The 115,343-nt window shown below is 60.5% G+C and carries 85 protein-coding genes, 1 other RNA gene, 17 pseudogenes and 1 riboswitch (1 of these 104 running past the window's edge); of the genes and pseudogenes, 62 read left to right on the top strand and 41 right to left on the bottom strand.

The features are described from left to right. The 4 genes from X728_RS160975 to X728_RS01000000166315 all read left to right on the top strand — a co-directional run. Positions 1 to 358, top strand: partial view of a transglycosylase SLT domain-containing protein gene (locus tag X728_RS160975; RefSeq protein WP_023682146.1) — the 3' portion only. The gene continues 347 nt to the left of window position 1, outside the view; only the last 358 of its 705 coding nucleotides appear in the window; the start codon falls outside the window, past its left edge; its stop codon occupies positions 356 to 358. Positions 359 to 408: 50 nt separating this feature from the next. Beyond that, positions 409 to 806: RNase P RNA component class A (gene rnpB, locus X728_RS1000000167725), an RNA gene on the top strand. Between the two features lie 180 nt (positions 807 to 986). After that, positions 987 to 1,271, top strand: coding sequence for a type II toxin-antitoxin system ParD family antitoxin (locus X728_RS160980; protein WP_023668264.1), 285 nt, complete (start codon positions 987 to 989; stop codon positions 1,269 to 1,271). Between the two features lie 79 nt (positions 1,272 to 1,350). Then, a complete protein-coding gene (locus X728_RS01000000166315; protein WP_023804325.1) occupies positions 1,351 to 1,560 on the top strand; it encodes a type II toxin-antitoxin system RelE/ParE family toxin in 210 nt (69 codons plus the stop codon). A gap of 8 nt (positions 1,561 to 1,568) precedes the next feature. Here X728_RS01000000166315 and X728_RS160985 read toward each other — a convergent pair whose 3' ends face one another. Continuing rightward, positions 1,569 to 2,684, bottom strand: coding sequence for a cystathionine gamma-lyase (locus X728_RS160985; protein WP_023830773.1), 1,116 nt, complete (start codon positions 2,682 to 2,684; stop codon positions 1,569 to 1,571). 402 nt (positions 2,685 to 3,086) lie between these two features. On the opposite strand from X728_RS160985, the gene mraZ reads away from it, so the two are divergent. The 21 genes and pseudogenes from mraZ to X728_RS161085 all read left to right on the top strand — a co-directional run bounded on the left by mraZ (position 3,087) and on the right by X728_RS161085 (position 29,319). Beyond that, positions 3,087 to 3,560, top strand: coding sequence for a division/cell wall cluster transcriptional repressor MraZ (gene mraZ / locus X728_RS160990; RefSeq protein ID WP_023682144.1), 474 nt, complete (start codon positions 3,087 to 3,089; stop codon positions 3,558 to 3,560). After that, the gene (rsmH, locus tag X728_RS160995; protein ID WP_023714771.1) at positions 3,557 to 4,573 is read left to right on the top strand and encodes a 16S rRNA (cytosine(1402)-N(4))-methyltransferase RsmH; all 1,017 of its coding nucleotides are present in this window, start codon (positions 3,557 to 3,559) and stop codon (positions 4,571 to 4,573) included. The genes mraZ and rsmH overlap by 4 nt, the downstream gene beginning before the upstream one ends. A 4-nt stretch (positions 4,574 to 4,577) precedes the next feature. Beyond that, positions 4,578 to 4,970 carry a hypothetical protein gene (locus X728_RS161000; RefSeq protein ID WP_023682142.1) on the top strand — a complete coding sequence of 131 codons (393 nt, stop codon included), beginning with the start codon at positions 4,578 to 4,580 and terminating at the stop codon, positions 4,968 to 4,970. A gap of 14 nt (positions 4,971 to 4,984) precedes the next feature. Further along, entirely contained in the window at positions 4,985 to 6,709 is a 1,725-nt protein-coding gene (locus X728_RS161005) for a penicillin-binding protein 2 (protein ID WP_031194866.1), read from the top strand. 54 nt (positions 6,710 to 6,763) lie between these two features. Continuing rightward, entirely contained in the window at positions 6,764 to 8,218 is a 1,455-nt protein-coding gene (locus tag X728_RS161010) for a UDP-N-acetylmuramoyl-L-alanyl-D-glutamate--2,6-diaminopimelate ligase (RefSeq protein ID WP_023830771.1), read from the top strand. After that, complete coding sequence (locus X728_RS161015) at positions 8,215 to 9,648, top strand: UDP-N-acetylmuramoylalanyl-D-glutamyl-2,6-diaminopimelate--D-alanyl-D-alanine ligase (RefSeq protein WP_023830770.1); 1,434 nt, start codon at positions 8,215 to 8,217, stop codon at positions 9,646 to 9,648. Before X728_RS161010 ends, X728_RS161015 begins: the two co-directional genes overlap by 4 nt. Before the next feature lie 18 nt (positions 9,649 to 9,666). After that, positions 9,667 to 10,749, top strand: coding sequence for a phospho-N-acetylmuramoyl-pentapeptide-transferase (gene mraY, locus X728_RS161020; RefSeq protein WP_023668273.1), 1,083 nt, complete (start codon positions 9,667 to 9,669; stop codon positions 10,747 to 10,749). A gap of 8 nt (positions 10,750 to 10,757) precedes the next feature. Next, entirely contained in the window at positions 10,758 to 12,158 is a 1,401-nt protein-coding gene (gene murD, locus X728_RS161025) for a UDP-N-acetylmuramoyl-L-alanine--D-glutamate ligase (RefSeq protein ID WP_023733073.1), read from the top strand. Then, positions 12,158 to 13,309 carry a putative lipid II flippase FtsW gene (gene ftsW, locus X728_RS161030; RefSeq protein ID WP_023668275.1) on the top strand — a complete coding sequence of 384 codons (1,152 nt, stop codon included), beginning with the start codon at positions 12,158 to 12,160 and terminating at the stop codon, positions 13,307 to 13,309. Before murD ends, ftsW begins: the two co-directional genes overlap by 1 nt. Before the next feature lies 1 nt (position 13,310). Next, the gene (gene murG, locus X728_RS161035; RefSeq protein WP_023815571.1) at positions 13,311 to 14,435 is read left to right on the top strand and encodes an undecaprenyldiphospho-muramoylpentapeptide beta-N-acetylglucosaminyltransferase; all 1,125 of its coding nucleotides are present in this window, start codon (positions 13,311 to 13,313) and stop codon (positions 14,433 to 14,435) included. After that, positions 14,435 to 15,841, top strand: a complete 1,407-nt coding sequence (gene murC / locus X728_RS161040) for a UDP-N-acetylmuramate--L-alanine ligase (protein WP_023668277.1) — start codon at positions 14,435 to 14,437, stop codon at positions 15,839 to 15,841. Before murG ends, murC begins: the two co-directional genes overlap by 1 nt. Beyond that, a complete protein-coding gene (gene murB / locus X728_RS161045) occupies positions 15,838 to 16,803 on the top strand; it encodes a UDP-N-acetylmuramate dehydrogenase (protein WP_027050618.1) in 966 nt (321 codons plus the stop codon). Before murC ends, murB begins: the two co-directional genes overlap by 4 nt. 303 nt (positions 16,804 to 17,106) lie before the next feature. Beyond that, positions 17,107 to 18,033 carry a D-alanine--D-alanine ligase gene (locus X728_RS161050; RefSeq protein WP_023830769.1) on the top strand — a complete coding sequence of 309 codons (927 nt, stop codon included), beginning with the start codon at positions 17,107 to 17,109 and terminating at the stop codon, positions 18,031 to 18,033. Then, on the top strand, positions 18,021 to 18,962 hold the full coding sequence (locus tag X728_RS161055; RefSeq protein ID WP_023725356.1) for a cell division protein FtsQ/DivIB: 942 nt from the start codon (positions 18,021 to 18,023) through the stop codon (positions 18,960 to 18,962). The genes X728_RS161050 and X728_RS161055 overlap by 13 nt, the downstream gene beginning before the upstream one ends. Next, entirely contained in the window at positions 18,959 to 20,266 is a 1,308-nt protein-coding gene (gene ftsA / locus X728_RS161060; protein WP_023688034.1) for a cell division protein FtsA, read from the top strand. The genes X728_RS161055 and ftsA overlap by 4 nt, the downstream gene beginning before the upstream one ends. 66 nt (positions 20,267 to 20,332) lie before the next feature. Further along, on the top strand, positions 20,333 to 21,991 hold the full coding sequence (ftsZ, locus tag X728_RS161065; protein ID WP_023830768.1) for a cell division protein FtsZ: 1,659 nt from the start codon (positions 20,333 to 20,335) through the stop codon (positions 21,989 to 21,991). Between the two features lie 271 nt (positions 21,992 to 22,262). Continuing rightward, a pseudogene (gene lpxC, locus X728_RS01000000166310) lies at positions 22,263 to 23,286 on the top strand (UDP-3-O-acyl-N-acetylglucosamine deacetylase). A 263-nt stretch (positions 23,287 to 23,549) separates the two neighbouring features. Further along, complete coding sequence (locus X728_RS161070; protein ID WP_023668284.1) at positions 23,550 to 24,419, top strand: outer membrane protein assembly factor BamD; 870 nt, start codon at positions 23,550 to 23,552, stop codon at positions 24,417 to 24,419. A gap of 218 nt (positions 24,420 to 24,637) precedes the next feature. Then, the gene (gene recN / locus X728_RS161075; protein WP_023668285.1) at positions 24,638 to 26,311 is read left to right on the top strand and encodes a DNA repair protein RecN; all 1,674 of its coding nucleotides are present in this window, start codon (positions 24,638 to 24,640) and stop codon (positions 26,309 to 26,311) included. A gap of 111 nt (positions 26,312 to 26,422) precedes the next feature. Continuing rightward, positions 26,423 to 28,627: an NAD-dependent DNA ligase LigA gene (gene ligA, locus X728_RS161080; protein WP_023804333.1), complete on the top strand. Its 2,205-nt coding sequence runs from the start codon at positions 26,423 to 26,425 to the stop codon at positions 28,625 to 28,627. Then, positions 28,627 to 29,319: a TIGR02453 family protein gene (locus tag X728_RS161085; protein ID WP_023830767.1), complete on the top strand. Its 693-nt coding sequence runs from the start codon at positions 28,627 to 28,629 to the stop codon at positions 29,317 to 29,319. Before ligA ends, X728_RS161085 begins: the two co-directional genes overlap by 1 nt. Before the next feature lie 231 nt (positions 29,320 to 29,550). Here X728_RS161085 and X728_RS01000000166305 read toward each other — a convergent pair. Both X728_RS01000000166305 and X728_RS01000000166300 read right to left on the bottom strand, forming a co-directional pair. Continuing rightward, positions 29,551 to 30,685 (bottom strand): annotated as a pseudogene (locus X728_RS01000000166305) (IS256 family transposase). Positions 30,686 to 30,735: 50 nt separating this feature from the next. Further along, positions 30,736 to 30,897: pseudogene (locus X728_RS01000000166300) on the bottom strand (IS256 family transposase); the annotation flags it as partial. A 477-nt stretch (positions 30,898 to 31,374) separates the two neighbouring features. Here X728_RS01000000166300 and X728_RS1000000168355 point away from each other — a divergent pair. Then, positions 31,375 to 32,277, top strand: a complete 903-nt coding sequence (locus tag X728_RS1000000168355; protein ID WP_081732316.1) for an IS3 family transposase — start codon at positions 31,375 to 31,377, stop codon at positions 32,275 to 32,277. A gap of 34 nt (positions 32,278 to 32,311) precedes the next feature. On the opposite strand, the gene X728_RS161090 is transcribed toward X728_RS1000000168355, so the two are convergent. Then, entirely contained in the window at positions 32,312 to 33,718 is a 1,407-nt protein-coding gene (locus X728_RS161090; protein WP_031194865.1) for an IS30 family transposase, read from the bottom strand. 46 nt (positions 33,719 to 33,764) lie between these two features. Then, positions 33,765 to 34,639, bottom strand: a pseudogene (locus X728_RS0134230) (IS3 family transposase); the annotation flags it as partial. A 365-nt stretch (positions 34,640 to 35,004) separates the two neighbouring features. On the opposite strand from X728_RS0134230, the gene X728_RS161100 reads away from it, so the two are divergent. Then, on the top strand, positions 35,005 to 36,423 hold the full coding sequence (locus X728_RS161100) for a M20 family metallopeptidase (protein WP_023830762.1): 1,419 nt from the start codon (positions 35,005 to 35,007) through the stop codon (positions 36,421 to 36,423). Positions 36,424 to 36,673: 250 nt separating this feature from the next. Here X728_RS161100 and X728_RS1000000171355 read toward each other — a convergent pair whose 3' ends face one another. Then, positions 36,674 to 37,384, bottom strand: coding sequence for a hypothetical protein (locus X728_RS1000000171355; RefSeq protein ID WP_023830761.1), 711 nt, complete (start codon positions 37,382 to 37,384; stop codon positions 36,674 to 36,676). 569 nt (positions 37,385 to 37,953) lie between these two features. On the opposite strand from X728_RS1000000171355, the gene X728_RS1000000171350 reads away from it, so the two are divergent. The 9 genes and pseudogenes from X728_RS1000000171350 to X728_RS161110 form a co-directional block, all read left to right on the top strand. Beyond that, positions 37,954 to 38,313, top strand: a complete 360-nt coding sequence (locus X728_RS1000000171350; RefSeq protein WP_023830760.1) for an aminopeptidase P family N-terminal domain-containing protein — start codon at positions 37,954 to 37,956, stop codon at positions 38,311 to 38,313. Continuing rightward, complete coding sequence (locus tag X728_RS1000000171345; protein WP_245266072.1) at positions 38,276 to 38,749, top strand: M24 family metallopeptidase; 474 nt, start codon at positions 38,276 to 38,278, stop codon at positions 38,747 to 38,749. The genes X728_RS1000000171350 and X728_RS1000000171345 overlap by 38 nt, the downstream gene beginning before the upstream one ends. Before the next feature lie 450 nt (positions 38,750 to 39,199). Further along, positions 39,200 to 39,366, top strand: a pseudogene (locus tag X728_RS1000000171340) (transposase); the annotation flags it as partial. Positions 39,367 to 39,504: 138 nt separating this feature from the next. After that, positions 39,505 to 39,657: pseudogene (locus X728_RS1000000171335) on the top strand (transposase); the annotation flags it as partial. A gap of 663 nt (positions 39,658 to 40,320) precedes the next feature. Further along, a complete protein-coding gene (locus tag X728_RS1000000171330; protein WP_245266071.1) occupies positions 40,321 to 40,572 on the top strand; it encodes a transposase in 252 nt (83 codons plus the stop codon). 280 nt (positions 40,573 to 40,852) lie between these two features. Next, a complete protein-coding gene (gene tnpB, locus X728_RS01000000166280; RefSeq protein ID WP_245266092.1) occupies positions 40,853 to 41,023 on the top strand; it encodes an IS66 family insertion sequence element accessory protein TnpB in 171 nt (56 codons plus the stop codon). Further along, positions 40,995 to 42,200, top strand: a pseudogene (locus tag X728_RS01000000166275) (IS66 family transposase); the annotation flags it as partial. The gene tnpB and the pseudogene X728_RS01000000166275, both read left to right, overlap by 29 nt. A 483-nt stretch (positions 42,201 to 42,683) precedes the next feature. After that, positions 42,684 to 44,753, top strand: a pseudogene (locus X728_RS01000000166270) (recombinase family protein). Positions 44,754 to 44,781: 28 nt separating this feature from the next. Next, positions 44,782 to 45,006: pseudogene (locus X728_RS161110) on the top strand (transposase domain-containing protein); the annotation flags it as partial. A 484-nt stretch (positions 45,007 to 45,490) separates the two neighbouring features. Here X728_RS161110 and X728_RS161115 read toward each other — a convergent pair. The 6 genes from X728_RS161115 to X728_RS161140 form a co-directional block, all read right to left on the bottom strand. Further along, the gene (locus X728_RS161115) at positions 45,491 to 46,774 is read right to left on the bottom strand and encodes an FAD-binding oxidoreductase (RefSeq protein WP_023830754.1); all 1,284 of its coding nucleotides are present in this window, start codon (positions 46,772 to 46,774) and stop codon (positions 45,491 to 45,493) included. Between the two features lie 118 nt (positions 46,775 to 46,892). Further along, positions 46,893 to 48,089, bottom strand: a complete 1,197-nt coding sequence (locus X728_RS161120; RefSeq protein ID WP_023830753.1) for an amidohydrolase — start codon at positions 48,087 to 48,089, stop codon at positions 46,893 to 46,895. Beyond that, the gene (locus X728_RS161125; protein WP_023830752.1) at positions 48,076 to 49,254 is read right to left on the bottom strand and encodes a M24 family metallopeptidase; all 1,179 of its coding nucleotides are present in this window, start codon (positions 49,252 to 49,254) and stop codon (positions 48,076 to 48,078) included. Before X728_RS161125 ends, X728_RS161120 begins: the two co-directional genes overlap by 14 nt. Positions 49,255 to 49,436: 182 nt before the next feature. Then, on the bottom strand, positions 49,437 to 50,510 hold the full coding sequence (locus X728_RS161130) for a GlxA family transcriptional regulator (protein WP_023830751.1): 1,074 nt from the start codon (positions 50,508 to 50,510) through the stop codon (positions 49,437 to 49,439). Between the two features lie 282 nt (positions 50,511 to 50,792). Then, positions 50,793 to 52,196, bottom strand: a complete 1,404-nt coding sequence (locus X728_RS161135; protein ID WP_023830750.1) for an aspartate aminotransferase family protein — start codon at positions 52,194 to 52,196, stop codon at positions 50,793 to 50,795. 12 nt (positions 52,197 to 52,208) lie between these two features. After that, positions 52,209 to 53,687: an NAD-dependent succinate-semialdehyde dehydrogenase gene (locus X728_RS161140; RefSeq protein ID WP_023830749.1), complete on the bottom strand. Its 1,479-nt coding sequence runs from the start codon at positions 53,685 to 53,687 to the stop codon at positions 52,209 to 52,211. A 723-nt stretch (positions 53,688 to 54,410) separates the two neighbouring features. On the opposite strand from X728_RS161140, the gene X728_RS161145 reads away from it, so the two are divergent. From X728_RS161145 to X728_RS1000000172210, 12 genes and pseudogenes are all read left to right on the top strand, one after another. Next, positions 54,411 to 56,885, top strand: a complete 2,475-nt coding sequence (locus X728_RS161145) for an FAD-dependent oxidoreductase (protein WP_031194858.1) — start codon at positions 54,411 to 54,413, stop codon at positions 56,883 to 56,885. Then, the gene (locus X728_RS1000000171325; protein ID WP_245266070.1) at positions 56,863 to 57,414 is read left to right on the top strand and encodes a hypothetical protein; all 552 of its coding nucleotides are present in this window, start codon (positions 56,863 to 56,865) and stop codon (positions 57,412 to 57,414) included. The genes X728_RS161145 and X728_RS1000000171325 overlap by 23 nt, the downstream gene beginning before the upstream one ends. A gap of 419 nt (positions 57,415 to 57,833) precedes the next feature. After that, positions 57,834 to 57,955, top strand: a pseudogene (locus X728_RS1000000170085) (IS3 family transposase); the annotation flags it as partial. A 647-nt stretch (positions 57,956 to 58,602) separates the two neighbouring features. Next, a pseudogene (locus X728_RS1000000172220) lies at positions 58,603 to 58,918 on the top strand (group II intron reverse transcriptase/maturase); the annotation flags it as partial. A gap of 921 nt (positions 58,919 to 59,839) precedes the next feature. Continuing rightward, complete coding sequence (locus X728_RS161160; RefSeq protein ID WP_023830744.1) at positions 59,840 to 63,781, top strand: AAA family ATPase; 3,942 nt, start codon at positions 59,840 to 59,842, stop codon at positions 63,779 to 63,781. A 271-nt stretch (positions 63,782 to 64,052) separates the two neighbouring features. Next, complete coding sequence (locus X728_RS1000000167640; RefSeq protein WP_023830743.1) at positions 64,053 to 64,415, top strand: hypothetical protein; 363 nt, start codon at positions 64,053 to 64,055, stop codon at positions 64,413 to 64,415. A 314-nt stretch (positions 64,416 to 64,729) separates the two neighbouring features. Continuing rightward, positions 64,730 to 65,068: a hypothetical protein gene (locus X728_RS1000000167635; RefSeq protein WP_023830742.1), complete on the top strand. Its 339-nt coding sequence runs from the start codon at positions 64,730 to 64,732 to the stop codon at positions 65,066 to 65,068. A gap of 576 nt (positions 65,069 to 65,644) precedes the next feature. After that, on the top strand, positions 65,645 to 66,364 hold the full coding sequence (locus X728_RS161165; protein WP_023830740.1) for a LuxR family transcriptional regulator: 720 nt from the start codon (positions 65,645 to 65,647) through the stop codon (positions 66,362 to 66,364). A gap of 92 nt (positions 66,365 to 66,456) precedes the next feature. After that, positions 66,457 to 67,088 (top strand): annotated as a pseudogene (locus tag X728_RS01000000166260) (acyl-homoserine-lactone synthase). 38 nt (positions 67,089 to 67,126) lie between these two features. Then, a complete protein-coding gene (locus tag X728_RS1000000167630; protein ID WP_155923921.1) occupies positions 67,127 to 67,357 on the top strand; it encodes a DUF6499 domain-containing protein in 231 nt (76 codons plus the stop codon). 145 nt (positions 67,358 to 67,502) lie between these two features. Further along, positions 67,503 to 67,772: pseudogene (locus X728_RS1000000172215) on the top strand (DUF2285 domain-containing protein); the annotation flags it as partial. 53 nt (positions 67,773 to 67,825) lie between these two features. Beyond that, positions 67,826 to 67,924 (top strand): DUF2285 domain-containing protein, encoded by a 99-nt coding sequence (locus tag X728_RS1000000172210; protein ID WP_348625629.1) that lies wholly within the window; start codon positions 67,826 to 67,828, stop codon positions 67,922 to 67,924. A 26-nt stretch (positions 67,925 to 67,950) separates the two neighbouring features. Here the strand turns inward: X728_RS1000000172210 and X728_RS161170 are convergent, their stop codons facing one another. After that, on the bottom strand, positions 67,951 to 68,202 hold the full coding sequence (locus X728_RS161170) for a DUF2285 domain-containing protein (protein WP_031194854.1): 252 nt from the start codon (positions 68,200 to 68,202) through the stop codon (positions 67,951 to 67,953). A gap of 148 nt (positions 68,203 to 68,350) precedes the next feature. Here X728_RS161170 and X728_RS161175 point away from each other — a divergent pair, with 148 nt between their 5' ends. Beyond that, positions 68,351 to 68,569, top strand: coding sequence for a helix-turn-helix transcriptional regulator (locus X728_RS161175; protein ID WP_023830737.1), 219 nt, complete (start codon positions 68,351 to 68,353; stop codon positions 68,567 to 68,569). 674 nt (positions 68,570 to 69,243) lie between these two features. Here X728_RS161175 and X728_RS161180 read toward each other — a convergent pair. Further along, positions 69,244 to 69,939: an OmpW family protein gene (locus X728_RS161180; protein ID WP_023830735.1), complete on the bottom strand. Its 696-nt coding sequence runs from the start codon at positions 69,937 to 69,939 to the stop codon at positions 69,244 to 69,246. Between the two features lie 173 nt (positions 69,940 to 70,112). Beyond that, positions 70,113 to 72,199: pseudogene (locus tag X728_RS01000000166250) on the bottom strand (prolyl oligopeptidase family serine peptidase). Between the two features lie 1,156 nt (positions 72,200 to 73,355). On the opposite strand from X728_RS01000000166250, the gene X728_RS1000000170080 reads away from it, so the two are divergent. From X728_RS1000000170080 to X728_RS161195, 4 genes are all read left to right on the top strand, one after another. Next, on the top strand, positions 73,356 to 73,505 hold the full coding sequence (locus X728_RS1000000170080; protein ID WP_155923920.1) for a hypothetical protein: 150 nt from the start codon (positions 73,356 to 73,358) through the stop codon (positions 73,503 to 73,505). Between the two features lie 219 nt (positions 73,506 to 73,724). Then, positions 73,725 to 75,056, top strand: coding sequence for a lysine N(6)-hydroxylase/L-ornithine N(5)-oxygenase family protein (locus X728_RS161185; protein WP_348625625.1), 1,332 nt, complete (start codon positions 73,725 to 73,727; stop codon positions 75,054 to 75,056). A gap of 496 nt (positions 75,057 to 75,552) precedes the next feature. Beyond that, positions 75,553 to 76,332 (top strand): phytanoyl-CoA dioxygenase family protein, encoded by a 780-nt coding sequence (locus X728_RS161190; RefSeq protein ID WP_023743348.1) that lies wholly within the window; start codon positions 75,553 to 75,555, stop codon positions 76,330 to 76,332. 324 nt (positions 76,333 to 76,656) lie between these two features. Next, positions 76,657 to 78,660, top strand: coding sequence for a class I tRNA ligase family protein (locus X728_RS161195; protein ID WP_023830733.1), 2,004 nt, complete (start codon positions 76,657 to 76,659; stop codon positions 78,658 to 78,660). Between the two features lie 752 nt (positions 78,661 to 79,412). On the opposite strand, the gene X728_RS161200 is transcribed toward X728_RS161195, so the two are convergent. The 4 genes from X728_RS161200 to X728_RS161205 form a co-directional block, all read right to left on the bottom strand. After that, entirely contained in the window at positions 79,413 to 80,870 is a 1,458-nt protein-coding gene (locus X728_RS161200) for an NAD-dependent succinate-semialdehyde dehydrogenase (protein WP_196815047.1), read from the bottom strand. A gap of 168 nt (positions 80,871 to 81,038) precedes the next feature. Beyond that, entirely contained in the window at positions 81,039 to 81,332 is a 294-nt protein-coding gene (locus X728_RS1000000172205; protein WP_348625624.1) for an insulinase family protein, read from the bottom strand. 88 nt (positions 81,333 to 81,420) lie between these two features. Beyond that, the gene (locus X728_RS1000000172200) at positions 81,421 to 81,603 is read right to left on the bottom strand and encodes a hypothetical protein (RefSeq protein WP_023808209.1); all 183 of its coding nucleotides are present in this window, start codon (positions 81,601 to 81,603) and stop codon (positions 81,421 to 81,423) included. Between the two features lie 1,054 nt (positions 81,604 to 82,657). Then, positions 82,658 to 82,885 carry a hypothetical protein gene (locus X728_RS161205; protein WP_245260682.1) on the bottom strand — a complete coding sequence of 76 codons (228 nt, stop codon included), beginning with the start codon at positions 82,883 to 82,885 and terminating at the stop codon, positions 82,658 to 82,660. 371 nt (positions 82,886 to 83,256) lie between these two features. Here X728_RS161205 and X728_RS161210 point away from each other — a divergent pair, with 371 nt between their 5' ends. After that, positions 83,257 to 83,469, top strand: coding sequence for a cold-shock protein (locus X728_RS161210; protein WP_023671852.1), 213 nt, complete (start codon positions 83,257 to 83,259; stop codon positions 83,467 to 83,469). Positions 83,470 to 83,696: 227 nt separating this feature from the next. Here the strand turns inward: X728_RS161210 and X728_RS161215 are convergent, their stop codons facing one another. Beyond that, entirely contained in the window at positions 83,697 to 84,170 is a 474-nt protein-coding gene (locus X728_RS161215) for a MucR family transcriptional regulator (RefSeq protein ID WP_023693512.1), read from the bottom strand. Between the two features lie 416 nt (positions 84,171 to 84,586). After that, a complete protein-coding gene (locus X728_RS161220) occupies positions 84,587 to 84,775 on the bottom strand; it encodes a hypothetical protein (RefSeq protein ID WP_023830730.1) in 189 nt (62 codons plus the stop codon). Positions 84,776 to 85,327: 552 nt separating this feature from the next. On the opposite strand from X728_RS161220, the gene X728_RS161225 reads away from it, so the two are divergent. Continuing rightward, positions 85,328 to 86,332 carry a glycosyltransferase family 10 gene (locus tag X728_RS161225; protein ID WP_196815046.1) on the top strand — a complete coding sequence of 335 codons (1,005 nt, stop codon included), beginning with the start codon at positions 85,328 to 85,330 and terminating at the stop codon, positions 86,330 to 86,332. A gap of 135 nt (positions 86,333 to 86,467) precedes the next feature. On the opposite strand, the gene X728_RS161230 is transcribed toward X728_RS161225, so the two are convergent. After that, the gene (locus X728_RS161230; RefSeq protein ID WP_023830729.1) at positions 86,468 to 86,821 is read right to left on the bottom strand and encodes a hypothetical protein; all 354 of its coding nucleotides are present in this window, start codon (positions 86,819 to 86,821) and stop codon (positions 86,468 to 86,470) included. A gap of 911 nt (positions 86,822 to 87,732) precedes the next feature. Here X728_RS161230 and X728_RS161235 point away from each other — a divergent pair. Further along, entirely contained in the window at positions 87,733 to 88,788 is a 1,056-nt protein-coding gene (locus X728_RS161235; protein WP_023830728.1) for a cytochrome-c peroxidase, read from the top strand. 438 nt (positions 88,789 to 89,226) lie between these two features. Here X728_RS161235 and metE read toward each other — a convergent pair whose 3' ends face one another. The 6 genes from metE to X728_RS161265 all read right to left on the bottom strand — a co-directional run bounded on the left by metE (position 89,227) and on the right by X728_RS161265 (position 96,911). Beyond that, a complete protein-coding gene (gene metE / locus X728_RS161240) occupies positions 89,227 to 91,575 on the bottom strand; it encodes a 5-methyltetrahydropteroyltriglutamate--homocysteine S-methyltransferase (protein ID WP_031194851.1) in 2,349 nt (782 codons plus the stop codon). 93 nt (positions 91,576 to 91,668) lie between these two features. Then, positions 91,669 to 91,871: riboswitch (cobalamin riboswitch) on the bottom strand. Positions 91,872 to 92,279: 408 nt separating this feature from the next. Next, on the bottom strand, positions 92,280 to 93,272 hold the full coding sequence (locus tag X728_RS161250) for an adenosine kinase (protein ID WP_023697198.1): 993 nt from the start codon (positions 93,270 to 93,272) through the stop codon (positions 92,280 to 92,282). 108 nt (positions 93,273 to 93,380) lie between these two features. Beyond that, positions 93,381 to 94,556, bottom strand: a complete 1,176-nt coding sequence (metK, locus tag X728_RS161255; protein ID WP_023697197.1) for a methionine adenosyltransferase — start codon at positions 94,554 to 94,556, stop codon at positions 93,381 to 93,383. 53 nt (positions 94,557 to 94,609) lie between these two features. Further along, complete coding sequence (gene glyA / locus X728_RS161260; protein WP_023697196.1) at positions 94,610 to 95,947, bottom strand: serine hydroxymethyltransferase; 1,338 nt, start codon at positions 95,945 to 95,947, stop codon at positions 94,610 to 94,612. 28 nt (positions 95,948 to 95,975) lie between these two features. After that, entirely contained in the window at positions 95,976 to 96,305 is a 330-nt protein-coding gene (locus tag X728_RS1000000168330) for a winged helix-turn-helix domain-containing protein (RefSeq protein WP_245261427.1), read from the bottom strand. 261 nt (positions 96,306 to 96,566) lie between these two features. Continuing rightward, a complete protein-coding gene (locus X728_RS161265; RefSeq protein WP_023690648.1) occupies positions 96,567 to 96,911 on the bottom strand; it encodes a recombinase family protein in 345 nt (114 codons plus the stop codon). Positions 96,912 to 97,299: 388 nt separating this feature from the next. On the opposite strand from X728_RS161265, the gene X728_RS161270 reads away from it, so the two are divergent. Together X728_RS161270 and X728_RS161275 are read left to right on the top strand one after the other, a co-directional pair. Then, entirely contained in the window at positions 97,300 to 97,602 is a 303-nt protein-coding gene (locus tag X728_RS161270; protein ID WP_023697195.1) for a hypothetical protein, read from the top strand. Next, on the top strand, positions 97,599 to 98,075 hold the full coding sequence (locus X728_RS161275) for a type II toxin-antitoxin system VapC family toxin (RefSeq protein WP_023697194.1): 477 nt from the start codon (positions 97,599 to 97,601) through the stop codon (positions 98,073 to 98,075). Before X728_RS161270 ends, X728_RS161275 begins: the two co-directional genes overlap by 4 nt. A 797-nt stretch (positions 98,076 to 98,872) precedes the next feature. Here X728_RS161275 and X728_RS161280 read toward each other — a convergent pair. The 5 genes and pseudogenes from X728_RS161280 to X728_RS161295 form a co-directional block, all read right to left on the bottom strand. After that, the gene (locus tag X728_RS161280) at positions 98,873 to 99,367 is read right to left on the bottom strand and encodes a MaoC family dehydratase (protein ID WP_031194149.1); all 495 of its coding nucleotides are present in this window, start codon (positions 99,365 to 99,367) and stop codon (positions 98,873 to 98,875) included. A 400-nt stretch (positions 99,368 to 99,767) separates the two neighbouring features. After that, on the bottom strand, positions 99,768 to 100,259 hold the full coding sequence (locus tag X728_RS01000000166235) for a bifunctional hydroxymethylpyrimidine kinase/phosphomethylpyrimidine kinase (RefSeq protein ID WP_081731049.1): 492 nt from the start codon (positions 100,257 to 100,259) through the stop codon (positions 99,768 to 99,770). Further along, positions 100,247 to 100,830: pseudogene (locus X728_RS01000000166230) on the bottom strand (thiamine phosphate synthase); the annotation flags it as partial. The gene X728_RS01000000166235 and the pseudogene X728_RS01000000166230, both read right to left, overlap by 13 nt. Continuing rightward, positions 100,827 to 101,082 (bottom strand): annotated as a pseudogene (locus X728_RS161290) (thiazole synthase); the annotation flags it as partial. The pseudogenes X728_RS01000000166230 and X728_RS161290, both read right to left, overlap by 4 nt. A 24-nt stretch (positions 101,083 to 101,106) precedes the next feature. Continuing rightward, the gene (locus X728_RS161295; protein WP_023697187.1) at positions 101,107 to 102,264 is read right to left on the bottom strand and encodes a porin; all 1,158 of its coding nucleotides are present in this window, start codon (positions 102,262 to 102,264) and stop codon (positions 101,107 to 101,109) included. A gap of 1,009 nt (positions 102,265 to 103,273) precedes the next feature. On the opposite strand from X728_RS161295, the pseudogene X728_RS01000000166225 reads away from it, so the two are divergent. Continuing rightward, positions 103,274 to 104,711 (top strand): annotated as a pseudogene (locus X728_RS01000000166225) (radical SAM protein). Positions 104,712 to 104,887: 176 nt separating this feature from the next. Here the strand turns inward: X728_RS01000000166225 and X728_RS1000000171315 are convergent. The 4 genes from X728_RS1000000171315 to X728_RS1000000168320 all read right to left on the bottom strand — a co-directional run bounded on the left by X728_RS1000000171315 (position 104,888) and on the right by X728_RS1000000168320 (position 108,944). Further along, on the bottom strand, positions 104,888 to 105,079 hold the full coding sequence (locus tag X728_RS1000000171315; RefSeq protein ID WP_023727257.1) for a hypothetical protein: 192 nt from the start codon (positions 105,077 to 105,079) through the stop codon (positions 104,888 to 104,890). Between the two features lie 498 nt (positions 105,080 to 105,577). Further along, positions 105,578 to 106,477 (bottom strand): hypothetical protein, encoded by a 900-nt coding sequence (locus X728_RS01000000166220; protein WP_155923854.1) that lies wholly within the window; start codon positions 106,475 to 106,477, stop codon positions 105,578 to 105,580. Positions 106,478 to 106,613: 136 nt separating this feature from the next. Further along, a complete protein-coding gene (locus X728_RS161305; RefSeq protein ID WP_031194848.1) occupies positions 106,614 to 108,269 on the bottom strand; it encodes an MFS transporter in 1,656 nt (551 codons plus the stop codon). Positions 108,270 to 108,461: 192 nt separating this feature from the next. Then, complete coding sequence (locus X728_RS1000000168320) at positions 108,462 to 108,944, bottom strand: hypothetical protein (protein WP_081732311.1); 483 nt, start codon at positions 108,942 to 108,944, stop codon at positions 108,462 to 108,464. A 194-nt stretch (positions 108,945 to 109,138) separates the two neighbouring features. On the opposite strand from X728_RS1000000168320, the gene X728_RS161315 reads away from it, so the two are divergent. From X728_RS161315 to X728_RS1000000172195, 3 genes are all read left to right on the top strand, one after another. Continuing rightward, on the top strand, positions 109,139 to 109,414 hold the full coding sequence (locus X728_RS161315) for a hypothetical protein (protein ID WP_023829685.1): 276 nt from the start codon (positions 109,139 to 109,141) through the stop codon (positions 109,412 to 109,414). A gap of 67 nt (positions 109,415 to 109,481) precedes the next feature. After that, a complete protein-coding gene (locus X728_RS1000000168315; protein ID WP_081731045.1) occupies positions 109,482 to 109,769 on the top strand; it encodes a hypothetical protein in 288 nt (95 codons plus the stop codon). Between the two features lie 1,058 nt (positions 109,770 to 110,827). Beyond that, positions 110,828 to 111,313, top strand: a complete 486-nt coding sequence (locus X728_RS1000000172195) for a ParB N-terminal domain-containing protein (protein ID WP_023697180.1) — start codon at positions 110,828 to 110,830, stop codon at positions 111,311 to 111,313. A gap of 808 nt (positions 111,314 to 112,121) precedes the next feature. On the opposite strand, the gene X728_RS161325 is transcribed toward X728_RS1000000172195, so the two are convergent. The 4 genes from X728_RS161325 to X728_RS161330 form a co-directional block, all read right to left on the bottom strand. Continuing rightward, positions 112,122 to 113,072: an ImmA/IrrE family metallo-endopeptidase gene (locus tag X728_RS161325; RefSeq protein WP_245266069.1), complete on the bottom strand. Its 951-nt coding sequence runs from the start codon at positions 113,070 to 113,072 to the stop codon at positions 112,122 to 112,124. A gap of 2 nt (positions 113,073 to 113,074) precedes the next feature. After that, positions 113,075 to 113,605: a helix-turn-helix transcriptional regulator gene (locus X728_RS0134140; protein WP_023830723.1), complete on the bottom strand. Its 531-nt coding sequence runs from the start codon at positions 113,603 to 113,605 to the stop codon at positions 113,075 to 113,077. Positions 113,606 to 113,620: 15 nt separating this feature from the next. Continuing rightward, positions 113,621 to 113,977, bottom strand: a complete 357-nt coding sequence (locus X728_RS01000000166210) for a hypothetical protein (protein ID WP_245266068.1) — start codon at positions 113,975 to 113,977, stop codon at positions 113,621 to 113,623. A gap of 110 nt (positions 113,978 to 114,087) precedes the next feature. Then, positions 114,088 to 115,277 (bottom strand): IS3 family transposase gene (locus X728_RS161330; RefSeq protein WP_155923919.1). Its coding sequence is split into 2 segments (ribosomal slippage): positions 114,088 to 115,025 and positions 115,025 to 115,277, totalling 1,191 coding nucleotides; the frame shifts between segments, so codons are not numbered across the junction. Positions 115,278 to 115,343 lie beyond the last annotated feature (66 nt).

The following is a 115,343-nucleotide window of genomic DNA, read 5'->3' as shown; positions in this document are numbered from 1 at the left end:
CTATGCTGCGGCCGAAGGCGTGCCGGTGTCGCTGGCCCAGGCGGTCATCAAGATCGAGAGCAACTACCGGCCGAACATCGTCGGCGGCGCGGGTGAAATCGGCCTGATGCAGATCAAGCCGGCAACGGCGCGGATGATGGGTTATAGCGGCTCCGCCAAGGGTCTGTTCGATCCCGACACCAACATCAAATACGGCATGAAGTACCTTGCCATGGCGCGCAATCTCGGCGGCGGCACCACCTGCGGCACGATCCTGAAATACAATGCCGGCCATGCCGCGACGAGGATGAACCCGGTGTCGGCGGCCTATTGCGGCAAGGTCAAGGTGCAGTTGGCGGCATTGGGATCGCCGGCATAAGTCTGCTTTTTCATTTGCGTTTTGGAACGTGAACCCCTTTATACGCTCTGCCAGCTGGCCGGGCGGCCGCACCCGCAAAGCCGAAAGGCTGCGGGTGAGGAAAGTCCGGGCTCCATGGAAACACGGTGCCGGTTAATGGCCGGCGGGGGCGACCCCAGGGAAAGTGCCACAGAAAGCAAACCGCCACGATTTATCGGGGCAAGGGTGAAAGGGTGGGGTAAGAGCCCACCGCGCGACTGGCAACAGGAGCGGCACGGTAAACCCCACCGGGAGCAAAACCGAATAGGGACGGTGCGAGGGGAAACCTTCGAGGGCTGTTTCCGGCTCACCGTCCGGGTAGGTTGCGTGAGGCGCATGGCAACATGCGCCCAAGATGAATGGCCGCCACGTTCTCGCCCCGAAAGGGGCGAGGGCCATACAAAACCCGGCTTACAGGCCAGCTGGCAATTTCTCCCCCATATCGCGATTAATCCTTTGGATCAGCAGTCTGCGCCTTCGGGCGCAGCTGGCGATTCAGGTGCTTGAGCGATTGAATCAAGTACGCATGCTGGGGTCGAGACAAACGCATCCTTGAAGCTGGTACGATTTAATCGTACCATGATTGTCATGGTTTGATCAGGAGCGCATCATGGGTCACGTCGACAAACGCAGCATCACGCTTTCGCCGGAACTGGCGGCGGCGGTCGACGATGTCGTGGCCGCCGGCGAATATGCCTCGGCCAGCGAAGTCATCCGTGATGCGCTGCGGCAATGGAAAGACCGCCGCGATCTTCTCGGCTACACGGTCGAGGAATTGCGCAGGCTGGTTCAGGAGGGGATCGACAGCGGACCGGCGGTGGACGGCCAGCCCTTCATGGACCGGCTGCGAGCCAAATATCACAGGATGTCGGAAGCTGCAGGCTCGGAAGAGTGAAATATCGGCTGCTTCCTCAGGCGATATCAGATGTCGAAGGCATCGGTGACTACATTGCGGAACATAGCCAAAGGGAGCCATGCGCCTTGTGGACGCTTTGGAGAGGCGCTGGACACTGCTCACCTTGCACCCGTTCTCAGGTGCGCCGCGCGATGATATCGCGCCCGGCATTCGTCATCTGATCGTCGGCGAATATGTCACTCTGTATCGCATGGGCGAAGACGCGATCGAGATCGTCCGCGTTTTGCACGGCAGGCGCGATATTGGCGCCGACGACTTGGTGACCTAACCGCCAGCTCAGATGCCGATCTTGTCCAGCGATGCCTCGACCGCCTGCCAGAGTTCTTCCACCGGCTCGCAGCCCACCGACAGGCGCACGAAGCCGGGCGGAACCGAATCTCCTCGCTTGGCCCGCCGCTCGGCGGAGGTGTGGACACCCCCGAACGACGTTGCCGCCTGCATCAGCGTGCAGTTGTTGATGAAATCCTCGGCCTTCTCCTGGGAAGCGAGTTCGAAGGACACGAGGAAGCCGAAGCGCTCCATCTGCGCCCGGGCGAGGTTGTGCGACGGGTCGCCCTCCAGCCCGGGGTAGCGCAAGCCGCTAACGGCGCGATGGTTTTTCAGGCGCTTCGCGATCACCTCGGCAGAAGAACACATGCGGTCGAAGCGTACCTCCAGCGTCTCCAGGCCGCGATGCACCAGCCAAGCCTCGAACGGGCCGGGAATGCCGCCCGCGGTCTCGCGCCAGCCGGTGACGTCCGCGATGATGTCTGGATTGCGGCTGGCGACATGGCCGAACAGCACGTCGGAATGCCCGTTGGCCGCCTTGGTGTCGGCAGCAACGACGATGTCGGCGCCGAGATCGAGCGGGCGCTGGCCGAACGGCGTCATCGTGGTGTTGTCGACGACGACGATCGCGCCCGCTTGGTGCGCGGCCTCGGCGACCGCTGTGATGTCGCAAATGTCCAATCGCGGATTTGACGGGGTTTCAACGTAGACAAGGCGGTAGCCGTCGAAGCCGCCGTCGAGGAATGTAGCTGTCGGCCGCAGATCATAGGCGACGCCGAAGGGCTTGAGGAAACGTTCGGCCAGCGCGCGCGTGGCATGGTAGCCGTCCGAAGGCAAAAGCACGCGGTCGCCGGATTTCAACAGGCCGAAAAACACCGCCGAGATTGCCGCCATTCCTGAGGGGAAGCCGACGCATGGCGCGTCTTCGAGATGCGCCAGCATGTGCTCGACTGCATCCCAGGTGACGTTGCTGTAACGGCCGTACTGACTGTAGCCGGCGCCGTCGCCCGGGTTGTGGAAAATAGCGGCCATGGTCAGCGGCAATGGGATGGGGTCGCCTTTGGCAAGTCCGTCGCGACGCAGATGGGCAAGGGAGGCCGCGCGGGACCTGGCTGTTTCGGACATGGATTTCTGACCTTGTTGCTCAGCGAAAAGACTGACGACGCTATTCGCGGCAGTGATGCGCGGCAAGCCGCTTCCGCTTGGGCCAGCCCGCTCTAAACGGTTCGTTAGGCTTAATGGGAGATAAAGACGGGAGTGTTGTCAGAGCTGCTCTCACCGGTTGTGGCGCGCGCGTTTGTGAAGCCTGTTCCCGTTGACGCCCATAGTGCCCCATGATATCCCATTTCGACACCAAAGCCTTCGTTCCGCGTCAGGGTAAAGCGTACGCCAATCGGGCAGCCGCGGCGGCTGTGCGTTTGCGGGTTTTTGCCGCTGGGATCGAAGCGGATTTTCGGCAGGGGACGCGCTTCGGCGCGGACGAAAACATGGAGAGGGGTGCGGCGGCGGAAGCGGCTGCAGCGTGTCATGGACCGGTTTCTGTCAAGCGCGGTGAACAGGATCGATGCGAAGGGGCGGGTCTCCGTTCCGGCGCATTTCCGCGCTGTCGTGCAGAAGCGCGGCTATTCGGAACTCTATGCGCTGCGCGGCCTGGACGTGCCTGCGATGGATGTCGGCGGGCTCGATCTGCTCGACCGCTACGAGCAGCGCATCGCGCTGGAAGACCCTTTTTTGCAGACGGCGGACGATATGTCGTTCTTCTGCCATGGCGACGGGACGTTCCTGAAGCTCGATCAGGATGGCCGCATCACGATGAGCGATTTCATCCGCGAGCATACGGGCATCACGAGCGAAGTGGCCTTTGTCGGCCGAGGCAATTTCTTTCAAGTTTGGGAGCCTGGACGGCTGGCCGCCTATGGGGCGCAGGCGCGCGCTCGGCTTTTGCAGCTTCGGCAGGGGACGAAGGCTCACGAGGCCAAGGCTGGGGAGCGGCCGGAATGATGGCGGATCACGGCGATGATCTCAGCGCCGTTGGCGGACCGGTCCGCCACATTCCGGTCCTCCTCGCCGAAGTGCTGGAGGCGCTCTCACCCAAAGCCGGCGATGTGATCGTCGACGGCACGTTTGGCGCCGGCGGCTACACCAAGGCGATCCTGGCGAGCGGCGCCTCGGTGGTGGCGATCGATCGCGATCCCGATGCGATTGCCGCCGGGCGCGGCCTGGAACAGCAATCCGGCGGCAGGCTAAGGCTGGTGCAGGCGCCATTTTCGACGCTGGACGAGCAGGTCGAAAGCGCCGACGGCGTTGTCCTCGACATCGGCATTTCCTCCATGCAGGTCGACCAGCCCGAGCGCGGCTTCTCGTTCCGCACCGACGGGCCGCTCGACATGCGCATGGCGCAGGCGGGCTTGAGTGCTGCCGACGTCGTCAATTCGTTCAAGATAGGCGACCTTGCCCGCATCTTCGGCTTCCTTGGCGAAGAGCGGAATGCCGGGCGCATTGCCCGCATGATCGAGTCACGCCGCGAAAAACGTCCGTTCGAGCGCACGCTCGATCTCGCCGACGCCATCGAAACGCATATCGGCCGCGCGCCGAAGGACAAGATTCATCCGGCCACCCGCGTCTTCCAGGCGCTGCGCATTTTCGTCAATGACGAGCTGGGCGAATTGGCCAAAGCCCTAATGGCGTCCGAGCGGGTATTGAAGCCCGGCGGGCGGCTTGCGGTGGTGACGTTCCATTCGCTGGAAGACCGCATCGTCAAGCGCTTCATCGCCGACCGCGCCGACGTCGCCACCGGCTCACGTCATTTGCCCGAGGCGCACGCGCGCACTGCGACCTTCCGCAAGGCTGGTGGCGGCGTGACGGCAGGCGATGCCGAGGTCGCTGCCAATCCGCGGGCGCGCTCGGCCAGGCTGCGTACCGCCATCCGCACCGAGGCGCCGGCGCGCGCCGGTGATCTCACCATTTTCGGCCTTCCAAAGCTTCCCGGCATCCAGGCGCCGCGAGAGAGGTGAATACGTGTTTCGAACCAGCGACATAGTCCTGATCGCCGTCATGGTCTCGGCCGCGGCCCTGACCTACAAGGCCAAGCGCGAGGCCGAGGAACAGCTGGCTTCGGTGCAGAAGATCGAGGCGCAGATCCGCTATGAGGAGGACACGATCGACCTGCTCAAGGCCGACTGGAGCCTGCTGACCCAGCCGTCGCGCCTGCAGAAGCTGGCTGAAATCTACAAATCGCAGCTCGCACTCGAGCCGGTCAATGCGCGGCAGATCGTCGGGCTCGACGACCTGCCGGCAAAACCGCTCAACATCGAGGACCTGTCGTCGCAGCGGCTTGGCGGCATGGCCGACAATTCCGGCAAAGGACCAGCCGACAAGGATCCCGTGGTCACCGGAGCCATCGTCCAATGATCGCTGGATTTCCAATGCGCGCCAAATTTCCGTCGGTCGGCAAATTGCTGAAGCGCCGCGCACGGACCGGCGAGGACGGCTCCATCGTCGTCGAAGGCGCGCGCAAGGCGACCGGCGGCAAGGCCAAGACCCGCATCGTGATGACCATGGCGGTGTTCTTCGGCATCTATTCGACCATCGCCGGGCGGCTGGTCTATCTCGGTTTTCAGTCCCCCGACATGTCGAATGGGCCGCAAAGCCGGGTGACGGCGTCGCGTCCCGACATCGTCGACCGCAACGGCGAGGTGCTGGCGACCGACATCAAGACGGCATCGCTGTTTGCCGAGCCGCGCCGCATCGTCGATGCCGACGAGGCGATCGAAAAGCTGTCGACCATTCTGCCAGATATCGACCCCGAGCAGACCTATCACAAGCTGAAGAGCGGCGCCGGCTTCGTCTGGCTGCAGCGGCAGCTGACGCCCAAGCAGCAGGCCGACATCATGCAGCTCGGCATTCCCGGAATTGGCTTTCGCACCGAAAAGCGCCGCTTCTATCCGGCCGGCGTGACCTCGTCCTACATTGTCGGCCTCACCAACATCGACAATCAGGGCATCTCCGGCATGGAGAAATACATTGACGAGCAGGGCCTGAGCGACCTGCAGGCCTCAGGCCTTGCGATCGCCAAGGATCTGAAGCCGGTTCAGCTGTCGATCGACCTGCGCGTCCAGCATGTGGTGCGCGACGAGATTGCCGCCGGCCTCGAGCGCTATCGCGCCATGGGCGCCGGCGCCGTCGTGCTCAACATCAAGACCGGCGAAGTGGTGGCGATGGCCTCGGTGCCGGATTTCGATCCGAACAATCCCTTCAATGCGCAGGACAAGGATCGGCTGAACCGCATGTCGGCCGGCCTCTACGAGATGGGATCGACCTTCAAGAGCTTCACCTCGGCCATGGCGCTCGATTCCGGCAAAGCGAACATGAACAGCCGTTTCGACGCCTCGCACCCAATCCGGGTCGGCCATCAGGCCATCCACGATTTCCACGGCAAGAACCGCGTGCTGTCATTGCCGGAGGTGTTCCTTTACTCCTCCAATATCGGATCGGCCCGTGAGGCCGAAATGGTCGGCATCGAGGGGCACCGCGAATTCCTGCATCGCCTTGGCCTTCTGGACAGGATGCAGACCGAACTGCCTGAAGTCGCCCGCCCGACCGAACCGAAGGTCTGGAAGCAGGTCAACTCCTTCACCATCGCCTTCGGCCATGGCGTGTCGACGACGCCGCTGCAGGCGGCCGTCGGCTGCGCGGCGCTGATGCAGGGCTACCTGATCCCGCCGACTTTCCTGGTCCGCAGCGAGCAGGATGCCATGGCGGTGGCCAAGAGAGTGGTCAGCGAAAGGACTGTGGAGGGCATGCGCTACCTCTATACGCTCAATGCCGAGAAGGGCTCGGCCAGAAACGCCAGGGCCCCCGGCTACCGCGTTGGCGGCAAGACCGGAACCGCCGAGAAGGTGATCAATGGCCGCTACTCGAAGGAACTGAATTTCAACACCTTCGTCGCTGCCTTCCCGATGGACGATCCGCAATATCTGGTGTTTACGATCGCTGACGCTCCGCACCCGGAAAAGCCCGGGATGACCGACGTCGCCGCCAACAATGCGGGTGTCATGGCCGGAAACATCATCAGGCGGGCAGCCGCCATGCTTGGCGTGAAGCCAGATTTCAGCCATGAAAATGGCGCAACGCTGGTTTCCTATCAGTGATTCTTAGGGCGCGCCGGCAACTGCGCGCCATTTTGTTGAGATAAACGGGGTTCGATGCACCTGAGAGATTTAGCCGGTATCCTGCCTGTCGAGGGAACATCTTCCCGCGATGTGGAGGTAACCGGGATTTCGTCGGATTCCCGCACGGTCAAGACCGGCGTGGTCTTTTTCGCGCTCGCCGGCAGCAAGGCGGATGGTTCGGCCTATGCCGCCGATGCGGCAAAGCGCGGCGCAGCGGCGGTTGTCGTGGGCAAGGCCAGCGCCGTTTCCGGCCTGTCCGTCCCGGTGCTCAGCGTCGACGACCCACGCCTGGCGCTGGCGCTGAGCGCGGCACGTTTCTTCGGCAGCCAGCCGGAGACCATGGTCGCGGTTACCGGCACCGCAGGCAAGACCTCGGTCGCCGCCTTCACCAGGCAGATCTGGGAGCAGGCCGGCTTTGCCGCCGCGTCCATCGGCACCACCGGCGTGGTGGCGCCGGGCCGCAACGATTACGGTTCGTTGACCACACCCGATCCAGTGGCTTTGCACCAGTTGCTCAAGGAATTGGCGGAGGCCGGCGTCACACACGCCTCGATGGAGGCTTCCAGCCATGGTCTCGACCAGCGCCGTCTCGATGGCGTCAAGCTCGCCGCTGGCGGTTTCACCAATCTCGGCCGCGACCATATGGACTATCATCCGACGGTCGAGGACTACCATCGCGCCAAATTGCGCCTGTTCGACACGCTGCTGCCGAAAGGCGCGCCGGCGGTCATCTTTGCCGACGATCCGTGGTCGGCGCCGACCATCCAGGCTGCGCAGGCCGCGGGGCTCAATGTGCTGACCGTCGGCCGCCATGGCGATTTCCTGCGCCTGAAGCGGGTCGAGCACGAGCGCCACCGCCAGCGCGCCGAGGTCGAAGCTGACGGCGTGCTCTACGAGATCGACCTGCCGCTCGCCGGCGACTTCCAGATCGCCAATGCCCTGGTTTCGGCCGGGCTGGCCATTTCCACCGGAACGCCGGTCGCCAAAGCTTTGATGGCGTTGGAGAAACTTCAGGGGGCACCGGGACGGCTCGACCTTGTCGGCGCCACCGCCAATGGCGCGCCCGTCTATGTCGACTATGCCCACAAGCCGGATGCGCTGGAAAATGTGCTGGCCGCGGTGCGCCCGTTCACCACCGGCCGCGTCATCGTCGTGTTCGGCTGCGGCGGCGACCGCGACCGGGGCAAGCGGCCGATCATGGGCGAGATCGCCACGCGGCTCGCCGATGTCGTCATCGTCACCGACGACAATCCGCGCTCGGAAGTGCCGGAAACGATCCGTGCCGCGATCCTGGCGGCCGCGCCCGGCGCCATTGAAATCGGCGACCGCCGCAAGGCGATCCACGAAGCGGTCGCCATGCTGAAAGCGGGCGATACGCTGATCGTTGCCGGCAAGGGCCATGAAGAGGGCCAGACCATCGGCGCCGAGACTTTTCCGTTCTCCGACCAGGAAGAAGTCCGGTCGGCGCTGCGGGAGCGGGCCGCATGAGCGTGCTCTGGACTTCCGAGGCGCTGGTCGACGCCATGGGCGGTCGGCCGCTCGGGCCGATGCCGGAGGGAATTTCGGGGATCTCGATCGACAGCCGCAGCCTGCAGCCGGGCGACGCCTTCTTCGCCATCAAGGGCGAGGCGATGGACGGCCATGACTTCGCGACCGCGGCGATCAAGGCCGGCGCCGGCGTGCTGGTCGTTGCCGAAGGCAAGTTGCCGTCGCTCGGGCGGCTGACGGCGCCGATGATCGTCGTGCAGGATGTGCTGGCAGCACTGGAGAAACTCGGTGTTGCCGCCCGCGCCCGTTCCAACGCAAAAATCATCGCGGTGACCGGATCGGCCGGCAAGACCACCACCAAGGAGGCGCTGCGTCATGTGCTGTCGGCCGTCGGCACTGTGCATGCCTCGGCGCAGTCCTTCAACAATCATTGGGGCGTTCCGCTGACGCTGGCGCGCATGCCGGATGATTGCGACTATGCGGTGTTCGAGATCGGCATGAACCATCCCGGCGAGATCCGGCCGCTGGTCAAGATGGTCCGGCCACATGTGGCCATCGTCACGATGATCGCCGCGGCGCATCTCGGCTTCTTTAGAAATCTCGACGAGATCGCCAAGGCCAAGGCCGAGATTTTTGAAGGCATCGAGCCCGGCGGTGCGGCCTTGCTCAACCGCGACGATGCGCGATGGAAGCTGCTCGACAAGATGGCGCGAGCCGCCGGCGTCGAACATGTCTTTGGCTTCGGCGAGAATGCACGGTCGACCTACAAGCTGACCAAATGCGAGCTGCATGCCGATCATTCCGACATCACCGCCAGGATCGGCGGGCAGGATGTGACGGCGCGCATCGGCGCGCCCGGCCGCCACATGGTACAGAACGTCCTGGCGGTGCTCGGCGCCGCGCATTTGGTTGAAGCCGACATCGGCAAGGTGGCCTTGGGGCTGGCCGATCTGTCGGCCGAGCGTGGCCGTGGGAAGCGCCATATGCTTCGCCACCCCAAGGGACCGATCACACTGATCGACGAGAGCTACAACGCCAATCCGGCCTCGATGGCTGCTGCCATGGCGCTGCTCAACGCGACGCCTGTCACGGGCGAGGGCCGGCGCATCGCCGTGCTCGGCGACATGCTCGAGCTCGGCGACCATTCGGCCAAGCTCCATGCAGGCCTGGCCGAACTGATCGTCGGGACCGGCACGCACACGGTCTTTCTCGGCGGCCCGGAAATGCGGGCGCTGGCAGACATCCTGCCCGACGAGATCAAAACGGAATACCGCGCCGGCGCCGAGGAATTGAAGCCGCTGCTGTTGTCGACGCTGAAGGCCGGCGACGTGGTGATGATCAAATCGTCGAAAGGCATCGGCTTTTCAAAGCTGGTCGAGGCCTTGCTCGGCAAATATCCGGCGGAAGCCGCAGGCACGAAACAGAACTAGTCCGGGGAACGGAATCGTATGTTTACATTGCTCGTCGATTTTGCGGACAAGGTCTCGGTCTTCAATGTCTTCCGCTACATAACTTTCCGCACCGGCGGTGCGCTGATCACCTCGGCGCTGATCGTCTTCATCTTCGGGCCGACCATCATCAATTCGCTGAGGCTGCGGCAAGGCAAGGGCCAGCCGATCCGCGCCGATGGCCCGCAGACGCATTTCAAGAAGGCCGGCACGCCCACCATGGGCGGGCTGATGATCCTGTGCGGCATCGTCGGCTCGTCGCTTCTATGGGCGAACCTGTCCAGCATCTATGTCTGGGTGGTGCTCTTGGTGACGCTGGGCTTCGGCTCGATCGGCTTTTACGACGACTATCTCAAGGTAACCAAGCAGTCGCATCTCGGCTTTTCCGGCAAGGCGCGGCTGGCGCTGGAATTCGTCATCGCCGGCATCGCCGCCTGGGCGATCATGCATAATGGCCAGGCGCCGTTCTCGTCGTCGCTGACCTTCCCCTTCGCCAAGGAATTCATCATCAATCTCGGCTGGTTCTTCGTGCCGTTCTCCTGCTTCGTCATTGTCGGCGCCGGCAATGCGGTGAATTTGACCGATGGCCTCGACGGGCTGGCGATCGTGCCGATCATGATTGCGGCGGCATCCTTTGGCGTCATCGCCTACCTCTCCGGCAATGCGGTGTTCGCCGAATATCTGCAGATCCATTTCGTGCCCGGCACCGGCGAGCTGGCTGTCGTGCTTGGCGCCGTCATCGGCGCCGGCCTCGGCTTCCTCTGGTTCAACGCCCCGCCGGCGGCGATCTTCATGGGCGACACCGGTTCGCTGGCCATGGGTGGCCTGATCGGTACGGTCGCGGTCGCCACCAAGCACGAGATCGTGCTGGTCATCGTCGGCGGATTGTTTGTCGTGGAAATCCTGTCGGTCATCATTCAGGTCGGCTACTTCAAGATGACCGGCAAGCGCGTGTTCCTGATGGCGCCGATCCATCATCATTTCGAAAAGCTCGGCTGGACCGAAAGCCAGGTGGTGATCCGCTTCTGGATCATCGCCGTCATCCTGGCGCTGGTCGGCCTGTCGACCCTCAAGCTGAGATAGGAACCCGCTTGATCCCCGCCGCATCCTTTTCGGGCAAACGCGTTTCGCTCTTCGGGCTCGGTGGCTCGGGGATCGCCACGGCGCGCGCGCTGATCGAGGGCGGCGCCGACGTGCTCGCCTGGGACGACAATCCCGATAGCGTCGCCAAGGCTGCTGACCAAGGCATTGCGACCGCCGATCTGCGCGGCGCCGACTGGTCGAAATTCTCGGCCTTCGTGCTCTCGCCCGGCGTGCCGCTGACGCATCCCAAGCCGCACTGGACGGTGGAGTTGGCGCGTGGCTCCGGCGTCGAGGTGATCGGCGATATCGAATTGTTCTGCCGCGAGCGGATTGCGCGCGCGCCTGATGCGCCGTTCATCGCTATCACCGGCACCAACGGCAAGTCGACGACCACGGCGCTGACCGCGCATATCCTCAAATCGGCAGGGCGCGACACGCAGATGGGCGGCAATATCGGCCGGGCCATCATGACGCTCGATCCACCGCAGGCTGACCGGGACTATGTCGTCGAGTGTTCGTCCTACCAGATCGATCTCGCGCCCTCGATCAACCCGACGGCCGGCATCCTGCTCAACCTGACGCCCGACCATCTCGACCGCCACGGCACTATGCAGCATTACGCTTCGATCAAGGAGCGGCTGGTTGCCGGCAGCGAGACGGCGATCGTCGGCGTTGACGATTCCTGGTGCGCGCAGATCGCTGACCGGCTGGAGAGGGCGGGCCGGGAGGTGATCCGCATCTCCAAGCGGCTGCCGCTGACCGACGGTTATTTCGCAGACGGTTCCGATCTGATGGAAGCCGTCCATGGCCGCTACAGCCGCGTCGCCTTCCTCGAAGGCATCGGTTCGTTGCGCGGCCAGCACAATGCGCAGAACGCGCTTGCCGCTGTTGCCGCCTGCCTCAGGGTCGGCTTGAGCCTGGGCGAGATCCAGGCGGGACTGGAGAGCTTTCCAGGCCTCGCGCATCGCATGGAGCAGGTCGGACGCAAGGACCACGTGCTGTTTGTCAACGATTCCAAGGCGACCAATGCCGATGCGGCGGCACCCGCGCTGTCGAGTTTTTCGCGCATTTACTGGATCGCCGGCGGACTGCCCAAGGAAGGCGGCATCGAGCCGCTGCGCGGTTTTTTCCCACGCATCGCCAAGGCCTATCTGATCGGCGAGGCGGCGCCCGCGTTCTCGGCGACGCTCGGCGAAGCCGTGCCCTATGAAATCTCGGGCACGCTGGCCGCCGCGGTCGACCATGCCGCGAAAGACGCGGCCAAGGATGACAGCGGCGAGGCGGTGGTGCTGCTGTCGCCGGCCTGCGCCAGTTTCGACCAGTTCAAGAATTTCGAAGTTCGCGGCGAAGCCTTCAGGCAAGCTGCGAATGCTATCGAGGGCGTGAAACCCATCGGAGGGGCACGATAATGCAAAGCCGTCTCGACAAAAGCCCGGTTGCAACCTGGTGGTGGACGATCGATCGCTGGTTCCTGGCGGCGTTCCTGTCGCTGATGGGGCTTGGCATCGTCTTGTCCTTTGCGGCAAGCCCGGCGGTGGCCGAACGCATCGGCCTCGACAGTTTCCACTTTGCCACCAGGCAGATCATCTTCACCGTGCCGGCGCTCGGCGTGATGCTGGCAGTGTCCTTCCTGGAATCGCGGCAGATCCGGCGCATGGCGCTGATCATCCTGGGCATCATGCTGGTGCTGATGGTGGCCGTGCTCTATATCGGCGTCGAGGTGAAAGGCGCGCGGCGCTGGGTGTCGTTTGTCGGCATGTCGATCCAGCCGTCGGAATTCCTGAAACCCGCTTTCGTCATCGTCTGCGCCTGGCTGTTCGCCGAACACAAGCGCCAGCCCGACATTCCGGGCAATTTGTTTGCCATGCTGCTACTGATCCTGGTCATCTCGCTTCTGGTGGCGCAGCCCGATCTCGGCCAGACCATGCTGGTGACCGGCACTTGGGGCGTCATGTTCTTCATGGCCGGCCTGCCCTGGCTATGGATCATCGCGCTTGGCGCCACCGGCGCCGGCGGCCTGTTTGCCGCTTATACGGTGTTCCCGCACGTCGCCGCCCGCATCGACAAATTCCTGACCGGCGAAGGCGACACGTTCCAGGTCGACATGGGCCGCGAGGCGCTGATCAACGGCCACTGGTTCGGCGTCGGGCCGGGCGAGGGCACGGTCAAGCGGGTCATTCCCGACGCGCATGCCGACTTCGTGTTTTCGGTCGCCGGCGAAGAGTTCGGGCTGATCATGTGCTTCTTCATCATGTCGATCTTCGCCTTCATCGTGCTGCGCGGCTTGAGCACGGCATTGAAGGAACATGATGATTTCACCCGCTACGCCGTCGGCGGTCTCGTCACCGTGTTCGGCCTGCAGTCGGTCATCAACATGTGCGTCAACCTGCAACTGATGCCGGCCAAGGGCATGACGCTGCCTTTCATCTCCTATGGCGGCTCCTCGCAGATCGCCATTGCCATCTCGATGGGCATGGTGCTGGCGCTGACGCGCAAGCGCCCGGAAAAGCGCAAGCAGATGGGCTTTGCCCTGTCGCAGCGCGCCCTGCCGGCGGAGTGATATGGCGCGGGGTGTCATCCTTCTCGCTGCTGGCGGAACAGGCGGACATCTGTTTCCGGCCGAGGCGCTGGCGCATGAGCTGATCGAGCGCGGCTGGGGCGTGCATCTGGCGACGGACGACCGCGCCGAGCGCTTTGCCGGCCATTTCCCGGCCGCCGCCATCCATCCGATCCAGTCGGCGACGATGGGCTCGAAAAACCCTGTCGCGCTGCTTGGCGCGTTCTGGAAGATCTGGCGCGGCGTGCGCCAGGCCTCCGCCGTCATCGCCAGGATCAAGCCTGATGCGGTCGTCGGCTTTGGCGGTTATCCGACCTTGCCACCGCTCTATGCCGCGACGCGTCGCAAGCTGCCGACGCTGATCCATGAGCAGAACGCAGTGATGGGCCGCGCCAACCGGGCGCTGTCCGGGCGCGTCGATGCCATTGCCGGCGGCTTCCTGCCGCAAGATGAAAGTGCCACAGGCGCCAAGACGGTGACGACAGGCAATCCGGTCAGGCCGCCAATCCTGGAGGCGGCCAAGACGCCCTACACCGCATCCCAAGGGGCGGATCCGTTCAGGCTCCTGGTGTTCGGCGGCAGCCAGGGCGCGCAGTTCTTTTCCGACGCCATGCCGACGGCGATCGCACTTCTGCCGGAGGCGCAGCGCAAGCGGCTGGTGATCACCCAGCAGGCCCGCGCCGACGACGTGGCGCGGGTGAAGGCTGGCTATGCGGCACTCGGCGTCCATGTCGAGGTCTCGCCCTTCTTCACCGATATGGCACAGCGCATGGGCGCGGCGCATCTGGTGATCTCGCGCTCCGGCGCCTCGACGGTTTCGGAGATCGCCGTCATCGGCCGGCCGGCGCTGCTGGTGCCTTATCCCTATGCGCTGGATCACGATCAGGCGGCGAACGCAGCCGCCCTTGCCGCGGCGGGCGGCGGCGAGGTGCATCCGCAATCGTCACTGTCGCCGGAGCGCATCGCGGCTCTCATTGGCGGGCTGATGGACACTCCCGAGCGGCTGACGGCCATGGCTGCCGGAGCGAAGTCGGCTGGCCGGCCGAACGCGGCACGGTTGCTCGCTGATCTCACAGAGGCTATTGCGTCCAGAAAAACCGTTTCGGATTTCAGGAAAGGGACGCATTGATGAAGATGCCGCAGACCATCGGCCTTGTGCATTTCATCGGCATTGGCGGCATCGGCATGAGCGGCATCGCCGAGGTTCTGCACAATCTCGGCTACAAGGTGCAGGGTTCGGACCAGGCCGACAGCGCCAATGTCCAGCGGCTGCGCGACAAGGGCATCGAATGCTTTGTCGGCCACAAGGCCGAGAATATCGGCGCGGCCGAAGTGGTGGTCGTCTCCACCGCGATCAAGAAATCCAATCCCGAGCTGAAGGCCGCGCGGGAGAAGTTGCTCCCAATTGTCCGCCGGGCCGAGATGCTGGCCGAACTGATGCGCTTCCGCCAGGCGGTCGCGATCGGTGGCACGCATGGCAAGACAACAACCACGTCGATGGTGGCGACGCTGCTCGATGCCGGCGGGCTCGACCCGACGGTGATCAATGGCGGCATCATCAATGCCTATGGCACCAATGCCCGTATGGGCGATGGCGAGTGGATGGTGGTCGAAGCCGACGAAAGCGACGGCACCTTCCTCAAGCTGCCGGCCGAGATCGCCGTCGTCACCAACATCGATCCCGAGCATCTGGACCATTATGGCAGTTTCGACAAGGTGCGCGAGGCGTTCCGGCAATTCGTCGAGAACGTGCCGTTCTACGGTTTTGGCGTGATGTGCACCGACCATCCGGAAGTACAGGCGCTGGTCAGCCGCATTGAGGACCGCCGCGTCATCACCTATGGCGAGAACGCGCAGGCCGATGTGCGTTTCACCAACCACCGCATGGCCGGTGCCGTCTCGGCATTCGACGTGGTGATCCGCGACCGCAAGACCGGCGGCCAGACGACGATATCTGATCTGCGGCTGCCGATGCCCGGCCGCCACAACGTCTCCAACGCCACCGCCGCAATTGCGGTCGCGCATGAACTCGGCCTGTCGGCCGAAGCGATCAAGAAGGGGCTGTCGTCCTTTGCCGGCGTCAAGCGGCGCTTCACCCACACCGGCTCGTGGAACGGCGTCGACATCTTCGACGATTACGGCCACCACCCGGTCGAGATCACGGCGGTGCTGAAGGCGGCCCGCAGCGCTACCAAGGGCCGCGTCATCGCCATTGCGCAGCCGCACCGCTTCACCCGGCTGCACGATCTGTTCGACGAGTTTTCGGTCTGTTTCAACGATGCCGACACGGTGATGGTGGCGCCGGTCTATGCGGCGGGCGAGGAGCCGATCGACGGCGTGACCTCGGAGGCGCTGGTGTCGCGCATCCGCTCCGGCGGCCATCGCGATGCGCGCTACGTCGAAACCCCTGCCGCGATTTCGCCCGTCATTCGCGCGTTGGCGAAACCGGGCGACTTCGTCATCTTCCTGGGCGCCGGCAACATCACCCAATGGGCCTATGCGCTGCCTGGGGAACTCGGCGGTACCGTCTCATGATGCGCGGCCAGGACCTGCTCGACAAACTTGGCGACCGGCTTGCCGGCCTGCGCGGCCGCATCACGCCCAATGCCGAGATGGACAAGATCACCTGGTTCCGCGCCGGCGGTCTGGCGGACGCCCTGTTCCAGCCGGCCGACGAGGAGGATCTGGCTGCCTTCCTGCGCGCCGTGCCGGAGGACATCCCGCTCACCATCGTCGGTGTCGGCTCCAACCTCCTGGTGCGCGACGGCGGCATTCCGGGTTTCGTCATCCGGCTTTCGGCCAAGGGCTTTGGCGAAGCCGAGGTGGTTTCGCCGACCGTCATCAAGGCCGGTGCTGCGACGCCCGACAAGCGCGTCGCGGCCGTCGCTTATGAGGCCGGTATTGGCGGCTTTCATTTCTATCACGGCATTCCCGGCGCCATCGGCGGGGCGCTGAGGATGAATGCCGGCGCCAATGGCGTCGAGACGCGGGAACGTGTCGTCGAGGTTCGGGCGCTCGACCGCAAGGGCAATCTCCACACCCTCAGCAATGAAGACATGGGCTATGCCTATCGTCACTCGGCCGCACCTGCCGGGCTGATCTTCACCTCCGCCGTTTTCGAAGGTGTTCTGGAAGACCAGGAGGCGATCAAGGCGGCCATGGACGCCGTCCAGACGCATCGCGAGACGGTGCAGCCGATCCGCGAGAAGACCGGCGGCTCGACCTTCAAGAATCCGGAAGGCACCTCGGCCTGGAAGGAAATCGACAAGGCCGGCTGCCGCGGGCTGATGATCGGCGGCGCGCAGATGTCGCCGATGCACTGCAACTTCATGATCAACACCGGAACAGCGACCGGATACGACCTCGAATATCTCGGCGAGACGGTGCGCGCCCGCGTGCTTGAAAATTCAGGCATCCGCCTGCAGTGGGAAATCAAGCGGCTCGGCAATTTCCGCCCCGGCCATGCCGTGCAGGAATTCCTCGGACAGCTTCTTTAGCGCAAGCTGAAGTTCATGTGATGCTTGAACTTCAAACGGTCTGAAACAACAGCGCCACCGTTGCTCCAAAGACTCACAACACGCTTTTTCCGGCCGTTTTCGCGGAAAGTGAATCTGTCGGAATCATAAGCACTTGCCAGCGAATCAACTCTCTGATTCTCTGCCTTAAAGCGTTTCCTGATTTGAGTCGTTCGACGCGTCGACCGCGTTTTCCGTCTGGGGGGGCAACCTGCCGGGAGACTCGGACTCAATCTGGTCGCTGAATGCGTGGTTGCGGGCCCGCCGTGAGAGGGATGACGGGATATGAAGAACAAGCATGTGGCTGTCCTCCTGGGCGGATTCTCGTCCGAGCGGCCCGTGTCTCTGTCTTCGGGAAAGGCGTGTGCGGATGCGCTTGAGAATGAAGGCTACCAGGTTACCCGCGTCGATGTTGCGCGCGATGTCGGCGCCGTGCTCACCGAACTCAAGCCCGATGTCGTCTTCAACGCACTGCACGGCCCGTTCGGTGAAGACGGCACCATCCAGGGCATCCTCGAATATCTGGCCATTCCCTACACCCATTCGGGCGTGCTCGCCTCGGCGCTCGCCATGAACAAGGAGCAAGCCAAGAAGGTCGCCAAGGCTGCCGGCATCGCGGTGGCGGAATCGAAGGTTGCCAGCCGCTTTGCCATCCAGAACAAGCATCCGATGAAGCCGCCCTACGTGGTCAAGCCGGTCAATGAAGGCTCAAGCTTCGGCGTCGTCATCGTGCATGAAGGGCAGTCGCATCCGCCGCAGGTCATCGGCTCGTCCGAATGGAAATATGGCGAGACCGTCATGGTCGAGCGCTACATCCATGGGCGCGAGCTGACCTGCGCCGTCATGGGCGACGTGGCGCTCGGCGTCTGCGAGATCATTCCGACCGGCCATTCCTTCTACGACTATGATTCAAAATACGTCGCCGGCGGATCAAAACACGAAATCCCTGCTAAAATTTCATCAAATATTTACCAAAAAATACAGACACTGGCGCTCAAGGCACATCTGGCTATCGGCTGCCGAGGCGTTTCCCGATCGGACTTCCGCTATGACGACCGTCACTCCGAAAACGGCGAGATTGTCTGGCTCGAGATCAACACTCAGCCGGGCATGACGCCGACGTCTTTGGTGCCTGAAATCGCCGCCCGGGCCGGGCACTCGTTTGGCAAATTGTTGAGTTGGATGGTGGAGGACGCTTCGTGTCTGCGTTGAAATGGGGACAGGACAAGGGCAGGGGCGGCGCCGGGCCGGCGCTGTTCGGCATGCCGTTGTCGTTCGACCATTTCGTGCTGCCGCGCGTGCTGCGCCGGCCGGTGCGCGTGCTGGCGCGCCTGGGCGGCGGCGACTTCGTCGCGCCGCGCTTTTCCGCGGCCATCCTGTCGGCTTCGCTCATTGCATCAAGCAGCCTCTATGGCGCCATTCTCGGCGGTCATGCCGACGACATCGTCCAGAGCATCACCGCCCGGACCGGCTTTGCCGTCGACCAGATCAAGGTGGTCGGCAACCGCCAGACTTCGGAGATCGACATATTGGACCGGCTCGAGCTCGACGGCTGGACGTCACTGATCGGCTTCGATGCCGAGGCCGCGCGTGAACGTATTGATACCTTGCCCTGGGTCGAAGTGGCGGCGGTGCGCAAGGTCTATCCACATACGCTGGAAGTGCGTGTCGAGGAGCGCGAGCCCTTCGCGCTCTGGCAGCAGGGCGCGGAGCTTTCGGTCATCGAACGCTCCGGCGCGGTGATCGCGCCGTTCTCCGGCGGCAAGCAGGCGCTGCTGCCGCTGATCATCGGCACCGGCGCACCGGCCAAGGCGCCCGACTTCGTGGCCAAGATCAAGAAATTTCCCGAGCTCGCGGCTCGGGTCAAAGGCTATATCCGCATCGGCGAACGGCGTTGGGACCTGAAGCTGGAAAACGGCATCACGATCAAGCTGCCCGAGGATGGCGAGGATCAGGCGATCGCCGACCTGGTTCGGATGGACCACGACAACGGGCTTCTGACGCGGGACATCGCCGCCGTCGACATGCGCATCTCCGATCGCCTGGTGGTGCAGCTGACGCCGGAAGCGGCGACGCAGCGCCAGGCCGCGCTCAATGAAAAGCCGCAAAATCTGAAGCGCAAGTCGGGGACGAAGATATGAGCTGGCTTGGCGGCAACAGCGATGCCTCTTCGCGGCGTTCCGGCACGCTCACCGTGCTGGATGTCGGCTCGAGCAAGGTTTGCTGCGTGGTGGCGAAACTGAAGCCGCGCGAGGACGGCAAGCTGTTGCGCGGCCGCTCGCACCGCATCCAGGTAATCGGCATCGGCCACCAGAAATCGCAAGGCGTGAAGTCGGGCGTGGTCGTCGATCTCGACCGTGCGGAGCACGCCATTCGCCTGTCCGTCGACGCCGCCGAACGCATGGCGGGACTGACGGTGGATTCGCTGATCGTCAACATGACGGCGGGCCGGCTGAAGAGCGAAACCTATTCGGCCACGATCAATCTCGGTGGCCATCAGGCCGACGAAGCCGACATCAAGCGCGTGCTTGCCGCCGGCGCCAAGCAGGCGCTCAAGGCCGAACGCGACGTGATCCATTCGCTGCCCGTCGGCTTTTCGCTGGACGCCGAGCGCGGCGTGCGCGATCCGCGCGGCATGGTCGGCGACCAGCTCGGCGTCGATATGCATGTGCTGACGGGCGATGCCGCGCCGCTGCGCAATCTGGAGCTCTGCATCAACCGCTCGCATCTTTCGGTCGAGCGCATGGTGGCGACGCCCTATGCCAGCGGGCTTGCGGCCCTGGTCGACGACGAACTGGAAATGGGTGCGGCCTGCATCGACATGGGCGGCGGCACGACGACCATCTCGGTGTTTTCGGAAGGCAAATTCGTCCACGCCGATGCCATTGCCATCGGCGGCAATCATGTGACGCTCGATATGGCCAAGGGCCTGTCGACCTCGCTCGACGCCGCGGAGCGGCTGAAGGTGATGCATGGTTCGGCGCTGCCTGGCAGTGCCGACGATCGCGACCTGGTCTCGATCCAGCCGATCGGCGAAGACGGCGAGATGCCGCTGCAGATCCCGCGCTCGGTGATGACGCGCGTCATCCGCGCCCGCATCGACGAGACGCTGGAACTGTTGCGCGACCGGCTGAACAAGTCGGGCTACGGCAATGCCGTGGGAAAACGCGTCGTGCTGACCGGCGGCGCCAGCCAGCTTGCGGGTCTCCCCGAGGCGGCGCGCCGCATTCTGGGACGCAATGTGCGCATCGGACGCCCGCTCGGCGTGGCGGGCCTGCCGGAAGCTGCCAAGGGGCCGGCTTTCTCGACGGCGGTCGGGCTGCTGATCTATCCGCAGATGGCGAGCTTCGAGAGCCATCCGGCGAAAGGAATTTCCGGTCTCAGGATGACCGGGACGGGCGGAAAACTGCATCGCATGAGTCAGTGGTTGAGAGACAGTTTCTAATTGACGGGGACAGCCCCATAGGCGGCCGCGGCGGCGAAGCGGCGGGAAAGGCAAAGGACGGAGACAATGACGATCAATCTGCAAAAGCCGGACATCACCGAGCTCAAGCCGCGGATCACCGTATTCGGTGTCGGCGGCGGCGGCGGCAATGCCGTCAACAACATGATCACCGCGGGCTTGCGCGGTGTCGAGTTCGTCGTGGCCAACACCGATGCACAGGCGCTGACCATGTCGAAGGCCGAGCGGCTGATCCAGCTCGGCGCGCATGTCACCGAGGGGCTCGGCGCCGGCTCGCAGCCTGAAGTGGGCCGTGCGGCGGCGGAAGAGTGCATCGATGAGATCATCGATCATCTCTCCAACACCCATATGTGCTTCGTCACCGCCGGTATGGGTGGCGGCACCGGAACCGGTGCGGCTCCCGTGGTTGCCCGCGCGGCGCGCGAACGGGGTATCCTCACCGTCGGCGTCGTCACCAAGCCGTTCCATTTCGAAGGCCAGCGCCGCATGAAGACGGCGGATCTCGGCATCGAGGAGCTGCAGAAATGTGTCGATACCCTGATCGTCATCCCCAACCAGAACCTGTTCCGGCTGGCCAATGACAAGACCACCTTTGCCGACGCCTTCGCCATGGCCGACCAGGTGCTCTACTCCGGTGTTGCCTGCATCACCGACCTGATGGTCAAGGAAGGTCTGATCAATCTCGACTTCGCCGACGTGCGTTCGGTGATGCGCGAAATGGGCAAGGCGATGATGGGCACCGGCGAAGCTTCGGGCGAGGGCCGCGCGATGGCCGCCGCCGAGGCGGCGATCGCCAATCCGTTGCTCGACGAGACCTCGATGAGGGGCGCCAAGGGCCTGCTGATCTCGATCACCGGCGGCCGCGACCTGACCCTGTTCGAAGTCGACGAGGCCGCGACCCGCATCCGCGAGGAAGTCGATCAGGACGCCAACATCATCCTCGGCGCCACCTTCGACGAGGAACTCGAAGGCGTCATCCGCGTCTCGGTGGTCGCCACCGGCATCGACAAATCGGCAGCTGAAATTGCCGTGGCGCCGATCTCGATCCGGGCCGTGCCGCCGCAGCAGAAGCCGGTCAGCCGCCCAGCGGCTCCGGGGGCGGAAGGCCGTCCGGCACCGGTCCAGCAGCAGACCTATGAGCAGCGCGCGGCCGATCCGGTGGCCGAGGCGATCCAGCTTGCCGAGGCCAATGCGGCGGCAATGGCTCGTCCGGCGCCGATGGCCCAGGCGGAAGATTTCCGCCCGCAGAGCAAGATCTTCCAGGCCCCGCCTGCCCAGCCGCAGCCTGTCGTGCAGCAGGTGATGCAACCGGCGCCGATGCGGGAAATGCCGCAGCCGGTGGCTGCCGCACCGCAGCGCATGCCGCGGGTGGAGGATTTTCCGCCTGTGGTGCGGGCCGAGGTGGAAGCCAAGGGCCGTCCGGCCGACCATGAAAACAGCGGGCCGATGGGGCTGCTCAAGCGGCTGACCAACGGGCTGACGCGCCGCGAAGAAGAGCCGGCCCGGTTGCAGCCGGCACAGCCGCGCGAACCGAAACTGCGCCAGGCGGCGCCGGAAATGCGCCGCCTTGCCAGCCAGGATCCGCAGCTTTACGCGCCGCGCCGCGGCCAGCTCGACGATCAGGGCCGGTTGACGCCGCAGACCAGGTCGACCCAGGAAGACGACCAGCTGGAGATACCGGCTTTCCTGCGCCGCCAGGCCAACTGAGCCGTTAACGGTATGTAACACTTGTTAACAGGCAGACGAGAGATTGTCTGCCTGTTAACGTTTAAAGTGGTTTAATAACAAGGCGTTACGATGTGACGCTCAAGGTCTGTCGCGGTTACACAGAGTAAGAAACCGTGATTTGGAGTCTCCCTGACAGACCATTATCTTTGCCGCAGCACTTTCGGTGTGCTGGGATTCGGGGAAGTGGACCTGCCTGCCGATAAAAAAGAGCCGCGCCTTTTGGGTTAAAGCGGACTTAGGCGTTTGGGCTATGGGGTTTGTCTTGCAAGACTATCAGACGACACTGAAATCGCGTGCAACGCTGACCGGTACCGGCGTTCACAGCGGCAAACCGGTCACCGTCAATTTCCTCCCTGCGGACGCCGACACCGGCGTGCTCTTCCACCTTTCGAACGGAAGCGAGAGCCGCGAGTTCCGCGCGCTGGTTGCTGAAGTCGGCGCGACCGATCTCTGCACCATGCTCGGCGATCCGGCAGGCGAGCATATCGCCACCGTCGAACATCTGATGGCGACGCTTTTCGGGCTCGGCATCGACAACATCGTCATCGAGNGGCGAGCATATCGCCACCGTCGAACATCTGATGGCGACGCTTTTCGGGCTCGGCATCGACAACATCGTCATCGAGATCGACGGTCATGAGGTTCCGATCCTCGATGGCAGTGCGGTGGCGTTCGTGGAAGCCATCGACCAAGCCGGCATCGAGACGCTGGCGGTCAAGCGCCGCTACATCAGGGTGGTCAAGCCCGTCCGCATCGAGAATGGCGCGTCCTGGGCCGAGTTCAGGCCCTATAGCGGCACGCGCTTCGAGGTCGAGATCGATTTCGAAAGCCCGGCGATCGGCCGCCAGCTATTCGCCTCCGACATCAACCCCGACATCTTTCGCCAGGATATCGCGCGCGCCCGCACCTTCGGCTTCATGAAGGATGTCGAGCGGCTGTGGGCGGCCGGCTATGCGCTGGGCTCCTCGCTGGAGAACTCGCTGGTGATCGGCGACGACAACCGGGTGATCAACATGGGCGGCCTGCGCTACCCCAATGAGTTCGCTCGCCACAAGACGATGGACGCGATGGGCGATCTGGCGCTGGCCGGCGCCCGTTTCATCGGTTGCTTCCGCTCCTATCGCGGCGGTCACCGGATGAATGCGGCTGCTTTGCGGCGGCTTCTGTCCGACCGTTCGGCCTTCGAGGTCGTCGAGACCACGCGCCGCGAGCGCGGCCGCACCGCCGAGATGAGCGCCGTCACCGGCCCTGTCTTTGCGCCCTGGGTGATCTGATTCTTAACGATTTTCTGGCTTTCTGAACGCTGGCCGGTGTTGCACGAAAGCATCACCGGCCAGTGAAAGTGCGTAGCATTCGGGGCAACACCAAGCCGCCACAAAAATGTGCGATTGGCTAGACATAGCGTTGCTGGGCAAGGCAGTTATGGTTTATGGCTGCTGCCGTCTGTTAGGCGCATGTCGCTCAAAAGTGGGGATCAGTTTTGAGGGAACGCCATGCGAAAGGCATTGAACTAACGCCGAAAGGGCGCAATCCGATCATGTTCTTCAAGCGAGTTGGTCAATCGAAAGCGCCGTATCGGGCTGTTTTCCTGGCGCTTTCGGTGGTTGTGCCATCGCTGTTCCTCTCAGCCTGCATGTCGTCCGAGAAAGACGTCGACCTGTCGACCTATGTCGACCAGACCGAACCGGCCGACGTCCTTTACAATCAAGGCCTTGCCAATCTCAATGCCGGCCGCCTGGATGAGGCGAGCAAGAAGTTCGACGCCGTCGACCGCCAGCACCCGTATTCGGAATTCGCCCGCAAGTCGATGGTGATGGGCGCCTTCGCCGACTATCGCGCCGGCCGTTATGACGAAGCAATCGGCTCGGCCAAGCGCTATCTGACGCTTTATCCGTCGACCGACGACGCGGCTTACGCCCAGTATATTATCGGGCTGAGCTACTACAAGCAGATCAAGGACGTCACCCAGGATCAGAAGGAAGCACGCCAGACCGTGCAGACGATGCAGGATTTGGTGACGCGCTGGCCGACGTCGGAATATGTCGACGACGCCAAGGAAAAGATCCGTTTCGCCAACGACCAGCTGGCCGGCAAAGAGATGCAGATCGGCCGCTATTATCTCGAGCGGCGCGAATACATTGCTGCCGTCAAGCGCTTCCGCAACGTGGTCGAGAACTATTCCAACACCCGCCATGTCGAAGAGGCGCTGGCGCGTCTGGCCGAAAGCTACTACGCGATGGGCTTGACCTCGGAAGCGCAAACCGCCGCTGCGGTGCTCGGCACCAATTATCCCGACAGCCAATGGTACAAGGATACCTACAAGCTGTTGCAGAGCAACGGGCTTGAGCCGCGCGAGAATGCCGGATCGTGGATATCCAAGGCCGGCAAGCTGATCACCGGCGCCTGACGCCCGAGCATCGACTGAGGCGGAACGCGCTTTTCGGATTGATCCGACGCTCAAACAAAAAGATAGTGCGGCGCTGCGACTCCATCGGTCGCATGCCGCTTCACAGCGGTTCAGTGGTTTGATTGAGGCGCTGAACCGTCCTAACTTTTTGTTCTACGCAATTCCGGACGGAAAACCCCTACGCACTTTTCCTGGAATTGCTTGAGGTCCGGGTTCTGATGCTTTCCAGACTGTCGATCCGCGATATCGTCCTGATCGAGAAGCTGGATATCGACTTCCAGCCCGGCCTTTCCGTGCTGACCGGTGAAACCGGCGCCGGCAAATCCATCCTTCTCGACGCGCTGTCGCTGGCGCTTGGCGCGCGCGGCGACGCCTCGCTGGTGCGGCACGGTGCTGCCCAGGGCCAGGTCATTGCCGTCTTCGATGTGCCGCGCAACCACCCGGTGCGCGCGCTGCTGGCCGAAAACGCCATCGAGGATGACGGCGACATCATCCTGCGCCGGCTGCAGACCGCGGATGGCCGTACCCGTGTCTTCGTCAACGACCAGCCGTCCAGCGTCACGCTGATGCGCGACATAGGCCACGCGCTGGTCGAGATCCACGGCCAGCATGACGAGCGCGCCCTGGTCGATCCAGGCGCGCATCGCGAATTGCTGGACAGTTTTGGCGGCCATCTCGGCGCCGCCCGCGCGACCGGCGAGGCGTGGCGCTACTGGCGCGGCGCCGAGCAGGAGTTTGCCAGGCACCGCGCCAAGGTCGAGGCAGCGGCGCGCGAGGCCGATTATCTCAGGGCCTCGGTGGCGGAACTGGCAAAGCTCGATCCGCAGCCCGGCGAAGAGACACAGCTGGCGGAATTGCGTGCAACGATGATGCGGGCGGAAAAGATCGCCTCGGAAATACACGATGCACAGGATGTGCTGTCAGGCCCGTCCTCGCCGCTGCCGCAACTGGCCAGCCTGCTGAGGCGCCTGCAGCGCAAGGCCAGCGAAGCGCCGGGACTGCTCGAGGATGTGGTGAAGTCGCTGGACGAGGCGATGCTGTCACTGGATGCAGCGCAATCGGGCGTCGAGGCGGCACTGCGCGCCACCGAATACGACCCGCAGAGGCTGGAGAAGGCGGAGGAGCGGCTGTTTTCGCTGCGTGCGGCCTCACGTAAGCACAGTGTGGCCGTTGACGATTTGGCGCAACTGCGCGACACCATGTCCGCCGATCTCGCCGATCTTGATGCCGGCGAGGGGCGCCTGCATGTCCTGGAAAAGCAGGCCTCAGCGGCGCGAGAAGCCTACGATATTTCCGCAGCCCAGCTCTCCGCCCTTCGCCATGCGGCCGCGGTCGGCCTGACCAAGGCTGTGATGGCCGAATTGCCGGCGCTGAAGCTGGAACGGGCTGAGTTCATCGTCGAACTGGCCAGCGATGGCGAGAACCGCATGGAAGAAGGCATCGACCAGGTCGAGTTCTGGGTGCGCACCAATCCCGGCACCAGGCCTGGGCCGATGATGAAGGTCGCCTCCGGCGGCGAGCTGTCGCGCTTCCTGCTGGCGCTCAAGGTGGCGCTGGCCGACCGTGGCTCGGCGCCGACATTGGTCTTCGACGAGATCGACACCGGCGTCGGCGGCGCCGTGGCCGATGCGATCGGCCAAAGGCTGGCCAGGCTGTCGAAGCGCGTGCAGGTGCTGTCGGTCACGCATGCTCCGCAAGTGGCGGCACGTGCTGCGACGCATTTCCTGATCTCCAAATCCGGCGGCTCGGACAAGGTCGCCACCGGCATCGCCGAAATGGACCGGGCGGCGCGCCAGGAAGAGATCGCGCGCATGTTGGCCGGCGCTACCATCACCGACGAGGCGCGCGCAGCCGCGGAACGGCTGCTGCGCGAGAATATTGCTGCAGCGTAGTCGTCGCAAGGCTTTCGGACTGAGTCAGGATATGGCTCCATCCCGCTGTTCAGGAATGCTTTTTCCGAAATCCTGATTTATGGTGCCTCGCCACTGTCCAGGGACCGCTGCATGTCTGAAAAACCAGTCGAATCGTTGAGCGAAAGCGAAGCCGCGGATGAGCTCCAGCGGCTGGCCGAGGAGATCGCCGGTCATGACCGGCGCTATCATGCCGAGGACGCGCCGACGATTACGGACGCAGAATATGACGCGCTGCGGCGGCGCAATCTTGCCATCGAGGAGCGCTTTCCCGGTCTGGTGCGCGAGGATTCGCCCTCGCTGCGGGTCGGCGCCGCGCCGGCGGAAGGCTTTGCCAAGGTGCGCCATGCGGTGCCGATGCTCAGCCTCGCCAAGGCCTACACAGACGAGGACGTCACCGATTTCATCGAGCGTGGCCGGCGCTTCTTCGACCGCGACAAGGACCTCGACATCGCGTTTACGGCCGAGCCGAAGATCGACGGCCTGTCGGCGTCGCTGCGCTATGAACGCGGTGTGTTCGTGCAGGGTGCTACGCGCGGCGACGGCACTGTAGGCGAGGACATCACCGCCAATCTCAGGACCATCGCCGACATCCCCGCCAAGCTGAAAGGATCGGGCTGGCCCGAGACCATCGAGATCCGCGGCGAGGTCTACATGACCTATGCGGAATTCGAGGCACTGAAGGCCCGCTCGGCGGCGGTGGGCGGCCAGGACTATGTCAATCCGCGCAATACGGCAGCGGGCTCCTTGCGACAGAAGGATGCGTCCGTCACCGCCAGCCGCAATCTTAAATTTTTTGCCTATGCCTGGGGCTATACGACAGCGGATCCGGCGCCGACCCAATATGATTCGGTGCAGAAATTCGCCGAATGGGGGTTCAAGGTCAGCCCATTGATGGTGCGGGCGAAGTCTGTCGAGGAGCTGATCGCGCACTACCACAAGATCGAGGAGCTGCGTTCGTCGCTCGGCTACGACATCGACGGTGTCGTCTACAAGGTCGACCAGCTGGAATTGCAGCGTCGCTGGGGCTTTGTCACCGGCGAGCCGCGCTGGGCGGTTGCGCATAAATTCCCGGCCGAACAGGCGATGACGACGGTGCAGAAGATCGACATCCAGGTCGGCCGTACCGGTACGCTGGCGCCGGTGGCGCGGCTAGCGCCGGTCACGGTCGGCGGCGTGGTGGTCGAAAACGTCACGCTGCACAATGAGGACTACATCAAGGGTTTTGACAGCAACGGCTTGCCGATTCGCGACGGCATCGATGTCCGCATCGGTGACACGGTTGTCATACAACGGGCGGGCGATGTCATTCCGCAGATCGTCAGCGTCGTCGTCGACAAGCGGCCGGCTGATGCGGTGCCTTACGAATTCCCGCACATTTGTCCGGTCTGCGGCTCGCCGGCGACGCGCGAAATCAACGAGAAGACCGGCAAGGAGGATTCGCGCCGGCGCTGCACCGGCGAGCTGATCTGCGCCGCGCAGGCCGTGGAGCGGCTGCGTCATTTCGTGTCGCGCGGCGCGCTCGACATCGAGGGGCTGGGCGCCGAGAATATCGACCTGTTCTTCAATTCGGGACTGGTCAAGACCGCCGCCGATATCTTCACCCTCAGGGATCGCCGCCCGGCCGTCACCAGGGCGCTGGCCGAGCGGCGCGAGGAGCAGGCTAGGCAGCGCGAGGCGGCATCGGGCAAGGCGCGCAAGAATGTGCGCGGTGTCGAGAACCGCAATTATGAAGGCCTCGACAAGCTGTTCGCGGCCATCGATTCGCGCCGCGAGCCGGAGCTCGACCGCTTCATCTTCGCACTCGGCATCCGCCATATCGGCGAAACGACGGCGGCCGTGCTTGCCCGGACGTTTTCGACCATCGAGGAGCTGATCCGCGTCGGCAAGGAAACGGCGGCGGCTGAGGATCCGCACAGCGTCTTCCCCTCCATCAACGGCATTGGCGACACGGTGATCGACGCGTTGCGCGATTTCTTCGGCAATGAACGCAATGACGACGTGCTCGACAGACTGCTCGAACAGGTCAAGCCGAAGCCGTATGTCGTCACCGTGTCGACCGACAGCGAGGTTGCCGGCAAGACCATCGTCTTCACCGGCACGCTGGAAAAGATGACACGCTCCGAAGCCAAGGCGATGGCCGAACGGCTCGGCGCCAAGGTGGCGGGTTCGGTGTCGGCGAAGACCGATCTGCTGGTGGCCGGGCCGGGCGCTGGCTCCAAACTGAAGCAGGCCAGCGAACTCGGCGTCGAAGTCATCGACGAGGACACATGGCTGCAACGGGTCGGCAAGGCATGATGGCCGGTTCGTTCAAAGGGTTCGGGCAAAAGGCCATACCGTTCCTCAAGGCGCTCGACTTCCACCAGAGCCGCGAATGGTTCCAGGAAAACCGCGCGCTTTACGACAGCGAGTTGCATGAGCCGTTCTGCGATCTGGTCGAGACGCTGACCGAGCGCTTCGCGGCGGCGGGTCTGGGCTTGCGCGGTGACCGCAAGAAGTCACTGTTTCGCATCAACCGCGACGTGCGCTTCGCCAAGGACAAGCGGCCCTACAACCAGCATTTGTCGGCCATGCTGTCGCCGGACGGCACCAAGATGGAGCAGGGCGTGTTCTTCGTCTATGTCGGGATCGACCGCTGCTTTGCCGATGTCGCCTGGTGGAATCCGGAGCCGTCCCTGCTGCTGGCGATGCGCAAGGCGATCATCGCCCGGCCGGCCGACTTCCGAAAACTGCTTTCAACCCTTAGGAAAAACGGCTTCGAACTCGAAACCGAGGGCCGCATGAAGCGCACGCCGCGCGGCTTCGAGCAGGTCAACGAACCCGATCTTGTCGACGCCATCCGCAACCGGCACTTCTATGTCCAGCACATGATCGATCCGGCTGGAATTCACGCGCCGACGCTGGTCGACGAGCTTGTCGATTTCGCCTCGCGCGCCAAGCCGCTGCTTCACTGGGGCAGGGCGATCCAGGGCACGGCACCGCAGAGCTAGAGTCTTTCACGTTTTGATGGAAGCGTGTCCAGCGTTAGTGAAGTACTTGCCGCATTCTGCGGCCTCAGTGGTAACGGCTGCGCCAGCAGCAAACTGTGTTCCGCCCCTAATTTCCCCGCCTACTTTCCCCGCTTGTCATGACGCCGTCTAAAGCGTGACGGTAGTGTGCTGAGAGTTCTGCAAATGGTTGTGTGCGTCAAGTTCTGCAAAATGGGGCAGCCATGATGCTGGTCATGCGGCTTGGCGCAGAGCGAGTTTCTTGTGCTCGCGCAGGTCGTCCGTGTTGATGTATCGGTTGGCCTCCATCCAGTTTTCATTGGTCTCGACGGCCAACGCCCTGACCAAACACAGGCAGCTTTCGGTGTTGGGGAAGATGCGCACGACATAGGTGCGCCGGCGGATTTCCTCGTTGAGCCGCTCCAGCATGTTGGTGGATTTGAGATGCTTGTGGTGCTGTCTGGGCAGCCTGAAGAAGGTCAGGGTTTGTTCGATGGCATCCTCGGCCCAGCCTGTCAGGCGCGGATAGCGTGCNGAGCCAGCGCAATTCCTGCAGGCAGTCGTCGCCGTGCTTCCTCGGCAGATGATCGAGCGCGTTCCTGAGGAAGTGGACGTAGCAGCGCTGCCAGGCGGCTTCGGGGATCACCTCGCCGATCGCCGCGACCAGGCCGGCATGGTCGTCGGACACGGCGAGTTCGACGCCTTTGAGACCGCGTCGTTTCAAGCCGACGAGGAAGTCCTTCCAGGCCGAGCGGCTCTCGCGATTGGCCATCTCCACGGCCAGGATCTGCCGGCGCCCGTCCCAGTCGATGCCGACCGCGATCAGCACCGCCTGGCTCATCACGATGCCGGCTTCGCGCACTTTCTCGTAGCGGGCATCGAGAATGAGGTAGGGGAATGGCTCCTGAAGCGGTCGTTCGGCAAACGCCTTCAGGCTCTCGTCCAAGCGCTTGTTGATGGCCGAGATCGACGAAGCCCAGAACGCATGACCGCACAGCTCTTCCGTGATCGCCTTGACCTTGCGGGTCGACACGCCCTGCACATACATCTCCGCAAGCGTCGCAACCAAGGCCCGCTCCGAACGCTGGTAGCGCTCGAACAGCTCGGTGGAGAAGTGACCCGCCCGGTCCTGTGGAACCCGCAGCTCAAGCTTGCCCACCCGGGTGACCAGGGTGCGGCCGTAGTAACCCGAGCGATGCCCAAGGCGCTCAGGCGTGCGTTCGCCCTTCGAAGCACCCAGCGCCTCCTCCATCTCGGCCTCGAGAACCTCCTGCATTACCGAACGGATCACTTCGTGCAGCCCCTCCGGGTTCGAAAGCAGAATGTCTTTGACGGCAGCGCTGGCCGATTTACCTTCTGTCTTGGTCATGGTGGCGTTCCTTCCAGGGAATCGGTGACGTTGAACATCACCAGCCTGCNACCGCACAGCTCTTCCGTGATCGCCTTGACCTTGCGGGTCGACACGCCCTGCACATACATCTCCGCAAGCGTCGCCACCAAGGCCCGCTCGGAACGCTGGTAGCGCTCGAACAGCTCGGTGGAGAAGCGCCCCGCCCGGTCCTGCGGAACCCGCAGCTCAAGATAAGAGCCACGCCAGAAAGCTGCCCAGATCGTCGGCCACGTGGAGCCGGCCACCCGCCTCTCCGACGTCCGGCAACTGCGACGACGCGCTAGCGTGTTCATAGAGCGTCTGCACGAAGACGAGTCCAGAGGCCCCAAAATCCGTGTTGCTGGTTGACACGATTACTGAGGGAAAAAGCTAATCGAAGAGCGTTCCGAGACGCGACAGATTCGCGCCTCTTTCCGGGGCACGACGTGATTTTGTCCACATCGCGCATGCTCGATATATGCCTGACGGCGGCCGATATCATAGCGGCATTCGTCAGCAACAATTCAGTGCCGGTTACCTAGCTTCCTGACCTAATTGCTTTGGTCCATTCATCTCTTGCCGGCTTGGTTAGCGGCAAGATTGCACCGCCGGCTGGAGTGCGCCCCTGCGGGTGGACAGATTGGGTTTGAGGGATTTACCAGTGCTGTCGGGTTTTCGGAGAGAGAACCATGGCAAGACACCGCAGTTACAGCATCACGTTCAAGCGTCAGCTTGTTCAGGAATATCTGTCGGGCGATACGTTTCACAGCTTGGCGCAACGGCACGACATCACCCGCACACTGATCCGGATCTGGGTTGGCAAGTATGAAGCAGGCGGCTTGGACGAAGATGTGGCCTCAGCAGCTCTGATCACGGAATACGAGGCGCGGATTGCCGCGCTTGAGCGACTTGTCGGCAAGCAGGCTCTGGAACTGGAGTTTCTAAAGGGGGCTCTGAAAAGCGCTCCGCGGCCGAAAAGCGGGATTACGTCCGTCATCACCGGCCCCGTGGTCTCAGTGTCGCCAAAGCTGCCGCTGATGGGTATGGCGCGTTCCAGCTTCTATGACGGTCCCGAAAGGCCAGCCGACGACACCGCCATCGTCGAGGCGATGGTCTCGATCTGCGACGAGTTCGAGTTCTACGGCTATCGCCGCGTGGGTGCGGCGCTGCGTCAGCAAGGCGTGGTCGTGAACCACAAGAAAATCCGCCGCCTGATGGTCGAGCATGATCTGGTGCCCAGGATGAGGCGCCGATTCGTCGCCACTACCGACAGCAATCATGACAGCCCGATCTTCTCCAACCTGGCGAAGGACTTCGTCCCGACGGGTCCGAACCAGCTTTGGGTGGCCGACATCACCTATGTCGCGCTGCCCGCCCGCTTCGTTTATGTCGCCGTCGTTCTCGACGCATGGTCGCGCATGATCGTCGGCTACGCCATTGGCCGATCGATCGACGCCCGCCTGACGATGGCTGCCTTAAGCGCCGCAGTCGAGCGCAGAATGCCGCCGCCAGGCTGCGTTCATCACTCCGATCGAGGCTCCCAGGGCGGATTCAAACGGTCGTCGCAACAGGGTCGATTTCTCTTTTCATGAGCCATTGGTCAAGCGCTTCAGCTGGNGGGCGGATTCAAACGGTCGTCGCAACAGGGTCGATTTCTCTTTTCATGAGCCATTGGTCAAGCGCTTCAGCTGGCGTCTTCCAGCCGAGCGCTTTTCGAGGTCTCGCGTTGAGCGTCGCTGCGACGGCAGCGATCGTTGCGGCGCTATGCGCGCTCAGGTCCGTGCCTTTCGGAAAATACTGGCGCAGCAGCCCATTGGTGTTCTCGTTGGTGCCGCGCTGCCAAGGACTCTGGGGATCGCAGAAGTAGACCTGGATCCCTGAGTCGATTTTGAGGGCAGCGTGTTGGGCCATCTCGGCGCCCTGATCCCATGTCAACGAGCGACGAAGTTCCGTGGGCAGGGTTGCGATGGTGCGCGTGATGGCGTCACGGACAGCCTCCGCACCATGCCCGGCGAGGGCCGGTCCATTCCTGGAGCGTGGTGCTTCGCCGTGGCCGTCCAGTCGCGGTAGGTGCAGCAGCATCGTGAACCGTGTCGTGCGCTCCACGAGCGTACCGATCGCCGAACTGCCAAGCCCGAGGATAAGATCGCCTTCCCAATGTCCGGGGACTGCACGGTCATCCGCTTCAGCCGGGCGCTGACTGATCATGATCTCGGATGACACGAAGCCCTTGCCACGCAGGCCGACGCGCGCCCGTGGCGTCCGCAGGGCTCGCCCAGTCCGCAGGCATGCCGTCAACTCTCGCCGCAGCGCTCCTCGACCTTGGACGAAGAGGGCTTGATAGATGGCTTCGTGGCTGATCCGCATCGTCTCGTCATCCGGGAAATCTATCGCCAGACGCTGGGCGATCTGCTCTGGGCTCCATGCCTTGCCCCATCTTCTATCCTTTCGTTGCCCATGCCGGCGTCCGATCCAGGGGACCGTAGGACCAGGAGCGACTATTCCGTCAGGTGCCGCGACTGTTCCGGCAAGCCTTTCCTCGACATAGAGGCGCAGGGCCTGGTTCAGCGCAAGCTTGGCAATCTTCGGGCGCCGGCCTGATCGCTCGGCGTGCCATTGGGCAGTCGACGCACGATACTCCAGGCCACCGCTGCGCGTGGCAGCATTGCGGCGCAACTCGCGGGAAATCGTTGAGGCGGATCGACCAAGGCGGCGACCGATGTTGCGCATCGAAAGGCCCTGGACGCGAAGAATTGCGATCTCTTCACGTTCCGCGAAAGAGAGATACCGGCCGCAGGGCAGCTTGGCCGAAGATCTGAACATCGATGGGGGCATACCGCCTGCCTTTCGCAACAATCTTGCTCCGACAGGCTGCGATATGCCGGCCTCCAACGCAGCATTCTCGCTGGGCATCCCTCGGGCAATCCCCAACCAAAATCGCCGAAGTTCGGATCGCCCCGCTTCTGGCGGCCGTCCAGGTGATGGCAACGGCGCTCGTCCAGATTGGTGTGATCGCCGCTTTTGAATAGTCATCGCAACCTCCAATGTCAGAGTGTTGCGACGACCGTTTGAATCCGCCTTGCGATCCCTGGTCGGAATGATGCAGCAGGCTGTCGGGCTTGCCTCGGCGCCAGATCGCCATGATGAGTGCATCGGTGACGAGCTGGGCCGTCATCTCGGCCTTCATCGCCCAGCCGACGACCCGCCGGGAGAACAGGTCGATCACAGCAGCAACGTAAAGCCAACCTTCTGCGGTCCAGATATAGGTGAAGTCGGCGATCCACTTCTGGTTCGGTGCCGATGCCTCGAAGGCGCGGTCGAGGAGGTTGTCCGACACTGCCGCTCGCTCGCCGATGTCCTTCGGCAGCCCACGACGCCGTGGTCGGGCACGCAGCCCGTTCTCCCGCATGAGCCGCTCGATACGATGCAGGCCGCAGGAAAGCCCCTCGGCCAACACATCATGCCACACGCGGCGAGACCCATAGGTGCGGTCGCTACTCTTGAAGCTGCGGTCGATCCTGGAAACGAGGATCTCGTCATGGCGGGAGCGAGCGCTGGGGCTGCGGTTGAGCCAGGCGTGGAAGCCTGAACGGGACACATCCAGCGCACTGCACAGCCATGCCACCGGCCAGATATTCCGGTGCCTCGCGATGAAAGCGAACCTCACGTCACTTCCCTCGCGAAGTAGGCTGCGGCCTTTTTTAGGATGTCGCGCTCCGCCTTCAGCTTCGCCACTTCCTTGCGCAGCCGGTCGATCTCCTGCTGCTCTGGCTTCATCTGCCCATGACCGGGAAACGCATGCTGCGGATCGGTCGACAGCTCGCGCACCCATTTGCGCAGCACATTCTCGTGGAGATCGAGGTCGCGGGCAGCCTGAGCCACCGCTACGCCCCGATCCTTGATCAATCTTACCGCCTCAAGCTTGAACTCGCGGCTGAATTTCCTTCTCTGCATTCCAACTCTCCAGTTCCGTTAAACACCTTATCTCGGTGTCCACGAAACCGGCAGCATGCCATTCGGAGGCTGGGATCGTATGACGTGCTTTGCCCGAGTAAACCCAGAGTGCAGGAAAACGACGTTTCTTCTAAATGATCTTCCGACTGCCGGTGATGAACGGCCCGATGTTGGGGAAATTCGGCTTGAGACCTCTGTAGTATGGTATGCGAAGCTAAGGTCGTTCCCGCCTTAGAGCAGCGATCTAACAGCAAGGGACTTGGACAGGGCAGATGCAAGGAATCCTAGGCTGTGGGAGAGCGTTAAGCACACAATGTAGATCCAAAATAGCGATCGCTGCGCAATGCCCGTGCGGAGGAAGTTGAATGTCGGGAAACATGAAGTCTGTCTGGGAGCATGTCGAGGCTCACAAGTCCAGGTTCCAAGAGTTAAGTGACAGGATCTGGAATCGCCCTGAGCTGAACTATCAGGAGTTCTTTGCTGCGAGCGAACATAGCCTCGCGCTCGCCTCGGAGGGCTTTGCGGTAACGGAAGCGTTGGCGGACATTCCGACCGCGATGATGGGTGAGGCCGGCAATGATGGCCCCGTAATAGCGATACTTGGTGAGTACGATGCGTTACCGGGTCTGAGTCAGGAGCCGGGACTGGCGATAGAGTGCCCTCTCCTTGCCGGCGGTGCTGGGCACGGTTGCGGTCACAATATGCTTGGTTCCGCCTCTCTCTTGGCTGCTGTCGCGGTGAAGGAGTGGCTGGCCCAAGCCGGACTGCCCGGCCGAGTACGCTACTACGGTTGCCCCGCCGAAGAAGCTGGATCTGGGAAGAGCTTTTTGGTTCGCGCCGGCGCGTTCGATGACGTCGACGTGGCAATTAGTTGGCACCCTTGCGACTTCACGGGCGTCTGGATTGATCCTTCGCTGGCCTGCATAGAGATGGACTTCACCTTTCATGGCCGTGCTGCTCACGCGGCTTCGGCACCGCACCTTGGACGAAGCGCACTCGATGCAGTCGAGTTGATGAACGTCGGTGTGAATTATATGCGCGAGCATATGCCCTCTTCGGCTCGCGTCCATTATGCTCTAATCGACGGCGGAGGCATCGCGCCGAACGTCGTGCAGCCGCGCGCCGTGGTTCGCTATCTTGTTCGGGCACTCACTCTCGATGAGATGTGGAGCCTGCTCGAACGGGTTAAGAAGGTTGCTGAAGGGGCGGCGCTTATGACCGAGACCTCCGTGGATATGAGACAGCTATCCGGCGAGGCAAACTTGGTCAGAAACGCGCCGTTAGAGGAGTCTATGCACGCGAATCTGCTCCAGTTGGGGGGGCCAAGGTTCGACAGCTTAGACAAAGAATTCGCCCAGGAAATCCAGCAAACTTTGGCGCCAAACGATATCCGGTCGTCCTACGGTCGCCACGGGCTGCCGGTTGGCTTCGAACCTCTATATGAGCAAGTCTACCCGCTGCAAGGCTCCCGCACCGAATCCATGGGATCCACCGACGTGGGAACCGTGAGCTGGGTTGTCCCGACCGTACAGTGCTTGGTCGCATGCTACGCGGTGGGAACGCCCGGTCATTCTTGGCAGCTCGTTGCACAGGGCAAAACCCCCGCCGCACATAAGGGGATGATCCTTGCTGCAAAGGCGATGGCGGGCGTTGCTTTCGACATCTTTTCAAATCCCGTTCTGTTGTCGGCAGCAAAAGACGCACTCAAACGTTTTCGTGATGGTAATGACTTCACAAACCCCGTTGGGCCGGAAGCGGTGCCGCCTCTGAAAATGGCGCAATGACAGGCTACTCCAGTTATTTCGTGCCGGCGTCAGTGATCCGCACGCTGAAGAAGGTGTAGCAGGCTAACTGTGAGCGCTGGCAGCGCCGCGACCTGTCGGCTTGACGCTATGTCTACACGCTAGGTCTACATCTGTGTCGATGGGTCTCCATTGAGGCACGCAGGGACGACGCTGCCGCTTACATGCTGGTCTCATCTGAGCGACGCCAGGTTCATTTCCTCCGAGCCATCGCCTGCTTTGGCCCAGGTCCTTAGGCGATGGACGCAATTATCAGCCGACAAAGACTCGTAATGTCGTAGATGGGCAGTTTGGTAATTCGGCGGATCGAAGGCGCGGTCAAGGGAAATGCGGTGCATTCGAACAGAATGGCCCCGATCTCCGGGTGGGCGGCTCGGAGGCGGGCAACGCAGGCGTCGACATCCGTCTGAACTGCGACAACGTCGGTCGGCGGTAGCGGACGCTTCATGCCGTCGCGCCAGTACTTGCCTCCTTCGATGCCGCCGATCACGATTCTAGCCCGCTCAGCCAAATCATCGACACCAAGCAGGTCTTCGCCACAATGCGTTGAGTCGTAGGTCAGAACGGCGAGCTTGGCGGGCGGCGGCAACTGGCGAAGCAACGCCGGCAACAGAAGCAGGCTCGACATCGCCACGGGAACATTCACGGACGCGGCCACCGCCGGCTGATGCCGAATAGAGAAGCCGCAGTCCGAACTAATGGCTACGGCGCCTCGTTCGACTAGGCGTCGGGCAGCTGCGATGTAGGCCGATTCGAGGGTGGGATCGCCGCAGACGACATTTTCTACCCAAGCTCCTGACACAGTCTCTAAGATGACGGGGAAGTCGAAGGTCGCGGGATTCATCATCGACCCCGGCAACGGCGTCAGCGGCATGGCGTCAAGCGGCAACCCGCTTTCGAGACACAAAATTCCAAGGCTCGGTGAGTTCACGATTTTACACATAGAGTAGATATTCTACACCTTCCAACGGAATGGCTTTGACACGGGGTGGTCCTAGTGTGGCCCAAATTGCGCGTTTTGATCGAGAAATTAGAAGCTTTTCTGCGATCGAGCTCGTATCGCCATGTAGCCCGGCGATGAGAATCGCCCCTCAATCGTAACTGCCGTTGGCAAAAACTAGGGCGGCGATCAGTCCGAAAGGACCGATACATCATCCAGCAGGCACCCTGGCATGCTCCCTTCGAGGCGGCAAGCAGTCAGACGCTAACGAAATTGTTGAGCCAGCCAAGCGGGTCTGTCACAAGATCCAGAAATTCGCGAAGACGCACAAGTCTGTCCGACGCACAGCCTGTGCATCGCTCTCACTTTGCTCGCGTCGAGGCGGGAAGTCAGACGCTTCATTGCAATGCTTCGTATTCTCCTCCGTGGCGCGCAGCGGGACGTCGATGCACTAATCGTATTAAATTCATCCAACATTACTTATCTTACAGGCTACACGGCCTTGTCTGGCTACGTCCCACAAGGTGGTGGTTTCAATTCACCAAGAGGAGCCTTCGTTCATAGTGCGCAAAATGGATGCGCCGGCTGCCCTTCATCAAACGTTCTTGCAGCGTGACAAAGTAATCGCCTATCCAGAAGCACTTATTGGCAACCCGGACAAAGACGGCTTCGACAGTATCATAGATTTCCTTTATAGCGCTGGCGTCGTTAACGGCGGCGTCGGGCTTGAGCTCGGCAACCTCACGGCGCCTTCGGCGGAGAAGTTCAAAACGAATTTCAAAACGCGACTCCCACAAGCGAAGATTGTGGATTGCACCGGCGCCGTAACGTGGATCCGAATGGTCAAGTCCGATCTTGAGATATCTGTCATGAAGGAGGCGGCCGCCATCACCGATGCAGGAATCATTCGGTGCCGCGGAAGTGATACGTGATGGAGTGCGGGAAGCTGACGCGATCGCCGAAATCGTGGCAACGCTCGTGCACGGCGCCAATGGCAAGTCCGGAACGTCACTGGCAATACCCCATTTATGCTCGTCGCCTCGTACGGGGGCAAGCCACATCACATGGAGCGAGGATGTCTTTCGTCAAGGATCGCAAATAAATCTTGAGATCTCGGGTGTGCGCCATGGCTACACTGCCCCGATTAGCCGGACCTTCTCTATTGGCCGGTCCTCCGAGCGCCTGCGCCGCGTACATGAGGCTCAGGTCGCCGGCCTGGAGGCGGCGCTAAGCACGATTCGCGCGGGACGTACCTGCAGCGACGTCGCCGAAGCAGCCTATCGCGCAATTGAGAGGCTTGGCTTTAAGAAAGAGTCCCGATGTGGCTATCCTGTTGGAATTGATTGGACGGAGCCGACGCCAGCCTGAAGGAAGGGGACTTGACAGTGCTGGAGCCGAACATGACCTTCCACGTGCATCTGGGCAACTGGGCTATTGATGAGGAATTCGGGTATGTTATCAGCGAGTGTGTTCGCGTAACTGAGTCTGGCGTGGAAGTGCTTACAAGCGCGCCTCGGGAGGTTTTTGAGCTTTAACCTGACCCAACGCCTATACCTAATTCGCATGGCTGACGAGTGATAAGCGCTGCACTAGGCAGCAGAATCCAGCAAGGCAGCCGGGCTCAGGAGCTATTTGGTTTGAGTTGTGATTCATTGTCTCCGACATTTGCGCCGCTCAGGACCTGAGCCATCCATGGGTGTGGTTGGCCAAGCAGAACTCCAGCTTCGGCTGACTTCGAGCGGAACTAGCCTGAAAAATTCATGGCAGGTTGACGATGTGGAGCAAAGCGTTGAAATCGCGTAGGATTTGGTTGCTTACTTCCGGCTGTTCCTGCAGGTTGGCGCCTACTGGCTGATGTGGGGCCTGCGCGCCGCGATGCCGAGGCGACCGAGCTTTGCCGTCGCCCAATTCGACAAGCTGCGATTGCGCCTCATCGAAATCGCAGCGCGGTGGTCGAGATGAAAACGCAAATCCGCCTGCACCTGAGACATCCTGCCCCGACCAGCGCATCCTTTGCATCGTATGCCTCCGGCGAGGTCCGGCGAGGGCCGTCTTGTGGGCTGAGGGCGAAAGTCGGAAGTCCTAAGGGTAATCCTAGGAGTAGCCCTATGACGATGCCGCGCGTGGAGGTGATCACGTCCATTGAGAGGCGCCGGCGGTGGTCGCGGGAGGAGAAGGAGCGCCTGGTCGTGGCGTCGTTCGAGCCCGGCGTGTCTGTATCGGACGTCGCGCGATCGGCGGGCATTCACGTCAGCCAGCTCTTCCGATGGCGCAAGGACCTGTGCGATCGGGTCGACGCCGGTTCCTCGCAACTGGTCCCGGTGGAGATCGTCCCCGCTGCTGCGCCGCCCGCTGTTGAGGTGCCGGCATCATCGGCGGCCCCGGGCCGGCGTCGCCGCAAGAGCGGCATCATCGAGATCGAGCTTGGCGGGGGGCGGCGGGTCCGGGTCGATCGCGATGTGGATGCCGAAGCTCTGCGGCGCGTTCTGGATGCGCTCGGGTCCCGATGATCCCGGTTCCGAGCGGCGTGCGGGTGTGGCTGGCGACCGGCCACACCGCACCGAACTCACGACGCCACCGATAAACCAGAGAGCGATCAACATCGTGGCGACGCGCCACCTCGGTCACAGTGGTCTCCGCCGCAAGCGTCTCCGAAACGATCTGCTCCCTTATCGCCGTCGGCCAGCTTCGTCGCCGACCAGTCCCGGTAATGATCTCCATCCGGTGAACGGACACGTGGCTATCCTCGCTGCTTGCACCGTGGCAAAACACTCACACCACGAAAAACAGCGGATTAACCCCACTTGAGCAAGGCGGCCCTCGGCGTAGGCTTACTTTGCTTCGACGAGCCGACTATTTGATTGTAAGCGCTGTTCCGGTGGCACCTTTCGCGCGTTGACGTGAGAGACGATGTTCGGAGCCTTTGAGGGCTTCGACACATGACGATTTCAGAGCTTACGCTTAAATCCAGCGATCACGAGCCCGCACGCCGGTTCGAGGTGTTCACGGGCTCCGGTCGGCGGCGCGAATGGCTGCCGGAGGAGAAGGCGCGGATCGTGGCGGAAAGCTACGAAGCCGGCGCGACCGTGAGCGCGGTGGCGCGGCGATACGCTTTGCCCCCGCAGCAGCTGTTCGCCTGGCGTCGGGCCGCTCGTCAGCCGTTGGCGGAAGCGCCGGCACCGGAATCGTAGTTTGTTCCGGCGGTGATTGCAGCGCCGAGGCCTGAACCGTCGGCAAGGCGGCGGCGGAAGCAGAAAGCCGCCCGAGACGCCGGTGTGATCGAGCTGGAGATCGACGGCATCACCATGCGCGTTGGCCGGGGTGCGGATGCGAAGACCGTGACCGCAGTGATCCGCGCGCTGAAGGCGACGTCGTGATCGGGCCGACGGGCGCGGTCAAGGTCATGGTGGCGACGAAGCCGGTCGACTTCCGCAAGGGTGCGGAGGGCTGGCTGCGCTGGTGCGCGAGACGATGGGGGCCGATCCGTTCAGCGGGGCCGTCTACGTCTTCCGGGCGAAGCGGACGGACCGGATCAAGCTGATCTTCTGGGATGGCACAGGCGTGTGCCTTTACGCCAAACGCCTGGAAGATGGGGAGTTCCGCTGGCCGAAAGCAGCGTCACCGCTTCGGCCGAAGAGCTGAGACGCTTCCCGAGGATCAGTTGCTGCTGGGGCTCGAAGAGGCCGAGCAGATAGAGGCGGCGGACGAGGAAGAGACCGAGAGGCCTCTCCGGACCAGCGACAGGCAAAGACTGCCAAACGCCGGTCCAACCGGGGCTCGCTGCCGGCGCATCTGCCTCGCGTGGAGATGGTCGTCGACATCGAGGACCATGCCTGCCCGGGCTGCCGCAATGGCCTGCATCGGATCGGTGAGGACGTGAGCGAGCGGCTCGACATCGTTCCGGCGCAGCTGCGTGTGATCGTCGTGCGCCGGCCCAAATATGCCTGCCGCGCCTGTGAGGACGTGGTCGTTCAGGCTCCGGCACCCGCCCGGCTGATCGAGGGCGGTTTGCCGACCGAGGCGACGGTCGCTCAGGTGCTGGTGTCCAAATATGCTGACCACCTGCCGCTCTATCGTCAGGCGCAGATCTATGCCCGGCAGGGCATCAATCTCGACCGGTCCACGCTCGCCGACTGGGTCGGCCGCGCCGCCTGGCATCTGCGTCCGGTGCATGAACGGCTGCTTGGCAAGATGAAGGCTTCGCCGAAGCTCTTTGCTGACGAAACCACGGCGCCGGTGCTCGATCCGGGCCGCGGCAAGACGAAGACTGGGCAGCTGTGGGCCTATGCCCGCGATGACCGACCATGGCAGGGGAGCGACCCGCCGGGCGTCGCCTATGTCTATGCGCCGGACCGAAAGGCCGAGCGTCCGATCGCTCATCTTGCAGGCTTCACCGGAATCCTTCAGGTCGACGGCTTATGGCGGCTATCGCGTGCTGGCCGAGAAAAGCGGCGTGACGCTCGCCTTCTGCTGGGCACACGTCCGCAGGCGCTTCTATGAACTGGCAGCCGCCGGTGCCGCACCGATCGCCAGCGAGGCGCTCCGGCGCATCGCCGAGCTCTACAGGATCGAGGATGACATCCGTGGCCGGTCGGCCGACGAGCGCCGCGCGATGCGTCAGGAAAATAGCCGCGCTATCGTCGCCGATCTCGAACCCTGGCTGCGCGAGAAGCTCGGTCTGATCAGCCAGAAGACCAAGCTCGCCGAGGCGATCCGCTACACTCTCTCGCGCTGGGAAGGCCTGACCCGCTTCCTCGACGACGGCCGCGTCGAGATCGACTCCAATACAGTCGAGCGCTCCATCCGTCCGATCGCAATCCCGGGGTCATTCTGCCCATGTTGGGCAGGAGGTCGAAGTCCATTATCGTTGGCATCCGTATTTCGGACGCCGGCTTCGCTGCGAGAACAGCGAAGAACGCGCGAACGGTCGAATCATTCATCTCGTCGTCGTGCCCGGGCATGTCATTACCGCTCCGGCCTGGATGGTCGATCCCGTGGCTTGCGCGACAATGGACCTGGGCTCCCCGCGCGTATCGCTTGCCGCGCTGCTTGAGCTTCACAAGCTCTTGATCGAACGCCGTTTCCGGCGAGGCTCTCCGGTTGGTTTCACCATCGCGGAGGCGCAACATGAGAACCCTGCCACCCCCGACACGATCTCTCGTGGTCGTTCGCCAACTCAGCTTGCCGCTCGACTCGCAGAAGCTGAACGGGCTGAGTTCAGCGCAACGGACCATAGTGATCGCCCGGCTCGCCAACGTAGTGATGGCCGCCGCCGGCGTGGCAACGGAGGAGGAGAGCTGCGATGACGAGCGGTAATCTGATTCCGACTGCCGTCCTCAAGCGCAAGGCCGTCGTCTATGTGCGTCAGTCCACTCAGGCGCAGGTCCAGCTCAACCTTGAGAGCCAGCGTCGGCAATATGAGCTTGTCGACGTCGCACGGCGCTGGGGATTCCGCAAAGTAGAGGTGATCGACGAGGATCTGGGACGAACCGCAAGCGGGGCTGTGGAGCGTCCCGGTTTCGAGCGCCTGGTCGACGATCTGTGCACCGGCCATGTGGGCGCCGTGCTTTGCCTGGAGGTGTCCCGCCTGTCGCGCAACGGGCCGGACTGGCATCGGCTGCTCGAGTTGTGCGGCGAAGTCGATGCACGCGTGATCGATTTGGACGGAGTCTACGATCCGGGGTTGCCGAACGACCGCCTGCTGCTCGGTATGAAGGGCAGCATCAGCGAGTTCGAGCTCGGCGTGCTGCGTGCCCGCATGTACGAGGCCGCCCGCGCCAAGGCACAGCGCGGAGAACTGCGCATCTCCGTGCCGTTCGGCTATGTCTGGCACCGCGATTACGGTCTCGGGTTGGATCCCGACATGCACCTGCAGGAGACCATTCGCCTGATCTTCGCGCGCTTCCGCGAACTCGGCAGTGCGCGTCAGGTCCTGATCTCGATGATCGACGATGGCGTGCATTTCCCCAGACCCTCCGACGGCAAGAAGATGGTGTCCTTCGACTGGGTTCCGATCCGCTATCGCAACGTGATCTCGATTCTGAAGAACCCATTCTACGCCGGCGCCTATGTCTATGGTAAGAGCGAGAAGCGCACTGAGATCGTCGATGGCCGCGTTCGCAAGAGCTATGGCCATTACAAGCCGGCTAGCGAGTGGGCGGTGGTGCTCAAGGACCATCACGAAGGCTACATCGGATGGAGCGAGTACGAACGGAACCAGGAACTGCTCGCGGCCAACGCTTATGGCAAAGCCGGCGGCGTCAAGTCGGGCCGCGGCGGTCGCGCGCTGCTCCCGGGTCTCATCTCCTGTGGTCGATGCGGGCGAAGACTGGTTGTCATGTATGCCGGACGCGGCCAAGGTTATCCGGTATATCGCTGCGAGCGCGGCAACCTCATGATGGCCCAGGCGCGATGCATGTCGTTCAACGGCTTTCGCACCGACGCGGCGGTGACCCGCGAAGCGCTGGAGGCGGTTGCGCCGATGGCGATCGAAGCGGAGTTGGAGGCTGAACGGATGCAGCTGGAGAGCGAAGCCAAGCGGCGGCAGATGATCGAGATGGACCTGCAGCAGGCGCGCTATGAGGCATCGCTCGCCGAGCGCCGCTATGCCGCTTGCGACCCGGAGAACCGGCTTATTGCGGCCCAGCTCGAGAGGAGTTGGGAAGCCACGCTCAGGCGCGTGGAGACCTGCGAGGCCCGGCTGAGCGAAGTCCAGCGTGTGGAGCCTGTCGACGCGGTTCCGGACTTCACGGGCCTCGCCCAGAATCTCGAGGCCACCTGGAATGCGCCGGGTGTCGACATGCGCTGTCGTCAGCAAATGCTGCGCGCACTCATCAAGGACATCGTGGCGGACGTCGATGACGATGCGCGCGACGTGATCTTGACCATCCACTGGCATGGAGGCCAGCACTCACAGGTACGGGTTCGCAAGCCCAAATCCGGAGAGCATGGCCAGCGTACGCCTGAAGAAGCCCTGGCGATCATGCGATCCATGGCAACGCGGTGGTCGGATGCCGAAATCGCGGCCACGCTTAACCGCATGGGCATGCAGACCGGTCAGGGAAAGACCTGGACTGCTCGGCGCGTCCAATCGCTACGCACAGTGCACAAGATCAGCGGCTATCGATCTTCCGACAAAAATGGCGAATGACTCACCATGTCGGACGCGGCCGCCCGGCTTGGAGTCTCGCACGTCAAGATCCGCCGTTTCATCAGGGACGGCATATTGCCCGCCGAACAGGTCATGCGCGGTGCGCCCTACCAGATCCGCGCCAACGACCTCGAAGACGAACGGATCCAAGCCGATTTGGCGCGCAATACTCCGCGTCGCATCCACGACGACAATCAGGAAGCGCTGTTTTCCGCCATTTGAAGAGGGGGTGCATAATGAATCAGTCTTCGCGCTCAACCGGAAGAACGCCCTCTTTGCAGGCTCCGACGGCGGTGCCGAACACTGGGCAGCCGTTGCGTCGCTGATCGAAACCTGCAAACTCAACGGTGTCGAGCCGCTCGGCTATCTCGCCGATGTCCTCACCAGGATTGTCAACGGCCACCCTAACAGCCAGATCGACGACCTGCTGCCCTGGGCCTACATCCAAGCTTCTGAGCTTAAGGCCGTGGCCTGAGAACAGCGCTTACATTTGATTCACGGCTGCCACGACTGCCTTTTTGCCTTTACGATGTTGACCAATGGGTCGATGCTTCCAGGCACGACCGAGCACCACCTTCTATTTGCAGCTACCAGCCGGCACCGACCCGAGGGCGGCTAACGTGAGCAGACTCTCAGCAAAAATTGAACGCCCGGCAGGAGACTGAACTCGCTGCCGGGCCGGTGCGCCTTGGGAGGTGGCGTACTTGGGAATCCTTTGCGCAAATAATTGTAGCGCATTCAATGGGCCGATTTACACGAATGACGCCCCGCCAACGCAGGAGTTCGGCGTTGGGCCGCTACATGTGCATGAAAGCGGATGTCCAGCGCCATTTCACCATATCGAGGATGCGCGTGCGGGACATCGTCGGGAATGCGGCTCCCGATGCGGCCCGGGGGCGAGGGTCGGTCCGGAAGGGGCTAAAGATTGCTAGCGCGCGCAAGGCCACAACCGTGTCGTTTCAGAACCGAGCGTCGACGAGGTGGGCCAGTTGGGCCCCCACCTCATAGTAGTTTTCCTTGAGCGCACGGAAAGCCGGGGTTTCCGGGGTAGTGACGGGAAGTGGCAGATCCGCGTCTCCGACATTCCCGAGAATATGGTCGGCCAGCACACGCCCAAAGACCGTGGCTGGCGAAATTCCACGGCCATTATAGCCGCAGATGCTGACTACATTCGGTGCGAAGCGGTGAAAACGAGGCAGGTGGTTACTTGTTGTCCCAATCATGCCGTACCACTCGGACTCCAATTCAACCTCCCAGATCTGCGGAAAGAGCTTGCGAATGGCACGCGTGGCCCATGCTCGGTGGATCCTGGCACCCGTACCCCCGAGCGCGCCGATACTGCCGAAAACCAACCGTCCCTCTTGGTCCAGCCGAAACGAACTCAAGATTTTCTTCGTATCCCAGCAGCCCTCGCGGTTGGGAAGAATCGACTTCTGTAGTTTGTCCGAAAGCGGCCGGGTTGCCACATTGAAATAGGGAAGATGTATCTGCTCATGCCTAAGCTCTTGCCAGGGTGCTTTAGTGTAAGCGTCCGTTGCAACTACGATCCAGTCGGCCTCGACCGATCCGCTCGGTGTGCGCACCGTCCACTTACCGTTTGATCGCTCGGTCCCGGTGACCCCACTTGAACTATATACCTTGGCTCCTGCGGAGATAGCAGCGCGTGCAAGTCCTCGCACATAGCCGAGTGGCTGGATAGTTCCCGCGCGCAGGTCGAGAAGTGATCCGGAATAGGCAGTTGTACCAATACGTGCCGCCGTCTCCTCTGCATTGAGAAACTTCACGGGCGCGCCCCGTTTCTGCCACTGTCGCTCACGTTCCCCGAGCTCATCAAGTCCCGCTTCCCCGACCGCGCAATGAAGCGTACCGTTCCTCACTGCCTGGCAGTCGATGGCATGCTTGTCGATCAGAGACCAAACTTCGGCAGGCCCATTACCGAGAAGTTGGAGGACCTGTTCACCGAAAGGTGCGCCTAGACTAGATTTCACATCCTTCGGCTTCATCCATAGGCCGGCATTGACTAAGCCAGCATTGCGCCCCGACGCGCCAAAGCCGATCTCCACCGCCTCAAGCACGCTGACCTTTACACCGGCTTGCGCCAGGTGCAATGCCGTCGAAAGTCCTGTGTATCCGCCGCCAACTACGGCTACATCTTGCTTATGGGCGTATTGGAGAATGCTAGTATGTGGAGCCTCTGGCGCGGTTCGCTCCCAGAGTCCATGGGAACGACTGTTATTTAGCATTTTCATCCTTTCATACTCTCATTCACACGGATTGCCCCTGTCGGCAAAACGCCTACGTGATGGCAATTTGTGGTTCGTCTCGGGCGATGCGCGAGGGGGCATTGGGTCGTCCAACGCACTAGTTCGGCGGCATCAAGAAATTTCGCGCGGAGTCACAGAGGACGACAGCCCCTATCGACAGTGCCCGTTCATCGACCCGAAATCGCGGATGGTGAAGCGGATAGACCGCGCCAAGGTCCTCATTGCGGATGCCCAGCCGGAAATAGACCGAAGGGCACCTCTCGCTGTAGAAAGCGAAATCGTCGGCGGCCGTCCAGCCCGGCGCGCTCAGCATGTTGTCCTGCCCCAAATGGCCGGCACCGGTTCGGCGGATGATCTCTACCATGTCCGGGTCGTTGATGACCGGTGGTTCGCCACGCCTCAGGTCCACCTCGGCACTGGCGTGGTGGCTTGAAGCCACGCCTTCTACAATCTGACGCAGCCTCTTCCAAGCATGCTGGCGGGTCGCTTCATGCCCGCTGCGGATCGTGCCCTTCAGCCTGGCCTCGGCGGCGATCACATTGTAGGCGCCGCCGCCTTCGATGCCAGTGATGGAGACGACCAGCGGGTCATACGGATCGATCTCGCGCGACACGATTTTCTGCAGCTCCGTCACCATCGAGCAGGCGACGGCGATGGCGTCGACGCCTTCGGACGGTTTTGCGGCGTGCGCGGAATTGCCGGTGACGGTGATGTCGAAAATATCGCACGCAAGCGTATACGGCCCCGCGCCGACCGCGATCTTTCCGGTCGCGGTATAAGGATCGACATGGACGCCGATTGCCGCGTCGACGTCGTCCAGCAACCCTTCTTCGACGACCCGGCGGCCGCCGAGCGGCTCCGCCTCCTCGGCGGGCTGGAAGATAATGCGAACGGTGCCGCTGAACGATTGCTTCTGGCGCTCTAGGAGAACGCTGGCGGCGTAGCCCATTGCGGCGTGAGCGTCATGGCCGCAGGCATGCACGACGCCCTTGCGCTCGGAGCTGAACGGCAAGCCCGACGTTTCCATGATCGGCAGCGCGTCGATATCGGCGCGGATGACGACCTTGCGGTTCGAGGGACCGGCCGTGCCGACGACATCGACGGCGAGTCCGAAGCCGGCCACGGGTCTGATGCCGCTCAACCCGGCTTCTTCGAGCACCTCTCTCAGATAGGCCTGCGTCTCGCTCTCTTCGTTCGAGAGCTCCGGATTGCGGTGGAGGTGGCGGCGGATCTCGATCATCCGGCGTTCCAGCGCGAGATCCATCAATCCACTGTCGGGTTCAGCGTTTGACATGGATCTCTCGCGGGAAGCTGGTCATCGTTTCGCAGCCGTCGGCGGTGACGAGGATCGTTTCGCTCACTTCAATCCCCCAGCCGTCCATCCACATGCCGAGGATGGAATGAAGGACGTTGCCCGGCTTCAGGATTGTCTTGTCGCCCTGGCGCAGGCTGATTGTGTGTTCGCCCCAGTCCGGTGGATAGGCGGCGCCGATCGAATAGCCGATGCGGGACTCCTTCTTCAGGCCGTAGCGCTGAATAACCTTCCGCCAGCTCGCCTCGACGTCTTCCGCCGAGATGCCAGGCCTGATCGTAGCAAGCACCGCCTCCATGCCTTCGAGCACGGCCTTGCCAGTGTCGCCGACCTTCGCGGGCATGGCGCCGAGCTGAAGCGTCCTCGCCAGACCGGCGGCGTAGCGGCGAACAACACCGGCAAGTTCGAGCGCGACGGTTTCGTTGTCGCCAAAGCGGCGGTCGCTCCACATAATATGCGGCGCCGAGGCATTTTCGCCACCCAGTATGGTCGGCGGCAGGGCGGTGATGTCGCCAGCGAAATCCGGCGAGCCGGCTATTTGGGCGGCCTGAATTTTCGCGATGGCGTCGCACTCGCGCACGCCTGGGGCAATAATCTCATAGGCCGCGGTGACCGCCGCCTCGGCAAGGCGCGCGGCCTTCCGGAGATACTCGACCTCGGCATCCGATTTGACGCTGCGGATCCAGTTCACCAGAAGGTCTGCGTCGTGGAAGATCGCATTGGGCAGGCCCCTGGTCAGCCGCACATGCGCCTTTGCGGAATAGTAGTAGGCCTCGAGCTCGATACCGATACTGCCGCGCCCCCAGCCCTTCTTCGTGATCCAATCGGCAATCCAGTCCATTGGATGGCGGTCAGCGCGCTGGACATAATCTTCCGGGAAGCCGACGACGTTCTCGGGCTTCATCCACGCCGTCAGCAGCCCGCCCGCTGCATCCATGGCGCGGCCGATCCAGACCGGCTCCTCATCGGAGAGCGGCACCAGAACCATTTGCGGCGTGTAGAATGACCAGCCGTCATAGCCGGTGATGTAGTGCTGGTTGGCGACATCGTTGACGATCAGCAGATCGAGGTTGCGGCGCGCCATTTCCGCGCGTATGGCGGAAAGCCTATTCCGGTATTCGTGCGGGCGGAAAGGCAATGGGATCATATCGAGATCATCTTCTCTATCGTCGGAGTGTTTATATGGCAAACAGGCGGGCTGAGCCGATTTGCGGTGGAAATCTACAAGAGCTCGCCGAACCTCTTCGAATGTCCTTCGCTCGCTTGGTACGCTTAGGCATTCATCAAAAGCGCGGCGTAGCCGACCTCAAGGGCCAACACGGCTCGCGGCTAGTGGCAATTGGGCACTCTTTCGCTACTGCCCCCACGATCGACTTGCGTGGCTCTATTTTCATGCGGACGGTTCAACCGCATTTTTTTTCGCTGGTAGACTGGTAATCGTGATTGATGCGGCGCGCATCCGTAGGCCTCGCGGTACGCTTTCGAGAAGTGCGATGCAGAGACAAAGCCGCAAGCCATCGCAATTTCAACAACCGGCAGACGCGAGCTGATGAGAAGCAGGTGCGCACGTTCCAGACGAAGATCCAAGTAATAGCGGCTCGGAGAACATCCCAGTTCCCGCCTAAACAGCCGCTCGATTTGACGCCGCGATAGGCCGGCTGACCCCGCAATTTCGTCCAGTAGCAATGGCTCCGTGAGGTTTGATTCCATCTGGTCGATTACCTTGATGACCGCTTGGTGATTGAGTTGCACTCGAGAGTGAAGAGGGAGACGTTGGCGGTCGCCCGCTGCACGGGTCCTGCACGCGATAGCTTTTTCGCAAATACGGTTGACGGCTGTCGTCCCATGATGCTGATCAACCATGCCGAGAAACATGTCGAAGGGGGCGTCGCCCCCGGCGCAAGTGTGTAAGTGCCCGTCCTGCTCGAACGCGGTTTGAGCGGCTAGCACACTTGGGAACAGCTCAGAGAACATAGGAAATTGCTCCCAGTGAACCGCGCAACGCCGCCCTTCTGCAAGTCCCGCCCGAGCAAGCACAATCGTACCGCTACCTATCCCTACGAGGCTGCCGCGGCGGTTCCGACACTCTCGTAGCCAGGCATCAAGCTGTTTGTGCGGACTAGGAGCATTGCGGTCGCCGACAACCACAACAGCCGGTGCTGATATCGATCGACGAGCTCTTTGACGTTCGAATAATAACGAAGAATCGGCGCAAACCAACAACCCGCAACTCGAGGCCGCAGGTTGCCCGTCATCCGAAATGACCTGCCAGCTATACACGTCCCGCCCCAACACCTCATTGGCGAGCCTCAGCGCTGCTACTGCCGACGAGAAGGCCTGAAGCGAAAAGGCCGGCAGGAGGTAAAAGCAAAAATTTCGGCATGTGGACTGTAAGTCTAGCATCCCGGCTGGTTCCTTTCCCGTATTCGACAACATTCTAGCGAAAGCCTGCCGGGCCCGAGGCGATCGCCTCGGGTTCCGAGCTAGGCTCTGCTCTCATGCCTGGGCGCTTTCGGCGCCGCCCCGTTGCGGTCGGGGCCGATGATTCTCCGATAAGCGTCACTTGATCTGCCCAATCAGGTTGTCACCGGTGAAGCGCTCCGTAGAGGGGGCCAAGCTGCGCCTGTTGAACGATCGGGCAGACCTTCAGAGCATCTCGCCACCGCAAATTCGGCTGCCGCCCGTCTAGATGCTAACCCCGTCCCGCGTAAGCTCATCCATGACTAAGCGCACTGCGCTTTCGGCGATAGCAACAATCTCTTCCGCCTCAGCCTTGGTGGTGACGAGCGGTGGGGCAAAGCCAAGGATATCGCCGTGTGGCATGGCGCGGGCGATCAGACCGCGGTCGCGCGCTGCCTTGGAGATGCGTGCACCAACCTTGAGTGTCGGATCAAAACGCTTCCTGTTGTCTCGATCGGCCACAAACTCGATTGCGCCCATAAGGCCAACGCCGCGCACTTCGCCGACAATCGGCAATTGCGCGAATTTCTCCTTCAGCTGCGCTTGGAAGAATGCACCAACGTCGCGGGCGTTCCCCGGAAGGTCTTCTTTCTCGACGATGTCCAGAACCGCGTTGGCCGCGGCAGCCCCGATCGGGTGACCTGAATAGGTGTAGCCGTGCGAGAATGCGCCGACCTTGTCCGCCCCGTCTTCGAGAACCTTGTAGACCTTCTCACCGACAATTGCCGCGGAAAGTGGGAAATAGGCCGAAGTCAGACCCTTTGCAATCGTGATGAGGTCTGGCTCGATGCCATAGTGCTGCGAGCCGAACACCGAGCCCGTGCGGCCGAAGCCGGTAATGACTTCGTCGGCGATCAGCAGCACATCGTGCTTCTTGAGCACGGCCTGGATTGCTTCCCAGTAGCCTTCCGGCGGAGGCGTGATGCCGCCGGTGCCGAGCACCGGCTCGCCAATGAAGGCGCCAACATTGTCCGGGCCCAGGCGTTCGATCAGCTGATCAAGTTCCTCGGCGCGGCGCGATGAAAATTCGCGTTCGGACTCGCCTGGGTTCGCGCCCCAGTAATGATGTGGAACACCGGTGTGAACGATCTGGGGGAGCGGAAGGTCCATGTGGTCGTGATAGAAGCTCATGCCCGTCATCGAGCCGGACACGACACTGCATCCGTGATAGCCGCGTTCGCGCGAGATGATCTTCTTCTTGGTCGGCTTGCCGCGAAGATTATTATAATACCAGACAAGCTTGGCCTGGGTCTCGTTGGCGTCCGAGCCCGACATGCCGTAGAACACTTTGCTCATCTTGCCAGGTGCCATCTTCACGAGGCGATCGGAAAGGATCGCGAGCTCATCCGTCGTGTGCGCCGCATAGGAGTGATAATAAGCTAGGCGATAGGCCTGACGCGAGATCGCTTCTGCCACTTCGGTGCGGCCATAGCCGACATTGACGCAGTAGAGGCCGGCAAAACCATCGATGAATTTGTTGCCATGCGCGTCCTGAATGCGGATCCCCTTCCCGGTCTCGACGATGGTCGGATCACCGAGCTTGCCGGTGGCAAAATCCTTGAGCTGCGTGAAAGGATGCAGGACAGCGTTTCTATCCTTTTCGCTGATATCCTTGATGTTGATAGTCATAGGGCTTTCCTTTCAGGCTGCGATGTTGCCGATGCACACGTATTTGGGTTCGAGATATTCTGCGAGACCATGTCTTGAGCCCTCGCGGCCGAGGCCGGATTGCTTCCATCCGCCGAAGGGTATGGGAGCGCCGGTAAATTTCGGGGTGTTGACGGCGACCATGCCGTACTCCAGTTGATCGGTCAGCCGCATGGCGCGGTTGAGGTCCCGCGTATAGACATACGCCGCAAGACCCATTTCCGAGTTGTTGGCTCGGGCGAGCACTTCCGCCTCGTCGTCGAAAACCAAGATTGCCGCTATTGGACCGAAAGTTTCTTCCTTGGCAATCAGCATGTCGTCCGTGACGTCGGCGAGAACGGTCGGGGTGACAAAATTGCTCCCGAGCGGACTAGCCTGTCCGCCAACAACGATGCGGGCTCCGGCATAAAGAGCTTCGGAAACCTGTCGCCTGCACTTTTCGGCGACAGATGGTTTGGTCATTGGGCCAATGTCGACACCAGGCTCCAATCCGTGACCGACTTTCAGTTTACTGGTGGCCTTCGCGAATTCTTCCACAAAGCGCTGATAGCTTCCCCGCTGAACATAGATCCTGTTGGCTGCCAGGCAGTCCTGACCGGATGTGGCGAATTTTGCTGCCATGCATCCAGCCACGGCAGCCTCCAACGGTGCGTCATCGAAAATAATAAAAGGAGCATTGCCGCCAAGTTCAAGTGAAGCCTTCTTCAGGGTTTTAACGGACTGTTCGAGCAGGATCCGGCCGACCTCGGTCGAGCCCGTGAAGGAGAATGCCCGCACATCGCTATGATCCAACAGCCGTTTTGCGAGCGGGGCAGCCTCCCCCGTGATCACTTGAAACACGCCGGCGGGGACTCCTGCCTCCTCGGCAAGACGGGCAAGCGCCAGAGCTGACAAGGGCGTTTCCTGGGCGGGCTTCACAATCATGGTGCAGCCGGCAGCCAGCGCGGCCCCAGCTTTTCTGGTGATCATTGCCGACGGAAAATTCCATGGCGTGATTGCGACGGTCACTCCAATCGGCTGCATCCGCACGGCCAACTGACTTCCGGCAAGATGGCTCGGAATGGTCTCGCCGTATGCTCGCTCGCCCTCCGCTGCAAACCAGTCAAGAAAGCTAGCGGCATATGAAATTTCACCCCGAGCCTCGGCCAAGGGTTTGCCCTGCTCGGCGGTCATGATTGCGGCAAGGTCTTCCGCATTATCACGCATTCCGGCTGCCCATTTCCGCAGGTGTGTGCCCCGTTCCGAAGGAAGAACATTGCGCCATCGCAGAAATGCGGTTCTCGCGAAGTTGACTGCGTTGCCCACGTCAGACGTATCACAAGCTGCCACTTGAGCGAGTTCCTCGTCAGTAGCGGGATCCAGCACCGAGAGTGTTTCAGCTCTGGAGAGCCAAGCGCCCCCCACATAGGCGCATTTTTGCAGAAGGTCCTGCCGTTTGAGCCCCTTTAATGCGGCGGCTGCGGAACCTTTCATGTGTATCTCCGTCAATTTTTCGATTTACATCAAACTAACCGCGCCAGCGGTTCGGTTGGCGGCGCAATTCCAGGCCATCTTGGCGTTGTCCTGCGAACAGCGGGCATTTTCTGCGGATTTCTCCATCTTCTATGCCATGCAGACAAGTAAGTCTCACGCGCCACGGGACGTGACGTTAGTGCCAGCTGTTTTCAGCCCTTGGGGCGGCGCTGGCTGGTTGCAGGATGTCCCGGCGCTTGTATGCGCAGCACACAGGGGACGCGGATGTGCCTCCCGCTTGTTTCGGACATATTGAAGTGCGAACGGTAGGCGGCGTCGCGCCGGTATCTCCGCGAGCTCAGGAACGCACTAGGATGGCGCGGTATGTCGGGCAAGTCGTCAAAACGTCGGCGCCGGCTTTAGGTCTCCGTCGGTGCCTTGAAAACAACACTGAAAATGCTGCGAAGGAGTGCAGAAGCAGAACGATGCGGCTGACAACACCGGCGCGCGTACCTTGGATGCGTTCGCTTTGCCGGAGGCAGCATAACAGCGGCGAATAAGCCGACAAATATGCAGAATAACTGCGTCGTCGTCTCACAACGAGCACCATCTCGACGAGCCTCCTCATTTAACGTGGCACAAATGAATGTTGTTGCCGGTGCGGCAGCGTCGGACGGGGATCAATCTGCCCAAACGATCGGAATACCTTGGCGCCACCACTGCCAAAATCCAACAAGGACGCATATGATCACCAACTCGCCCCTTCGCCCTCGTGAACTACCCAACCGCAATCACGAGATTCTCATCGTAGGGGGAGGAATCGCGGGTTTGAGTGTCGCGTATCACCTCGCAAAAAACGGCAAAAAGGATGTCGCGCTTTTAGAACGAAACACGCTTACATCTGGCACCACGTGGCATGCCGCTGGCTTGATCATGCAAACGCGCGGTACTCACGCACTCACGGAGATTGCGAAGTACAACGCGGAACTCTACTCCGCTCTGGAGTCCGAAACCGGACAAGCTACGGGGTTCAAGCAAAATGGCACGCTTGGGGTCGCTAGAACCAAAGAGCGCCTCGATGAAACTGCACGCAATGCATCAATTGCTAAGAGTTTTGGGCTTGAGGCCCACATGATTTCGCCGAGCGAGGCTAAGAGGCTATATCCGGCCCTCAATTCGTCTATCATCGAAGGTGCAGTCTTCATCCCTGGAGACGGCCAAACCAATCCAGTCGACACATGCATGGCTTTAGCAATTGGCGCTAAACAAAACGGCGTGAAGATCTTCGAAAATTCCGACGTTAAGGACCTTTGGCAGACTTCAGAAGGTTACTATCAAATCCGAACTAATGAAGGTGTCGTTGAAGCTGAAGTTCTCGTACTCGCGTGTGGGCTTTGGACCCGAGATCTTGCATCCAAGCTAGGTGCGCGGGTCCCCTTGTACGCCGCAGAGCACTTCTATGTAGTGACCGAACCTATGGATTTTGTGACGCCGACCTTGCCTGTGCTGCGCGACACGGACGGCCACGTCTATTTGAAAGAAGACACAAGAAAGCTCCTTGTGGGCGCGTTCGAGCCGTGGGGGAAGCCGCTTCCGATGGAAAAGCTTCCGAAAGGAACAGCCTTCATCGAGCTCCGCGAAGATTGGGACCACTTTGAATTGCCGATGACCAAGGCAATAGAGATTGTTCCTGAGCTCGCGAACGCAGGCATTGCCAAATTTTTCAACGGTCCTGAAAGTTTCACTCCAGATCTTCTGTTTATGATAGGTGAAGTGCCCGGACTGAAAAATCTCTACGTTTCATCTGGGTACAACTCGGAAGGTATTGAGTACGGTGCTGGAGCAGGGCGAGCGCTGGCGGAATGGATCATTGCTGGCGAGCCCCAGATGGATACCAGCTTCATCGATGTCACGCGGTTTCACCCCTTCCAGATCAATAAAAGATATTTGCACGATCGTACAGCCGAAGTGGTGGGTCTTCACTACAAGATGCACTGGCCGGCTTACCAGCCGGAGACCTCCCGCGGCGTCAGGAAAAGCGCACTTCATGATCGATGGGCTAAGCTTGGAGCCAGCTTTGGTGAAGGCATGGGTTGGGAGCGTCCGTTGTGGTTCGCGGGGGAGGGGGAATCGACGAAAAACCTCTACTCCTACGATGAGCCGAACTGGTTCAAGTATACGAGTCAAGAGTGTAAGGCCGCTCGTAACGAGGCCATCCTATTAGACCAAAGCTCATTCGGCAAGCATCTAGTGCAAGGTGGTGATGCGTGTCGTTTCCTTCAGTGGCTCTGCGCGGGCAATGTGGACGTGCCCGTTGGAAAGCTTGTCTACACACATATGCTCAATAAACACGGTGGAATCGAGACAGACATTACAGTAAATCGGTTGTCACAGACAGAGTTCCTCATTATCTCCTCAGCGACCGTTCATCCTCGGGATAAAGCTTGGATTACAAAACACGTTAGGGATGACTGGAATGTTACGGTCACTGATGTCACGTCTGCTTATGCAGTCCTATCATTGCAAGGACCTAAATCCCGGGAGATTCTGTCCCAAGTTACCGATACAGATTTGGCAAATTCAGCGTTCCCATTCGCTACAAGTCAGGAAATCGATGTCGGGTATGCTCGCATAATAGCCAACAGGCTGACTTATGTCGGGGAGCTTGGTTGGGAGCTGCATATCCCGACCGAGATGGCTCAGCACGTGTTTGATGTTGTTTGGGAGGCCGGCCAAGCCTATGGCCTAAAGGCTGCAGGATACCACGCGCTTGAACATCTACGATCCGAGCGCGCCTACCGAGAATACCAGCTGGATCTTACACCCGTCGACACGTTGCTTGAGGCGGGCTTAGGATTTACAGTTGATTGGAACAAAGAAGGTGGGTTTATTGGGAAGGAAGCGTTAACCTCTCAAAAAAATTCCGGCCCACTAAAGAAGAGACTGGTATCGTTCATGATTCGCGATCCGAAACCCGTTCTATTTAATGAAGAACTTATCCGTTGCGACGGAAAGATCGTCGGCTATATTTCTTCCGGCGTAAAGAGCTTCACAATTGGAACGTCAATAGGAATGGGATATGTAAACCATCCCGCCGGTGTCACGAAGGATTTAATCGAAAACAGTCGATGGGAAATCGAGATCGCCGGCAAACTCTACGAAGCCGACGCGTCGCTCCGCGCGTTTTTCGACCCAAATGGAGATCGAGCTAAGCAATGATTTTGCGCCGCTGCGGACGCGCGGATGGAAAAAAAGCTCTTCCGCGGCTGTAATTGAACCAGGTCAGCTGACAAGCCGCCCGCGCTGGCGTCGCCACGACACCGCCCGGTGCCTGGACGATCTCGACCGCTCGTGTCACCAGTTCCGCATTGCCCGAGGCGAGGCGACCCCGACCGACATAGAGGTTGTCTTCCAGACCGACCCGGACATGGCCGCCGAGCAGAACCGATTGCGCCAGCATCGGGAATCACGCGGCCCCGATCCCGAACGCGCTCTAGACGGCGTTCGTTGGAAGAAAATCGCGCAGTGCCAGCATGCCCTTGGATTCGCCGGCGCGCCGCCGCGAACGCCAAGGCAGAGCTGGAAGAAGGAGCGTCCTTCGACGAGCGCCTCGTCGATGAGCCCGCGCGTCTGCTCGATCTGCCCGATCTCGAAGACGTCGAGTTCCGTATTCGAACGGCGGGTGAGAGAATTCTCCGCCTTTGTTCAAGCCTTTATGCGAGCGGCGGGCCAGCTATATGACCCTTGAGACCATCAGCCAGATGAGTGATGATCCGCTCATCAGCCTGCCGCAGTGGCACGCTGATCATTCCGGCCCTGCCGGAGAGCACGGCGACCACTGCCGTCAGTTACACCACCTCAGTGGGCACGATCCAGGCAGCTTAGACTGGCAAACTGCTTGGCCAGGGAGGGATTCGGATTGAAAGCGTATCTCGCCTGTCGTTTTTGCATCACAGCGATCAGTCTCTTCGAAATCGACGGCTGCTAGATGGGTTAACGGGCCTCAGTCGCCGGCGCGAGAGGCCCGTTAACCCATCTTGCAGGGGGTAAAGACAGGCGGCCAAATCGACAAACGCTGAATACCGAACAAATGGCCCAGGTCGCGCCAATTTGCGATCGCCTTCTCGGCGGTGGCCGCACCCGCATCACCTCCAGCTCCATCGGCCGCTCCGCGGCAAGCCAATCCGCACCACGGTGCGGGACAAGGCCGCGCCATGTCCGCTCGACCATGTGAACCGGGTCTTCCATGCCCGGCGCCGAACATGCTCTGGCTCTCGGACTTCACCTACAGTGCGCCTCGTCCCGGATGGTCCGGGGTGCATATGACTGGATGCATTGAGAAAGGAGAATTTGAAGAATGCCCTGCTTCCTGCTGTGAGGGGGCAAGAGCCCAAGCGGCGGTGACCTGTCGTCAACTGGCAGGGTGACGTAGCCCGCAGGTAAAGGGAATTGAGGCGAAGCCGTTACGCCGAGATGGTTCCCGAGGCTGTAGCACTGGAAGGTTGAGGAACACGAACCGGTTAATCCGCATCCGAGGGCTGAAATGTCGCCTTCGCCTACACGGCTTAACAGGCGAAATGCTGATGAGGTCGCCGGAGACGTATGTCGGCGGCATCCGAATGTGGGCGTATATGTAGGTCGCCTGCAGGGAGCTATGGGCAGAACACAGCCAGACCATGGCAGCGGTATCGACTTGCGGGACGCAAGGACTGCGACCGGCAACCTCCCCAGTGCGTGGAATGTCCAGCATATGAACGAGGGAAGGCATGATGGAATGCCCACGATGTTCTGCGTCGCAAGGGAGTTGACCCTGATGTCCATCATGCTGGCGGAGTTCCCGCAGTAGTCCGCGGCAGGGAAAGCCTGCCACATGGCGAAGGGGAACAGTTCAATCTGCTTGGAGTGCAAATTACCTGACCAAACGAGGTGAAGACCTTTGATAATCAGCGAAATGCAGCACAAGCTCGCAACATGGGCTGAAAGCGATCCGAACCGGCGGTTCGATCGTCTTCTTCGGCTCTTGCCGATCGGGAATGGCTTGCCGAAGCCGCCCGGATCGTTCTGGCGTCAAGTGGCGCCCGGACGCCGGCATTGACGAAATGGATAAGCAGCGCATGCAGGCCGGGCTGGATCGCCATCTGGCCGACCTGCGGACGAACCTGCTGAAGGGCACCTATCGCCCGAAGCTGGTCAAGCGGATCTATATCCCGAAAGCCAATGGCAGGCTACGACCACTGGGTATACCGAGCCTGACACGCCGTCGCGCACGCCTCCACCGCAACGATGCACCTCGGCAGCTCCGTAAAGAAAAACTAGGACCTGCCCGCGTGACGGTAGAGCGGGAATTTTCGCACTGCCGATCAGCATGCTGCGGGAATTGCGCGCAGATGGCCCAAAAACGCCGATTTTCTGCGACGAGGGGACGGTTATTCGCAACGCGGTCCATTTGGCGCTGCTATATTTCACGAAGCGGGCATTGAGCCCGTCCGTTATCGAGGATTAGCCTAGAAGGACGGAGACTGGGGAACGGAGACCGGGGAATAAAATCACTTAAAGCAGCCGGATTACTGAAGGTCGAATGTTCCGGCAAACTGCCGGTGATCGACGGAAGTGTTTGCCAGACAGGTTCGGCATTGGCCTTGCTGGAGGTTGTAAGGAGTAAGTGTGTCAAGCCTAGCCCGGTCCCATGCAGGGGCATCAATGCTTAAACATATGGATGCGCAGACAGATATCGGCAATAAAAACCTATCGAGCCGACACTTGACTGTCCCTAGACTATTCAAAAGAAGACCTACTGATGACTTCGCGGTGCAGCCGAGCCAGAGCATATGAGGACTAAAGTATGAGCGCTTACCGCGACGGACCAGCTTCATTCATGTTCCGGCCGCCCGGGAGAAACGGCCGAGCATTCCGAGAACATTTAGGGGTTTGCTGTTGGGCTGCGCCGTTATCCGATGAGCCTCTTAATTCTCTGCGCTGCGATTGGCTGCAATGCGCCTTCAGCATATCGGCCGTAGAGGTGACTCCGCCACTGCCCATAAACAGACATGATCTGCAAAGCGAGTGGCAGGTAACCTCCCCGTGAAGGCACATTTTTCTGATCTCGGCCAATTCTTCTCTTAGTATCGCTCCTTAGTATCGCTGTCGCTGTAACTCAGTACCTTTGGTGAACGATGTCTCAGGCGGAACAATGGACCGACGAAAACATCGATGGATTGAATGCTCGTGCGCTGCATTTGCACACCATTGACTCGTTAGTTGCCGATTTAATCGCAGGCACGCCAGTTCTCATTGAGGGCGCGCGCACCTTCTCTCTGCCCGATGCTGCAACGCGTAGCGCGTTGGGATGGTACCAAAATCGTGGCCCGGCGGCTTGGATTGCTGATGTCCGCTCTCCGCATGCGGAAGAACTCGTAGACGCGATTTCCCAACCGCCACCTGCTGTGAAGGCCTTGCCGTCGCGGCCCGCGAACGCGAACAACAGGCGACTTCGGCTGAAGAGGGTGGAGGCTCACCGGTTCGCCGGCCTGCACAAGTTTGGGACACCGGATGCGGCCCCGGAGAATTATGTCCATGAGTTCTCGTGCCCAATCACGCTCTTCGAAGGGCGGAACGGATCCGGCAAGACCTCGCTGCTCAATGCCGTTATCTGGACGCTCACAGGTCAGATGCTTCGGCCCCAGCGCGAACCGGAAAGCCCAGAGGACTTCGATTGCTGGATAGGCAATGCGGAGGACGAGCGAACAACGCACAAATTGTCCTCACTGACACCCATGCCACTGCTGGACCAATACCGACCCGACAAGGACTGGGTTCTAGCTGATACATGGGTTGAACTGACCTTCGTTGAAGATGGCGGCGTGGAGCTTCCCCCCGTCCGCCGCAGCATGACGCGCTCATTTCAGGGCAAGCTGAAGGAGTTGCCGCCCGATCTTACCCCGCTCGGGGTCGATCCCATCGCACTTCGCATTGGCACCGTCATGCCGGGCTTACTCCCGCTCATTCGGTTGGGATCCGAGTCGGAATTGGGACGCGCAGTGTCCGAGCTTACAGGGTTGTCAGCGCTCGTGGACCTTGCTGCACATACGCGTCGCGCGAAAACCAAGATCGACAAAGATCTCGTCAAGGCCAAGCGCGGCGAACGCGATAAGGCGGACGCCGACTACAACGTTGCCAAAGGCGACCTGGAAAAGATCTTTCAGACGCATGCTGTCCTGGAGCCGCCGACGCCGGTGCCAGTCCCGTCGGACGACAAGGCGATTGAGGAAAAGCTTAAGACCATCAAGACGCACTTCGACGACGCAAAGGCATCCGCGTTTGAGTCCGCGAAAGAGATCCTTGGCGGGCGTTTCGACCCCGCCGATGCAAAACTGCGTTTGGACCTCGAAGAGAATATCGGTCGCGCGCTCGAGCGTGTCAGCCAGCCTCAAACGTTGAAGTCGATCGCACGGCTCGCCGACCTCCGCAAACTGACGCCGGACGAGCTTGGCGAAGCCGAAAACAAGCTAACTGCCATTCTGACTGAATCGCGAACCCTCCAGGGGCTGGCGCAAAATCCGTCGAGCGCAGCACGCACGCGCTTGTATGCACGGATCAAGGCCTGGATGACGGATCATCCGGACCCAGAACGCGACCAAGACCGGTGCGTAGTGTGTGGTGGCGATCATTCCCATGCCGTTGACCCTGTGACGGGCCAGCCGGTCAAACAACACCTAGCCGGGGCTGCTTCCGATGCTACCCTCTTGTCGCAAACCCTTGCCCATTGGGCAGCAAATGCCCATGGTGATCTGTTGCGCTCATTACCCGAGGCGCTTCGCGCTGAGTTGGTCACGGAGTTGCCGTCAAATCCGTGCGACCTTCTCCGAAAAGCGCTCGTTGACGAGGCTTTTTCGTTCGCACCGTTCGCAGGCATTCTTGGCGAGTTGAAGTCCCCCACGGCCTTGAGTCTCGATGCCGTATTCGAAAACCGCGCGGAGTTGGATGATCCCATCGCCATCGCGTTGCCAGCAGGGTGTAGCGACCTTCAACTGGCCTTGGAGCGGCTTGACCGGGCAATCCGCTTTGCCCGTTGGCGCCAGAACAACGATGCCTTGGCAAAGGATGTCCTGACCCGCGTACTCGGGCGCAAGCCCAAGGAACGGGAGCCTGCAGAGAAGCTTACCCTTACCGGGAAGCTGTTGGAACTTCAAAACATCGTCAAAGCAGCCGAGCCGATATCGGACGCATTGACCCAGTGTGCACGGTTCTCAAAGCACTTGGCGACGCGCCGGGCGGCTGAAACCCGGCTTGCCAATTACGCGACGGCAAGCACGGCGCTCGGCCAACTCGCTGATTTGGGAACGCTAGCTGACCAGCAAGTTGACCAACTTCGGAAGATCCTTCGAACGGACGCCGCCGCGTGGCGTGATCTGATCTATCTCGGGGCATTTCCCGATACGGCTCATCGACTCGTCGATACCGGTATGGGCCGCAAAGGAGAATTGGACCTCGTCGTCCAAGCAGGAGGTGTCGCAGCCCCAGCCCAACATGTCACGAACGCGTCGGCCCTGCGGGCGAGTTTGGTCGCGTTCTTTTTCGCCTTCTGGCAGCACGTGCTGAAGGAGCGCGGCGGCTTGACTACCCTCGTGCTTGACGATCCCCAGGAGCTGCTTGACGACGCAAACCGGGAGCGGCTGGCGACCGCGCTCGGAAACTTGGCGAGCGGGGGCGCGCAGGTGATCGTTACGTCCTATGATCCCCGCTTCAGCGGCCGGGTTGCCAAAATCCAGCTTCCGGGCGGAATTGAGCATCTTGCGGTGCATCCCGCGACACGGCTGCAGCCCCGTGTCAGGACGATCGTGCCCCATTCCGTCCTGCTTGAGCGCAAGAAGCGCTTCGATGCCGACCCAAATGAAGAAGAGCCCGCACACGATTTCGCCGATGGATGTCGCGTCTTCCTCGAGGCGCAGCTTGGGGACATGTTCGACGATCCGGCCCATTCATCTTGGGCCAAGGCTACACCGAATCCCACACTCGCCGATTTCGTGCAGCGAATGCGCCCTTTGGTGCGCGCCGGATCGTCCGGGATGTTTGGCGCAGACATTTTCAGGCGGTTCGCTGAACATTCCGCGCTGGGCGACAATTCCCCGGTGGTGGCCTTGATGAACAAGGCCCATCACGGGCGTCGCCTAGACATCACCGCTGGTGAGGTCGCGCAGTGTGCTGGCCAATTGGTTGATCTGATCAATCTTGCGGAGGACATGCGTGAAGAATGCTATCGCTGGCGCCGGCGGGATGTCCCAGCAGCGAAGCAGAAGCTTGAGGCGCCGGCCGCGATCGACTTTACCCGGCTCGCTCCACCGCGGGCCGTCATCTGTCCTGATTTGGCGGCCTTTACCCGGCACCGAGCGGCTGCAGAAACCCAGGATGAACCGGAAATTCTCGATCCCAACGTTCTTGAGGGCTGTGTTGCATACTATCTCAGGCGAGCCAACTTCGGGTTCGCGGCACCCGCTGGCAGCCTTGCGATCGTCAAGTTCATCCCAACGGCAAGCTCGGACCGGCGGCTTGTGATCGCTCGGCACGGCAAGGACATTTACGCGCGCCGGTTGGTTCGCAGCGCAAATGGTGGCGGATTAATCGGCCTCACCGCCGAGACGCCGGACCCGCGCATCCGCAATCCAAAAACCGTCTTCCTTCCTGAGGATGAAACGGCAATCCACCAAGTTGTCGGGATCATTTTCGACCACACGGTGCGCGTCGATCATGGCCCGGAAGAGGCCGTGGCCGTCGACGCCAACAGGGAGTTGCAGCGGATCGCAATCGCCTTCCGCGTGGTCGATGAAAGTGCCGTGCCGCTCGCGCTCGACAAGCAAGTTGTCCTCGGAGGAGACCACGTCCAACTCGACACCTTCGGGCATCATCAGGGCGCGCTCGTCGCCCTTTGCCTTGATGACGGATCCAGCATTTTCAAGCGGGTGGGGTCGGCGCTTCCCGGCGACCTTTCCCATCTCAGGCTGTTCGAGAGCGTAGGCGGGATGGGATCGTCACAGGTCCTTTCCGTGGGAAAGGCTGCAAATGGGGTTCCGTGGGTCGTTGGCGCCCGGAAAATCGTCGGCGTGCTTTACAACGTCTAGCCGCAATCGACATCTGATCCCGATAGCAGACATTGACACATCAATGACGCAGGTCGTGCCGCGCCCAAGCAGACCTTGACGCAGTTCCTCGACCTACACCCACCTGCGCCGCCAAGCCAGAAGATGAGATGTTCGCATCAATGCAGCCGACAAGAAAGACACCCCAACCCAGTCATTCTTGGCGTGGGGAGGCGATAAGCACCGGACCGAACTCTTAGCGGGTGAACGATGACTGAACAACCCTACGCTAACGATCCCTTCTTCAGGATTGGTGGGAGATCCGGATTGGAACGCCTGCATAGGCAGACAGGGTGAAGAAGAGAATTATGTTGAGGGATATATCGAGGTTGCGATCGAATTTGCGGACGCGATCATAAAAAAACAGATGTTCGGCAAGCGCGACACCTTGGTGCTGCCGATCCTGTACAACGCGCGGCACGCGATCGAACTTGCCTTAAAATTCGCTACCGATCGGCTTTTCCAAGCCGGCGTGGTCAATGGCAGCGGGCGCAAGCGTGATCACAACATCAAGGCCTATTGGGAGCGTCTCCACTTTAGCGCAATCGGGGACGAAAAGCTCTCAAAGACCATTGCTGCACACTTGAACCGTTCGTCGAGAGCGTATCGCGCATAGACTCTGACGGCCAGGAATTGCCATCATCGTAACCGGGAGAACGATCCGAGTCTGGCAAACTACGCGCTGGCGAATTTGCAACTTATTCGGGCAAGTATGATGGACCTTCAACCTCTGATCAGCGACCGTCAGTACCGCACCGTCGACTTCCTGAGTGAGCGAACACGCTACGGGATCTCACACCAAACGTTGTTCAAGACGGGATCTCCTGGCAATCGCGCAACTCATGCCGCGGCGTGACCTGTGGAGCACTGCAGCTTTCGATGACCGGAAGACCCTCATCAGGCAGCGTTTCGAACAATCGGGCGTTCTCCATGGCACTCGATCGCATTCAGGAGAACCGGGAGATGCGATCGATCCTCGGTATGGAGAGTTCGCTTGTGCATGTCTCCGACGAAGACATCGTCGGAATCGTGCAGCAGTGGCGGCAATTGCATCCGAAACGGGAGGGGCGGTCCGAAGGTCAGGAGCTAGACCATTTTGCGCCTGGAAGAATCGAAGCGATGCGAGGACGTATGGTAATGCTTGCGGAGGTCATTGCTGCAGTGAACGCAAAGCTGTCGCCACAGATGCTGGCTGACCTCGAAGTTATGTTTTATCTCGGCCGCGATCGTATCTTCGCAGAATACTACGAGATGTTGTACGCAAACTGAGGAACACGCCGTGGCGAATAACCCGCGGGAAGAGATCCGGCACTGATGGAGAAGACGAATTTCTGCAATGTCTAAGAACCTGGTTCCAGAAGCTGTCCGATATCTCGTCGCTGGCAAGAGAGGCGATGTCGAACAAGTTGAAACAAGCAACTATCGGTGCGGTCCACGAGCTCGGCCTTGACTGCCATGCCTTAACAACTGGCCAGTGCCGACCTACGCGGTATCGACGAGTGAATGGGAACATCTACAAGATCATGGATCCAGTCGTCACGACCGTGCAGGCAAGAATGGAGCCCTTCACGTGGACGGCCGAACCGCGAGAGATATCCTTAGGCCGGCTCGCAGCGTCTACAGCGAGGCAGGGTATTTTGAGATCCGGTTGGCGGGTACCATCCCGATTAGGACCGCGTGGATCATATGCAAGCACTTCACTTTTGCGAATGCCTGAGCCATTGACGCCGGCTGGCGCAGTTTGCGGCAATGCTCTCGCAAGAGCGTCAGGGACCTTCGCTGCCGCGCCACCTTTCACGTGACACGTTGCCGGAGAGTCAAGGGAAGGAGCTGAAAAGGGTAGACATGCAGAATGTCTTCGAGAGATTTTTGGAACGGCTTTCAAAAAGCGTCGAGGAGGCCGATCTTCGCGGTGCCCTAGTCGATGTAGCTTCGGAACTCGATCTACTCGCTTTTGCCTACCTATCCTTGCCAATGCGGTCTGATGGCAAGCCCACGCTGATCTCGAACTATCCGGCGCACTGGACATCGCGCTATCTTGAAAACCGGTACCAGAGTGTCGACCCGGTCATTGTGCGTGCACGCTGTGGTGGATGCCCGTTTCGATGGGGATCCGATCTGAAGGGCAGCGAGGCTTCAGGGGCTCAGGTTTTCGAAGAAGCGGCGCAGTTCGGCATCTGCTGCGGCGTGACGATCCCGATCATAGATCTCCGAGGGAATTTTGCGGCGATGACCTTTGCCGCTGATAAGCCCGATACTGCATTTTTCCGAGTCGAGGAACGCTATGAACAAGGTCTCCCGTTCATCGCGACCAGTTTTCATATGTTCGTTCGCAGCAGGCTTTCGGGCAATCGAATGGTGGACGGTGTGTCGCTGACGCCGCGCGAATACGAATGCTTGCAATGGTCCGCGAAGGGCAAGTCGGCCCGCGATATCGGCTGTATCGTTGGGATCACGCGGCACACAGCCGCGTTTCATCTGGGCAACGCTCGCCGAAAGCTTGGATTGACGACCACCAGACAGGCGATTACGCGTCTCGCCCGTTCAGGTTTTTCGCTTCAATGACAAGTCAGCCTCACCTGCGCAACTGCACAGGCTGCCAGATCGTGAAGATTCGCCTCCAATAGCGGGGAGATATCCCGGCGAGGAGGCCTTCGATGATCCAGCTGATTGCGCCCGACTGCTACGATGACTTTGCCGACGAACTGCATGCAATGCATCGCCTGCGTTACCGCGTCTTCAAGGAACGTCTCAATTGGAACGTGGGAGTGAATGGCGGGTATGAGATTGATACCTTTGACGTGCTGAGACCTCACTACCTGCTGCTCCATAGTTTCGACGCTCGAGTCGCTGGTTGCGTGCGCCTTTTGCCCTCTACAGGCCGGACAATGCTTCGCGACACGTTTCCGATGCTGTTGGAGGGCAAGACCGCGCCCGAGGACTCGCGCATCTGGGAAAGCAGCCGCTTCGCGCTCGACATAGCTTCGTCCGCACCGAAGGGAGCGGGGGTATTGCTCTCGGTACCTACGAACTCTTCGCCGGCATGATCGAGTTCGGTCTGTCGCGCCAGCTCAGCCGCATCGTGACAGTCACCGATTTGCGTTTGGAGCGCATCCTTCGGCGCGCCGGCCGGCCGCTTGAGCGAATCGGCGAGCCGCAAAACGATCGGCGTCACCCGCGCGCTGGCCGGCTATCTCGAAGTGTCGAATGAAATATTGCAGGTGGTTCGACAAAACGGCGGCTTGGCGGTCCGGTGCTATGGTCGCCAGTGCTTCGGCGGGTGGCATGATCTTTCCACGCAACGGGGGCGGGCAGGGGAGTACCGTCATGCCCGTTGCGACAGACGTTACGCCAGACTGGTGGGACGAAAGATCGTACGACTACACCGCTCATTTGACGGTGCGGGGCTGGGCCTGGGAGTTTCTGAGACGCAACCCGGCATTCCAGCGGGATCTGCTCGCTGCGCTCCAGCGGGCCAACAATTTGTCGCGTAGCGCGCCCGTCGAGGTGATCGCGTCGGCCGGCGACCTGTCGCGCTGGGGTGTTTTGTTTCGCTGAGGCTTATGGGAGCAGTGCGGCCGTGTTCTGGTGTCCGCGTCGGTGCGCACATGTGTTGCCGATCATTGCGGAACAGCTGTCCACATTGTCGACGACGTCGCCTTTCGATCTGGCGGCGTTGTCATGTCGTGCGACAGTCCTGCTGATGCCCGACAAGAGCCAGCATGTTCTTCTTCGCAATGCGCATCGCAGTCTCCAGCTCGCTGTCTCGGGTCCGGACATCCTGCGGCCTGTTTACCTGCGCGCCGAGGCGATCTGGCCGGCAGCACTTTCGAAGCATCGCCTGTGGGCACTCGAGTGTCTCAATGCCCTCTGTGCGCACGGACAAATGCCCACACGCTTGTTTCCGCCCGACAAACGCGGCCCCCGATTGACCTTCGTTCTTCGTGCGCTCGACGGATCGCTCGCCGGAGCGTCACATCGCGAAATCGCTGAAGCGCTGATCGGTCAAGGCCGCGTCCATGCCGACTGGAAGATCCTCGCGATCACCTGCGCGACCGCATCCGCCGCGCCGTCACCCGTGGCCACGCGCTCATGAATGGTGGCTATCGAGACTTCCTCGTCTGAGAAAGCATCACAGTCCGCGCTGTGCGTCAGCCGGCGAAAATTTCCTTGTAGCCGGTCGTCACCATCCAGTTCGCACGGTCGAGATGACTGCGAAAAACCTTGCGAGCCCGTACCGGCTCAAGAGCCGGGTCGATGCCCAGAATGAGATCGGCCATCTCTTCTACGCTGGCATTGTCGGCACAGGCGTCCAGGATCCGCAGGTAAATGGTGAAATGCTCCCTGTCGTAGCTCGTGAGGCTTTCCGACCAGGGGACTTCGTCCATGATGTTTGGCTTCATTTGCGCTCTTGCCTGTTTGATGTGAGTAGATGGTGGCGGTCGGCCGGTTGCGGCCCGGCTGAGCATCTTCTCCGACAGGAGGCCAAACTATAAAGAATAGGAACGATCATTCCTAGAACGATAATTCCTTTTCAGCGCCTATCTCGCTGTGGATCTCAAAGAGGTCATGGCGATCAACATGCGTCGCTTGCGCCATGAACAAGATCTGACGCAGGAAGAGTTGGCTGCACGCGCGGACCTTAGCATGCGCTATGTGGGCTCGATCGAGCGTGCCCGCGTCTCCGCAAGCGTCAGCGTGCTCGGACGACTTGCGGAGGCATTCAGCGTTGACCCCTGCGAGCTAATAAAACCACCGCGCAAGGTATAGCATTCGCGATCGGCTTCGGCGGAAGCCGAAAATCCAGCCAGCTCTTGACGGCGCTCGCACGCCTGACGACGCGCACCGGGTGGTCGTGAACCGAGCCGGCTTTTCTTCGGCAAGCTCAGGCAGTCCTCAGCCATATGCTTGCATCGGGAGCCACAAAGAGCCCAACCCATGGCAATTAAAACGACCGAGGTTCTAATCGCCACCGGATGAAAGTTCCGTGGCAGGCCAGCTGTAGTAAGCCCGCAATGATCCAACAGGCGCACAAGCTCAGACATGACGTCCGGGGAAATGATGTCGGCAAGGAGTGCTATCCGGAGCACTCCATCAGCAACGGCAAAGCCATCCTGCTCCAAGGTGAGTCTAAGCACTTTAGGCCTTAGTCGAGGCCCCGTTGACCAGGGGACTCTTCGTGGTCCGGTGGAAGCGGGGAAGCCGCCCCCTCGACAACGGCTTACTCAAGTGTGGCCCCACGATCGGCTGCTATGTGTCGGATGGTCATCGATAAAATTGATCAGAACGTTCCTCCGATTTCGGACACTTCTTCGCCCACGGGCAAAAGGCCGCCTCCTCGAATGATCTGGGTCGCCTGTGTAGGGCCGATGGCAAAAAAAAGGGCGCACGAGGCGCCCTTCATTTCAGATCGGCTATCAAGCAAGCCGCATTCGCCTTCGTTATCAGAAGCGGTAGGTGACACCTGCGCCTATCAACCAGGGATCGAGCGCGGCCTTCCCCGTCAGCTTCGCGCCGTCCTCAGTGACGTCGAAGTCTGGTTTCAGGAAGAGCTTCTTCACGTCGAAGTTGACGCCCCAGTGCTGATCCACCATGTAGTCGAACCCGACCTGCAGCGCGGCGCCGAACGTGTTCTTAACCTTGAGAGCATCGGCGCTGCCGGCATCCTGGTTATAGAAGATCGTGTAGTTTACGCCGCCACCGACATAGGGCTTGAAGGCGCCGAAATCGGTAAAATGATACTGCAATGTGAGCGTGGGCGGCAGCAGCCAAACCTTGCCGATGTTGCCCAACCCGCCGATCGTTCCTTGGCCGTAGATGTTGGCATAGGTGGTGCCGAGTACGAGTTCGGCGGCGATGTTGTCCGTGAAGAAATAGGAGATATCGAGCTCCGGGATCACCGTGTTCGAATAGGAAAGACCGGAGCCGGGCACCGCATTGACGTAGCCCGAATCCTCAGTGATGACCCCCAACCCACGCAGGCGGATTTGCCAAGGACTTGGCTCTTTTGTGACCGAGGTTCCTGCCTGCGGGACGCTCGGGGCTTGCACAAGGTCGGCCGCGACGGCTTGCTGTCCCACCACCATGAGGACGACGGCCGCTGTTGCTCCCCGCGCCACGCCCGTTTGCTTTCTCGCCATGATATTCTCTCCTTGCTCTTCAGAAATGATGGATTGCACTATGAAAAACCCTGTTGGACTGCTTGAGATTAACGGCGCATCTGCGTGAAACTATGCACACATTATTTGCGCCGTGCTCGCGATCAGCAATCTGTACTCACTATTGAAAAGTTGCTCGTGTTGGCCCCGGTCATCTATCGACCGACATCGGTTTGCCAGCCGATCGCACTGCGAAGGAAATTGTTACCCAGGGCAATGAACGCGGCCCGCCCCCGATTGTCCTTGCTGTAGCTGTGCCCGCCAGCGCCGGGCTCGTAGAAGTAAGCGGGATAGCCAAGAGCCTGCAGCTTTGCGGCCATCTTGCGCGCATGGCCCGGGTGGACGCGGTCGTCCGCTTTGTGGTGGTGATCAGGATCGGCGGGTAGGGCTCTCCCAGCATCGCGGCGTGGTAGGCGGAGATGTCGCTGAGGAAAGTCCAGTCCTCCGGCTTGTCGGGATCGCCATATTCGTCAATCCAGCTCGCGCCCGCCAAAAGCTTGGTGTAGCGGCGCATATCGATAAGCGGCATTGTGCAGTACAGCGCGCCGAAACGCTCAGGATAGCGGGTAAGCATATTGGCGATCAGAAGGCCGCCATTTGAGCCGCCCTCGGCGGCAATCCGCCTTGGCTTAATGCCCCTTCGCACGAGGTCGGCGGCAACGGCGGCCAAATCGTCATGGGCGAGACGCTTGCCGTCCCTGCGCCCGGCCTCGTGCCAACGGGTGCCGAACTCTCCGCCGCCCCGGATGTTGGCCACCACGCACGTGCCGCCGCGTTCGAGCCACAGCTTACCGAGCGAGGAGTTGGAGTGGGGCAGGCGCGATACGCCGAACCCGCCGTAGGCGGTGAGATGAATCGGGGCATCCCCGTTCCCGTTCGTCGGACCGACCTGCGTATAGGGGATCATCTCACCATCGGTCGAGACTGCCTCGTGGCGCGTGACCACCAGCCCGGATGCGTCGAAATTCTCCGGGTTGCGCTTCAGGATTACTGGAGCGCCGAGAGGCGCCGCGGCATTGAGGTCGAATAGGAGAAGCTTCCGCGGCGTGATCGGGTCCTGAGCCGAAATGAGGACCTCTCCATTGGTCTCGTGACGTTCCGCATCGAGCGACACGAGGTGAACAGTCCCTTCGGCGGGCACGGTGTCCAGCGCTCCGCGCGTCCATTCCTGGCGGTCGGGGGTGAACATCTCGAAACGCGGATCGAGGTTGACGAGGTGTGAGATAATGAGCTTCCCGTTATTCCAGAAGAATGACTGCAGGGAGCGCCTGTCGCCTGGTTCGAAGAGGATGGCAAAACTGCGCTCGCCGGCGATGAAGGAGGAAAGCGAGATGCCGATCAGCGCGTCCGCGGCATGGGTCATCCCTCCCACTGTCCACGGCTTGCGCGGCTTTACCGCCAGCCAGTCGCCGAAGCCGCTCCACGAGGCGTCCCGAAGAAGGTCGATCCGCATCTTCGGCCCGCTCCTGTCGCCCATTCGGCCGATCTTCTCGAAGGAGGCCGGCCGCTCGATGAACAAAAGGCGCTCGCTCTCGGCGGTGCGGTCCAGATGGCCGGACACGCCGAGGGATTCGGAACCGGTCTCGAAGATTACCGGCGCGGTGAGCGGATCCGCGCCACGCTTCCACAGCCGCACGGTGCGCGCGTAGCCGGAGCGGGTGGCCATGCCATCACCAAGCGCACTGGAAAGCAGAAGCGTGTCAGGGTCGAGCCAATTGACCCCGCCCTTGGCCTCCGCGAGGTTGAAACCGTCGGCGACGAAGCTAAGAGACTCCAGATCGAATTCGCGATGCACGACCGCCTCTATGCCGCCGCGCGACAGGCCCAGAACGGCTCTTTCCCGTCTCTCCGGCTCAAGGGACGCGCCGCGCCAGATCCAGTCCTCTCTGTCGCTAGCGGCGAGGGCGTCCAGATCGAGCAGTAGCTCCCAATGGGGATCCACTTTCATGTAGGCGGCAAGGGTGGCCCGGCGCCACAGTCCGCGCGGATTTCCGACATCTTGCCAGAAATTGTAGAGGTACGGGCCGCGGCGGGTGATCAAGGGAATCTTGTCAGGACGGTCGAAGATCGCTGTCAGGGCGTCGCGGTCGCGATCGAACTGCGTTACGCCGAAGTGCCCCAGGGTTCTGGCCGACTGGCTGGCGGCCCAGTCAAGTGCCCGTTCGCCTTCTACATCTTCGAGCCAAAGATAGGGATTATCGTCGGGAGCATTCAGCGTTGGCCGGAAATTGAATGCGGTCATGTCCGGATAACCCGAAGAGTGATGTCGCCTCGAAAACAGGCGCAAAGTCTTCCGTCCCGGGAAAGCTCAGTTTTCGCGGCTGCGACCGCATGTTCGGCGCGCATGATCATGGGATGATTTCTCCTCTGTCCGTGCCGCAGCGCGTTTTGCGGACTGCGTTGCAGGTGTCGTGCCAAATGAGAAAATCATTTCATAACAATGCGATCACCCTGATGGCGTCGTGTCTCATGTCCGACATCGTCGGAGATCCGACAACGAATGCAGCCGTGACCGCCTGATAGAACCTCCTGTGCCAGCTCGGTGGGCACTGCGGAATAAGCAGTGAAGCTCACCGCGAAACTGGCCGAGCTTCGGATCGACATCGGCGACGGGGCGATCGACGACCACTACGTCGCCGGTGTCGGGCGCGGGACTCCGCGGCGGCGATCATCGAACAACTGCGTTTACGATAGCTCATCCTGGCCCACGGGTCGGCGCGCAAAAGACTGCTTTGCGGCCTCATCCCTTTGCCTGGATTGAGTCGCAGGGGCCGAATGGCGCATCCGCTTTTGGAACCGGCAGAGTGGTAGAACGCAATTGTCTTCCGGCTATCTTTACAGAGATTCGACAATCCAGTTGGTTAAGCTCCCATATCGCGCAAATCATTGATGCGCTCAGGTCTGGGCATGGGCCCATCACATCTCATCAAGAGCATCGATCCGACACCGACATAGAGAATTGCTTCTCCATTTAGAGAGGCCTCGCGGCGGACATGAGATTGCGTCACTCTTCATGATCGCGGCCTCCGAGGATGTCGGGATCGAGCCAGTGCAACGGCACAATAGGGCGAAGGATCTGGCAGCTCTTGCAACTGCCGACCTCGATGGACAAGGCATATCGCGATCTGTCCGGCAGAGACACAGGGTTCTGCACTGTCCGTTCATGAAGGCTTCGTGCTGGGCTCCATAAGAGAAGTATTCTGGTGCAGAAGGTGCCCGATTAGCTATTCGGAAAAGGCGACATCGACGTGCAAATCGGGCGCCGCCGGTAGGCGTTCCCCTCAATGTCGGATTTCCGACAGGATCGTAAATCCACCAACCCATTACTTAATAAGGTTTTCCTTCTCTGGCACGGCCCATGCACGGGTTTCTGCGAACGCATCAGCGAGAGGTCGTCCATGATCATGCGCACCGAAAATGCCTTCGCCCCAGCGAAAACCGCGCTCTCGCCTGCCATCAAACCGCCGAAAGGCCGGCGCGTCATGGTCGAGGCAGGCGATTGCACCGGCTTCAAACACCTTAGTGGGCCTGGAAAGCTCCTCGCGTGACGGCGAGGGGGGCATCCAGACGGGCGGAAAGGACAAACGTCGTTGCCCCACGTCGCCGGCATGACCCGTCGATTGTCACCGCGCTGGAATGCGCGGGTCCACATGCGAAGACCCGAACGCGCAGGACAAATTCTCGCAAGCCCGGTCGGGACCGGGGCTCGAAGTCCGTGAGCGGAGGCTAATGGCTATGGCCGATATTCGCCGCGAACAAGCCGCCTAGTGGGAAGACGCTATAGGAGGAAGCAGGTGGAGTTATCTTGCGTTGGGATCGGTGCTGGCCCGTCCAATTTGAGCCTTGCGTGTCAGATACACGAGCAAGTTGGGAAAGGGGCAGTGTTCCTGGATCGGCAGGTCGACTTCCGCTGGCATCCAGGCATCGCATTCGATTCCTCGGAGCTCCAGGTCAGCCACTTCAAGGACCTGGTCACTCTGGTGAATCCGCGATCAGCCTACACTTTCGTAAACTTCCTGCACGAGAACGGGCGTCTGTATCACTTCCTGAACGCACAGTTCGAAGCCGTGCTCAGAGTGGAGTTCGAACAATATCTGAACTGGGTCTTCCACAGGAACCCACTTGTGCGTGGCGGCGAGACAGTGCGCGAAATCCGCTTTGACGGCGAGTTTCGGGTGCGGACGGATAAGGCGGTTCTCGGCGCCAGAAACGTTGTGGTCGGCATTGGCAAGCAGGCGCAAATTCCGCCTCAATTTCAGGGCTGGATTGGACGCAACCTGTTCCACTCATCGGTTTTACTGCACATCCACCCTGAGGTGCGGAGAAAGCATGTCTGCGTTGTCGGCGGAGGCCAGTCGGGAGCCGAGGTGATGTTGCACCTTGTCGGCCTGCCGAACGAACGGCGGCCTGCCTCGATCACTTGGGTCTCGCAGCGCGAAAACTATCTGCCTCTGGACAACAGCCCGTTCACAAACGAGTTGTTCATGCCCTGCTTTTCGGATCGCTTCGCGGCGATGAGCGAGTCGCAGCGTAAGCTGCTCCTGCGGCGTTTCGTGCTTGCTTCGGACGGCATTTCAGAAAGCACGTTGCGCGCGATCTATCAGGCGCTGTACCGCCACGCATTTTTCGAGCCAAACCGATCCGACATCACACTGCGGCCGGGCTGCACCGTCTCGCACTGCATCAACGCCGGCGCGGGTCACAGGCTGACCCTGCAGCACGGCATGGTCGAGGTCGAAGAAGTCAGGGCTGATATCGTCGTGCTGGCCACCGGTTACGAGAACGCGATCCCAGACTTCTTGGAACCTATCGCGCACCGGCTGGAGCATATCGACAATGAATTAGCTATTCGCGAGGACTTTTCGGTGAGCTGGGACGGACCGCGTGACAGCCGCATCTTCGTACAAAATGCGAGCCTCGGGCAGCGCGGCCTGGCCGATCCGAACCTAAGCCTGCTGGCCTGGCGCGCGCGCCGCATCCTCGATAGCCTTCTTGGGCGCGCGCCATGCGCGAACCCCGAGCATCCTGGCTTCATCAGCCATACCTCGATCGAGAGCTGGCCCGCCCCCGTAGCCGAAGAAATGGGCAGCGGGATATGACTCGTAAACTTCTGATCATCGGCGGTGGCATCCTGGGAATGACGTCCGCGTCCGCTGCGAAGGCCGGAGGCTTCTCCGAAATCATCGTGACCGAACAAGTTCTTGGACCAAGCGGCGCATCGCATTATTCTGGGGGCGTGCATTTCCCCTACCGTTGTCAAGGCCGTACCAGGTCGCGCACTCGAAAGAGCGCCGTGGTCTTGGCGGCTATGGCTGGGTCGGCGGTCAGCGGATGGTGCCGGCCTTTAGTGATGCGTGTCGTGGCTGGACCGGGTGAAGCGGTTGATCCGGCCCAGTTTACCGAAGCTCTGGACCCGGCCGAGCATGACATAGGCAGTTTCGCGCCGAGCTTCACCGGACAAAATCCGTCGGAGCGGAACGCACTTAGCATCGCCGTCCCACATGCGTGGGCGTCTCCGTGGACCGCAACTAGCCAGCGCCCGACTGCCCTAATTGGGGTCCGACCAACCAGTCTTTCCAACAGGAGGCTTTTCGCATGTTGACTGATACACAAAGAGACAAGTGGCAGAAAGACGGATACGTCAGGCTCGAAAGTTTCTTTGCGCCAGCGGCTCAGGAAGATATCTCTGATTTTGTCGAAGATGTGTCACGCTGGGACGTCAGCGATGATAAATGGCTCATGTGGTTCGAGAAGACGACGGACAATCGAAAGATCATATCCAAGATCGAGAATTTTCTCGACTACCATGATCCATTGCGTCGTTTGCTATTAGCAGATCAGCGCATAAAGTCAGCAGTCGATGATTTGCTTGGAGAAGATTCGCGCAGGCTCAAGGAGTTGCTTATTTTCCACTACCCCGACAGCGGCGGCTATCTCCCGCATCAGGACATTTATCACATTCCACACAAACTCCCCGACCGGATGGTCCATGCGGTGGTTGCCATAGGCATCGACGACTCCGACCCGGAAAACGGCGGGCTTTTCTTCAGCCCCGGCAACCACAAGAAGGGGGTGTTCCCCATGGATGCCGGTGGGGTGATCGATCCTCAAGTCGCCGAAACGTTCTCCTGGGAACCCGTAGTATGGAAGGCTGGCGACATCTTCATCTTCGACGATTACGCACCGCACTACTCACGACCGAACAAAAGCAATCGCTCTCGGCGGACACTCTACTTGGTGTTCCAGCGTGCCTCAACCGGTGGGCCGACCCGCGCTGAATATAACGTGCTTAAGCGCGCCCTTAACCCGCCCGAGGGCAAAGTGGCCGATCTCGACAATCTCAAGCCCCCAAATGGCATCTTCTATCGCGATTGAGCTCACGCAGCCAGGCGGAGGCATGCACACGAAACTGATCGACCGCTCACGAAATGCGCGGACGGTATGGCGGTCTGATTTGCGGGCTAGCGGAGCATCGGACGCTTTGGCACGTGGATTGTGGAGGGGTCACAGGCGGCCTTCTGTGTGCCTACAGCCCGACCTAGCGCCCCCCTTGGTCGCCCGCCTGCCGGCCCAGAGCTGCACTATCCTGGCCGGGCCGCCAACGGGTCGGGCTGCCGTTTCTCTCCATGAAGTGCACTTGAGGCTGTTCGTTGGCAGCCGAAGGTCCGTCCCACTCTTCAACAGCTTAGGTTCGTTGTCATGCGCAAATACACGTTTTCTCGAACGGAGCTGTCGCGAGCGTTCGGTATCGACACGGCCACGCTTGGAACGGGCAGTGCTCGCACGGGGTTTTCGTTCGGAAAGGTTGGACCCGGGGTCACATCCGAGCCCCATCGGCACGACGAAATCGAGGCCTTCGTGGTCCTGTCCGGTGCGGGCAAGGCCACCACCGACCTTGGGGAAATCTCGGTCGAGGCCGGCGACGTCGTCCTGTTCCATCCTTTTGAAGCGCATGTGCTGCGCAATGACGGGAACAAAGACCTGGATTTCGTCGATGTCTACTGGCGAGACGGCGAGGCCGCCCTTGATGCCGCTGCAAAGACCACGGCTCCACGCGGGCCGACCTTCGTCTTCTCCGCGCCGCCAACGCCAAATGGCGATCTGCATCTGGGGCATCTTTCTGGCCCCTATTTCGGCGCCGACGTCTATACCCGTTTCCTGCGCATGAAAGGAGTCGAGGCGTATCACCTGACCGGAAGCGACGATTACCAGAGCTACGTCGCGACACGCGCCGCTACCGATCAATGGACGCCTGCAAACGTGGCGCGCTACTACTCCGACGAGATTCGCGCCACGCTTGCACTTCTCGATTGTGACGTCCACAGCTTCCAAGCCACAATGGGCGATGACGGTTACCGCGAATTTCAAGCCGCGTGTTTCCGAACTCTTCTGAGCAGCACGGCGGTAGATCTGCGCCAGAGCCCTGCGCTTTTCGATGCTGTGACAGGCCACTATCTTTATGAGCCGGATGTTAAAGGCCTCTGCCCCGATTGCGGCGGCTCCGCCGCCGGCAACATCTGCGAGGAATGCGGCGCCCCAAACCTTTGCCACGACCTGGGTGCAGCGCGGTCACGGCAGTCTGCCGAAGCGCCGCTGGTCGGCTCCCTCCGCCGTCCGGAACTTGCCTTGGACCGCTGCTACGACAATATCGACCGGCATCTAAGGGCATCAGGCGTCCCGCTACGCATCTTGGATCTCTTCGCGCGCCTACGCCAACGCGGCAAATTTTCAGTACCCATTACCCACCCCTCGGAATGGGGCCTGCCGGCCGAAGGGTTCCCGGGGCAAGTGATCTGGGTCTGGCCGGAGATGGCCTTCGGTTTTCTTTACAACATCCAGGCGCTCGGCCGCTCGCTGGGTCGCGACTGGAATGCGGAGATGCCCGGCAGCGATTGGCAGATTGTCCATTTCTTCGGCTTCGACAATTCGTTCTACCACGCGCTACTCTACCCCGCTCTTTACGCCGAGGTCTTCTCCCACTGGACGCCGCGCATCCACTATCACGTAAACGAGTTCTACCTGCTCGACGGCAAGAAGTTTTCAACCAGTTGCCGCCACGCGGTCTGGGGCAAGGACGTTCTGAGCCCAAAGACAGTCGACGTCGTGCGCCTCCATTTGGGCCTGACACGCCCGGAAGGGGAGCGGACGGATTTCACGCTGGACGGGCTGCGCCGCACCGAGAAGGAGGTCTTCCAAGGGATTTGGCTGAACTGGCTTGATGCGTTGGACCAGGAAATCAAGCAGGATTTTGCCGGCCATGTACCCGATGCAGGCGACTGGAGCCCAGTCGACCGCGCCTTCTTTGCTCGGATAGAGATCTATCGCGCGGCGATGGAGCGGGCATATTCAGACGAAGGCTTCTCGGTCCGGCGTGCGGCCGCTCAGGCCTGCGATTTCGTGCGCGATTGCGTGATCTACCGTCGGGCGCGAGACTATGCGGCTGCGCGATGTTTCTACCCCGCCCGCAATCGAACTTCGCTAGCCCTTCAGACGACGGCCGCTGCGATCATGGCACCGACAGTCGCTCCGCTGATGCCCCGATTCGCCAGAACGCTGGCGCGAGGCATCGATGGCGTCTCAACCGAAACATGGCCCCGGTCCGTCCAGCGCCTCGCACCCGGGACGCGCTTTGATCTCAGACCCGTGTTGGTGTTCTACGCCAAGTCCGGCAATCCTCACCTCGATGAGGAGGAAGCACTATGAGCCCAAAGGTGCACCAGTGAGCTGTCCCAATCTCGACCAGATCTGCGCGGCAACCAAAGCCGACCATGCCAAATATGCTGTCACTGGGGCGACCTGAACCAGCGCGTCGTCGACAACCCTGGCCCGCGGCTTCGAGGACCGCTCGGCCGGTCGCTTCCCAGCCCTTGCTGTTCGTGCCGCAATGCCGTGAGGGCTCGACTGCGCTGACCAACCTCTGCGGCATCGGGATTCCGTCCTCCAGCGGGTCAAGGCTGTCATGCGATTCGACCCGCTTGGTCAACCTGGCGCCTGGAGCGTGCGCCGATCACCAATGTGAACGCGAATGCCTGCGTGATGATATCTTCTATTCTGTCCGAGACTGTACCGGCGCGGCATTCAGCCGAAGAACAACTGAACTGACAATCGGAATGTAGCAGCTTCAAATTCGGGTCCGAAACCGGTATTGCTCACAACCAGCGTTCACCAGCATGGTGCACAAGCTTCCAATCAGACCCGCGCAACGCACAGCCCTTCGCCTGAAGTATTCGGCGAGGGATGCCAAATCGCAAGCGTATCCTCCTTAACATTCACGAGGTCTTCGCCGAAAATGCAGACGCTTGTCGTGGGAGAGATAGATGCCTAAATTATTAGGGTGCTCCTCAGATTGCGTGTTTGCTCCGGTATGACGGCCCTAATCGAGGAGCGATTCTACAATTTACATGTTTGGGGATCGCTCACTAGGTACTCGGCCTGTGACCCTGCAAGTCGATGCTTCAGATGCCGCCCATGCAGAGATATTTCATTTCGAGGTAGTCCTCGAGGCCATGGCGGGAACCCTCCCGCCCGATTCCGGACTGTTTTATCCCACCGAACGGCGCCGCTTCCGAAGACATCCGGCCGGTATTTACCCCGACCATTCCATATTCCAAGGCCTCGGCGACACGCCAGACACGCTTCAGGTTAGAGGCATAAAAATAGGCCGCGAGGCCGTAGATCGTTTCATTGGCATCACGCACGACCTGATCGGCATCTTTGAAGTGAATAATCGGTGCGAGCGGCCCGAATGTCTCTTCGCGCGCGACGGTCATCTCGCTGGTGACACCGGTCAGGACCGTTGGTTGGAAAAACGTGCCATTCGTGCCGATGCGTTTGCCCCCGCATCGAATCGCGCCGCCTTTAGCTACGGCATCGGCAATATGGGATTCAATCTTGGCCAAAGCCTTCTTGTCGATGAGAGGCCCGATGTCCACTCTGCGCGCGAATCCGTCACCAACTTGAAGTTGGCGAGCCCGTTCAACGAATTTCTCGACGAACTCGTCGTGAACGCCCGACTGGACGTAAAGGCGGTTCGCTGAAACGCAGGTCTGGCCGGCATTGCGGTACTTCGCCTGGATCGCACCGTCTACCGCGGCATCGATATCGGCGTCATCGAAGACGATGAAAGGTGCATTGCCGCCGAGCTCTAGGCTGACTTTTTTGATCTGGGCCGAGCACTGGCGCATGAGTAGGCGCCCGATCTCAGTAGACCCGGTGAAGCTGATCTTGCGGACCTTGGGATTTGTGCAAAGTTCGCGGCCGACCGCGTCAGCTTCGGATGCATAGATCAGATTGACGACGCCTTCGGGAAAGCCTGCCTGATGGGCGAGGGCGAACATTGCTCCAGCCACGAGCGGCGTCTGTTCAGCGGGCTTGAGGACGATAGTGCAGCCCGCCGCCAAGGCTGGGGAGATTTTGCGCGCCACCATCGAGGCCGGGAAATTCCATGGCGTTATCGTGCCGACGATCCCGATGGGCTGCTTGATCACCAGCATTCGGCGGTCGGCCGATGGTGCGGAGATCGTCTCGCCATAGACCCGATTTGCCTCCTCGGCATACCATTGCAGATACGCCGCAGCATGCGATATCTCCGATTTGGCTTCCGCAAGCGGCTTGCCCATCTCCGCAGTAAGAATTGCAGCGAGATCGTCGGCGTGGTCGATGATCAACTGATGCCATCGCCATAGAACGTCGCTGCGCTCACGTGCGGTAAACCCTGCCCATCGAGGCTGCGCGACATAGGCCTTGTCGATCGCAGCGCATGTCTCCTCGACACCCATATCGGGTAGTTCTGCCAGCACTTCGCCGGTCGACGGGTTGAGAACCTCAAATGTCCGCTCGCCCGTCCGCGTGCCAAGTGCCGGCAGGCGATCGATGGGTCCAAACAGGTCAGGGGATCGCAGGTGACGGATCATCGGCGGGCACAGGGGCAATACCGGATTCCTCCTCAACGCAGCATGTGTATATAGCAGGTGGGGTGTGTATTCCGGACGTAAAGGTTCCTTATAGGGCCTCGGCCATACAGCTAGCAGACCACGGTACCCAAGTGGGAGGGAGACGCTACAAGACGCCTAGCGGTTCTACTAGTCGGGCTCGACCGGTCGGTTGCGCGGTGGCAGATCCGGCCCGCGCGCAACCTTGCCATAGGTCTTCGCGGCCAGCGCCTTCACCGTCTCAGGCTCTGCGTCGCCTGCCACCACCAGCACGGCGTTGTTCGGTCGGCGGTATTCGTTGCACATCGTGAACCGATCGGTGCCGTTCAGCTTCTTCATCTCCTGCGTCCAGCCGTTCACCGGAATGCGGTAGGGCTGATTCGGCCGCAACGTCGCGTTGACCTCCTCGTCCACCAGACCTGAGGGTCCGTCTCTCTGCGCCAACGGCGCTCCTCCAGGATCACGTTTCGCTCGGTCTCGATATCATCGTCGTTGAGAATGAGGTTGAACATGCCATCGGCCTCGAAGCCCATCATCTCGCCCAAAGCGATTTATAGGCAATGAGGGCGGTATTGTAGCCGCTGTCTGAGACGGCTCCGTCGAACTCGCTGTCGGCGCGGTTGGGCGTCGCCCTAAAGATCAGACGCTCGAGGGAAGGGGCAAGGTCGGGTTTGCCCGGTGGCTCGTCGGCGCTGCGGACCTTGTGCCAGATCATATGAGTGACGATTTGCGCGGAGTCATGTCGATGCCGCCGTCGGTGGCGGCCAGAGCCGGAGCGGTCGTCGCCAGGGCCAGGGCGGGGGCAGTGAATGCCTTGCGCAGCCAGGGGGCGATCGATGGCTCCGGTTGGAAAGGCAAGTTTCGAGGCAGTGATTTGTTCCTCATTTTCCTGAACGGGCTGCGTCTTCGATCTCGGCGGGCAGGCCGAGCCAGATGAATCATGCGGCCAAGGCTCACTCGAGCCTCATCTTGGGATGAGCCCAGGAGACCGGCGGCGGTGTTTTTGGGGGGATGGTCATTGGAGGGATTTTCCTTGATCCGCGACGCCTTGCGGACGACCACGCATGCACCGTGCCAGATCAGAAAACATTCGAGGCATGTGGACAAGTCAGTCTGACATGTTGTGCATCCGACATTGTGGGCCATCGAACAGGGCTGAAGGCGACGCGAGCACGGCTGAGAATATCTTCTTCATTGGAAGACGATTGGGCGCGCTGCTGGGGAAGGGGGACGGGATGCGCTTCGAAGGCCGCTGCACCGACGGTCAGAATTGAAATGTTGTCGCTCCAGCGGACCGATGTCCTCGACAGTCAGACCGGGCGGTGCTGAAGGGTAGAGGCGTGAGCAGCGTAGCTAAGTGGGCGCGGACCCAGCTCGCGCGCGAAGACGGACCTGAAAAAAAACGGCGGGTGGCGACATTCGCGAGGCGCTGGAAAACGAGGTCGTAGGACTGGGCGGGAAAAACGACGCCGTTGCTGTCTTCTGGCGTGATGGCCTGCCGCGAGGCGGTTGAACAGTGATGAGTTGCTGCGGAAAGGGGAGTGTTTTCGCGGGACCTTGGTCAACGTAAGAAACAAACGTCGAGCTCGCCTTGGATGGGGGCATGCAGCACATTTGCCGCTGCAGGACAGCAGCACGGAAGCTGTCCGCGCTTGCCGTCGTCCATGGGACCAAACAGCAGAATTTAGCGGTCGCGATTGATTTCATGTGCATAAAATACCGCCTGGTGCGCTCGGCTGCAAATGCACCCTGGCGAGTGGTCGCTTAGGTCAAGAGCATCGCGTGAGTAACAGCCTTACCTTGCTCAATCTGATGCGCGCTAACCGCCTCGCCGGATTGTGGAACTGCTCGCGGGTGGCTTCTACCACAAACAGCAAGGTCATGAAATCAAGCAGGAAGTCGTCAATCGCTTGGGCGATTGTTTCTGACTTGCCCTTGAACTGGTCCAGCAAAACGCGCGCGCTATCGATCGCTTCCACGCTGGTCGCATCGATCAACCCCTCGACCCTCTTGAAACAATCCAACTCGAAACTCCTTAAGGCGCTCCCAAGGTGTTATGCACGAAGGCAGCTCCGTGAACTACCCGGCCTTTTGACCTGGCGGCACGAGCAGCGGTCGGCCTTACGTCCCGCGCCTCCAAACACGAGCCATCCACGTGGCGCTGAGGAGCGTTGGAAGAAATTGGGCGCTTCCGGCCACGCTCGAGCGGTAGTATAGGACAGTGCTTGCTGGCGGCTACGCCCACAATGGAGTGCGCCAGCTGATCGGGGCTTAACAATTTTTCGCTTTTTGCTGCGCCCAACTCTCGGCTATGACTCGGACAGGCCTAATGGCCGCCCACGTGCATTGTAGAAGAAGGAACAAGTATATGACGACTGGAACGGTAAAGTGGTTCAACAGCACCAAGGGGTTTGGATTTATCCAGCCCGACAATGGCGGTCCGGATGTTTTCGTCCACATTTCCGCTGTCGAACGCGCGGGCCTCTCGACCCTCGCTGACGGCCAGAAGATCAACTATGAGATCGAGCAGGACCGCCGCACTGGCAAGTCCTCAGCTGGCAGCCTGAGCAAAGCTGGTTGAAATTTTCTCCTGCGAAGTCGCAAGAGTGGGCGTGTAGGCCCGGAAGTGCTCACTGCCGCTCGATTGGGACGAGCAAAAAGTGAGGGCAGCAGATTGCTGCATGGGTCGCGAATTCCTCATGAAACAAGTTGTTGGAAAGGAAGGCGGGGTTGGCCCCGCCTTTTTTATGCGACGCCCAGATTAAGCCGACGGCTGCAACGCTGCAGAAGGAATTTCAATTGCCGCAATCAAGCCGCGACCTTCTTGCGAGTTCGCTTCGTCGGCACCGGCGCTTCCGGCTCTCTCGGCGCTTTCGGTTTGCGGCCGAGCCCCATCGTTTTCGCCAGTGACGAACGCTTCGCGGCGTAGTTCGGCGCCACCATGGGATAATCCACCGGCAGGCCCCATTTGGCCCGATATTCACCCGGCGTCAGCCCATAGTGGGTCGACAGATGGCGCTTTAAAGATTTGAATTTCTTCCCGTCTTCAAGGGAGATGATGTAGTCCGGTGTCACAGACTTCCTGATCGGGACTGCAGGCGTAAGGGCAACCGGCTCTTGTGCAGAGATACCTCCGGCCGTCGCTCTCAGAGCCGCATGCACTTGGCCGATGAGGGCAGGGAGATCCCCCACCGGGATCGGATTGTTGGACACGTAGGCCGACACGACATCGGCGGCAAGCTCAATCAGGGTGTCGACGTTTTTTCCGGCTTCTTCTGTCATGAAACTCTCCAGGCGGTGAAACATAGTCAGCGAAGCGTCGCTTCATAGGGCCGGTTGCCGCTGAAAGCAACAATGTCTCTGACTGCGTTATTGCCAATGCTCGTCCAGAAGCGACATCGATGCGCCATATTTCGCGGCGTGACCGCTGAGCCACTCGTTGTTGGCGACCCTGCCGAGGTGCGTGGCGCGTGCCGCTCTAACTTAGCGCCGAAGTCGCTAGTAACCTCGAGGCTGCGCTGTTTTTGTCTCGCTTTGCTTCTTTGGACTGTGGAATCGAGCGATAGTGGTCGCTTGATGGTGGGCGTCAGGGACGATGGAACAAACGTTCATTGGCAATGGCCAAAGTGATGTAAGTTCATCGCCGGTGAGCCGCTCTTGCAAAGGGGCTGGGAACCGCCGCTGATAAACCTAGGACATCAATGTATTTCGAGGCGTTTCTTAGCCGGTCCTGGAGAGGCGGCAATGGCTGCGGATGACACCTGTTCCACGATATCAAACAGCGCGGCGACCGGCAGCTTCTCGAATCTGGAGCGGCTTCTCGCAAGTTGGCGCCGCGCCGAGAGGCCGGGCAAGGACAGTGAGCCGCCTGCATCAATGATATGCATCAACCAGCCAGCGACGCGTCCTCATACAGAATGCCGCGACCGGCCGTGTGATCTCGCCGGTAGTCGCCGAGGCCCTCTGCATGAAGCCTCGTGATGTGCTGACGATCAACCAGGCCAGAAAGGTCGACGTCCTGAAGCAGGGATGACATGAGTTCGCCACTATGCGCAGGCTTGCCATGCCCTTCCGCGGCATTTTGCGGGGCCTGTGAGTTGGGCAAGCTCGGCACTTCGATCGACTTGGCGTCACCCGGCTCATCGCCAACACGCGTTTCGGTCTGGTCCTACGCCGTGACGTTGACTCCGTTCGCGATGCCATTGAACTGCCGTGGAGAGCGGCCGAGGCGGAAGGGCTGATCAACCGCCTGAAGACGATCAAACGTACCATTAGGCAGCGCCGGCTGCGAACTCCTTAGGCACGCATGCTGCCACTCAGCCGGCCTGATCACCACACGAAGCGAGGAAGAACCTGGTCAAGTGCAAAGCGACAATTGCCTCGACAGCAGGTCCCGGAAGGTTTATGCTGCCCGATGTCACCGCAATCCTGAATGGCGATTGAGTACCTTCACGACTGAAGGGAGTGGAACTGCTTTGTCGGCCAAATTGTTGACGGAACGCCCGGCGCCCATTGTTGCTACATGTCTAGATTCTTGGGGCGTTTTGGATGATGCAATCCACCATCTCACTCCAAAGGGCAGTGGAATCTGGAACAACGTCGCTTTTGTACGCACTACATCCTTCGTGCCCGATTGGCATATTGTCTTTAACTCTGCTTCTCTTTTTGGGCTCCCTGTTGATATCGAGGCGAGCCCAAACAGGACAATCTTTGCAATCGGCGAACCGCCGACGAAAGCTCATCGTGCATTTCATGAAGGGCAGGGGAAGAATACTATCGTCCTGACGTCTGACGAAGAGCTGGCTGCTCGGCAGAATGCAGCGCGCCGATTCGTTTTGTCTCCACCTATCACTCGGTCTTGGTCTGTAAACAAGACATATGACCAACTTCTGGTCAGCGAAGTCGTGGATAAGCCGCTTCGGCTCTCATGGATTACCAGTAACATCGCCCTGCTAAAAGGACATCGATATCGGCTGGCGTTTCTGGAACGGCTGAGAAAGGAGCTCGATTTTGACCTGTTCGGCCGAGGTTTTCGGCTGATTGGAGATAAATGGAACGCACTCGCACCTTACCGTTACAGTATAGCGTTCGAGAATACTCGTGCTGACTACTATTTTACAGAGAAGCTTATGGACTGCTTCGTTGCTGAAACAATGCCGATCTATTACGGCAGCCCAGCAATCACGAGGTTCTTCCCTTCGGACTCTATGGTTCTGATTGACCCAGAGGACAAGAACGTAACCCAAAAAATTCAAGAAATCATCAACTCAGACCTCTGGAAGGAACGTCGCGGCGCAATAAGAGAGGCGAAGCGGCTAGTTCTCGAGAAATACAATACGTTTGCTTATCTCGCGGGCTTCATCGAAAGCGTTCAGGATAAACCCTTACCGCCAGAAATTATACACATCGAATCGCCTGAAGTTGATTTTGCAACAGACGAATGAATTAATCCAACGCTCGCTTCGCGTGCCCGGCGGTTGGTGGTCTGGCGAGATCGGTGCGGAGCGCTCGGCGGAGAATGCCTGCTGCAGACGGGCCGGCACGGGCGCACAAGGTCATGCGCCCCCGGCTGCCGCTGATCAGACGAACTGGGGAAGGCCAGGAACGGAATTGAGGACCTCGTCCACGAGTTCGTCGCCGGCATGTTCCTTGGCGCAGGCGATCGTCTCGTTGGCGAGGGCGGCGATCTTTGCCATGCTGAGACCCTCACCCATCAATTGCTGCCCGAGCCCCATAAGGCCGCCACCCTCTGGGTCGTCGCCATGATACTTCGCTACTAATTCCGAAGCTCCCGGAATGGCCTCGATCATGCGCGCGCCGGGACCGTCGGCCGCGTGGCTCCGCAGGAAACCCAGCATTAACCCAACGGCCTTCTCTGCGACAGCCGGGCCGATGCCGGCAGCAGTGGCGATGCGCGGTAAGATTTCTTCCATGCAGGGTCTCTCTCTCTTTGATTACGTTTACAAGGGGCCGGTCCGGCGCCCCGCGCCTTTGGCCGAACCACAATTGAACTCCACAAAATAGGCCAGCGGAGGTGCTATTGCGCCTAAAACCGCCTCTGTCAACGCAAGCTGCGTCGGACGTGCGTGTTTCCCAAACCGAAGATCATTCCAATTCACTTCATTACGCACTGGCAACCGCACAGTTTGCGGTGGCTCGCTTATGAGCCAATGCCCCGCGCCCGTCAAATGATGACGACAACGTGGTCGGCGCCTAGGATCTGTGGATCAAGGTGTGAGGCAGTTGCAGCGGGTGGACCTGCTCAAGCGCCGCGCCATCCTCGCGTGATGGGATGTTCGTAGAAGCGGAGCTATATGCCGGTGTGACGATCGATGAAGGCAGAACGGCTATTCCGCTACGACCTCCATACTGTCGCATAGACCGTCGCTGCTTAGGTATTGAAACCGCCATCGCTGGTGACATCACAATGTGCAGTCGGCGGGTGTCGACAAGGCCGATTCACGCAATCAGCAGGTCAGGAGGAACGAATGAACCCTGACGTTTCAGAAGCTCACTTTTCGCGAGGCGTGCAGCGCACATCGTGCAAGAGATTGCCAGTCTTGCGGATGCTGTCGACTTTCTCAACCTTGGCTGGAAGATCGCAGTGACCGAATCTACGAAGCCGCCCTCAGGGCGTGCTTTGATGCATAAAACCGGTTGCCAACCAGGGATACTCCTCCTCCCTGAAGTCCAATCGAGAAGAGCGATCACTTCCAAGAGGGTCCCAGCTCAGCTGCGAAAACAGGTGTGAGACCCCGTCCTCTCCCTCAAGCTGATCTAGCTCAGGGCGTTCATGAGCCGCAGATCGCATAATGGCTGCGTGGACGACGCAGGAAGACCAATTATGAAAATCCTATTCAGTACGATGGCTGTCACCTTGCTGGCACCCACCGCCTTTGCTGCGGATTCGATCCCCACCGACCTCAGAGATACGGCATTGGCCACCTTCACGGCTTTGCCATCCACCACGCCGACAGTCGCCAACAACCCGATCACCCCGGAAAAGATCGCTCTCGGCAAGGCACTGTTCTTCGATCCACGCGTCTCGGCGTCAGGCGTCTTGTCGTGCAATTCATGCCACAACCTGGCCACCGGCGGCGACGACAATCACGAAACCTCGATTGGCCATGGTTGGCAGAAGGGACAGCGCAACGCGCCGACTGTACTGAACGCTGTCTTCAACATCGCCCAGTTCTGGGATGGTCGTGCCGAAGACCTGAAGGCTCAGGCGAAGGGACCGGTCCAAGCCGGGATCGAAATGGCCAATACACCGGGCCAACTCATCGCCACTCTCAAGTCCATGCCGCAATATGTCGAGTGGTTCGATGCAGCCTTTCCGGCTGAAGCCGATCGGGTCACCTTCGACAACTTCGCCAAGGCGATCGAAGCCTTCGAGGCGACACTGGTCACACCTGCCCCGTTCGACAGCTTCCTGAATGGTGATGAGGTTGCCATGACTTCCGAACAGAAACAGGGCCTGGTGCTTTTCATGGACAAAGGCTGCTCGTCCTGCCATGCCGGCATCAACGTTGGTGGGCAAGCCTATTACCCGTTCGGCCTCGTGGAACGGCCCAGCGCCGAAGTCCTGCCGGACAAAGACAAGGGCCGATTTGAGGTCACCAATGCAGCCGACGATTCCTATGTCTTCCGCGTGGCGCCGCTGCGCAACGTTGCACTCACCGCGCCATACTTTCATTCGGGCAAGGTTTGGGATCTGAAACAGGCCGTCGCCATTATGGGGACCACCCAGCTCGGCGTAGTACTGGCGGACGAAGAAGTTGACCTGCTTGTTGCCTTCCTCAACTCGCTGACCGGAGAGGCACCTCACGTCGCCTATCCCATCTTACCCTCAGAAACGGCGACAACGCCCCGGCCTGTAACGCAGATCTCAGGAAAATAAGGGCCAATCGGCTGCGGACTCGCAATCGAAAATGATTGGCGATTTTTACTTGGCGACACGAATTGCGACGTCCATCTCCGAATTGGCGGGACGCTAGCGATACCCGAACCCTGCCACCTCGCCCGTAGTCTGCGCGATCAACTGGGGGCGGACAGACGCAGCACCATATATTGTCGCTGCCTGAGCGAACGCGCCAAGCAGTCTACTTTGAGAAACGACGCGTGTCCGATTTGTTCGAGGCGCGGGGCCTGTATGTCCCCAAGGAACCAATATTATAGCGTAGTGCCACATTTATATTTCTGCGGGATTAAGACACGTGCCGGAGGGAAATTGCACATTTGCGCCGAGTGGCTCATTTCCAAGAGTGTGCCGGTTTGGCATGTTCACGGCCGACAGGAGCCAGCCGGTAGCTCACCACACGGTGAGGAAGGAGAAGCCTCAGGCCACTTTCTCCCGGAGCGCGCGCGCTGCAGCGACCATGTTAATGAGGGCAGGGCGGACCTCCTCCCACTTGCGTGTTTTGAGGCCACAGTCCGGGTTTACCCACAGTTGGCCGTCGGACAGTCGCTCGCGGGCAAGCATGATTAGGTCCGAAATCTCGCAGACCTCCGGCACACGTGGTGAGTGAATGTCATAGACGCCGGGACCGATCTCGTTCGGATATTTGGAGCTCGTGAAGGCGTCCAGCAGTTCCATCTTGGAGCGCGACGTCTCAATCGAAATGACATCCGCATCCATTCCAGCGATCGCGTCGATGATCTCGTTGAACTCCGAATAGCACATGTGGGTATGGATTCGAGTCGCGTCCTTTACACCCGTTGAAGCGATCCGGAAGCATTCGACAGCCCAGTCGAGATAGGCTTTCCAGTCAGATTGGCGCAGTGGCAATCCTTCGCGAAACGCGGCCTCATCGATCTGGATCATCCTTGCGCCGGACCTTTCGAGATCCGTCACTTCGTCGCGGATGGCGAGCGCGATCTGGCGGCAGGCTTCGGAGCGGGGTACGTCGTCTCGAACAAAGGACCAGTTGAGAATGGTCACTGGGCCTGTGAGCATTCCCTTCACGGGCTTTTCCGTAAGCGACTGGGCGAATTGCCACCAGCGCACCGTCATCGGATTGCGCCTCGATACGTCCCCGAAGATGATGGGGGGACGCACGTAGCGCGACCCATAGCTTTGCACCCAGGCATGCTGAGTGAAGGCGAAGCCGGACAGCTGCTCGCCGAAATGCTGTACCATATCGTTTCGTTCGAACTCACCGTGCACCAGCACGTCCAGCCCGATCTCTTCCTGCCAACGAATTGCTGACTCGATCTCCTTCTTCAGGAAAATCTCGTAGTCGACATAACTGAGCTGGCCCTTCGCATGAGCGGACCGCGCGCGGCGTACCTGCGGCGTCTGCGGGAAGGACCCGATTGTCGTCGTCGGGAACGGCGGCAGCCCGAGCGTGCCGGCCTGGACTCTGGAGCGCTCGCCAAAAGCGCTCTCTCGTCGTTTCATGCTATGGTCAATGCTGGCGATCCGCCCCTCAACAAGCGGGTCATGGATCTTCGTGGACGTCAAGCGAGTGGCGGCAGCCTCGGCAGAAGCTTTCAACGCGGCTGCCACCGCATCCCTGCCTTTGGAAAGGGCCCGGGCCAGCAAGACCAGCTCGTCGGTCTTCTGGGCCGCGAAGGCGAGCCACGACCTGATGTCGGCCTCGAGTTCCGTCTCCATGCGCAGGTCAATCGGCACATGCAGCATCGAGCAAGAAGGCGCAATTTCGACGCGGTCCAAGGGCCAGCCGGCGACGATCGGTTTGATGCGGTCGAGAATGGCGGGCAGGTTCGCACGCCAGACGTTGCGGCCATCGATCAAGCCGAGCGAGAGCACCAGATCCTTCGGAGCGAGCCGACCCACCGTTTCCAGCTGCTCGGGAGCGCGCACGAGATCAATATGCAGGCCGGCCAGGGGCAGAGAAACCGCGGTTTCGAGATTGTCTCCCAGCGACCCGAAATACGTAGCCAGCATGATCTTCAGCTCGGGCGCGGCTTTCGACAGCTGGCCATAGGCGAATTCGAACGCAGCTCGTTCGTTCGGGTTCAGATCGAGGACAAGCGCTGGCTCATCGATCTGCACCCAGTCGGCTCCCGACAGCTTCAGCCTCTGCAGGACTTGCTCGTAAACGGGCAGCAGCCGCGGTAGGAGCGCGATGGGACCGAACCCTTCGGCACGCGATTTCGCCAGCTTGAGGAAGGTGATAGGTCCAAGGATGACTGGGCGTGTGTGTATGCCGAGAGCTTTAGCCTCGAGGAAGTAATCGACCGGCTTCGATGACGAGAGGGCGAACGTCTGATCATCATCGAGTTCCGGCACAATGTAGTGGTAGTTGGTGTCAAACCACTTGGTCATTTCCATCGCGGTTACACCAGGTCCATGAGCCTCCTCCTGGTGACCAGCGTGTCCACAATCCTCCGTCTGACCCTGGTTGCCGCGCGCCATTGCGAAGTAGATGTCAAGTGGGACCTCGCCGCTATTCCAGCCGTACCGGGATGGAATGGCCCCGACCATGGCTGCGGTGTCGAGCACATGGTCGTAAAGCGAGAAGTCGTTCGACGGGATTTTCGACACGCCGCGATCGCGCTGCTCTTCCCAGCTAGCGGCTCGGAGCGCCTTCGACGTCGCAAGAAGGTCGCCAGCGGACGATGTTCCGGACCAGTAGCTTTCGAGGGCGAATTTCAGTTCTCGCCGACGACCGAAGCGCGGCACGCCGAGCGTTGCTACAGGAATTTGCTGAGAGACAGTCATGTCATACCCCGATGATTGGGGCGTCGGTGACAAGGAAGGCGCTAGCAGGCCGGCATCAACGCCGGGTTGCAGCGGCCACCGAGACACCCCGCCCGTGGACGTAATTCGCGTGGCAGGTCTCCTGGCTCGCGGGGTCATAGCCTCTACCCGTCTTCCTGAGGGTATTCGCCTCAGTGACGTGATTGGGGTTGGCTCGCCGCTAACAGTTGCGGGGGCAGCGCCGGCATCGCACCGGCTTCCCTCTTAGCTCCGCTGCGGCAGCGCCGCACGCGAGAACCACGACACGCAGACGATCACAGCAGTTCGCTCTTTTGTCAATGACGCATAACGAAATGTTTATGTCGTTATGTGATCGCGCTTTTACGCCTTTGTCTAGCATTGTGAAATATTCAGTCTGCTGCCCGCATTCGGCATCGTGGGACGTGATCGCAAGTCAAGTCCGACGGACGCCGCGAGTTCTCCGTTACCTCAGGAACCTTACTGGCCTTCCCCAAGCTGAGCTTCTGGAAAATGCTGGTGACGATCTGGATGACGGTGAATGCCGTCATGGCAAGCACGCCTTGCACCGCTCCTCCAGCGAGCTTCACGGCAGCAGCATGGGTCAGTTCTCCGAAGCGAATGGCTGTCGCTATCAGCGAGCTTTGACACAGTTCCGCCACTGCGGTCATCGCGTCAGTAGGGCGGCTGGTTAGTTGCCGGCGCATCTACAGCAACCCAGCCCCTTCCGCCTCGCGGCGCAAATTCTGCCTTGGCCTTGGGCCGATCTGCTGGATCACCAGGCCGGCCGCCAGCGAGCCAAGGTCGCCGCAGGTCTTGAGGTTGCGGCCCTGCGTGTAGCCATGCAGGAAACCGGCGGCGTAGAGGTCGCCGGCGCCGGTGGTGTCGACCAACTCCTTGATGGCGGTCGCCTCGATGACCACGGTCTCGTCGCCGCGCACGATCACCGAGCCTTTTTCGGAACGGGTGACGGCGGCAATCTTGCAGTCCTTGCGGATCTGAGCCAGCGCCTCGTCGAAGGATTTTGTCTGGTAGAGCGACTTGATCTCGTGGCTGTTGGCAAAGACGATGTCGACAGTGCCCGAGCGCATCAGCTCGAGGAACTCGTCCCGGTAGCGGTCGACGCAGAACGAATCCGACAACGTCATCGACACTTCGCGTCCGGCCTCGTGTGCGAGCTTCGCCGTCTGCCGGATCGCCTCCTTGGCGCGCGGCGGATCCCACAGATAGCCCTCGAAATAGGTAACCTTGGCGCCGGATGCCTTGTCGGCCTCGACATCCTCAGGGCCAAGCTCGACGCAGGCGCCGAGATAGGTGTTCATCGAGCGCTCGCCGTCGGGCGTGACGAAGATCATAGAGCGCGCCGTCGGCGGCTCGCCCTTGAGCGGCCTGGTGTCGAAGGCGACACCCTGTGCATGGATATCGTGCGCATAGATTTCGCCCAGCGCATCGTTGGAGACCTTGCCGAAGAAGGCGGCGCGTCCGCCGAAGCTGGCTACGCCGGCCGCCGTGTTGCCGGCACTGCCGCCGGAGGCCTCGATCGCCGGGCCCATGCGGCTGTAGAGCAGTTCGGCGCGGCGCGTGTCGATCAGGTTCATCGCGCCCTTGATGATGCCGTTGATCTCGAGGAATGCCTCGTCGCACTGGGCGATGATGTCGACAATGGCATTGCCGATGCAAAGCACGTCATAATCCGGCATCAATGTCTCCGCCAAAAAACCCGAGCCGGCTTCTCGCCACGCCTGCCAGGCGCGGGTCTGCCCGGTGGAAATGGGCTTTCCGCTTGCCAATCCGTTCGCCGGCGGCTCTCACGGGGCGGCGAGTCCTGCCTCGCGACGCAATTCGTCCGCCCTGTCTGTCTTCTCCCAGGTGAAATCAGGCTCTTCACGGCCGAAATGGCCATAGGTCGCTGTATTGCGGTATATAGGGCGTAAGAGATCAAGCATCTTGATAATGCCTTTCGGTCTGAGATCGAACAACTCAAGAATGAGGCGCTCGATCCTGCTTTCCTCAACCCTGGCTGTCCCGAACGTGTTGACCATGACGGAAACCGGACTGGCCACGCCGATTGCGTAAGCAAGCTGCACCTCGCACACGTCCGCAAGTCCGCTAGCGACGATGTTCTTTGCGACATAGCGGGCTGCATAGGCAGCCGAGCGGTCAACCTTGGACGGGTCCTTGCCCGAGAAGGCGCCGCCGCCATGACGACCCATCCCGCCATAGGAATCGACGATGATCTTGCGTCCAGTGAGACCGCAGTCGCCGCGCGGCCCGCCGACTACGAACCGCCCCGTCGGGTTGACCAGAATTCTGATGCCTTCCGTCTCCAGGTGGGTCGGCAGGACAGGCTTTATGATTTCCTCAATGACGCCCTCGCGGACAGTCTCTTGCGAGACCTGCTCGTCATGTTGCGTCGACACGACGATGGTATCCAGCGCGACCGGGCGCAACCCCTCATACCGCACTGAGACTTGGGATTTCATGTCAGGACGCAACCAGCCAAGCTGTTGTGTCTTCCGGACATACGCCTGCCGTTTCGTCAAGCGATGAGCGAGCTGGATCGGCAAAGGCATCAGTGTATCGGTTTCGCGGCATGCGTAGCCGAACATGAGGCCCTGATCTCCCGCTCCCTGCTGGAGGTCTTGCCCTCTTCCCTCGTCAACGCCTTGGCTGATGTCGGGCGACTGCTCGGTGAGGGCATGAACGACGGAGCAACGCCGGCCGTCAAAGCCGACGGCCTCGTCGTCGTAGCCAATGTCGAGAATCGTATCGCGCGCAACTTGGCTGTAATCCACCTGGGCATCGCTGGTAATCTCGCCAGCCAGAACGACTATCCCTGATTTTACCAACGCTTCACAGGCGACGCGCGCCTTGGGATCTGTGCGGAGGATGGCATCGAGGATGGCATCCGAGATGTTGTCGGCCAACTTATCCGGGTGCCCCGCGCCAACCGATTCGGAAGAGAACACGAACTGCCTAGCCATGAATACCTCGCTTCGCGTGTTGGATGTGGTATGGGCATTTTGCTTGGCCCACCTTACTTGTCGCAGATGCCCGGGACCTCGAACGCAGCGCACAAGTCGGCAACGTCTCTTCGCACGCAGGCATGGAGATCTTCGTCGTCTGGCCGCTGGAGGACGGAGTCAATGAAGCCAGCAATCTGCACCATTTCCACATCGCGCATGCCCATTGACGTCACTGCTGGCGCGCCCAGGCGAATTCCGCTTGTGACCGCCGGATGCCGCGGGTCGCCAGGCACCATATTAAAGTTTGTGATGATTCCTGCCTTTGCTAGTCGCTCGGCATAGGCCTTGCCCGATAGTGGCCGATCGCGAAGATCAAGGATCAGCATGTGATTGTCCGTCCCCCCGGTCACCAGGTCATAACCTCGCTCAAGCAGTGCATGTGCCAGAGCCTTGGCATTCTTGACCGTCTGTTGGCCGTAGCTTCGGAAGGACGGGTTCGCGGCTTCGTGCAAGGCAACCGCTAGCGCAGCGATGGCATTCATGTGAGGTCCGCCTTGCAGGTGAGGGAAGACCGCCCGGTCTATTCGTCTGGCGAGATTGTATTTGCTCTTTGTATGATAGAGGGCCTGATAGCGATCTTCGTTCCTTGACAAAATGAAGCCACCGCGGGGACCGCGGATCGACTTATGGGACGTGCTGCTGACCACGTCGCAATGGCCCACGGGATTCGGGTGCGCTCCCGCGGCAATCAGGCCGCTGATGTGCGCAATGTCGGCTACGAGATAGGAGTTCGCTTCCAGGGCAATTTCTGCCATTGCCGCGTAGTCAAAGACACGCGGGTAAGCAGTTCCGCCGACCCAGATGAGCCGCGGCCGTTCCCGCTTGGCTGTCTCGCGCAAGCGGTCATAGTCAATCTGCTGTGTCGTTTCATCCAACCCATAGGGGACGCGTTTATAGTCAGTACCGGAAAAGTTGATGGCCCAACCATGAGTCAGATGGCCCCCTTCCGGAAGGGGCAAGCCCATGACTTTGTCACCGGGACTCAAAAGCGCACGATAGACAGCCTGGTTGGCCGGCGAGCCGGAATAAGGCTGGACGTTGGCATGCTCGCTGCCAAATAGTGTTTTCAAGCGCTCAATGGCTAGCTTCTCAAGCTCATCAACGATCTCGTTTCCAGCGTAGTAGCGCGCGCCGGGGTACCCCTCGGCGTACTTGTTCGTGAAAATCGAGCCGTTCGCTTCCAGCACGGCCGAGGACGCAAAGTTCTCTGAGGCGATGAGCTTCAGGGTCGTCCGCTCCTGCCGCTCCTGTCTCAGAAGCAGCTCGTGGACGCGGCAATCAACCGCGGCCAAGGAAGACCGCCCATGGGTGTCCGGCTGTGCGATCGCGCCGTCTGCGGAGTTGTCCATGGTAGCTTCGCGCTCCAATTGGATTGACCTATTTCACGATCAAGCACGCGGTCCCTTTCGGCCGCGTGTCTCGTACCGCTTCGAGCCGCTGCAGGTCCTGTTTATGATAGCCGTCGCGATGGGGCAGGAGATCGACCAATAATTGAACCAGCCCGCCGTCGTTGGATCCTGCGTTGAGATGGTACGAGCGCCACGGAGGCTGTTCGTTGCAGCAAAGAAAGTCGGCTCTGGCGAGCAGCCGGACGTGTCGCGCAACCCGCTCTCGACACACGCTCAGAATCTCCGCTAGCTCGCAGACAGTTAGGTCCGCATGCGCACAAAGGCCCAGGATTCGAAGGCGGTCAGGATGCGCTGCCATGCGTAGGCGACTAACCAGTGTCATCATGGCTCAGGACCAAGTCCTACCGAATTTCTCATTCGCGTCCTCCACAGAAGTCGCAGCTTTTGAAGGTTGTCCAACGACCGGACAAATCTCGGTGGCTGTGGCGACTGCCGATATCGCCCTGTCGAACAACAAAGGGCGTTCTTTTGCCTTTAGCCGAAATTGCAAGCAGTTCGGCCAGTCGAAGACAAGCGGGGCCACGGTTTGGAACCACTGACCTCAGACGTTGCAATAAGCCTACCATTCACAGCGAGCCGGAGTTGCTAAGAGTCTATGAATTTCCTTGAAGGATCTGTTGCAACGTTTGCCCAGCCTGGCCTGCTCCCGGTTTGCAGCGGTCATGGTCAGGCGATCCATCGCCTCTGCGAGCACGATCAGGAATTTGCCCTGCATCGCATCGCTGATCAGCTCCTGAAGGCCGGGACGCAACAGCGACCCGCCGCAGATCGCGCGGTGGGTATTGCTGTCGACGACTGTCCAGCCTTGCTTTTCAGCACGCAAGCAGCAGAGCCGCAACTGATCCTCGATCGAGGCGTCTCGGTGATTGTCAGTTGAGTAGCGAGCGCCAAGCGCGACCTTCATGAGGCGGCCCCTTACTCCGGGACGCGGTCTCGCGTCTGGCTATCCGTTTCGGCTTGAACGAAATCCCGTGCGGCCTGTCGTGCCAGCAGCCGGACCAGATTGACGAAGCGTCGATCGGGCTTCGGCGACGCAGACACAGCCGATTCGCGGGCCGCGCCGGCGACCACACGAAGCTTTTCGGCTGTTGCCGTTTCGGCGCGCTATGATCGCGTTCCTGTCCTGACGCGAAATACTCCGTTTCGCGACAATGATGCCAAGTCAGTGCTTCGACAAGCTGGAATTCTATCAATACGCGCGTCGCGCAGGAGCCAGTGCTGGCCGATGACGGGGCACCTTGTGCTCCGAAGAAGCCATGGCTATATATCCGGATAGAGAACGGAGGCACGCGATGGGCAACACTGCACAGAAGAGAGCCATCGAGAATTATCGCTCTCGCCTGGCTGAGCGCGGCATCGCGCGGTTCGATATCCAGGCCTTCGACGCAGACCGCGATCTACTGCGAACTCTTGCCCGAAAATTAACGGAGAGCGGGCCGGATGCCCGACAGCTTCGTCGGACCATACAGCAAGCCGTGGCGGGTGAGCCACCGAAAGCGGGCAGCATTCTCGCCGCGTTGCGTCGCTCGCCTCTGGTTGGCTCCAATCTCGACCTCAGCCGGCCGCGCGAAGAGGGGCGCAAGATCGACCTGTGACGCGCTACCTTCTTCATACCAATATCATCAGCAACGTCATAAAGCCGGAGCCTTCGGGCTCGTTGCTGGCCTGGATGGGCGCGCAGAAGGACGAAGACCTCTTCATTGCTTCGCTTACTGTCGCCGAAATTCGCCGAGGCATCCTAGAGAAGCCGAAGGGGAAAAAGCGCAGCAGCCTTGAAACTTGGTTCGAGGGCTCCGAAGGCCCGCAAGCGCTGTTCGCTGGCCGCGTGCTATCGTTCGACGAGAAAGCTGGCCTCGTGTGGGCGCGGCTGATGGCCAACGGCAAAGCCAGAGGCCATTCGCGGAGCGCCCTAGACACAATCATTGCCGCTGTAGCCGAAGCCAACGAGTGTGTCGTAGTGACCGACAATGAAAAGGACTTCGAGGACGTTCAGATAATCAACCCGCTCCGTAGCTCTGGAAGCCAAGCGGGTGATGATAGCTCCAACGGTCCGGCCGATTCAATTTGAGGATTTCAGCGGCACGGAGTCCGAACGTCTCGTGTTCGCCTACCTTTAGCGATGGCTGGATTGATCTTGCTTGGTTCGGCCAGGGCGTCTCTTCCAGTTCCGCTTTAATGCCATCCCGGTTCATCTAGTCAGCTCGATCTACCAACAGTTCGCTCGCACGAGCGCCGCGGACAAAGCGATCGCAGGGACTGCGCGATATGCGTGTCGAGCTCGTCCATCTTACACTCGATCTCGTCTTCGAAGGCCTCTCGCCAAACGCCACTGTAGTCGATGCCGCGCGCGGCTCGGGGCCTTCTCATCGAGGCTTTCTCGCGACTGGTCTGGCGCGCTACCAATGGCAAGTTCGCCCGCCGGGAACTCGTCGGTCTGTACTCCCAGCTCTGGGCGTCCACATCAACTGCGGAGGCTCTTGGCATCGCCGTGTTCTGCCTTTAGCTGGCAGCTCTCGAGCTCGACGAGCAGCCGATCAGCGACACCCGCGACCTCAAGTTCGACCCCATTAACTCGATAACACCCTATTGGCAGATTCAGTCGGGGAGGATCTGCCCACTCCGATCACAAGCCGATCTTTCAACCCCGTGGTCGGGAATTCTCCATGGACTTCGTGAAGAAGGAATGCAGCGCCGAAAGCCGAAGCGCTTCCGATACATCGACGCCCCTTCCGAGACGGAGCCCCGATTAGGCATTCCTGCCACTCTATCTAGCCGACCCCGTGGCCGCGTTGCCGATCGGTGCGCACTGGTCGCCTACATCGCCCCGGCACGTGAAGATCGTCTCTGCTGACGCTCGTTGACAATTCAGGCCGCCTCCGGCTGGCGTTTGATCAGCGTCAGCGTCAACCAGCGCGCGGTCAGCGCCGGCTTTTTCGAGCCCTCGATCTCAATCGTCACGCCCAGCGCCGTCTGCACCCAGCCCGACGGCCTGACCTTGACGTCGGCCAGTACGAAACGGGTGCGGATGCGCGATCCGGTTTTCACCGGCGCCAGGAAGCGCAGCGATTCGAAGCCATAGTTGACACCCATCTTGCAGTTTTCGAGCGGCCGCATGGTCTCGAAAGTCATCGCCGACAAAAGCGAAAGCGACAGGAAGCCATGTGCGATGGTGCCGCCGAACGGCGTCTCGCGCTTGGCGCGCTCCGGATCGCAGTGGATGAACTGGTGGTCATCGGTGGACTCGGCGAACTGGTCGATCATCCGCTGCGAGACCACCCGCCACGGCGACACGCCGACTTCCTTGCCGACGCTGGCCAGAAGCTCGTCGAGACTGATCGGTTCCAAGCTAATGTCCTCCATTTCAACCGTCCGAAGCGCGAGCGGCTTCATTCCGTGAACAGTGTCAGCCCATGCTGCACCGACTGCCGGCCATCCATCGGCAGGATGGCTCCGGTGAGATGACTGCCGTCACAGCTGCACGAATAGAGCGTTCCGCCGGCAATCTCATTCGGCGCACCGATGCGGCCGATCCGAACATGGCTGCAGACGAGCCGGCTTGTACTCGGTCGCGGTGCGCGTCGTGCAGGCCACTGAAAGCAGCTCGTCTTGCTACCGGTGATCATTCCGCCGGCGCCGCTATGCGGTATTGTCGCAGATTGATAAAATCAATTGTCTGGATAGTAACCATCCGTGTTTCGAATTTGGAGGAGTCCAGCAGACGGGGTGGCTTGTGGTCCTTGTTGAAGCGCGCCGGCCTCATTCACCGGTAGCACTGAGCCGGCAAGAAGCGCCAGTTCAATGACATTGGGTGTCGACACGGCAAAGCGGCATCAGATGCTACTTCATGATGCGGGATGGCGCTTGCTTCAAGAAGCGCTCGGCCTGACGTGGAAGCCAGCACCGGATCTGGACTGTCGATATGCGCCCGATATTCGCGCAGCACAGCCTGCAACCGCAGCGAGATGATCTCAGCCGTTGCGAGCATGCCAACCTTGGTGCCGGCCACTCTGTTAGCTTGAAGCGCAACGCGCATTTGACCCGTCACCAGACCGGGTTGCGTAACTTGGATTTCCAAGGCGTCTTCCTGGGTTTGCACCGTCAGCGCGCTGACAGCAAAGGCAGGTGCGCACGTCAAGGCAAGCGATCGTCTCGATCTCGCGGGCAATTCCAGCCCCACCGCGGGAATCTGACCCGACAACAACGAGCAGATGCGGTTCTCGCCCCAGCGCCATTGTTCTGTCTTTCGATGCATTCTCGCGTGCGCGCTTCTGGGGCGTCGTTCAGCGCAAGGTCGGTGACCACGGCTGCGCTTTCCGCGCCAGCCTCGAAAAACGCCTTCGAGCCGGTCAGGTTGAGGCCGCCGATGGAGACCAATGGGATCGGCGCGACCTGGTGCTTCCACTCGCTGATCCGCTCGAGCCCTTGCGACGCCCATTCATCTTCTTGAGGCTAGTTGGATAGACTGGGCCGAGCGCCACATACTCCGGCTCGGCCACTGGCGCCGTTTCCGGTTCGGTGTGATCGTGGATCGAAAGACCGAGCTTCATTCCGTCGTATTTAATCGTCAGCATCGGCGGCAGCCAAATCCTTTTGACCAAGATGGACGAAGTCGCAGCCTTCCTCGATTGCCGTGCGCCAATTGTCGTTGACGCTCACTTGGCAACCATGGACCGCGCAGGCGTCGTTCGCGCGGCGGATTTCCGTCTGCAGTCCTTTCTCGTCCATATCCTTTATCCGGAGCTGCAGCAGACGCACGCCGAGCGGCGCCAGCCGGTCAACCCAGCCGGCACGTCGAAATTCAGATAGAAGGGATCGAGCTTCATGAGAAGACAGCCCTGCCGACCTTCGGTGAGTAGCGCGGTTCGAGCATTCCAGTGCTAGCTTCACGAATGGCATCGACCGCCCTTGCCGAACGCACGCGCCATCCCGACCGGATCGGCCGCCCTCGGGACCGCCGTGTTCAGGAGCACGGCGTCAAACCCGAGCTCCATGACGTCGCCGCGTACGACGGCCGTCCGAGCCACGCATCCACAATCAAACGGAATGTAGGGGAAATGTCCGCGCATCAACTGCACCTCGGAGCCCAACGCTTCATCGCATTAGAATGAGCGTTCGAAACGCAGGATACCGCCGACACTGCTCTTCTTGTTGGCATTGGCCCAGTTCACTTCGGAAGCTTTCACCTTTCCGACGGCGGAGCCTCCGTAGCGGTCGTAGTCGAGTTCAGCCGTAACTGTGAAATCTGGAAGAAGCGCATAGGCGACGTTCGCAGCGACACCATAGTTCTTGAGCTGATCACCCGAGAGCTGAAGGTTGAACGAAGTTGTCTCGTTGACCTCGTAAGCGGCGCCAGCCCAGAAAGCCCAGTTCCCGCCCCAAATCTTATAGAAGCCGCGACCATGAGCGTCGATCGCGTTCATGGAGTCGTCGTTGAGCTTGCCATTGGAACCGTAGCCGAACATTCCGAACAGCAACAGTTCGTTGGTGACATTGATGTCGACACGGACCTTGGCGGCTACCGATTCGTAGTTGCTATCATAACCAGCAACGCCGGTGATCGCTCCCCAGCCATGTGTGTATTTCAAGCCGCCGACTATGTGCGGAGCGTAGTTGTCGATTGTGCCCACCACGCCTGAGCCTTCTTCGAGCGAAACCACGGCGGAAAAGCCGTTCGCGGCGTCGAAGTAGTACTGGACCACATCGGTATCCAAAGCGCCGTACGGAACCGGCGTCTGGTTGAGTACGTCACCCGCGCCGCCAATAAACATGTCGAAGGCCGACCAGTCCTTACCAACTCGGAGGCCACCAAGCTGAATCCAGGCGAAAGTCAAGATGCTGTCTCCGTTGAAGGCATAGGACCGAGAACTGTCCGAAACCAAAGTGTGGCGGTTACCGAAATTCACGCGGGTTTCGGTGTAGGTCTTCAACGTGCCGAGTTCGGTCTCCTGGCCGGTCCAAGCTTTCAGTGTGAAGCGCGTATTGTTTTGCCATGTACCCTGATCCTCACCAGTCCTCACATCTGAGGTTCTTGCGTGGTCAAACAATCCGACATGGCCCAAGCCGACGTCGTAACTGACATAGCCGCCGATGCGCAGGCAGGACTCGGTGCCTGAAATGTAGATGTAGCCCGAGCCGTAGACGTCGCAGATCTTGAGGTACTCAGTCGGATCAGGCTCGGGGACGATGATCACGGCGCGAGCGTCGGAAACGGCGACCAGTGCCGCAGTTGAGCCGAGGAGGAGGCTCCCAATGGTCATTGTTGATCTCCGTCTAAATAGTAAAAGGAATCGAGACCGATAAATGATTTTTGCTAAGCAAACGGTTGATAGCGCATCAAGCTGAATTCTAGGAGTGTTGCTGCACCTGTCGTGCTAATGCTCAGGAGAATTTAGAATGTGATTGAGACTTGTTGTCACATATATTAAGTAGTTATCACTCCCAGACGGTCATACAACATTTTTGTACAATCACCCTTTTCACCTCCGCGGCGGGCCTCACAAAGGGTACTACTGCAAATGACGTGCCACCCTGACGGCCCAGCTGCGGCTTGAAGCTCAAATGTGCGGGCGGACCTTGGTTCGCGTTTCCGTTCTTTTTGCCTTGCGGATCCACCCAAGCACGAACGGCAAACGTTTCGGCTACGGTTCGTCTGTTCGCTTCGCGACAGTTTGGCTTAATGGCGACGGCATTGTTTGCTGTGAGCCCCGCCGTTGAGGCATCATGCGGCGGCCACCGCTCGGTACGACGCCGTCACTTTGGCGAGCTGATGGTCGATAACCACGCGCCGCAGCCTTGCACCACTGAGTCGGTAGGCGCCAGCCTTGGCATTGCGGCGGACCTGACGGTCGCGTCGAGCAGGTTTTCGTGCTGAAAGCGGCGCGGCACAGCTAATGCTTCTGCCAGCAATTCACACAACGAGCTCATCGAGACGGCAGAGATCATTATGGGCGGCGGTAGCTGGCGTGCAAAGTCTGGACCCAACACCGTATATTGTCTCATCGGATGCTTCATCTGCGCTCAGAAGAGTCTCCCACGCGCAGATGAAGGGAAGGGACGGTGGAACAAAACGGTGCGCGTGAGGGTTTCGGCGGGAACACCATCGTCAGTCGCTGACCGAGTGCGCTCAGACCATCGCTGTCCAGCCAAGACTGAACGGCGCCCATTGCTAAAAAATTTCGAGCCCAAAGCGGAACGGACTGACATAGCGCAAAGACGCAGGCGAGCGCAGCGGTAAGGTTGGATGTTATCAGCATGGGACGGTGACCGTTGCAGACCACGAAATTTCGAGAGGCCCGGCTGCCTTGGTACACTATCTATCCGGCTGTGTCGGAGTTCTCTGGGGCGGTCGGCGCCGAGGCTTATGAGGAATGGCTCAGGAACCTGCCGGCTGATGATCCGGTGTCACTCTATCTGCACGTTCCGTTCTGCCGATCAGCCTGCTGGTATTGCGGCTTCCCAACCACCATCACCCGCCGTGATGCGCCCATCCTCAACTATCTGGCGGCGCTGCGTGACGAGATCCGTCTGGTTTCGGAGCGAGTGCCGAAGACGTTGCCCGTGAGCGACATACATTTCGGCGGCGGAACGCCATCTCTCATCGGACCAGCCGAGTTCCTCGCTCTGATGGAGTTCCTGCGATGCCGCTTCGCCATCTCGAAAGCAGCTACGGTCGCCATCGAGATCGATCCACGCACGCTCACGCCCGAGATGGCGGAAGGCTTGGGAGCGGCCGGCGTGAACCGCGCGAGCCTGGGCGTACAGAGCTTCGATCCCATTGTTCAAAAAGCGATCAACCGAATCCAGAGCGAGGCCCAGACGTCGGCTGCCGTGGAAGTGCTGCGCCGGCATAGAGTAAGCCGCATCAACTTCGACCTCATCTACGGCCTGCCGCGTCAAACGGTGGAGTCGTGCGTCGAAACAGTGAGGGCGGCGGTCGCCATACGCCCCGACCGGCTTGCCTTGTTCGGCTACTCGCACATCCCATCCCAAGTAAAGAATCAGCGCCTCATCGAGGCGGAATTTCTTCCCGACAGCGCTGCCCGCGCTGAACAGTATGCGGCTGTCGCCGTGACGCTGATTGCCGCCGGCTACCGACAGATCGGGCTCGACCATTTCGCTTTGCCGGACGACGAGCTCGCGCTGGCACAGGAAACAGGTCACCTGCGACGTAACTCGTTGGGCTACTCGGCGGATACCTGCAGAACCCTGATCGGTTTCGGCGCGTCGGCTATCGGCCGCATCGGCCAGGGNGTTGGGCTACTCGGCGGATACCTGCAGAACCCTGATCGGTTTCGGCGCGTCGGCTATCGGCCGCATCGGCCAGGGATACGTTCAAAACGAAGTTACACGGGATTCCTACATCCAGCACATCGCAGCTGGCCGACTGGCTACATCGAAGGGCCATCGCCTCACAGACGACGACCGCGTGCGAGCCGCAATTATCGAGCGATTAATGTGCGATTTCGAGGCTGACGTGCCGGCAATCTGTGTCGCCCACGGATCTGATCCGATCCGTCTTCGCGATTCGGCTGAGCGCTTGGCCATGCTGGCCAAGGACGGGATAGTGGACTTCGAGAACGGCTTTGTCCGCGTACGGCGGGAGCATCGCTTTGGGATTCGCGCTGTCGCTGCCGCATTCGATGTTTTTAGGGATGGCGTTACGTATATCCCGCAGCAGCTTAATGCGATGCAAAGCACGACATAGTCCGGCATCAATGTCTCCGCTTGGAACCGCCGGCCTACTTGCCACGCCGGCCGGGCGCTGGTCTGGCAAGTGGGCTTTCCGTTTGCCAATGCGTTCGTTCCCGGCCCTCACGGGGCGGCGAGTCCCTGCCGTGAGCGCCTCACCCGCGAGGCTACATGGCGGCCGTGGAGATTACCTCAGCAGCGGCGCCCGATCGGAAACCTTAGCACCTCAGCGCTTTGGCGTGGCTGCTTGAACTCTTCGACGGCAACCGCCTCAATTAGCAGGTCCAAGGCTTCGCGGCCCCTTTGACTCATCGGGTCATCCCCACAAAGGTAGTCATACGCTCGATCTAAATGCACTCGGGCGGCGGAAAAATCGCTTGTCATATCATAGAACCCTCTCTACCCGCCCGCATTGCCGTCTACGAGGTGAAGGTAGTGCAATCGGCAATATATACAGACAAATTTGAATTAAATCGGAGATGATCATGGAGGCCGAGTTCCCTGACCTGATGCCGCCATTGAGCCCGCCGACGACCACTCGCTGGCGCTCGGTCGGTTCATAAATGCCGAGCACCCCGTCCCGAGACCACCTCTGACCTCCCTCCTTCGATGCTAGACGCGTGGAAGACATGGCTGCGCCGCCGCTGCGAGAAAGGCGTGTCCCATCGCGCGGCGGCTGCATAGTGGGCAGCAGTGCTGGGAGCTAATCGGCAAAGCCGCGTGTGGCGATTTTGCATAGCGGGCGCAGGCGAATCGCCACGCCCGTCCAGCATGTCCGATGCCGCGTAGGCCGCCAGGATCCCTGAGCGGAGTGCATGCACGATCCCGCGTGATGACAGTGGATCGGCACAGAACAGGCAGTCGCCCGCCGCGACCCAGCGGTCACCGGCGGCGGGATCGATTGCGGTTCCCGCCGCCTTGATCATGCTGGCGGTCTCGATTGCGTTGGGCGGCACGAGCGGCGCGATGGACTGCGTTGCGGCTAAAGCTTGGTACCAATGTCCGGCTTTGCGCAGTTCGCTGCCCAGATCCGGATCGGTGAGGCACGCGCAAGTCGGCGCTGTACCACCAGCCTTCGGGACGCGCCTTGACGACCATGCTGCAATCGCCCGGTGCGCGGTCGAAAAAGCGTGTGTAGGCGGCAAGATGTCCGTGCATGGTGAGCTTGGCGCCGAAACATCGCGCCAGCCTCCAACTGCGACCGGTCGCCCAAACCACGGCGCGGGCAACGATAGCTTCATCGGCCAGCTTGAGCAGCCAGCCTTGATCGTCGCGCACTGCCGAACCCACGGCCGAGCCAAACCGCGTGTCCACACCTGCCGCCTTGGCCGCCTGCACCATCAGCCGGTCGAATCGCGTCCGGTCGAGCTGCCAGCCGGCACCTTGAGCGGAAAACATGCCGTGCCGCTCGCTGGGAACTTCATTGGCCCACACCGAAACAAGCGCACGATTTTCAACGAAGCCGGCCTCGGCGAACGGCGTCCAGACACCAAGCTGACGCAGCAGCCCATTCGCTACTGCCGGCAGCACCTCTCCCGGCTTTGGCCGATCATGCCTTCCTGCTTCCAGCAACAGCACGCTCCGCGCGGGTGCATCGTTGCCAACGCCAGTCCGGATGTGGTCGCCGCCGAACGTGATCGTCTCAGCGAGCTGGCGGGACAAAATGCCAACCTCAAGATAGCGTTGGCCCGGATCAGCGAGGCGGACTGAGGAAGACTTTAAATTCAAAAGGTGACACGCGGCAATAGTCGCGTGCCGCTGTAGCCCCAGGCTCCGCTTCACCGTGGGGACCGATCGGTCGCACTCTCAGCCTGGGGTTCTTCTCTGCCACCCATCATCGAATTTTGGTGGATTGTCCGTCTCCCGCACCGGTTTGAGCGCGATAGACAAGAATCGCGTTTTCTGTGCCGGCCGGGCTTCAATGACGGGGATGGCGAAAAGCTGAGTGCTCGGGCTTGCGGGCCGAGCTTGTCGGCCGCTCGATGGAATGTGTCATTTGAGGTGGGGTCTCGGCCGCGTGCAGCTGAAAGACACGCTCGTCCAGTTCCTTGTCTACTTCCGTCAGACGATGATTGAGGCGAAGGTAGTCCGTCCAGGTCGGCGTGCGAAACGTTTCTGTCCAATGCATAGGCTTCTGCAAGTTCCGCTGGAGCGTCCAGTTCCGGGCACCGACGCGGCTGTGTACATGGCGCCGCTGCCGCATGAGGTCGAGGAAGGCCTCGAGATTTCTCTCGGCTATCAGGTATTGGATCTTGACCACGATCGGGCCGCTCCTCGGCTTCAAATTGAGAGAGACAGCTGGGGCATCGAATTCCTCCAAGGGATCGGGCTCGGAGTCGCGGCGCTCCCGAAGCGGAAAGAGAACGCCGGCTGCAGCGACGATCAACAGGGCTCCAGCGGAACCCTCTAGCGCCCAGGTCAACGAATGGTTTTCGGCCACCGTGCCCCACACCCAGCTACCGAGCGCGATGCCGCCGTCTATCAAAGCATAGTAGATCGAGATGGTGCGCCCCACGACCCAGCGCGGGCTCGCCAGCTGCACGCTCACACCGACCCCTGACCAGGCGGTGACCCAGCCCGCGCCGCCCAAAGCGAGTGCAATTGCCGCCACCCCGATCGAAGAGGTCAGTGCCAGGGAAAGTGAGCACGCCGCGCAGGCGACGCAGGAGAGCCTCATCAGCCGCTCCTGCGACAAGCTCCGTCTGAACAGGCTGTTGGAGAGGCCGGCGAAGACGGCACCGGTCCCGAAGCCGGCCATGAGCGCGCCATAGGCGAGCGGGCCTCCTCCCAGCTGGTCGCGGACAACCACCGGCAGCAGCGCGAGTATGGCGATGCTCGCCAGGCCAAAGAGGGTTCCGCGCGCGATCGCCGCTTTGATTTCCGATGACATCGCCGTGAAGCGCAGCCCGTCATAGATCGCCGTCCTCATCGACTCGCGTGGAAGAGGGGACGAGCGAACCTTCCACTTGCAGCGCCAAATAGTGGCCAAAGGTACGAAATAGGTGAGCGTGGTCACCGCAAATGCCGCCATGAGGCCAAAAGAGGCAACCACAATGCCGCCGAGCGCCGGACCCACGGTCCGGACGGTGTTGAAGCCAACAGAAAGCAGGGTTACGGCAGCGGGAACATCTCGTCGATCCACGATATCGCCAACCGACGCTTGCCAGGCCGGATCATTGAGAGCACCGCCGCTTGCGATCAAAAAGCTGAAGCCGAGGATCATCCACGGACTGACAAAGCCCAGCGCTACAGACGCGGTCAGCATCGCGGACGCAATCACCATAAGGCACCGACCGGCGAACATCACCCTGCGCCGGCTGAAATTGTCGGCGAGAGCTCCGGCAAAAACGGACAGGACGAAAGCGGGCAGGTTCGATGAAGCCTGCACCAGCGCAACCATCAGATCGGAAGTCGAGATCGTTGCCATCAGCCAGCTGATGGCAACAGTCTGCATCAACCAGCCGAGGCTTGAAACCTGCGTCGCGAGCCAGATCGAACGAAAGGTCGGCTGCAGAAGTGGCCCAAAGGTCGTTGGTGCAGCCAAATCTTCGTTTGATCCAGCCACCCTACTCATTTTGCGAACCTTTGCTTTCCGTTATTGTCGTTTCGCATGTAATCTAGGCTGAACCGTGGCGGCTGGAAGAATAGATGGACCCATTTGTCTCCGACGATGTGGCCACAGTTCCTCCTGACCAGTGGTCTGGCGGCCGGGACGCAGACATGGGCCGGCTCACTCGCCTTCGACGACATGTTGGTGAGCCGGAATTCACATGTCATTTGAGGCATCATGCTCGTTCGACGCGCTGCGAGCGATTTTTCGCGAAACGTTACCCCGTTCTTTTGTTGGAAACTCACTCATCAGCGGCGTTCGATGCTGAGTGCGGCTTCCGAAAAGTGAGGACGCTTGCAGATCTTTGACAGGATCAGTTCCCTGATAGATGCAGACGATTGCCAGGCCGCGATCGAAGACGCGCGCGCCCTGCTCCTTCAGTTCGGACAAAAGTCTGATGCGCTCACACATGCGATCGACGAGTTTCTGCTCGACCTGATGACATTGGCTTTCATCGTCGAATGTTACGGACGCGGCTTTGAACTTTTGGCGCGAACGCTTGCCCGTAGAAGGCTGGCGAAGGTCAGACTGTTGTCGGGAGGGGTCGGCCGGGCAGAACGGGTTCCAAAGCCTGATGGCTGAACCGGCGATCGAGCCGCGTTCCATTAACGACGTGGCGACCGCCAAAAAAAAGGGCATCGGAAAACCGAGGCCCTTTAGGTGTAAAGTCAAAACCTTCAGAGGGGAACAGCTGATACCATGGAATGGGAGGAAACCATCGCATGCATCAGCTGTAAGCTTAATGGCTAAAAGTTGTGCAATGCGCAAACACATTTTGTGCAATGCAGCTATGCAGTAACGCAAAGCCTCAAGTTGCAAGATCGATTTTGGAAATGTTTGCTGCTCGTACGGTGATGGGCGAGATCCTTAAGCGTATGTACGGCGGCATGATGGACGCTTGCAAGCAGCCAGACAAGATTATCGCGAAGCTAAAAGAAGGTTCGATCCAATCGGCGATGCTCAATACCCGCGCCATTCTGGTTCAGCCGGGCGTTACATCGCCTCGCCAAGTTGAGGATGTATTGGTCGCGAGCAGCCGCGCGCCAATTTGGAACCCACGACCATATGCAACGATTGGGCACTGTCCGAAGAAGGCCGAGAACGGTTGAAAGTGCGCTAGATGGAGATATTCTGAATTGGAACGGGGGCCTGGTTCATCGCCAAAGCGAGACATGGATGAAAAGCAGATCGCGCCCAACGCCTGATCCAACCATTGCAACGGAAGTCCCCTGGTCGGAAAGCCTAACCGCATATGATGACAAGCATTTCCAGCTCTATTTGAAGCTCATGGACGCTTGCGCCGACAGTGCCAGCGAAGAGGAGATGGCGCTGGATGTACTGGGTATCGATCCGGTCAAAGAGCCAATCCGCGCCCGTAAGGCCCTTCGCAGTCACCTCAAACGGGTGCTCTGGTTTATGCATGAGGGCCATAAGGAACTGCTTCCAAGCCGGCCGCCTCAATAACTGCGGCGCCGAACAAGGTTGCCCGAGAGATCAGGTGGCGCCCTCGGGGGATGCGAGGACACTTGAAAGCCGCAATCGGGTTATCATCTCCATACTGCGTGATCTCTCGGTGTACTGCGGTCCCGACTTTACGGATGTCACCCCCGTCGGCCTGGGGCACCCCTTCAAGGTGACATTCACGTCGGCCCCGGATTTGTCTGGCACCTACGAGAACGTTGCAGGGAGCGGCTCGGTAAGCGGCTTTGAACGACCCGGTCAACTCGTAATGACCTACTCCGGAGCAGATGGGATGTCCCATGGAGTTGCCATTCTCCAAGACATTCAGACCCACCTTTCTTCCAACAACGTCGAGCATGATTACGTGGGAGCCGTTTTGGTCCACGCTTGCTATAAGGCGGACACCCAGCAGTGCGATGCCGCCAAATCACGCAATATAAATTCTGCAGGGCGATTTTGTCGAAAAACAGGGAACCCGACAAGGATCCTTCCCTCAAGGGTTACTCGACGAACCATGTTCGGCTTTTCAGAACGATCTGAAGCTGAAGCTTAGCCCGACGGCACAGCTTTAGGCACGAAGGCGCTCACCAGGGTCGCAGCTCAAAGAGAACGGCGCCCTTCGCCGGGGGGCCGTCCGTTCCGCATCCCGCCTGACGGCGGCGCGTTGCTGATGCTCCTACGGCCGCCCTGTTGAGCCGGTCTCAGGGCCACGGTCTTTCTCCTGCACCGATCTGACTTGGTCCCGCTGGCGGGCATTTAGGTGCTTCCGTTTTGTACGCTCTTCTTTCTTGGGCCGCTTCGCGGCACGGCTGCGCCGACATGGATGTGCCTAGCGGCACCTCTCCTATGTAGCGGGAAGAGAGGCGCGCGGCCCTCTCTCCCCAGCAAGCCGCCGCGGGCGGGTTCCCCCATCTTCCTCCGCTTCGCTAGGTGCAGACCGGGGAGACCCCTCCGCCCCCGGGACTTGCCCCCCCCCTCGCTCCCCGCTACTCGCCGCGAGGCAGGGGTTCAGGGGACCTGAACCCATCAGGTCAATCGCTGAAATCAACACGAGCAAGTCCATGAATACCGCTGTTATCACTATCCCGCCCGCAGGTAGGGCCGAACTGGCCGCCAGCATCGAGGCCCATGGCCTCATCCATAACCTTTTGACCCGCAAGGCCCCGAAGGGAGCCAAGTTCGAAGTCGTCGCCGGAGGGCGGCGACTGGGGGCGTTGCGGTTGCTGCTGGACGAGGGCCGCACCGTACAGGGCGTGGCTGTGACCAAGGATTATCCGGTCAACCGCTGGCTTGAAGACATTACGGCAGTTGCCGGCCATTATGCGTTTCTCCCTGAAGTCGACCTGCCAGATTTACTCAACGGCTTAGGCTACCGAAGCCTGGGGATGAGGATCTGGAGGGCATTGCCCAAACAGCGCGAGAGCACTGGGGAATCGGATTGCGACCGACCCCAACGTAGTTGCTCTGCTGGAGCAGATCGGCGTCGTCGTGGCGAGCGAACCAATGGAAACCACACAGTTGTATGGGCTAAGCAGGTGGGGATCTGATCGTCGCCCACACGTATTTCTAGCGCAGTCATTCGCGCGAAGACAATTTTGATGCCGCGCACGAGTTGGCCCACCTCTTGCTGCACCGTGCAGTGTCCGAGGATGAGCTTGTCGAGAATTTCAAGCTGATCCAAGACCAAGCTCATCGGTTCGCTTCAGCGTTGCTTCTGCCGGCGAGTCAGTTCTCGGCTGAGGTCACTAGTGCCTCGCTTTGGGAGCTGGAGCGGCTGAAGGTTCGCTGGCGCGTGTCCATCAAGGCTCAGATCATGCGTCTCCAACGCCTCTGCATTGTCGATGCCGAGGGAGCGACCCGCCTCTATCGTAGCTACAGCGCCAAGGGCTACTCAGGATCCGAGCCCTACGATGACGTTTGGCCGCTGCAGCAACCTACGTTACTGGCTGATGTATTTCGGACCGTGGTGGATGACGGGGGCTGTCCAAGGAAGAGCTTCGGCACGATCTGCCGTTGTTCGCTCATGATGTTGAGAGCTTGGCTGCACTTCCTCCAAGTAAGCTTGACCCCAGCACTCCGGTGCACAGGTTCTCCTGGCTGCCGGATGCGCACGTCTGCGGTCTTCACCGGATGGACCTTCCTCCGGGCTGGCTCTCGCAAGAGCCTGCTCGCGTCGTGAAGCTGAAGCTCGTGGCGCCGACCCGCGGTGAGGGGCCGTCCGGCCAGCTCGGCGAGGTCATACCAATGTCGCGCCGACAATAAGCGACGTCCGCCAAGAAATATGCCGCAAGCGAAACAGCGGTGGTGTGCTTACAGTATGGGCAAGCTGCCGTTGAGATAACCGTCTGCCTGTGCCTAGGCTGCCCTAAAGCCGACAGGGAAAATGCGCTGGTGTTTCTTCTTGTAGATGCAGTAAGTGAGCAGATCGTAGGTGTTTGAGAAGCTGTGCAACCAGAATACATGGGGTTCGCCGTTCGCATCATAAAAGATGCTTTCGCCTTCGCCTACTGGACCCCGTTTGCGGTTCGTTGCGTGATCGCAGATCGCGGAATAGGCAACTGTGGTGGTGATTCCGGGAAAGTGCTCAGCTAAAGCTATCGATCTTGGAAAATATGCCACATTGTCATTCCCTGCCTTCTCGCAAATATCTCTGTGATACGGATGCCGACTGACAACGCCGAAGGCAGGAAACTCCGGGTCGCGTTCACAAACCATTTGCCAAAGTGTTGTTGTAAGTGTGTTCCCATAGCGCTTGCGAAGCTGCTCGATACTCTTCCATTCCAATGAGCAGTCCAGCGCTTCCGGTCGAAACCTTCCTCCCAGAAACAAGAGATGGCGTCCGCCATAGTTAGCTTCTGCTTCCATTGCCTGATGGAATGTTGGGTTCAGCGTGGACTCGTTGTCGCCCAGAAGCAGGGAGCGATGCCACGGTAGAAGGTCATGTGTAATTTCATGTGCGATGAGGAAGCGTCGCTTTAGCTCGGCTACCTCGTCATCGATGAAGATTCTTTTGTCGCCTTCCTTCAACATTAGGATACCACGAAGGCCATATTGCTGGACTACATCGACCATGCGCTTAGCCGTGCTGGTGATCTCGTTCCCAGCCATTCGCGCCCTGTGGGCGATCTCATCTAATAGGCTCAAGTTCGCCTTGCTATAATAGGTAAGGTCAAGCTTTTGCAGCGCGCGCACCTGCTCGAGCCTTAATGGGGGCTCTGGATTGCCGAGATCACGTAGCAAACGTGATATGTGCTCATGGATATCTCGGCGCTCAAAGTTCCCGATTATCGGCTCAATCGCAGACATGGTCATCCATTCTTCTTATCGATTGACGCCAGTACCTTAACGAAATCGTTGAGGTCGCGCCTTTCAGCCTGGCTTAGTTTCGATAGGTCGTCTGAACTCGCAGCAAAACGATGCACCGCTTCGGTGAGATTGTCATTCTGCGCGGACGCCGCCGCAGTCAGCAGTCCTACAGCACGTGCTGAAACCCCAATAAACTCGGCTAGCTGATGAACGGTACGCGGGCCTGGAACATAGTTGGGATCCTTCTCCACCTGCTCCAATTCCGCCGCATCAACACGAATTTTGGCAGCCAACTGCGCAATGCTTAAACCGTCCTTGCGTCGAAGCTGATGCACCAACTTAAACAACACAGCAGATTTCTGTTCGGGGGCAGCCGAATTAGGCTGCCCCGCAGTTGCTTGATGACGAGACTTCTCCTGCATAAGACGCTCAAGCGGAGCTGCGTCGCGGAGCGGGAGCCCCACGTCGCAATCGACATCCGGATCATGTTCGATATGGCTGCGCAGCCAATCGGCAGTGAAATGTAATTTCATGGTCGACTCCTCTTGTTAGTGTTGCACGGATAGGAAAGTCGCAGCATCCCTGCTGGAAAGCTCGAAGTATCTAAGTCCTTTATGTACTCCTTCGCTATCCGTTCCGAAATCCGTCATTCCGATCGCATCCCGGTAGAAAACTTCTGCGCCACGAAGAGAATGCAGACCAATTCGGCCACCAAATTCCTCTTCTAGGCTCAAGCTGACGGCCGTACCGATGAGCACACGGCCCGCGCCCTTGTAAGTCGGGTCAGCAACCAACTTTGGTCGGTTCCATGGAGCCGTCGCCAAAAACTCCACGTAGATCAGCGGCGCTCGCTGATGCTCGGGGTGGCGACTGAAGCAATCCTGACCGCCTTTGCGCGTCATCATGATGGCTTGGGTACTGCTGACCTGCCACTGAACTGTCATCCAGCGGCGATTAGAGCCTCGGCCGTTTCTGTTACGCCGTAGGGCGCGGGNGGTGACCTGCCACTGAACTGTCATCCAGCGGCGATTAGAGCCTCGGCCGTTTCTGTTACGCCGTAGGGCGCGGGTTGAGCAACCGGCAGAGACGCGAAGCCGTCAATGAGCGCAGCGTCGGAGCCGGTTGCGGTGAGGGTTCCGGCGAAGGCCGCCGGGGTCTGGTAGCCGAGCGAGGAATGCGGCCTCGCGGTGTTGAAGTCCTGCCTCCATTCGGCGATGGCGCTTCGGGCGTGGTCGAGGCTGAAGAACAGGCTCTCGTTCAAGAACTCATCGCGCATCCGGCCGTTGAAGGATTCGACGTAACCGTTCTGCATCGGCTTGCCCGGCGCGATGTAGTGCCATTCGACGCGGTGATCCTTCGACCAGGCGAGGATCGCGTTCGAGGTGAACTCCGTGCCGTGATCGGAGACGATCATGTCCGGCTTGCCCCGCTGGACGATCAGGTCCGTCAGTTCACGGGCAACCCGACGGCCGGAGATCGAGGTGTCCGGGATCGCGGCAAGGCATTCGCGGGTCACGTCGTCGACGATGTTGAGCACGCGGAAGCGTCGTCCGCAGGCGAACTGGTCATGCACGAAGTCGAGCGACCAGCGCGCGTTCGGCTTCGCCTCGACCAGGATCGGCGCCCGCGTGCCGACCGCGCGGCGCCGGGCTCGGCGCTTCCGCACCGTCAGGCCCTCCTCGCGGTAGAGCCGGTAGATGCGGTTGATCCCCGATGCCTCGCCCTCGCGCCGGAGCAGGATGAACAATCGTCGATAGCCGAAACGTCTGCGCTCGTTGGCGAGGTCGCGCAACCTTGTGCGCAACTCCGTCTCTGGCGGACGCCGGGACTGGTAGCGGATCATCTTGCGATCAGCGCCCACAAAGGAACAGGCCCGACGCTCCGACAGGCTCATGACGGCCTGCAGATGCGCGACGGCTTCGCGCTTGGCGGCGGGCCCTACCATTTTTTTGACAGAAGCTCGCGCAATGCCGAGGCTTCCAGCATCTGGTCGGCGAGCAGCTTCTTCAGCTTGGCGTTCTCGTCTTCCAGGGCCTTCAGGCGCTTGGCGTCAGAGATGTCCATCCCGCCATACTTGGCCTTCCAGTTATACAGCGTCGCCTCGCTGACCCCGTGCTTGCGGGCCAGATCGCCCGCTTTCGCACCCGCCTCGTGCTCGCGCAGCACCGTGAGGATTTGCTCTTCCGTGAACCGCTTCCGCTTCATCAGTCCGTCCTTCGATCAAGGCCCGGACTCTAATCTCAGATGGAGGAAAAACTCAGTGGCAGGTCA

The sequence above is a fragment of the Mesorhizobium sp. L103C119B0 genome, from assembly GCF_000502235.1.
Lineage (GTDB): Bacteria > Pseudomonadota > Alphaproteobacteria > Rhizobiales > Rhizobiaceae > Mesorhizobium.
Note: the sequence above shows the minus strand (reverse complement) of the source record. Positions and strands in the feature narration are given on the sequence as shown.

Bases quoted from the DNA above. Each gene is read 5' to 3' on its own strand.
- tnpB (WP_245266092.1), top strand. From the start codon at position 40,853: ATGGGGGCCGATCCGTTCAGCGGGGCCGTCTACGTCTTCCGGGCGAAG.
- X728_RS160980 (WP_023668264.1), top strand. From the start codon at position 987: ATGGGTCACGTCGACAAACGCAGCATCACGCTTTCGCCGGAACTGGCG.
- X728_RS1000000168320 (WP_081732311.1), bottom strand. From the start codon at position 108,944: ATGCCCTTTTTTTTGGCGGTCGCCACGTCGTTAATGGAACGCGGCTCG.
- X728_RS1000000171350 (WP_023830760.1), top strand. From the start codon at position 37,954: ATGGATGCGCCGGCTGCCCTTCATCAAACGTTCTTGCAGCGTGACAAA.
- X728_RS161215 (WP_023693512.1), bottom strand. From the start codon at position 84,170: ATGACAGAAGAAGCCGGAAAAAACGTCGACACCCTGATTGAGCTTGCC.
- X728_RS161295 (WP_023697187.1), bottom strand. From the start codon at position 102,264: ATGACCATTGGGAGCCTCCTCCTCGGCTCAACTGCGGCACTGGTCGCC.
- X728_RS1000000171355 (WP_023830761.1), bottom strand. From the start codon at position 37,384: ATGTGTAAAATCGTGAACTCACCGAGCCTTGGAATTTTGTGTCTCGAA.
- ftsA (WP_023688034.1), top strand. From the start codon at position 18,959: ATGAGCTGGCTTGGCGGCAACAGCGATGCCTCTTCGCGGCGTTCCGGC.
- X728_RS161270 (WP_023697195.1), top strand. From the start codon at position 97,300: ATGGGCAACACTGCACAGAAGAGAGCCATCGAGAATTATCGCTCTCGC.
- ftsW (WP_023668275.1), top strand. From the start codon at position 12,158: ATGCAAAGCCGTCTCGACAAAAGCCCGGTTGCAACCTGGTGGTGGACG.
- X728_RS0134140 (WP_023830723.1), bottom strand. From the start codon at position 113,605: ATGAAATTACATTTCACTGCCGATTGGCTGCGCAGCCATATCGAACAT.
- X728_RS1000000170080 (WP_155923920.1), top strand. From the start codon at position 73,356: ATGATCATGCGCACCGAAAATGCCTTCGCCCCAGCGAAAACCGCGCTC.
- X728_RS161315 (WP_023829685.1), top strand. From the start codon at position 109,139: ATGTTTGCTGCTCGTACGGTGATGGGCGAGATCCTTAAGCGTATGTAC.
- X728_RS161220 (WP_023830730.1), bottom strand. From the start codon at position 84,775: ATGCATATCATTGATGCAGGCGGCTCACTGTCCTTGCCCGGCCTCTCG.
- X728_RS161070 (WP_023668284.1), top strand. From the start codon at position 23,550: ATGTTCTTCAAGCGAGTTGGTCAATCGAAAGCGCCGTATCGGGCTGTT.
- X728_RS1000000167635 (WP_023830742.1), top strand. From the start codon at position 64,730: ATGGCACTCGATCGCATTCAGGAGAACCGGGAGATGCGATCGATCCTC.
- X728_RS161190 (WP_023743348.1), top strand. From the start codon at position 75,553: ATGTTGACTGATACACAAAGAGACAAGTGGCAGAAAGACGGATACGTC.
- X728_RS161130 (WP_023830751.1), bottom strand. From the start codon at position 50,510: ATGCTAGACTTACAGTCCACATGCCGAAATTTTTGCTTTTACCTCCTG.
- X728_RS1000000171315 (WP_023727257.1), bottom strand. From the start codon at position 105,079: ATGACAAGCGATTTTTCCGCCGCCCGAGTGCATTTAGATCGAGCGTAT.
- X728_RS161050 (WP_023830769.1), top strand. From the start codon at position 17,107: ATGAAGAACAAGCATGTGGCTGTCCTCCTGGGCGGATTCTCGTCCGAG.
- X728_RS161250 (WP_023697198.1), bottom strand. From the start codon at position 93,272: ATGCCGGATTATGACGTGCTTTGCATCGGCAATGCCATTGTCGACATC.
- mraZ (WP_023682144.1), top strand. From the start codon at position 3,087: ATGGACCGGTTTCTGTCAAGCGCGGTGAACAGGATCGATGCGAAGGGG.
- metE (WP_031194851.1), bottom strand. From the start codon at position 91,575: ATGACTGTCTCTCAGCAAATTCCTGTAGCAACGCTCGGCGTGCCGCGC.
- rsmH (WP_023714771.1), top strand. From the start codon at position 3,557: ATGATGGCGGATCACGGCGATGATCTCAGCGCCGTTGGCGGACCGGTC.
- X728_RS1000000168355 (WP_081732316.1), top strand. From the start codon at position 31,375: ATGGCAAGACACCGCAGTTACAGCATCACGTTCAAGCGTCAGCTTGTT.
- murB (WP_027050618.1), top strand. From the start codon at position 15,838: ATGATGCGCGGCCAGGACCTGCTCGACAAACTTGGCGACCGGCTTGCC.
- X728_RS161135 (WP_023830750.1), bottom strand. From the start codon at position 52,196: ATGACTATCAACATCAAGGATATCAGCGAAAAGGATAGAAACGCTGTC.
- X728_RS161010 (WP_023830771.1), top strand. From the start codon at position 6,764: ATGCACCTGAGAGATTTAGCCGGTATCCTGCCTGTCGAGGGAACATCT.
- X728_RS161305 (WP_031194848.1), bottom strand. From the start codon at position 108,269: ATGAGTAGGGTGGCTGGATCAAACGAAGATTTGGCTGCACCAACGACC.
- X728_RS161280 (WP_031194149.1), bottom strand. From the start codon at position 99,367: ATGGAGGACATTAGCTTGGAACCGATCAGTCTCGACGAGCTTCTGGCC.
- X728_RS1000000171325 (WP_245266070.1), top strand. From the start codon at position 56,863: ATGGAGATCGAGCTAAGCAATGATTTTGCGCCGCTGCGGACGCGCGGA.
- X728_RS1000000171330 (WP_245266071.1), top strand. From the start codon at position 40,321: ATGACGATTTCAGAGCTTACGCTTAAATCCAGCGATCACGAGCCCGCA.
- X728_RS161265 (WP_023690648.1), bottom strand. From the start codon at position 96,911: ATGAAGGTCGCGCTTGGCGCTCGCTACTCAACTGACAATCACCGAGAC.
- X728_RS161005 (WP_031194866.1), top strand. From the start codon at position 4,985: ATGCGCGCCAAATTTCCGTCGGTCGGCAAATTGCTGAAGCGCCGCGCA.
- X728_RS161165 (WP_023830740.1), top strand. From the start codon at position 65,645: ATGCAGAATGTCTTCGAGAGATTTTTGGAACGGCTTTCAAAAAGCGTC.
- X728_RS161170 (WP_031194854.1), bottom strand. From the start codon at position 68,202: ATGAAGCCAAACATCATGGACGAAGTCCCCTGGTCGGAAAGCCTCACG.
- X728_RS161015 (WP_023830770.1), top strand. From the start codon at position 8,215: ATGAGCGTGCTCTGGACTTCCGAGGCGCTGGTCGACGCCATGGGCGGT.
- murC (WP_023668277.1), top strand. From the start codon at position 14,435: ATGAAGATGCCGCAGACCATCGGCCTTGTGCATTTCATCGGCATTGGC.
- X728_RS161145 (WP_031194858.1), top strand. From the start codon at position 54,411: ATGATCACCAACTCGCCCCTTCGCCCTCGTGAACTACCCAACCGCAAT.
- mraY (WP_023668273.1), top strand. From the start codon at position 9,667: ATGTTTACATTGCTCGTCGATTTTGCGGACAAGGTCTCGGTCTTCAAT.
- X728_RS161120 (WP_023830753.1), bottom strand. From the start codon at position 48,089: ATGTCAAACGCTGAACCCGACAGTGGATTGATGGATCTCGCGCTGGAA.
- recN (WP_023668285.1), top strand. From the start codon at position 24,638: ATGCTTTCCAGACTGTCGATCCGCGATATCGTCCTGATCGAGAAGCTG.
- ftsZ (WP_023830768.1), top strand. From the start codon at position 20,333: ATGACGATCAATCTGCAAAAGCCGGACATCACCGAGCTCAAGCCGCGG.
- X728_RS161200 (WP_196815047.1), bottom strand. From the start codon at position 80,870: ATGATCCGTCACCTGCGATCCCCTGACCTGTTTGGACCCATCGATCGC.
- X728_RS160985 (WP_023830773.1), bottom strand. From the start codon at position 2,684: ATGTCCGAAACAGCCAGGTCCCGCGCGGCCTCCCTTGCCCATCTGCGT.
- metK (WP_023697197.1), bottom strand. From the start codon at position 94,556: ATGGCTAGGCAGTTCGTGTTCTCTTCCGAATCGGTTGGCGCGGGGCAC.
- X728_RS161235 (WP_023830728.1), top strand. From the start codon at position 87,733: ATGAAAATCCTATTCAGTACGATGGCTGTCACCTTGCTGGCACCCACC.
- X728_RS161090 (WP_031194865.1), bottom strand. From the start codon at position 33,718: ATGACTATTCAAAAGCGGCGATCACACCAATCTGGACGAGCGCCGTTG.
- X728_RS1000000168315 (WP_081731045.1), top strand. From the start codon at position 109,482: ATGAAAAGCAGATCGCGCCCAACGCCTGATCCAACCATTGCAACGGAA.
- X728_RS1000000172200 (WP_023808209.1), bottom strand. From the start codon at position 81,603: ATGATCTGGCACAAGGTCCGCAGCGCCGACGAGCCACCGGGCAAACCC.
- ligA (WP_023804333.1), top strand. From the start codon at position 26,423: ATGTCTGAAAAACCAGTCGAATCGTTGAGCGAAAGCGAAGCCGCGGAT.
- X728_RS01000000166315 (WP_023804325.1), top strand. From the start codon at position 1,351: ATGCGCCTTGTGGACGCTTTGGAGAGGCGCTGGACACTGCTCACCTTG.
- X728_RS161230 (WP_023830729.1), bottom strand. From the start codon at position 86,821: ATGGAAGAAATCTTACCGCGCATCGCCACTGCTGCCGGCATCGGCCCG.
- X728_RS161195 (WP_023830733.1), top strand. From the start codon at position 76,657: ATGCGCAAATACACGTTTTCTCGAACGGAGCTGTCGCGAGCGTTCGGT.
- X728_RS161210 (WP_023671852.1), top strand. From the start codon at position 83,257: ATGACGACTGGAACGGTAAAGTGGTTCAACAGCACCAAGGGGTTTGGA.
- X728_RS1000000171345 (WP_245266072.1), top strand. From the start codon at position 38,276: ATGCAGGAATCATTCGGTGCCGCGGAAGTGATACGTGATGGAGTGCGG.
- X728_RS1000000168330 (WP_245261427.1), bottom strand. From the start codon at position 96,305: ATGGCAGCGCATCCTGACCGCCTTCGAATCCTGGGCCTTTGTGCGCAT.
- X728_RS1000000172195 (WP_023697180.1), top strand. From the start codon at position 110,828: ATGAATACCGCTGTTATCACTATCCCGCCCGCAGGTAGGGCCGAACTG.
- X728_RS01000000166235 (WP_081731049.1), bottom strand. From the start codon at position 100,259: ATGCATCGAAAGACAGAACAATGGCGCTGGGGCGAGAACCGCATCTGC.
- X728_RS161125 (WP_023830752.1), bottom strand. From the start codon at position 49,254: ATGATCCCATTGCCTTTCCGCCCGCACGAATACCGGAATAGGCTTTCC.
- X728_RS1000000167630 (WP_155923921.1), top strand. From the start codon at position 67,127: ATGCCCGTTGCGACAGACGTTACGCCAGACTGGTGGGACGAAAGATCG.
- X728_RS161115 (WP_023830754.1), bottom strand. From the start codon at position 46,774: ATGCTAAATAACAGTCGTTCCCATGGACTCTGGGAGCGAACCGCGCCA.
- glyA (WP_023697196.1), bottom strand. From the start codon at position 95,947: ATGGACAACTCCGCAGACGGCGCGATCGCACAGCCGGACACCCATGGG.
- X728_RS161160 (WP_023830744.1), top strand. From the start codon at position 59,840: ATGTCTCAGGCGGAACAATGGACCGACGAAAACATCGATGGATTGAAT.
- X728_RS161180 (WP_023830735.1), bottom strand. From the start codon at position 69,939: ATGGCGAGAAAGCAAACGGGCGTGGCGCGGGGAGCAACAGCGGCCGTC.
- X728_RS01000000166210 (WP_245266068.1), bottom strand. From the start codon at position 113,977: ATGATGACGCGCAAAGGCGGTCAGGATTGCTTCAGTCGCCACCCCGAG.
- murG (WP_023815571.1), top strand. From the start codon at position 13,311: ATGGCGCGGGGTGTCATCCTTCTCGCTGCTGGCGGAACAGGCGGACAT.
- X728_RS161100 (WP_023830762.1), top strand. From the start codon at position 35,005: ATGTCGGGAAACATGAAGTCTGTCTGGGAGCATGTCGAGGCTCACAAG.
- X728_RS161325 (WP_245266069.1), bottom strand. From the start codon at position 113,072: ATGTCTGCGATTGAGCCGATAATCGGGAACTTTGAGCGCCGAGATATC.
- X728_RS161085 (WP_023830767.1), top strand. From the start codon at position 28,627: ATGGCCGGTTCGTTCAAAGGGTTCGGGCAAAAGGCCATACCGTTCCTC.
- X728_RS161140 (WP_023830749.1), bottom strand. From the start codon at position 53,687: ATGAAAGGTTCCGCAGCCGCCGCATTAAAGGGGCTCAAACGGCAGGAC.